The following is a 115,343-nucleotide window of genomic DNA, read 5'->3' on the forward strand; positions in this document are numbered from 1 at the left end:
CCGGGGTAATGTATCGTCAGTTTGCGATTACTATTTGTATCTCGGTAGTTATTTCTTCGATTAATGCATTAACCTTATCGCCCGCAATTTGTTCCTTAGTGCTAAAACGTGGTGCACAAAAACAGCCTCGCTGGTTTGCTTTGTTTAACCGTGGTTTAGTCACAGTAACCAAGCGCTACGGCCAAGCCGCAGGCATGTTGGTAAGGCGCAGCTCTGCCTTAGTGGTGTTCTTCTGTTTAGCCATTGCCGCTGTAGCATGGATGAATCACAACACCTCTAAAGCCTTTGTCCCGCAAGAAGACAAAGGGGTATTGCTGGTAAACGTTCAGCTGCCAGATTCCGCTTCGCTTAGCCGTACCGCCGAAGTGTCGGAGCGTTTAAGCCATATCATTAAACAAGAACCAGGCGTTGAAGCGGTGAGTTTAGCCAACGGTTACGGTTTGCTAGCCGGCGCTATTCAGTCTAACGCGGCCACCATGTTTGTAAAACTCAAACACTGGGATGAACGAAACGCACTAGACGGTGACCATTCATCGTTTGCCATTAGCCAGCGCATCAACGAGCAAGCCTACGGCAAAATTCAAGATGCCATGATCTTTGCTTTTGGCCCACCTGCTGTTCCGGGCATGGGTACGGCATCAGGTTTTGAATTTGTCTTGCAAGATGGTCTTGGTCGCTCGCGCAGCGAACTGGCAAAAGTGATGCAAGATATCACCATTAAAGCCAACCAAGCCCCAGAAATAGGCAGTGCTTTTAGTACTTTCCGCGCCGATGTACCTCACTTTTACGTAGACATCGACCGCAGTAAAGCCAAGCAATTGGGTATTCCGCTGGGCGACTTATTCACGACTTTACAAGCCAACTTGGGCTCGCTGTATGTGAATGACTTTACCCTTTACGGCAAAAACTTCCGAGTCACCATGCAGGCTGAAGATGAATACCGCAGCCGTTTAGATAACCTAGGTCAGTTTCATGTTCGCAGTATCAGCGGCGACATGGTGCCACTGAGCACCTTAGTCACCATTGAACAGCAGTTTGCCCCAGACGTAGCCTGGCGTTACAACTTGTACCGCAGTGCGGTATTGCAAGGCCAACCGGCGCCCGGTTATTCATCGGGAGATGCTATCGCCGCCATGGAGCGAATTGCCGCAGAAGAATTGCCAAACGGTTACCAATTTGAATGGACAGGTATGGCTTACCAAGAGATCCAAGCAGGTAATATGGCGGTATATGCCTTTGCCCTCGCCTTACTGTTTATCTACCTATTTATGGTGGCGCAGTATGAAAGTTGGACCATTCCGCTGGCGATTATTTTGGTGGTTCCGGTAGCAACTTTGGGGTCGTTTGTAGCGCTATCTTTAGCAGGCTTACCCATGAACCTGTATGCACAAATTGGCTTAGTTTTGTTGATAGCCTTAGCTGCCAAAAATGCGATTCTTATCGTAGAGTTTGCACGTATGCAGCGTGAAGACAATGACATGCCTATTGACCAAGCAGCCGTAACCGGTGGAACCTTGCGATTTAGGGCGGTGAATATGACCTCTTGGTCATTTATCTTTGGCATGATACCGCTAGTACTGGCAAATGGTGCTGGCCATATTAGTCAAAACTCGCTGGGTATTTCTCTGGTTGGTGGCTTGCTTTGTGTATTGTTGGTAGGCACCTTCTTAATACCTGGTTTTTACGCCATGATTCAACGGCGCCGTGAAGTGCACCATGGGGGCTCTACCAAGCTAGAGGAAATAGAAGAAGCTTAAGCTTTCACATTAGCCACACTAAAAAGCAAGCTTTAGGGCTTGCTTTTTTATTGAAAAATAAGCTCTAGAAGTCGTCTCGATGTCGCCTAATGGCGCGATTTATTTCATCTAAATGCGCTAAGCAGGGAGAAGATTTAGACATCACCATAAAAATTTGTTGTTTGCTAATACTGGGTTGCATATCCACCAACATATCGGCAAATTCTGTTTCAGCAATTTTCAACCGGCCTCCATGGGTGGCGTACAAGAAATAGTCAGCTCTTTTTAAAGCGATGAGCTTAATAGCCCGATCTAAGTCTGCCATTTTAGAGATGGTAAGATTTTGCTTAGCATAGCTGTCAAACTGGTCACCAAAGCTACTTCCTAACAGTTGTAATCCGCGTTTACCAACCAAGCTTTCTGCGCCGCGGTAAGTATCACTATGCTCTTTATGAATAAACGCAGTGCTATATTCCACGCCAATCGCTTCGCTATAAACAAATTTATTGCCACGCTGCTGATTGTAAAAAGCAGCAATAATCACATCTAAATCGCCAGTTTCTAACTGCAAAAACTGCCGCTTCCAAGGCACCATCGCTTGGTAATCAACCTCAATGCCCACCTCAGCAAAAACTCGATTAGCTAAGTCGACTGCCAGGCCTTGCAAAGGGGCGTGAGAGTTAACTCTGTAGGACACATCAAACCAATTATGTTCGCCATTAACTTTTATTCGGTCACAGTTCGCTAGCACCGCAAAACTCGATACTATTAATAGGGCAAAACACATCAATCTAAACACTAATTTTTTACTCGTAATGTACATATACTAACGGTAGCGAAAGGCGCGGTAAATGCAAGCTTATCACCCTTTAACGCTTCCACATTTAGAGGCTTTTAAATCAAACAGTGAGCCCCACATTACAATCAATATGCCCTTAAGTAAAAGGCCAACCCAGCTAAGCAAATTTATTCTAGGTAATTCTAGTTAAGCCAAGTAAAACACCACGTTCTTGAACAAATCCCCTTTAATTTCCGTGTTTTATCCACAAAACTGGTTACTTCGTAATATTTGTTGATGATTTAGCTCAATGATTTAAGAAAATGAGCTAGGGTTTATCAAACCAATCGGCTAACCTTGCGGGCAAAATACACTAGCCACATGCTGGGTATTAAGTCGTTTAAGCAAGCGTGTAAATACTGAGCGTAATTCGACAAATACTCACCACAGGGCGAGGATAGAAAATGAATTCAAAAGACCAACCTTGGCTCAATAGTTACCCCGAAGATGTGCCTGCAGAAGTCACTACTGAACAGTTTGAAAATTTATTAGAACTGTTTGACCACAGCTGTAAGAAATCACCTCAGCAGATTGCCTTTGTGAATATGGGACACAGTCTTAGCTACCAAGAGCTAGACCAAAAGTCTTTAGCCTTTGCCGCTTATTTGCAACAAGAACTAGGCATGCAAAAAGGTGAGCGCATCGCATTAATGATGCCAAACGTACTGCAATATCCTATCGCGCTATACGGTGCTTTACGCGCTGGTTTAGTGGTAGTAAACGTTAATCCGCTTTACACGCCTCGCGAGTTAAAACACCAACTTTGTGATTCGCAAGCCACTGCTATTGTTGCAGTGACCAACTTTGGTAATAGCTTGCAACAAGTGATAAAAGAGACCCAAGTTAAACACGTAATTCTTACCAGCATTGGTGACCAACTTGCCGCACATAAGCGCACCTTGGTTAACTTTGTGGTGAAGTACGTAAAAAAAATGGTGCCTAAGTACAACCTACCCGGTGCGATTTCTATGCGTAGAGCCTTAACACAAGGCAAAACCATGGCCTACCAAAAACCACAAATTAGCGGTGACGATATTGCCTACTTGCAATATACCGGTGGCACAACTGGCGTTGCTAAGGGTGCCATGCTCACGCATCGCAATGTATTAGTTAATGTGATTCAAGTGTTTTACCACTTCTCACCACGTACTTTGCTAGATAAAGAACACGCGGTCACGCCGCTACCGCTGTACCATATTTTTGCCAACACCGTGAGCATGATGTTCATTTTGTATATTGGTGGCAAAAACCTGCTGATCACCAATCCTCGTGATTTGGACAGCTTTGTAAACGATCTCCGCAAATATCCGTTCACAATGATTTTCGGCCTGAATACCCTGTTCAATGGCTTATTGAATCATGCTGGTTTCCGCCAACTGGATTTCTCCAAAGCACGTTTTACCATTGCTGGCGGTATGGCCACTCAAAAGCACATTGCTGAACAATGGCAAGAGCTAACAAAAATGCCAGTAATTGAAGGCTATGGCTTAACCGAATGTTCACCTGTTGTGGCTGCAGGTACTCACCAACAGCAGGCTTTTTTGCCGTCGATTGGTGTGCCTATGCCTAGCACGCAAATAAGAGTGGTAGACGACAACGGCCAAGAGCTAGATGCAGGAGAAGTGGGCGAGCTAGAAATTAAAGGCCCACAAGTAATGAAGGGTTACTGGAACCAGCCTGAAGAAACCGCCAATGTGTTGAGTGAAGATGGCTGGATTAAATCCGGCGATATTGGTCGCATGGACGAAAAAGGGTATTTCTTCATTGAAGACCGCAAAAAAGACATGATTTTAGTCTCAGGTTTTAACGTGTTTCCTAGCGAAATTGAAGAAGTAGCAACGCTGCACCCAAGCATTGTTGAAGCGGCCGCCATTGGCGTGCCAGATGATGTGACGGGAGAACGCATTAAGCTATTTGTAGTGTGTAATGCGCGACTAAATCGCGATGATATTAAAAAGCACTGCCGCAAACACTTAACTGGCTACAAAATGCCTAAAGACATTGAGTACCGTAAAGAGTTACCTAAAAGTAACGTGGGTAAAATTTTGCGCAGAGAGTTACGCTAAATAAAAAAGGGGCGCAGTTAACGGCTGCGCCCAAAACAAACTCAAGATAAGGGGGTATCCATACCGCCCTTTTTACTTCAAACGGTAATAATTACCACCACGCGTCAAACATCAAACCTACGTTTGTTGCAGGTGTTTTCTTGTCACCAACTTCAACTTCACCGTGAGTAACAAACAAGCGAAGCTCTGGGCGCGACCATAAGAAGCTACCCATAGACATATTTTGCTGAATACTCACCTTCCAAGCACTTTCGTCTTGTCCATTGTTGAAATCCATGCTGTCGTAACCAAACTCAAACGACGTTGAGTGGATTTCAGACCAACGGTAATGCGGCTTAATAACAAACTGATTCCAGGTACTTTCGTCACTATTGTCTAAATCAGATTGTTCAAAGCTGTAACCATAATCAATGGCAAATGAATCACTTAAACCAATGTTACCAAACCAGTAAGCGGCAATTGAGCTGATATCGCTTTTAATCTGTCCTGAAGACAGCAAATTGTTATCGCTAACATTTTCGTTGTAACGAACCGCAAATTCATTGGTACCCATGCTCCAACCTACTTTATAGAAAGCAGCAGCTTGAAGTGCCGTAACATGTTTTGGATCGAGCTCTTCAGATTGATCACCAAAACCATAGTTAAAGTTAAAGCCCATAGAGCCTGGTCCCACTTTAATGCTATGTAACTTTGAAGTTACCGCGTAACGGCCATTGTTGCCGTTGTCGCCAGAAACCACGGCAAAATCAACCTGACCAAAACCTAGATCCAGGTTATCAAAACCGCCACCAGCACCATCGTTCATAAAGTAGAAGTAATCGTTCAAACCAAATTGAGCACGGCCATTAAAGCGCTTACCAGCCCACACATACATATCTGGTTGAGATTCGAATAAGTTACTACCACCGGCAAACGCTTGCGCCATTCTCAAGTTATAAGTTGTGGCATCGTCGTGATCGCGTTGCCAGCCATAGCCATCGTCAGCCATGAAGTAAATATCCCAATTACCCGCATTATCGCTCTTTTGATGGTAATTAATGCCTAATTCCATACCTTGCCCTTCATTACCAACACGACCTGGTTGTTGTGGGCTACTTGGGGCTTTAATAATCACGATGCCATTTCGTACTGCATTGTACGCAAGTCCATCGTGGTCACTATTGTTCTTTTCTGTGTTAAAGCCAGCTACCATGCGGGCATAACCATTATAACTGATGCCTTCTTCCTTAGCTGAAACCGAACCACTAAATGCCACTCCGGCACTGATCATTGCAACTGTAAGCGCTTTCATATTCATGTAAACAACTCCGTAGAATATTTTATATTTTTATAAGTTTATGCGGCTGATTCATTCAACCGTCGAAGCCGAGTATAATTTCACCAGTCAAATTAAATTGAGAGTAATATCACGTATAAGAACGCAAACATCGTCACAGCTCACAAAAAATAGAGCAAAAACTGTAAAAAAATAAACAGCCTATAATTTTAATTGTCTCATATAAAATATCGTAAAAGGCAACAGATACAGATCAAAAGACCAAGTAAATGTTATTTTAAGAGAATTAATTAGTTGCAACAAAGTGGTGAATTGTTATTACCCATAGTGCATCTACGATATATCATTGCAAAATATAAGGATAAAAATCTGTTAAGCCCCTACAGAATAAAACCACAAACATTGTTAATAATAACAGTTAAAGACCAGTTTTATTAAATAAGCATCAAAATCATATATATGGAATATCTATCAGCGTGAAAGGTATGAAATAAGTGAAACATTTGTGATTGGAATACGTAAGCTAGAAATAAAAAAGGACGTAGCAAGGCTACGTCCAACACTCAAATACACAGATTATGAAATACTAAACAATCGGAGAACCGGTGTTTACCACCAAGATTCGAACATTGCACCTAAAGCTAAGGTATCTTGTTTTGCGGCTATAGCTTCGTTACTGCGAACTTCGTTATCGGCTTGCCCTGCTGTTGCATAAAAGCGCAACATTGGACGAGCATTACCAAAGGCATTAACGACCACATTTTGAGAAAGCGTTACTTTCCAAGCGGTATTCTTACCACCCGTGTCGTAATCAACTACCGAATAACCGGCTTCTAGCCAAGTAGAGTGCGTGGCGTTCCAATTATACATTGGACGAACAATAGCACTGTAGTTGGTACGGTCTTCCTCAGAAGATTTGGCATCGTAGTTATGGTAAGCACCTAAATACTCTAGCGCTACTTGCTCACTAAAGTTAACACCGCCTTCTAAGCTCATGTATAAAGTGGTTAAGTCTTCCACTTTGTTGAAAGTACTTGTATCCGTGTTATCAGCGTAACGCATAATAAGTTGATTGCGACCCATCGACCAATTTTGATCAAACACCGCAGCCACTTGGTAAGCGGTTAGCTTATCATCGTTAGTCTTATCTCCATTTTCATCATATTGATCGCTCTCAAACCCGTAGTTAAATAGAACGCTCATATCAATTGAATTGGTGAGCCCTATGCTGTGCAGTTTTGAGGTGAAAGCATAGTTACCATTGTCTCCAGGGCCGTCAACCTGGCCAACAACCGAGAAATCTAACTTAGCAGCAGATCCCAACTCTAAGTTGTAGATACCCCCCCCCTGACCATCGTGCGTCATCCAAAAATAATCATTCAAGCCCTGTTGTGGACGCTGATGGAAATCTCGACCAGCCCAAATATAGGCATTAGGCTGCGAGGCAAACACATTAGTGGCACCTGCGTAGAACTTTTTGAGTGCAATATCACCGTACTCAGAAATCTCTTCACCACTTTCTAGTTCAGATTCGTATTTCCACCAGTTCTCTAACATCACAACGACATCCCAAATAGCACCATTCTCGCTTTGGAATGCTTTAGCAAATTGAAATTCACCGCCGTTAGATTCATTACCTAATCGACCCACCGCTCGGCCAGCTAATTCACCTTCGGCTTGAACATACTTTTCAAGATCATCTGAGTAATGCAAACCATAGCGGGCATAGCCAGAAAAAATCAAACCATCTTCTACTTGAAACTCAGGGTCCAATACCACTGGTTGAGAATCTTTAATTTGTTGGAACTGATCGGCATTCACCTCTTCTTCTTGGGCGTTTGCAAACGGTGAGCAAGACAAAGCAATTGCAACTGCTGATGTAAGCGCTTTCTTATTCATTTAAAACAACTCCTGGAATAATAACTTTTTATAATTATGTATGGCGAAAGTCTAAATATCGCCAACCAATGAAATATAACGCTAAAAAAGTCTAACTTTATAGACCAATATCACGCATGAAAACCTTATCACAATCACAAATCACAAAAACAAAAGCAATTACTGAAATAAAAATTATCAACCAAAATATGCATATAACCTGAATACAATCTCAATATGCAGATACATTAAGAAACATGTTTCATAGTTAAGAAAAAATGCCTATTAAAACAGTCAATTGCACTGTTTAGATAGGGAATATTTAGGTGGTAACCGCACAGCTATCGAGCACCCAAGCTGAAAAACGCATCTAGCGATAAGTTCATAAGGAAAATGTAAGAAAGGATATAAATATTATTTATGTCATTAATATCATCAAGTTATTAAACCCTCTCAATTTAGAGCAAAAGGTCTAAACCCAAGATCACAAAAACTATTTCCTATAACACAGGAAGTGATTTTGGTAATCGCGTGAGAGCGCTTCATTCTGTTTTAATGCTCTAGATCGTGCAGCAAAGTAGTGCTCACCCCAGCGTTGTTAACGCTAACAATTAATAAGGATTTTTTATGCGCATTTCATATTCTGCCCTGCTACCTTTTGCAATAAGCGTAGCTTTGAGTGGATGTGGTGGTTCTTCAAGCTCTGAACCACAAGAGCCTATCCGTATCCCTCAAGTAGAAAGCCTGAAAAAACTCAGTTCTATTTATATGGGTGCTGCTGTGCCTGCTGGATATGAAGGCCAATTTAATAACGGCATTGAAACGCGTCCTGATCTACAAGATGTGGTTAATCAACATTTCGACCAAATCACCGCAGAAAACATCATGAAATCAGCCTACATTCAGCCGCGTGAAGGCGACTTCACTTTTCAAGATGCTGACAACTTAGTGGACTGGGCTATCGACAATAATATTACCGTTCACGCTCATGCGTTAGTTTGGCATTCACAAATGCCTAGCTGGATGGAAAATTTTTCTGGCGATTGGCTAGCGATGATGGACAACCACGTCACCACCGTAGCTGAGCACTTTAAAGGCCGAGTGGTTAGTTGGGATGTAGTCAACGAAGCGTTTAACGACAATAACATTAATAACTACGCTACCTATCGTGATACCGATGCCAATAGTGGTGGCAGTGGTAGTCCATGGTACCGTAATTTGGGTAAAGATTTTATCCCTCAAGCGTTTAACCTGGCTCATGCAGCAGACCCAACCGTTGAGCTGTACTACAACGACTATAACATTGAAGATGGCGGCGCTAAGCTTAACTCGGTATTAAGGCTTGCCGACGAGCTACTCGCGGACAGTGTGCCTATTGACGGGATCGGTTTTCAAATGCACGTAAACTACGATTGGCCAAGTGCTCAAGCCATTGGCGAGTCTTTTGCTAAGGTGGCAGCAAAAGGGCTTAAGGTAAAAATTACCGAATTAGACATTAAAATGAACCCTACTGGCAACAACAACACTTTTGATAACGCCCGTGCAGAAGAACAATTGCAGCGTTACCAAGACATTGTTGAAGCCTATTACAGCAACGTACCAGCAGCTCAACGCGGTGGTATTACTATTTGGGGTGTGAGTGATGCAGACAGTTGGATCCCAGGCTTTACTGGTCACAACGACTGGCCATTATTATTCAATAACCAACTAGAGCAGAAGCCAGCCATAGAAGGCGTTGCTAACGCACTTAAATAACTGATAAAGCTAGTCGCCATCAGTGCGGCTAGCTTTCACTCTGCAAGCAAAACTTCGTTCATCTCACTTCTTGCAACCCACAGCGTTGCCCCTCTTGCGCTAGCCAAGTAAAGTAATTTCCAAACAATGTTTACCTTAGGCCACACAAGTCATGCCCTACCAACATATTCGTGTCCCCAACGGCGGAGAGAAAATCACGGTTAACTCGCAACAAGAGTTAGTAGTGCCGAATAACCCCATTATCACTTACATTGAGGGCGACGGTGTAGGCGTAGACATCACTCCGGTGATGCTAAAAGTGGTCGATGCGGCAGTTGAGAAAGCCTACGGCTTACAGCGTAAAATAATGTGGATGGAAGTTTTTAACGGAGAGAAAGCCGCCAACATGTACGACGGCGATTGGTTTCCGCAAGAAACCCTCGGCGCCATTCGCGAACATAGAGTAGCGATAAAAGGTCCACTCACAACTCCTATTGGCGGTGGCTTTCGCTCACTAAATATTTCATTACGCCAAGAAATGGATTTGTTTGTAAACATTCGCCCAATTCGCTGGTTTAAAGGTGTCCCCTCACCACTTAAAAACCCTGAACTTACCGACATGGTGGTCTTTAGAGAAAACTCTGAAGATATTTATAGCGGCATAGAATGGAAGGCCGGTAGCCCAGGCGCAGAGCGAGTAATCGACTTTCTTCAACAAGAGATGGGCGTAACCAAAATGCGCTTTACTGAAGATTGTGGAATAGGTATTAAACACATTTCGGAACAAGGCTCAAAGCGGCTAATTCGCCATGCTATTCAATACGCGCTAGACCACCATCGGGATTCAGTCACCCTAGTGCACAAAGGTAACATTATGAAATTTACCGAAGGTGCGTTTAAAAACTGGGGGTATCAACTAGCTCAGCAAGAGTTTGGCGCGCAAACCCACAGCAACGGTTACTGGCTGGAGATCCCACGTGAAGGCCAAGCGCCACTGGTAATAAAAGACATTATCGCCGACAGCATGTTTCAGCAAGTTACCCTGCATCCCGAACTTTACGATGTGATTGCGACGATGAATCAAAATGGCGACTTGTTAGCTGACGCGCTGGCTGCTCACGTAGGGGGGATTGGTATTGCTCCTGGCGCAAACATGAGTAGTGACGTAGCCTTTTTTGAGCCCACTCACGGCACAGTGCCGCGCTTGGCTGGCCAAGATAAAGTGAACCCTTGCTCGATTATTTTATGTGCCCAAATGATGCTAAAACATATTGGGTGGATAGAAGCTGCAGAACTGATTAGCCAAGGCGTAGACGGTGCTATTGGCGCGCGTACTGTCACCTATGACTTTGCCCGTATGATAGAAAATGCCACTGAATTAAGTTGCTCAGCCTTTGGTGAAGAAGTGATTAAGCACATGCACTAAGCATTAAGGTTTCGCCTAATGCTGTAATTAATAGTCGATATTTAACGGCTCTCAAAAGCTTTATAGCGCTGGGTTAATCACTACCCTTATCTTCCAACACCAGCTTTGGCAGCTTTGGCAGCAGTGGTAACGCTTGGCTTAATTGCTGTTGCGATAAACTATGCATAGTAAACCATTGCCAGTCATTGTTAATCCGACTAAAACGGCCAATACCTACATCACCATTGGTAGTCCACTGTTGCCAACCCGCTAGCTTGTTTAGCCAATAATCAGATCCCACACTCATTAGGTATTGCGCTTGGTCGCGGTTGTCAGGCCCCGTTGGGTCATCCAATACTAACCGAGCCGCCACTACAGAGACCACGCCGGCAATACGTGATTCACTAATTCCTTTGCGCCCACTGTGCTTAGGCCAAAAATGAAAGTTGTATCCACCAGTCATCGTCACCGAACTGCCAAGAGTTTCCGTTCGTAAATCGGCAGGTTTGTTTACATCATCAACAAAATCTTCACGATAATGACGTCCAGCAACATCGCTCGACGACTGCAATACATACCATTGCATATCTTGGCTATCTAATACGTAACTATTGAGATGGGCCATTTGTATTCGAACATTATCGACAGGTTCCGTTCCCGCGGCCAAATAAGCTTGTCCCCAGCTAAGAAAGGCTGAAAATTCTCCTGGGTAATTACCAAACCCTAGTCGTGGCACTTGAGACCAATCATAGGTATTTGGTACACCGCTCGGTAACATTTGGTGAGGCAAACTCATATCATCACTCAAACGCTGGCTTAGTGCAGGTTGAACTGCCACCTCGGCCGATGACTCTACGTCAAGTACCGAATCCTCTACGGATACCGCATTTTGTGACGAATTACATGCTAACAAACCGCTACTCACAAGGCTTAACATCAGCAGTAACTTCACCACTGAGAAAATAGAATTAAATAATGAATGTTTCACTAATGTAGCCCTCACTTAAGTCCTTTAATGCGCGTCGGCCATGGTTAATATTGGCTGTCAGCACACTAGATATATAGATGGTGCTTTTTGGGTTAATAAAACAGCTTGTTTCATTACCGCGCGCACAAGAGTCCCAACGAACAGCCACTAAATGTTTCTTTAAAGCCGCAAAAATTAGAAAACGCATCCTTCAATTATATAGCAGCCAGCCAGTGCAATATTCATACAGACATTTGCAGTATCACTGACTTGGCAAGGCTTTTAAAGCAATAAAAAAACATATCTATTTAATTTTTATGGTATTTTTTACCTTATGATGTTTTATATCATTAATTTATTAAGTAGTATAAAAGCTCTAAGGGCGTAGATATCGAAGAATTGAACGCCAATCAATAGGGACATTAACGCTTTACGGTAATCAACATATCGTAAGTAAAAAAGGGAATATAATGAATAACATAGTGTATCGCAGCCTAGTATTGTGCTGCCTACTCCTTAGCCTATCTACTCATCTTCAAGCCGCCCGTTACGCAGGTGGCGTTCCAATCAACATCGACCAAAACATCACCTTCAACTTCGGTATCGCCAGTCAAGGCAACCGCACGGCGACAGTTTGGTATAGCAACAATATGGCCATTGCCATTGAAGGCGCCACGGCCAGTACCTACGACCGTGCAACCATGGAAAAAGTAGTTGCCTTAATGGCGGCTTCTAAAGCCTCTTTCGAAGAATTTACCGGCATAAGAAACTTGTCGTTAAATGGCTCATATAAAGGCTTACCTACCATTCAAATCCCCCGCGATAACAATGGCGCTGGCGGTTTAGCTGCTCACGGTGTATTTGGTTTGTCGGTGGGAAAAGGCTTATTTGACCCTTTTCACGATCGTGTAAAAGCCGGCGATATCAGCATCGACCAAGTGTGGTTGTATGAAATGAACCGCAACTTCTACAAAACCGGCAGTAATGGCTGGAACGCTTGGATAGACTGGGCGTGTGATGGAAACAACTCGAACTACGGCTATTGGACAGTAGGCTTTAACAATGCCGCCGCTTTTTGGATTGTTGATGACTTAGGCGTTGGCCTTTATTACTTTGGCAGCCGTTACGATAAGTTTCGTGCAGACCATAAGTCAGAGTTAAATAAATACCTAGACAATACCAGTTACAATTTTGATAACGTTTGGGGCACCAGCAAACTGCCGTGGCGCAACGGCACCATTAATACCCTAATGTCAGCAGTGTTACTGGAGTGGTATGACGCCTTAGGCGGTAAACCATTTATTCAGCGCCTGTATCAGCAACTGGATAACAACCCAAGATTAAGTAACCGCTTTGATCATCAAACTGCACGTGACAACTGGTATCGAGCGGTAAGCCGCGCCAGTCGCCAAGACCAACGCGATTACTTCGAAAAAACCTTACGCTGGAGCATTTCTTCAGCCGCTAAATCAACCATTCAAAAAGAACTGGGTAATGGTGGCGGTGGCGAAGACGATTCGGGCATCATTGTACAAGCCGAAGATGCCAAGCTTTACGGCGTGTTCACCCTAGGTTCAGACAGCGCAGCCAGCTCAGGTCAATACATCCATTCAGAATATACCGGCAGTTATTACGACAATAACATTGAAGCTAATCGTGCTGAAATCACCTTTACCACTAGCCAAGCGGGTTTGTATACCCTAAAAGGCACCACTTACGCACCTAATAGCCAAGCTGATTCGTTCTACATAAAAGTGAACGATGGCACGCTGCAAGTATGGGATATTAACAATACTTCTTATTATGAAGAATTGAACGTTAACTACCGCAATGAAGCTGACCAAGTAGACCTTGATATCTCAGCGGGGAAACACACGGTAACCGTTTATGTGCGCGAAGATGGTGCTCGATTAGACCGAATACGTTTAGTACGTATTGGCGAAGGCAATGGCGGTGCCGATGACCCTATTGGTGGCACAACTCCGGGTGACGGAAAACCTAGCACAATTACATTGGAAGCAGAAAGCGCCACCTTAACTGGTTTATTTAAAAAAGGCAGCGATAGCAAGGCCAGCGCTGGAGGATACATTTATTCTACCGATGCAAATAAATACTATGAAGGCACCGCCAAAAACGCTAACCGAGCAGAATTTAGCTTTAACGCAACAGGCGCAGGCAGCTACCAGCTTAAAGGTACCGCTTACGCCATCGACGGCGGCGCAGATTCTTTCTGGATCCAAGTAAATGGTGGTGATGTTTACCTGTGGGACACTCATGCTCAGCCCGTTTATTTAGAGATGGACGTAAATAATCGCGGTGTTGCAGATCAAATAGAGGTGGAGCTAAGCCAAGGGCAAAACACAATTACAGTGTATGTTCGTGAAGATGGTGCGCGATTAGACCAACTTCGCCTTATTCCGCTAGAAGGAGATAACGGTGGCGACAATGGCGAGCCACCATTGCCCGAACCCGAAATCAACCTCATCAACAACGGTGATTTTGAATCAGCAAAAATCAGCCCTTGGGTTGCGGCTTATACCGGAACCGCAAGCGTGACCAGCTCAGCTTACAGCGGTAACTACGCCTTAATCAGTAAAAACCGCACAGAGTGGTTCCACGGCCCTAAACAAAATGTGTTGAGCGCCTTGCAAGTAGGTAAAACCTACCAGCTTAGCGCAATGGTTCGAATGGTTTCAGGCTCTAGCAGTAAAATTGAGGCACGTATACTCACCCAAGATAGTAGCGGCCACACCTGGCACAAACTCGGCCAGGTGACAGGTTCAGCGACTTGGCAGCAAATCAACGCCGAGTTTACCGTGCAAGCTACTGGTAGCCTCAACAACGCTGATTTGTATTTGTTTGGCCCGCATGCGGGTAGCGAATTTATTGTCGACGACGTAGTGCTGATAGAGCGCTAGCCTCAATATAGCTAAACGTTAGCTCTACTAAGCAGCATTTGAAACTCAAATGCTGCTTATAACCTCCCCCAAAAAACTAACCAAGCATCTGCCACTTTAAGCAGTTGTTTAGCAAGGTTTAAACATGAATAAAAAAACGATTTTGGGCGGCGCTAGTTTACTGGTGATTAGCCTATCTGTGCTGTTTAACTTATCTGACGATAAGCAGACTTTAACGCCAACCATAACAAGCGCTAAGCTCCCTCTCCCAGACAGCGTTGAACCAGTGCCGTTAGCGCTAGTAGCCACACCAGAAAAATCACCCAGTAATGCAACTGCGCCCCTTCTGGCAAACAAAACGGTTCAACAACACCCGAGAGCAAAAACCAACTCAAGCAGTCCTCAAAACTATCAGCCCAATGCTCGAACCGAAGGGCGCGTGCCCTTAAAACAAAACGCCTGGCAGGAGCTTGAAAATATTCCAGAGCAATTTAACCAGCTACGCAATGACGGCGCCGATAGACGCTATGTTGAGTATGTCAATTTAAGCCACCAAGACTTACGCATTGGCGATATCGTGAATATCAACATTCCACAATTGGCGGAAGACTTTGCCACTGAGATAGTCAGCATTATGCCGCTTCAGCAAGGTGGGAAAGACATTAACTCACGCTTTATTGGAAATGATGGCCAAGCCTACTCAATCACTCTTACCACTGGCGAAAATGCTTTATACGCCACCATTGATACTCCAAGTGATACCTACTTCGTGCAGGGCCATAACGGTGAAGCATGGGTAGTTTCCAGTAAAGAGCAAAGCTCATTGATTAATTGGAATGAGCCCGATCACTTAATGCCTCACCACGAACATGAACATGACGCGATACCTAAACCTATACAAGATTAAGCCCTTTATTGATTAACTAATTAAACAAATAGAGACACTATGAAAATATTCTATGGAAAGAAGAAAAACCTAGCAAAGCTCGGATTTTGCGCTTCAGCCTTATTAGGTTCATTGGCAGCAAACGCTTATGAAACGGTTGATGTAATGGTGTTATATACCTCGGCTGCAAAAAGCCAACAAAATGGTGCCATTGATACTTACATTAGCCACTTAATCAGTACCACCAATACTGCCTATGAAACCAGTGGTATGAATATTCGTATTCGCTTAGTTCATAGCGGCGAATACAATAAATCTGGCGCTACCGCCATGACCGGCGATGCCTTGAACCAACTCCGTATCGACCCTAACGTAAGCAGCCTACGTAGCCAATATGGCGCAGACATAGTGACCTTGCTAAACAGCCCGAGCGGAGGCGTATGTGGTTTAGGTTACGTAGGAACAGGGACTAATGGTCGCTACCATAGTTATGCAAAAGATTGGGCCTACAACATGGTAGGTGCCCACTCTAGCTGTGGTTTACTCTCCTTTGGCCACGAGCTAGGCCATAACATGGGTTTAGGCCATTCGCGTAAACAAAACAGCCTGGGTGGCGTATTCGACTATGGCACCGGCTATGGGGTAGACGGCGTATTTAGTACCATTATGGCCTACCCACAATCCTTTGGTACCTATACACAATTACGTCGATTTTCCGATGCCTCAACCAGCAGTTGTAGCGGATATGCCTGTGGTGTAGATAAAAATACCGCCAATGGCGCTGAAGCAGCCGACGCAATTAACGCTGTCGCGAGCCAATTAGCCGCTTGGTACCCAACCGCAGATAATGATGGAGATACTGGCGGTGGTGACAATGGTGGCGGAGATAACGGAGGAAACAGTAACGACCTAATACTTGAAGCAGAGCAAGCAAGTTTATTTGGTCTATTTAGGACCGGTTCAGATGCCGCAGCCAATGGCGGACAATACATTGATACCGCCTATCAAGGTCAATATTATGATGACAGCGTTAGCGCTCATCGCGCTGAGCTAGCATTTACTCTAGAGCAATCGGGTATCTACCAGCTAAAGGGTACCGCCTACTCACCCAACAGCCAAAGTGATTCTCTTTGGATACAGGTAGACAACGGGCAGCGTCACCTTTGGGATACGCTAAGTACCGCACGTTACGAAGAAATGGATATTAATTCACGTAACGTAAGTGAAACGATCGAGGTAGATCTTAGCCGTGGCGAACACTTTATTACCGTTTACGCACGTGAAGATGGCACTCGCCTTGACCAAATCCGCTTGGTTCGGATTGGCGATAGCGCTGGCGGTGACAATGGAGGAGACAACGGCGGCGATAACGGAGGCGAAACGGGCGGAGCACCTAGCCTAATAAGCTTAGAAGCGGAAGATGCCAAACTATATGGCTTATTTAGAGCAGGCAGCGACAATGCGGCTAACGCGGGCGGCTACATCGACTCAGCAAACAGTGGCAACTATTATGAAGGAAACACCATATCAGCCAACCGCGCTGAGCTCACTTTTACCGCTAGCGGCGCTGGTCAATATACCGTAAAAGGCACAACCTATGCTCCCGAAGCCAGTGCCGATTCTTTTTGGATTAAAGTGAATAATGGCGATACTCACCTTTGGGATACCCACAACCAAGCGGCTTACCAAGAAACCGATGTAAACTCTCGCGGTATAGCAGAAAGCTTAACCGTAGCGCTCACGGCGGGTAAAAACACCATAACAGTATACGTTCGTGAAGACGGTGCACGTTTAGATCAACTGCGTTTAATTCCAGTTGACGATAACACTGGAGGAGACAACGGCGGTGGTAGTGGCGAGCCGCCACTACCAGAGCCCAATCTTCTCACAAATGGAGACTTAGAGTCAGGTAATGCGCAAGGTTGGGCGTCAGGCTATACCGCCACAACCACCATCACAAATACAGCCCATAACAGTAACTATGCCTTAATTAGCAAAAATCGCAGTCAGTGGTATCACGGCCCTAAACAAGATATAGCGGGCGTGATTAGTGCTGGCAAACGTTACCAGTTAAAAGCAATGGTACGTATGGCATCAGGCAGTAGCACCAAAATTGAGTCTCGCTTACTGATTCAAGATAACAACGGATATACTTGGCATAAGTTATCTCAGGTGAACGGAACCACTGATTGGCAAGCACTTGAGGCGGACTTTACTGTTCAGGCTAGCGGTGCAATTACCCGCGCCGATTTGTACTTCTTCGGCCCAAGTGCTGGAACTGAGTTTATTCTGGACGATGCTCAGCTTACCGAGTGGACCGAAACCTTGCCCCCCACAGACCCAACCGACCCGACAGATCCCGGTAACGGTGGCGATACAGACAGTGTCTCGGCGCAACTATTAACAGCAGTAAACCAAGCGCGTAGTGTTGCTCGCAACTGTGGAAGCACCTATTACCCAGCCACCACAGCCGTTACCCTGCACCAGTCGCTGCAGTTAGCTGCCCAAGAACACGCCAGTAACATGGCCAACAATAACTTCTTTTCTCATACAGGTTTAGATGGTTCAGACTCCAATGCCAGAGCCAAAAAACATGGCTACAACAAAACGTGGGCCGGAGAAAATATTGGTGCGGGTTACGGCTCGGTTGACGACGTGATGAACGGCTGGCTAAACAGCGAAGGGCATTGCCGACATATTATGAACCCAAGTCATATTGACTTTGGCGCAGCCAAAGCCGAAAACGCTAACAGTAGTTACCGTATTTACTGGGCCTTGCTGCTTGGCTATTAATATCCGCTATTAATTATGCGGCGTGATGATGTCATCACGCCGCCCTTTACGCTGCTAACACCCTTAACGGCCATTCATACTCCTGCCTTTCCGATAAACTCAGAACAGCTGTTCAATCACCGTAATCAGGATGCCCACCGTCTATAAATTAACCTGATAAATCACTCTAAAATGCTTGAATACAGACCACCATACATAGTGCCGCAAGCCAAAGCCTTAACGCTTATTGATTGACCCAATCAGCTAGCTAGGCTAGCCACATTAGTGGTTTTTCGGCAGCACAGATTAACGTAATTTAGGGAATCAAGGATTTAGCTGAGAGAAAATGGATAGCAGTAAAGAAAATAATCCCGAGCCATCTCCGGCCTCATTATATTGCTTAAGCCATCCTGCATTAGCGGCCACCTCACACAAAAAACATCTAAATAGCTATTAAACAAAAAAAATAAATGAAAAGCCCAAAACCTTAATTGTTAACGTTAACAATAAGAACTATAACTGCCTTTCATGCTGTCATTCCGCACCGGAATAGTTGAGTACATAACGGAATTTATGTATGGAAATAAAGGGCATTTTTTTATCTAAGCAACGTTAGATAACTACAGATTATTTCTATATCAACAATCACCCGCTTTAGGCAGCTAAAATGAATATAGAAAGCACGACAACACACCATAGGTTTTCACCTTCTACACGCGTCGAAAAAGGCAAACCCGCAGCAACTCGCCTTTCCAGCCCTTCACTTCTAACAATGGGCAAGCTAACTAGGTTTACAATTTTTCTCTCTATATTTGCCCTCACCTTTTTTTGTTTCACCGCAAAGGCGATTGATATTTACGTGTCGCTAGAAGGAAATGACGCCAACAGCGGAACCCTGCAATCGCCCTTAAAAACCCTAAAAGGCGCAAGAGATAAAGTAAGAGCTGAGAAAGATGGCTCTCCAAGCACGGTGCATTTTCGAGCAGGTACTTACCCCATTACTGAGCAAGTCACCTTTTCAGCAGCCGATTCAGGCTCGTCGGCTGCACCAGTAACATATCGCTCTTACAGCGGAGAAACGGCTTTTTTTGACGGCTTAGCAAAAATTGATGCCTCTAAGTTTCAATTAGTAGAAGGTAGCCTGCGTAGCCGTTTGCATAGCACTGGCGCAGGTAAGATATGGTCTCAGGTTATTAGCGACCAAAGCCTCATCAATCTCCTTAAAGAGCCAGGCGCAGGGCTTAGCTTTAATACCCAACCGTTAATCACCACTCGTTCACCCAATATTGGTTTTTTCAACGTTTCAACTATTAGCTCTTTAGGAACAGGTAACGGCACCCACGATGCCCCCTTAGGTGACAGGTTTCGAATGCATGAAGAGATTGACTACGACAAGTTTCGTATTGAATTAGAACGAAATGGAAGACAAGCGTATATCGATGGATACCTCAGTGCCGATTGGTTTAGAGAGCAAATACCGGTGCAACGTTTTGGCAGCACCGGCAGCCGACTCTTTGTAATGGTAAACAAAGCACGTTACACCTTAAAAGGCTCTACCACCGCCCCACGTTTTCGAATTAAAAACATGCTGGCCACCTTAGATGTAGAGAGAGAGTGGTTTTTTGATAAAACCGACAACCGTTTATACATATTCCCGCCCAATGGCACGATGTCAGGCAACGATACCGTTGGGGTTTGGGCTGGCCCGCAAGCCATTTATGTCAATGGCGCTAACCACCTTTCTTTTGAAAAGATTGTATTTCAGCACTTTGGTAAAGGAAATAGCGAAGACGGTGTAATTACCGTTAATCAAGGCGACAATATTAAGATTGCAGGTTGTACCTTTCGCTACACCGCGCTGCCGCTAGCCCCGGTAAACTTAAGAGACCGCGCCACAAATTCTAGCCTTATTAGTTCAGATCTCTATGACAATGGCCGAGGCAGCCGACTGCGAGGCGGAAGCTATAACGCGAGTGGAATAACCCATGGTCGAAATCGTTTTGAAAACAATCACTTTTCACAAGTTAACCTTCCCGATGGGCGTGGCGATGTAGTCGGCATTGCCGGTGCAGGGCAAGTATTCAAACATAACTTGGTACACAACAGTAATGCGCAACCCATTACCTTTAGCGGGGTTGACCATACCCTTGAATACAACGAAATATTCAATGTAGGTAATGAAGAAGGCGATGGAGGCGCTACCTATACTGGTGCGAATATTTTCTCTTTTGGAAACAAGCTCCAATACAACTTTGTTCACCACCTAATTACCACTCCCGGCTTAGTAGAACGAGCGGGCTTTTTCTCCGACGACTATGACGCTGGCGAACAATACTTGTATAACACGATGTATAAAGCGGGCTCACAATCCATAAAAATGAATATGGGATCTGGACATACCGTTCAATACAACTATTTGATGGACACACGAAAAGCGGTAGATTTACTAGGCAGAGACGCCACGTTCCAGAAAGCGTATAACACCTCAGTGGCATTTCTAAAAGACAACCCAAACTCAACATCAAAAAGTAATTACTTGGGCCGAGCAGAAAAAGTATTAGGCGATTTTGTTAACAATCAAACCGCAACTTACAACTTGTCTTGGGATAACTCCTACTGGGCCAATCGATACCCTTACCTCAAAACAATGCTAAGGGACTCAAGAGCTAAATTGGGCATGTTTCCTACCGAAATACGCATTTACGACAACTTGTTTAGCAACACCGACATCAATTTTCAACACAGTCCAGGCTATGGCACAGAGAGAGGGAGCATTAGCCTAGACACTTCGCACTTTGTTGACCCCGGGTCACTCAACTTCGAATTAAAAAGCTCTAAACCCAACAGTTACCCCGACAATCGCTTTAAGCAAATTGGTTTAAAAACCGACGCTTATCGCTCAACGACGCCGAATAAAAACAGTTACCGCAAAGCAGTAAAAAACCGTTGGCTGAATAGTGCATCTTGGGGAACCGGTTCTTACGATAGAAGTACTTTTAATGGCCGTGCTTATTATAATTCTGGCAAGCTTATCGTTCCTACTTCTCAACAGGGACTGGGAGTAAGAGAAAGCGATGCTAGCGGCAGTTCTTCGCCACAGCAAGACGCTTATGTTTCTCAGAGCATTCCTGGTCGAATTCAAGCGCAACATTACGACCTTGGAGGAAACAACACCGGTTACTTTGATACTACCGCCAATAACAACGGCAATGTGTTTAGATCTGATGATGTGGATATCCAAAGTACTACCGACACAAGTGGCAGTTATAATCTAGGTTGGGTAGCAAACGGGGAATGGCTAGATTACACCTTCGCTGATGTTAAAACCGGAGTCTATGACATCAATATTCGCGTTGCCGCCAATGGTACTGCTGCTCACTCGATTCAGTTACAACTCAATGGAAACAACCTGGGAACGGCTAACTTTAGTGGAACAGGCGGATGGCAAAACTGGACAACGGTAACGCTTGAAGACGTCACCATACAAGATGCCAGCAGTAATTCTCTGCGGGCTAATATCTTATCTGGCGGCTTTAACCTTAACTGGATAGAATTTGTAGAAACGTCGACCACTACTCCTAATCCAGACCCAAGTCCTGACCCTGAGCCAGAGCCAGATCCGGAGCTAACATCAAACTGCAGCTATTCCATAAACCAAGACTATAGCAGCGGTTTCTCCGCAGATATTACCATCACCAATACCGGTAGTTCGGCAATAAATAGTTGGGAAATCCAGTGGCAACTTAACGATGGTTCAACGGTAAGCAATAGCTGGAATGCAGAGTTTAGTGGCAACAACCCTTACACCGCCAAAAACCTCCCATGGAACGGGAATATTGCTGCCAATGGGTCTGTCGTTATTGGTGTTCAAGTGGATAAAGGAAGCTCAAACGCTAAGGCTGAAATCGTAAATTTAAGTGGAACTGTTTGTAATTAGTCACCGTTGAGAATAGTAACAAGCTCGGCTAGCGTCTATACGGCCGAGCTTTCTTACCCTGCCGCTAAATCATGAGAGTTATAGACAGTGAAGTACTAGTCTTAGTTTCGGGCTTACACCCTCTTTGTTCAGTACTTAAGCAGATATTTATCCACTTATCTGACCTTGTCATTCCTAAACAAAATAACCTACCCAAGATATTGTTTTTCAAGCGGCTAATTTCAAGGCATAACCGCAAGATTTTTTTAATACACCGAACTTAATCACACATGTGCAATATACGCTTGGGCTAAGTGGCCAGAGTTTGCTAAGTTTAAAGGACGTAGTGATAAGCAAGGTGTAATTATATGAAAGTGAATATTCAAACCCAGCACGTATCCTTAGGCGAAGAATCAAGAACTGAAGTTGAAAGAAAATTTGAGAAAATATCGAACCACTTTCCACAACTGATAAGCTGCGACATCATCATCACAAAAGAGCACGGGCAACATCACATAGAAGTTTTCACTAATTATGAAGGCGTGCGAGTTTCAGCAAAATCGACGAACGCAGTAATGTATCCAGCCATTGCAGCAGCACTAAAAAAACTAGAAGCCGGCCTAGCCCATCGCAAAGGAAACTTGAAAGCCGATCTTCATGAGAAGCCAACCAGTACCAAACCAGAGATAGCCTCAGACATCATCCAAGAGATGAAATTAGTTTAAGCAAAAACTTATTCAGCAAATTATAGAAGCCAGCATCGATTGCTGGCTTTGTTCATTCTAAGCCAGCGATTTCTCCACCTACCGCCTCCATACTAAAAACCTATTTAGCGCCAAGCCACCGCACATCCAAACACTTAAGCGCCCTGCTCATAACGACTACATTTAAGGCTTAAGAACTGCAGACTGTAACCTGCTGAACAAGCCATCCTAGGTGTTTTATCAATCTTTAGAGCGAAATGTTCACCCAACTATTTTTTGTAACCTTTCATTGAAGTGTTTTTTTAGTCTGCAATGTAATAACCATAAAATCTTATTAAAACAAAAAGATAGGCAACACTATTTGAGAAAAACACAAATACTTACAACACTCCCGCCCATCAAAAACTCAAAGAAAACCCAAAAGAAACACAACAGGGTTTCTTTTGGGTTTCTTTTTTGTATATATTAAATCTCGAAACAACAATAGAACAAAGAAAAATTTACCCGCTAATGGGGTAACAAAACCTAATCAGCAACGAACTTTTTCCTGCGAGCACACCAGTCAACAGGATAAGAACCTTAGGCAAAAATTAAGTAAGCACTATGAATTCAATACTGAATCAATGCGAGTTAATGCCTAAATACATCCCGCCAAGGACGGCCTTACTTTAGATTGCGCCTAGCGCAAAAAGCTAAAACGAGGTCAACATGAATAACACAAGACTAAACACCGGTATTGCCTTAGTAGCCATTGCCATAGCTCTACCCTTTATCGCCGTTCCTATCATTACAGCTAGCCCTTTAAGTACCGCAGTAAAAGCCACCGCTATTACCTTTGCGGTAGCGGGTTTACCTGAAATAATGCTGTTCTTTGCTGGAATAATCATGGGTAAAGACAACCTTAAAGCCCTGCTAAGTAAGCTGATAACGTCACTTAAGCTTGGTTTCGCCAAGTTACTGGCTTGGTTTGGCCACCCACCAGCCAAACCCACACAGGAAACTATTAAAAAAGTTACATAGAGGTATACTTTAGGAATCCTTAAGTACCTAGAAGCGAATCAAATGAACGAAGAAAAAATTATGCCGGTCACTTTAAAATTCACTAGCTCTTTTTTGAGTGAGTTTGAAAGCCATCTAAAACAGTTCAATGAAAGCCATGGTAAAAACTTAAAACGGGCTTCCTTAATGAAGTTTTATGTGGAAGAGAACATGGCTTTATTCACCGGTGATACGGTCACCCAATTTGCTGCTGCAACCTCAGCACTAAAAGCCAATCCCGATTTATTGGAATTAGTAAAAGTATGGATAGCTCAGCAAGAGAAGCAAAACCAATAAGCCCTAGCTTTAATGTCCAAATATAGCCAAGCATCCGCTTGGCTTTTTTGCATCAATCAAAGCCACCTATTTAATGCTAAGCAAGATAATTAGGCTTATCATTATCTGTAACGCCACCTCAACAAAACCTTTATGACACCCCAACTAAAACAAGCAAATGCCAGTGATGCTGAACAACTGCAAACTATTGCCATACAGGCTTTTAGTAAAGATGCAGAACAATATGGCGCTTACCCTCCAGGTATTGAGTCTCTCCCTTGGCATTTCGAGCAAATAGCTAAAGGTCACTATTACACTATCGAATACAACGGCGAGTTAGCGGGCGGTATGTTAATGGTGCCGCTAAGCAACTCTGAGATGGAAATTAAGTACTTTTTCATCAGTGATTCTTTCCAAAACAAACGGATTGGTTCTGCCGCTATGGCGCTTATCGAGCAGTGCTACCCTACCATCTCTGTTTGGCATTTAGTGACGCCATACAAAGCTTTTAGAAACCAACACTTTTATCAAAAACTGGGTTACAAAAAAGTTGGCGAAATGCAGCCTAGACCGAACGATCCTTTTACCCTGTTTGAATACAAAAAAGTACTGTAGCGCCTTATGCAGCTTGAATATCAATGCGGAACAATAGAGCAAGTATTAGAAGTGGACGCGCAAATCCCAGAGTTTGCCCATAAAACCACTAAGGCCAAGATCATTACGCGCTTAGCTGATGCCAACTCTCTCATTTTAGTCGCCAGCCATGAGGGGAAGCCGGTCGCTTATAAGCTTGGTTACCAAGTATCAAAAGATATTTTTTACAGCTGGATCGGCGGTGTAATGCCAGCTTACCGCAAGCAAGGCATTGCTTCTCAATTACGGCTACGCCAAGAAACCTGGGCGATTAAAAATGGCTATAAACAGCTAACGGTAAAATCAATGAATCGCTACCCTGCTATGCTGCAGTTACTCATATCAGCGGGCTACCAGATATCCGGCTACCAAGATGAGGGCGATCCCAACAACAGTAAAATTATGTTCAGCAAGTGCTTGGTGGCTAAGCCCTACTAGGCGCTCGATAAGTTAAGAGCTTAAGGTAACTCCAGCTCAAAAGAAAAAGCCAAGCATTGCTTGGCTTTTTACGCTCTACATTTACGATCATCCGTGGCTTACCATTGCTTGAGGCTCTGCATACTCAGCACGTTGCCGCGCTTGAGCGATACAAGCTACATTATCAACCGGACGAATCACTTCTATATGTTGCTTAGTAAGGCCCATTAAATCATGAGCGCGTTTAAACACGGCTTCCATTAGCTCTGCTTCTTCGGGGTTACTGGTACTTAACGACAACATCATATCTTGCTGCTCGGCAATCATTGTGGTGGTTAACACATCGAGAATACAACTTGGAATAGCACAACTGTATTCATCTAAAATTGCTTTACTGCTGCCACGACTAATATTGATGGACGTTGGCGCTTGAGTACTTTTTTGGCATTGTTGTAAGTGATCTTCGCAGGCCATTTCGTTATTGTTTTGGTTAAGTCTGCGATAGGTTCCACCAAATTCTTCTACCAAGACAGACAAGGCCTCAAAAAACTGACTTGATGCAACAGAGCTATTAGCAAGCAATTGCTGCTCAATAAATGTCAGTAACGGCGCATCAATAAATAGGTTGTCTCTGTGTTGGTAACCTTGACCGCTATGTTGTGATGTATTCATGGTCAATTTCCTTCTGGTGGTTTTTATTATTGTTTTGTTTGCTTAGCTAAACCCTTAACTAAGCTTCACCTTCAAGATAGCGCGCCACCAAAATAAAATGAAATTGTAGTTTTCAATACAAACTATAGATTTTGTGAATAGTACTAAGTTTTGCTGTTATCTATCGGCCACCGAGGCAGAGAATTCAATCAATGAGCGGCGTAACCATTGGTGTGCCTTAGAGTGCTGCAGCAAAGGGCTCCAAATCATTTTAGTTTCGATAGGCACAATTTGAAAAGGCACCCGAACAATGCGTAAGTCTTGATTATCTTTGTACAACATCGCTTGTCGGCGCGGTAAGGTGGCGATCAATTGTGGTTGAGCCACCAGCAAGCCCGCTAAGCCATAATGGCGTGTATAAACCCGAATATTTCGGCTTTGGTCAAGCTGAGCTAAGGCTTCATCTACCCAACCCAACTTATGGCCACTGCTTTGGTTAGCCACTGCTGTTTCTGCTCCCCAGCCCGCGCGATTCACCCAAACGTGTTCGCTGTCTAAATAGCTATCTAGGCTAAGCTGCTCGGTATAAGCGTGGTCTTTATGCAGCAAACAACAAAAGTTGTCGCGCCAAATGCTCGATTGATGAAAGGTTTTAGGCAAACTAGTAAAACGATTAATGGCTAAATCTATGTGTCCTTTTTCCATATCACTCAAACGAATATCGCCAGGGCCAAACAAATCAAAGTTAATTTTGGGCGCGCTGCTCAATACACTTTGAATGAACGGGGCCAGTAAGGTCGCTTCAATATAGTCGTTACACATAATACGAAAAGTCACGCTACTTTGTTCCGGCGAAAAGTCTTTGTCTGGCTGGGTTATTTTCTCGGCCAAACTTAACAAACTCACGATTTCAGGTTTAAGTTTGGTGGCTTTTTCGGTGGGAGTCATGCCTTCGGCAGTACGCACTAACAGCGGGTCGTCAAACAATTCTCGCAAACGTTTTAAGGCATTACTCATAGTAGGCTGCGTTAGTGCTAGCTTGTTAGCAGCCTTAGAGACATTGCGCTCTTCCAGCAATACGTTTAAGTAAACCAGTAGGTTTAAATCCACCTTTCTAATATTCACGAAACTTATCTTCTTTTCAAAAACTATTAGTTTTTTTATTTAATCGGTAGGAGATTACCGAGTAAAGCGCCGAGCAATAAAAACGTGACTGGCTTAGCACCCAGCTTACAATAACGGGGCAAGATCATTTTAGCTTGATAACTTTGTTTCTATAATATGTTGGTACGCTGCCACTGCGGTGCTCATCCCTGTTTCATAAAAGGATTATCTATGTTCGGATACTTTAGGAATACTCATTTAGCCAACAAAATTCGCCTTCCCTTGCTGGCGGTACTTGGCTTAGTGTTAATTTTGGCTATCAACAACTACTCATCCCTTAAGCAATTAAGTGATCAGGCTGAGTACCAAAATAGCGTTATCACCCACTCAATGCGCTACTTGTTAGACGCTGACAAAGATCTGTATCAAGCTAAAGTGGGTGAGCTAAGCCTAATTTCGATGTATCGAAATGGCGAAGGCGATGCAAAAAAACTAAAAAAAGTACTCGATAAACGTAATCGCGATTTTGGCCAAGCCAAAGACAGAGCAAATACCGCTGCTGCGGCATTAGATAGCAACGATTATCGTCAAACATTTACTACTTTTAATAGTAACTTAAGCAAACTCATTAAGTTATCAGACAAAGCGATTAATGCCGCTAAGGCTGGCAATTATCAAGAAGCCGACGAAATTAGTATCACTGGCAGTAAAAAGCTGTTTGATTCGGTGCGAGAACCGATGGATGACGTGACTAGTGAGCTCATGCAACAGACTAAAGATGGCACCATTCAAGCAGAACACTTAGCCGATAGAGCCAGTACTTCAATGTTGATTATTATTGCCATTGTAGTAGGCATAATATTTCTGATTATCCTCCTCCTTCCCAAAGCCGTAGCGACTCCGGCCAAACAATTACGCGATGGTTTGGTTGAACTTGCCGATGGAGATGGTGACTTAACTCAACGCTTAACAGTATCAAGCGAAGATGAATTGGGCCAGGTAGCCCAAGCCTACAATCAATTTATGAGTAAGTTGCACGCCTCTATTTCTCGCGTATCAAATAGTAGTGAAATTTTGAAACGCAATACCGACTCGCTAAGCCAGCTAAGCGAAGAAAACGAATCATTGTCACTACAACAACATGATGCAATTGCAATGATTGTGACTGCAGTAGAAGAAATGAGCGTGGCTGTAAGAGAAGTGGCACAAAACGCTGAACACGTAGCAAATGCAACCCGTGACATAGCGCAACAAGCCGAGCAAGGCGCCTTAGTGATAGAGTCTTCTGCCGATAAAGCCACGCAATTAGCGGTACGCATGGAGGAATCAGTAGAGGTGGTTGGCACTTTGGAAAAAGAAGCCGCCAGCATTTCATCGGTAATGGATGTGATTAGAGGCATTGCCGAACAAACTAACCTATTAGCGTTAAACGCTGCCATTGAGGCAGCGCGCGCAGGTGAACAAGGTCGCGGTTTTGCGGTAGTGGCCGACGAGGTACGTTCATTAGCCGGGCGAACCCAGCAATCAACCGAAGATATTCGCCAAATGATCGAAAACCTAGGCAGTGGCGTGAAAAATGCTGTTGAAAGCATTGAAGCTGGCAATAACCACGTAGACGCGACCGTAGAAGATGTGAAGCAAGCTCAACAAGCCTTCAACAGTATTAGAGGGGCGATTGAGCAAGTTAATGATATGTGTTTACAAATAGCGACAGCGACGGATGAGCAAAGCTCTGTGATTGGCAGCATTAGCGAAAACCTCAACGATATTGATACCAAATCGAAAACCACCTCTGACAACTCCCGTAAAGTCAGCCAAGAATCCGACAACGTCAGTAATGAAACCGATCAACTCTACCAAGTAGTAAATCAGTTCAAACTGTAAGCTTTATCACTCGCAGCTAAGGCCTTGTTAGCTGCGAGTGCTTATGTTCAAGCTTAGCAACCCTCTTCCCCAATTAGGGGTTATCGTATCTGGGCATTTTCATTTAATGGCGATCAAACCAACTTTCTTATGCAACTAAGCAATCGAGCCACTATTGAAAGGAGGCGATCAAAGACTAAGTGTTGTGAAACTAATGACTTATCTTAATCACCACTCCTTGTTATATTGCTCAACAATGTTTCTTAGCTCAGCTTTCTTTCATGTATAAATTTGCCAGCATTTTAGCCCTACTGTTGTTTAGTTTTATCCTTTGGGTAATTTATTTGGCCAATACTGGCGCCAGTAGCGTATTTTTCAATGTGGTAGGATCCCTTCCCTATGGTGACAAACTAGGCCACTTTGGTTTGTTTGGCACGCTCACCTTCATCTGCGTATTAGCGACCAAATTCAGCGGCCTACGCATTGCCAACATTCCTATTTACTGGGGAGCAATAGCGGTGACTGTTTTTGCACTAGGCGAAGAACTTAGCCAAGCCTATATGCCAACTCGAACCTTTGATTTAGTAGATGCCTCTGCCGACTTACTTGGTATCGCTGCAGCTTGCGTTTGTTGCTATTTCATCAGTACCCATTTAGCCAAGACAAAGGCTGCTCCTTTGCCCAAGGGTCACTAAAGAGTTATGAATATTACTCAGTTGGCAGAAAAACTGATGGGCATGGACGAACGTAGTTGGCGCCGCCATGCAAATCCTTGGAGTGTGTACAGCCGCTTTAGTATTTTGCCGCTAATATCACTCGCGTTTTGGTCTCGGCAATGGCTCGGTATATATGCAATAGTGCCCATTCTGCTGTCTATTGCTTGGATATGGGTTAATCCCCGTTTATTTGGTGAACCCACTAACACCCATAACTGGGCCTCCATGGGTACCTTTGGCGAGCGAATTTATCTTAAACGTAAACATGTCAAGATTCCTCGGCACCACCTACAACCCTGTATCATTCTGCAGGTATTATCTGGCTTAGGTGTTCCGCTATTTATATACGGGCTTTACCAATTAGATATCACAATACTCATAGCAGCTAACTGTTGGATCATGGCATTTAAAGCGTGGTTTGTAGATCGCATGGTATGGCTATATTTGGATATGAAGGACAGCAGCAGCGAATATTCCCGTTGGCTAAAACCCTAGTATTTAGTGACCCAATCATTGTCTAGCTTATGCCATTAAGCAGCAAACGCTTCCCCCTAACAGGTTCGTTCTACATTTAACTCTTAGCATAAGCTTACCGCCAAACAAAATACGGGGCCTCTCTAGAAAACAAGCTCCCCCATGACGCTAAACCAAGCAATTCAAGATTTATAAAAGTAGCGCTTTTAGCTCAGCCACAAGCCTTTCCAGCCGCTTTCAATAAACTGACATCTTACAAACACCGCGCCCCAAAAGCGTGATTAATCCGCCAAGCTCGCGGTCAAAAGCACTAATATTAATTTTGCCAATAGTTTACCCAGCTACACTTTGGCTAATTACGAAACAATATTTTGCGCGTATTTATTGCTTGGCGTTCTGGCTTGCGCTTAGTGAATGCCGCTAATGATTTAGGCACTGCACATTTAAAGGACGGTAAATGAGAAATAATCAACCCATTACCCAGCAAGAGCAAAAATTCACGTCCAAAGAAGACTTAGTTTCCATCACCGATTTACAGGGTAAAATTAAGTACGTTAATGACGCCTTTGTAGCCATTAGCGGCTTTACTCGCGAAGAACTCATTGGCCAAGACCACAATATAGTACGCCACCCAGAAATGCCTCCTGCAGCTTTCGAAAGCCTTTGGTCAACCGTAAAATCAGGAAACCCATGGCGTGGATATGTAAAAAATCGCTGTAAAAATGGCGACTATTACTGGGTAGACGCCTTTGTATCGCCTATTGTGAAACAAGGAAAAACCGTAGGTTATCAGTCGGTTCGTTCTCAACCTAATGACGCACAGGTAAGCGAAGCCGAAAAGCTCTACGCAAAAATGCGTAGCAATAGCAGCATCAAGATTCCTAATGCACCATTATTTGAACGCACCTCGATTAGCACCATTAATATGATGTTTAACCTACTGCTATTATGCCTGTGTGCAGCCATTGTTATAGCGTCAGAAAATACCACCATAAAGCTGCTCGCAATAAGTGGCGCAGTGGTTCAACTGATCTACTGGTTCTATAGCCATAAACACGTATACCAGCGAATTCGCTTGATTCAGCAGCACAATAGAGACTTAGCCGCCGGAGACTTCACCCAAGCCATCACCGTTGATGGCAACCTAGAAATGCTGCAAGCCTTGGCGTCGATTAAGATTGTGCAGGCACGCTACAAAGCCATGTTTATGCAAGTATCTGAGTCGGTAAAAGCGATGATAGATACCGCCGATAGCCTTTCTGCTACCAGTGATGACGTATTGCAAAGTATGCGAACCCAAAGTAGCCATACCACTCAAATCGCCACTGGCATGAATCAAATGTCGGTGACAGTAGACGGCGTAAGAGAGAATGTGCAAAACACTGCCGATACGACTCAATACTTAAGTAAAACCGTTGAAGAGGGAGACCAAGTGGTTGCTGATGCACTGGAAACAATGCAGCAATTTAGCAGCGAAATGGCCGCCACCACCGACAAAATCAAAAATCTAGCCCAAGAAAGCCAACAAATTAGCTCAATTACCGACACCATTAGCAGCATTGCCGAACAAACTAACCTGTTAGCGCTGAACGCCGCCATTGAGGCCGCACGGGCCGGAGAGCAAGGGCGAGGTTTTGCGGTAGTAGCAGACGAAGTGCGTAATCTGGCAGCTCGCTCGCAAGAAGCCACTAAAGAGATTCAAACCATGTTAGAGCATCTCTCTTCGGGAATTAGCAGCTCGGCCAGTACCATTGACCAAAACAATACCTCGGCCAATGAGGCTCTAGAGAAAGTTAATTTATCGCGAGAGAAGTTTGTGCAAATTACCGAAGGCGTAGAGCAAATAAACCAAATGAGCTCGCAAATTGCTACCGCAGCCAGTGAACAAAGCATCGTCGCCAATGAAATGGCCAGCAGCATTGAAAGCATTAGCGCTCAAGCATCCAGCACCGAAGTTGAGGGTGAAAAACTGCAACATAATGCAACGCAAATTAATCAAAACTCTCTTCATCTGCAAGTGCAAATAGATGAGCTAGAGCTATCACAAAAAAACTAAGGGGAACAAGGGTAGATGAGTGGCGTTAAAGAGCTAGCACTTTTATTAGGTTCAATGAAGCCAAAGCTACTAGAGCAAGAATTTGTTTTTTGTACTCAGCAAGGAGAGCTAAGCGACTATTTGTCGCTTAAGCCCTTAGCCAGCTTTGTAGAAACCGAAGGCCTCACCTTAATACTAGAAAAGCAGCAAGCACTGCTAGCAAACTTGCACTTTGACAGTAGCTTCAAACAAATTACCTTAACGGTACACTCTAGTTTAGAAGCGGTTGGCTTAACCGCAGCGGTAGCCACTAAACTGGCTGAACGAGGTATTAGTGCCAATGTTGTGGCCGCGTTTTACCACGACCACATTTTTGTTCCCGCTCATCAAGCGGAAATAGCACTAAGGGCCCTGCAAGAGTTTAGCGACTAAAATAGGCCAAAACACACTTTTAAGGATAACATCAGCGCCATTATGCTTAGTGCTTATCCTTAATTTTCAAAACAGATTTAGGTGAATCCAGCTAGATAAGCACTTTGCTTGCACAGCTTATTTCACTTTTTCATTAGCTCGTTTTTATTGAATTAAAAGTGATAAAAATTTAACGCTTTTAAGACCTTAATTACAAAGTGTTAGGGTAAGCTAGCGCGCGAATGTTGCCCATAGGTCTTGTATGTATCTGACTCCCTTGGGCATAAAACACTACTCAACACTTCGCTTTGTGACGTCGATCTGAGGATTTCGCGAGAAATACTTAGATTACAGCTATGCTTTTTATATTGAACCACTCAAGCAATGTTGAGCATATTTATACTGTTTTGCGTTAACGCTCTGTTAGCGCTAAATCTGAACGAGTAGTCAAATACTATAAGCCCACTATTTTGCTTAGGTATTTGCCAAGGTAATAGTTATCGACAATATCGAATTGAAGCAATGTACCCAAAGAGATGCTGCCCAGTTGTTATACAACAATGCATTTTCTGGAATACTTATTTCCATCATTGCTTCTAGTTTTTTAGTGTTTGCCTTCAACACCGCTGAGATGCGCCAGTTTAAACACGCTTGGTGGGTGTTAATGACTAGTTTATTACTTATTCGGTTAGTGGACTGGCATTTATGGAAGCGTCGCGATATTAACCAACAGCTGAATGGTAGCAAAGCGGTACTACGTTTTATCTCTGGTGCTAACCTCACTGCTTTATTGTGGTCAGTTTATATTCTAAAAGTTGTCGCCAATCCTAATAGCACCGACATTGACCTAAGCACCCACATCATCATTATTTCAGCCATGGCTGGTGGGTCTGCCACTGTGCTGGCAGGGCATAAACGTACTGCTATGTTTTATGCGTTTATCTTATTGGGTCCACCCTCTATTGGTTTACTGCTATCAGGTATTTACGAGCGCCAGATGCTAGGCATTTTAGGCTTTTTATTTGGCATTGTTATGGTGGTGATTGCCAAGAAAAATGCTGAATTTACCGCTCAAGCCATTTTACTTAAAAATGAAAATGCCCTGCTAGTGCACCACATGGAAGAAAAAGTAGAGCGCCGTACTCATACCATTTACGAGCTCTCTAATCTTGATCCCTTAACCGGGTTGTTTAATCGCACCGCCTTTTTACAAAACTTGCAACAGCAATTACTTGCCGCCCAAAAAAAACAGCAAAGTTTAGCGGTATTGTTTATTGATTTAGATGGTTTTAAAAAGATTAACGATGCTATTGGCCACGATACAGGCGACCAAGTACTAAACAATACCGCTCGCCGATTAAAAGACATAAGCGCTAATCACCAGTTGCTTTGCCGCTGGGGTGGCGATGAGTTTTTACTCGCCATAGAAAACTGCGATGAGCAGCAAGCAGTGCAGCAATCTGAAGAGATTATTCAGGTGCTATCTGCAGCCTACTCGTTCCAAAATAATCGATTATCGGTAGGCGCAACGGTAGGCATTGCCCTTTATCCTCAGCATTCAGAAAATGAACACAGCCTTATTCGCTTAGCCGATACGGCAATGTACGCTCAGAAAAAACGCTCGCCCTGTACCGTGGGAGTATTTTCCAATCAGCTAGAACAAAAAATACACCGTGAATTAAAGCTAAAAGATGGCTTAAGCCAAGCCATAGAAAAGCAGCAGCTTAGCTTGGCATTTCAACCCATTTTGCGCGCTAAAGATTGCCAAGTGGTGTCTTTTGAAGCTTTACTACGCTGGCAACTTGACGATGAAATGATCCCCCCAGATGAGTTTATCGGCATTGCTGAGCAATATGGATTAATTCGAAAAATTGGCCTGTGGGTATTAGACAATGCATGCCAAATTGCCAGTTCGTGGCCCCAAGAACAGGCGTTGTCGGTATGTGTGAACGTATCCGTCACCCAATTAGAAGACCATGATTTTGTAGAAATTGTAAAACACGCGCTGCATGCCAGCCAATTACCTCCCGAGCGTTTACATATAGAAATGACCGAGTCAGTATTTAGCAGCGACATACTGTTCTTGGCTGAGCAAATTAAAGCGATTCAAGATATTGGCGTACAGGTATCTATAGACGACTTTGGTACTGGCTATTCTTCGCTTTCTACCATGCAAGATTTAGCCGTAAATACCGTAAAAATTGACCGTTCTTTTGTGCAACGTATTGATACCAACGGCTACCCGATCATTACCGCAGTGATGCATATTGCTCAGGCATTAAATTATTCGGTAGTGGCAGAGGGCGTTGAAACTGAAGCGCAAATGAACACGCTGCGCAGTTTAGGGGTAGATTTCTTGCAAGGGTATTATTTTGCTAAGCCCTTACCTGAAAGCCAGGTCGTTGCCTTTATCAATGGCGGAGCTGAAACCACTTCCCAGCAAGCCTAACATTCTTAAGCCATTAGAGAGCGGCATAGCTGGAACCTAGCCCCTTCCTTGGGCGGTTCGAACAATCTATTGCTGCAGGGTAAGCTCACTAATCGTTTCTTCTACCTTACAATTGTTACTGCTCTTGATAGACACAAGGTACTCACTGGTATTATTACCTTGGCTTTGCAGTGCATCTAACATACCTACGGTGTAACCCGCTTCTTCGCCCACTAGCGTCATAAAGGCAATGGCTTCGTGATCGGGTTGCTGCACAGTGCTAATCATTCCCGCTAACCCAGCACGAACCGGCGCATCGTTTTCGTGGGCATGTACCGCTAAACAACGACCTAAACGTTCGGCCTCTTCAACAACTTGGCGCTGCTGATGAGTGAGGATGTCGTCATTTTGCTCTGGTGCATTCGCCAGTGCTACAGAACTGGCAAACAAAGCGCTAAGTGATGCAGTAAGCAATAGGTTCTTAGTATGTTTCATATAAACTCTCTTGGTTGTAAAACGCTGAGTCTCCTGAAAGAGACTTAGCTCGTTGGTGAACAACCATAGACTAACCAAGAAAGCTAAGAAGATTGAGCGGCAGCCGCGAGTTATATTGTTCCATTTTTCGGAACAGTGAAACGGGCGCCGTACTTAATCTGCATGACGAAACAGCCAAAGGCCTTACACCGCTTCGCTCAAAGCACTCACTGCTGCGCGATTACTGTAATATTGCTGAGCAATATCCCTTACCTCTACCGATACCATTTTCACGCTAGGTAATAACTCACACACAGCTTTAGCAACCGCGTCGGCTAAGTGCTTTTTCTGTAACTCACTACGGCCACTTAAGATATGCACTGAAGTATGCACATAAGGCGCGCGCTTACCGCCTACCCTATAGTGATTAGCCAGTACTAAACGAGCTTTTACATCACCATCAGCAAACAAGCCGCTAGCTTCTACTGCGTCGTGAACGGCTTCCACTAAAACATCAAAATTAACAATTCGGGCTAAATCTGCAGGGCATTCAATTACACAATGTGGCATGGGCTTTCCTTAGTCTGGGTAGTAATCCGATACTGGTTTCCTGCCTTTTATAGGCAGGGATCGCACATTTGTTCGCTTTGCTTGAATCGTAAATACTTCTTCCATAGAGTAGTTTGCGTTATCAAACATATGACAAATGCTCTAGGAGTAGCAAATAGATCCCACTTGGGCTCTATTATTAAAGGAAAATTATGACAGTAGAAACCATTCATAAAATTATTCTTCATCCTTTCATTCAAGAATCTTTACAGAGCCTTAAACTCATGACCGGTTTAGACGGCACTGCCGACGAACCCTTCATTGATAAAGTAGAAGATTTTCGCTTTAAAGGTTACGCGGTTTGTTCTGACATGCAAGGGCAACTAGACGGCGTGGTTTTAATGCACCACTACCAAGAAACGGCCGTAGCAATAGGCCAAGCCGTTCAACAATCTTTAGTCGGTGAAGCAAGCAACAGTGATAGCCTAGACGAAGAGTTGGTAGCCGCCTTAGAAGAATGGGGGAATACCATTGTTGGTCGCGCCACCCATTTATTACAACAACACAAACTCGGATTCGAATTTTCTAGCCCCCATGTTGCATTAGATTTAGCTGACATGAGCCGCTACCTAGAGGGCGTACAACAAATTGTTACGGTACCCGTGCATGTAGAAGGCGTAGGCCGCTACTACTTCAACTTATTGGTGCGTCAGCTTGACCAACAAAACAGCTATCAAGAAGCGGTAATTAACAGTGACGCCTGTATTGTTGCGCCGCCAACAGAAGGTGAGCCTCTAGCAAAAGATGCTTTAATCATGACGGTGGATGACAGCCCATTAATTAGGAAAGCAATGCTTCGGATCTTAGCCAGTATTGGTTATCACAATGTGATTGAAGCAGAAGATGGCGATACCGCCGTAGAGCAATTGCTAAACAAGCAGCCTGATTTTATATTTATGGATGTGGTGATGAACCGCCTTAACGGTGATAAAGCCTTAGCAAAAATGCGCGAAACTGACCAAAGCACGCCCATTGTAATGCTGTCTTCGGTTACCGATGCCAGTGTGGTAGATGCTTGTCAGAGCCAAGGTATTCAAGGTTTTATCTTTAAGCCTTTGAATGTTGATAGTGGTGGTGAAGTATTACAAGCTTACCTAAAACGATAAGCACCTGTTTGTATATTGCCTTTTGTAAAAACGAGCCTTAATCGGCTCGTTTTTTTCGAAGGATAATCAAAGCCGCTAAGGCAAAAATAAGCAAAATAATACTTGCTGGCTCAGATACGGCAAAGGTGGCTGCGCTAAAGCTACTCACCGGAATCGCCTCCACGTAAACGTTATCGATTAAGTTGCCTAGTGAACCGTTAATCATCGAATCCAACCGGATCCTCGACCAGTTATCGTTTGCTACAAAGGTTCCGCTAAATTGACGCCACGAATTATTATTATGATCGGCCAATAACTGCGAATACACCGTATTTCCTACGCTATCTTCAATACTTACCTGAAAAGACTCATTTCTGTTAGTTCTCGCTCGATAAGATAAACCGAAACTGTACTGCTGCCCTTGGTTACTCGCAAAGTCTTGGTAAATGCTGTATTTACCCGATTGGCAGGCTCGCGAACCACCACCAGAACAATGGGCGTTAAGCTCAATAAATTGATCGCCCTCAACCGCATTGATGTTGAATAAGCTATCCCAAATCTCAATGTTGTGCCCCTGCCAACCTTGAACGTCGTTACTCGAGAAGTAGCTCCAGCCACCACGACGAACATCATTACTCTCAAAGCTTCCGTTAGCAATAATCCCGGCGTTGGCAAACAGCGGTAAACAACATAACAATCCTAATAATTTTTTCATTTTGGCCTCTTCTAGCAATTTGCAAATTCACTTGATTTACTGATGACTCAGCAAGCTTTAGGCCAAAGGAGAAATACAAGCGTAACCCATTGATAAAACTAAATATAAACTATCAGCCGGGTTGATTTTCAGATTGCGAAACCCTTAAAAGCCCAAGGCTTAACGCTGTGTTTTTTCACAATATTCGATCTAAATGAAAAATAATGGCGTATTGTTAAACACAGTCTTTTGCTCTTAGTAGGTAGCAATATTAATAGCCCTAAACACTCTAAAGCCTCAAAGGTACCCAGCGGCCGCTTAGCTCGGCTTGGTCGCCTTGGTTCGCTGGCTTCACGCGTAGCAGGTGGAATGATTGCCGAAGGAGCGGTGCAACTCGCCGCTGGAAAACGCCCTAAGCTTAATGAGGTATTACTTACCCCAAATAACGTGAAACGGGTAGCAGACCAACTGGCTAAATTGCGCGGAGCCGCCATGAAAGTTGGCCAATTAATGTCGATGGATGCGGGAGAGATGCTACCCAAAGAAGTGAGTGAGTTACTGGCGAGATTACGGGCCGACGCCGACCCCATGCCGATAGGCCAGCTAAGCCAAGTACTGCTTAAAGAATGGGGCGAAGATTGGCAACAACAATTTCAGCAGTTTTCACTACAACCGATTGCGGCCGCATCTATTGGCCAAGTACACAGTGCCTACCTCAGCCAGCAACAGCGGGTTGCCATTAAAATTCAGTATCCTGGGGTAAAAGACAGCATAGATAGTGATGTAGATAATGTTGTTAGCTTGCTTAATATAAGCGGCTTGTTACCGAAGCAGTTTGATTATCAGCAAATCTTACAAGATGCCAAACTACAGCTGCATCAAGAAGCCGATTACCTGCAAGAATCGGAGTATTTACGCCAGTACCAACAAAAATTAGCGACTCACCCTGAATTTGAATTACCACAGTTATTTGACCACCTAACCACCAGCAACATTCTCACAATGAGCCATCATGATGGTGAGGTTATTGATCAGCTAAGCGAAGAGCCACAGGCACTGCGCGACAAAATAATGCATAACCTGTTTAAGCTACTGATGATGGAGTTGTTCGAGTTTGGATTAATGCAAACAGATCCTAATTTTGCCAACTATCTCTACTCCAAGCAGTCTCAAAAAATCATATTGCTTGATTTTGGCGCAACCAGACAACTTCCCTCTGCACTCTCAGCTGGTTACCGACATTTGTTAAGCAAAGCCTTAAACCAGCCTTTTTCCTTAGATTTAGCCGCGCTCACTGATTTAGGTTTTGTGAATGACGACAGCACTGAGCGACAAATTGCCACCTTAGAGTTAATGCTGTCAATGGTCATTAAGCCACTGCAATTTGACGGTGATTATGACTTTGCTCAATCTCCGCTAGCTAAACAATTACGCGAAACCGGAATGACCTTGAGTTATGAGCATGACTATTGGAACACTCCCCCCATTGATGTGCTGCTAATCCATAGGAAGATTGGCGGTATGTATTTGTTAGCCAGCCGCCTAAAAGCTAAAGTGAACCTGAAGCAAGTATTTGAACCCTATAGATTATAAGCCAAAACTACCCTCTGGCGTTTAGCTCAATCATCACCGCAGCATGATCGCTAGCTTGGCTATCGATAGAAAAATCGGCATGAGTAAGATGGCGGTCGAAGCAGTGATAGGCGCTTACCTCTGCCATTTGTTGCTGGTAATCCGCTGAAAACTCACCCGACAATATAATGTAATCCAATACATTCGCCTGACCACCGTAGTAGTGAGTAGCAGGTCGAGGCTTTTCTGAAGAGCTCAAGCTGTATGCGTCATGTAAGCGCCAAGCTTGTTCTACATCATCGTGGTGTGGCTGGGGTTCATCAAATAAATGCGCTAACGCCCCTTTAGATAAATCATCATTAAAGTCACCCATTATCATTAAGGGTTCAAGTTTGTGCTTGCGACAACTCAGTATATCTTGCATCAACAAAGTGACCTCTTGATTGCGCAAATTGTCTGATTGCCAGCGCCCCATGTATTCATCAATATCACTAGGCTTGCCTTGAATATCTTCATCCAACATCGGCCGTTTAGATTTAAGGTGCACAACATAGCACTTCACCCAGCCTAAGGAACCAAGCTTAACCTTAGCCACTAATGGCTGGCGACTAAATAGATCGATATTGCCAGAGTTATACAAGGAACCGCTACGTAGAGGGTATTTGCTGGCCAGTGCTAAACCGGGTTTGCGATACACATAACTCGATTCATCTAACGCACTGGGCGTCGCTAAGAAATAGGGATAACCCAAGGCCTTACATTGTTCAGCTAAAGCCTCGGCGCTAAACACTTCTTGAAAAGCCATCACATCAGCTTGAGCTTGGTTAACCATGCGGCTTAACCACGCTTGTTTTTCTTGCCACTGCTTGGCATCCAATATGTTATCAAATTCATAAGCGGCATAAGGAGGTGCTAAATAATTCAGCAAGTTTAAACTAAGTACTTTAATTATTTACTCCTTACACCACTACTAACACATTGTTTATAAAGTCAATGTGCGCTAAACACCGCTGACTAGCAAGCTCATTCTACAGTAATGGTTATTTTCTCAGACAGGATAGGCGGTTGGTGTGGAATATGATGCATATCGCCCAGCAGCAACTGCAAACTATGCTCGCCAGGCGTGAGTTCAATGGTGACCTCGGTTTGTCCGCCACCAAAGTGCACGTGCTGAGCATCTGCAGGTACTGGCATTTCTAAGTTTGGAAGTTGCTTCACGTCAATCAGCAAATGATGATGACCGGTGTTTTCTCTATCCACACCCGCTGGCGCAACCCCCATGCCCTTTAGGCCAAACGCCACCGTTAATGGGCTACTAAGCACCTCACCATCTTTAGGCGAAATAATGTAAACCGATGCCCCTTCCGGCGCTTTGGTAACGGCCGCACTTGGCAACGCTACCATTCCGACACTTGCACTAAGCAACATGCCCATTGTTAACAATTTTCTAAGTCCACGCATTTAAACCTCGTTAGTCACTGAACAGAAAGGTTGACTTAAAAGGTAGTAACGAACTTAAGACTAAGCAAAGGCCGAAGTATTGAACGAAATAGAATTACCTTACGTATTCTTTTACTATAAAACAAAAATAGCTCAGTAAATCAGCCTTAAAGCGGTAGGTGAACATGTTAAAAGCAATAACAGCAGAGTTTGTAATTAAGGTAGACGGGATTCGCGTCGAGGTCACTAAGGGTCGAGTACCAGAGTATTTTTTGCACGAGATAAAGCTAGTACAACGCACTAGCCAAGCAGTTACCGGGAAAATATACGGTATGAAACGTGGCCGCCAAGTGACCCTAGAATGCTCTAAATCTATCCCCGAAAATGTATTACAGCGCCTGCGTAATGTATGGAAGCCTAATCCAACGCCAAGCAATGACGGAAACTTAAAACGCCGCTAGTCGCGGCGTTTTAAGCAAGCATTAGTGAATTAGCTTTCTTCTTACAAATACCAGCATAAGTAAACTAATACTAGCGAAACCAAAGCTTCCACCTCCGCTAGATGACCCATTGGTATCAGACTCATTTGGATCAAGTGATTGATAGTGCAAGTTAGAACTAAAACTACATTCGATTTCAGCTTGACTTGATTTTTCCTCACTTAAGGTCAAATCTGTCAACGCTAGGTGTAAATTTGGTTCAGCGGGGCTAGCTGTAATCGCATTCTTGTTGCTAGCTTCAACTATGCCCCCCTCCTTTGATTGATAATCAAAGTCGATTTGATGTGTACCCGCTGGAACCACTAGGACTATAGATTCTGCACTGCATTTACCCGAAAACTGATATTGATGTATATTATCTACCATAACTTTCAGGCGGCCTTGCCCACTAAAGCCATCATATTGCAAAGCAAAAGATAACCATCCAGGCCCTTCTACTTCACCACTTATCAACTGCCTTATAGTTTGATTGTCATTACTAATAAGCACTCCAGCATCACCGAAGCGACTAAAATGGCCTGCATTCCCACCAACAGACCATTGATTGAAAGGCGCTAAAGTGTTGGCCAGCACATCACTAGGGCTCATGCCTATCACACTTAACTCTATCGAATAATTAAACCCTAGAGCTTCAAAGTTCAAATATGACTCAGCAACAGCTTGATTAAGCTGGACTTCCAATTCAACAATACAAGACTGACCAGCCTCCAGACTTAAACAAGTGCTACTATCAACAATACTAAAAGGTTCGTCATCGATACTAAAAGGTTCGTCATCGATACTAAAACGCTCAATGCTAAGGTTGTCACCACTCTGATTACTAAGCTCAATATTTAGACGATGAAACTCTACCTCACCATCCACTTTCCATAGTTTTTCCTGAACAACGCCGACAGGCCCCAATAACGCTAATTTGGTTGCTTCGATCCAGTCTAGATAACGACCGATCCGAGTGAAGATCCCCATGTAATTATAACCATGTGAGACTAAACCTGCGTATTTAGCTTGTCCATTAACGTAGATGAAAGCAGGCGTTCCACTGTCACCCGGAGCAGGTCCTAAAGTACGCTTGCCGGCACAAATAAAGTCTTCATCAGCAATTTGATGTGGGGCATCCACCTGAATTTTCTGATTACAAGTATCAATATCAACAATTGGAGTTAAAGCGCCTTGTAGCTGGAAGGAAGGTTGATAGTTTTCGTAGGCTGTGGAGCCTAATCCAAGAATATGTAGAATGTCGTCGGGCTTAATTTGACGGTTTTCAGCGTAACTGATCAGTTTAACGCTCGGGTAATCACTTGGGTAATCACTCATTTGATAAATAGCTATATCCTTATCATACCCATCTGCGTAGTCAGGATGTTTCACACTCTTTTCAAGTGCATAGCAGTTATTTTCCGCAGCTTCGCCAGACCCACCTAAACATGCGTAGGACTTTCCTGCTGGTGCTAATGCTACACAGTGAGCAGCAGAAACTATCAAGCCCTGCCCTAGGTATGCGCCGCCACAGCTATGATTCTCTATTTTACCCGAAGGGGTGACATACCTTAAAGAGACTAACTCTGGCCACTTCTCGTCAGCTTCTGTTTCTCCTCCAACTACAGCGTTAGCGCTAGTTCCACTCAGACACAATAAGGCACCAACAAGTATCCGCGTTCTCATCTTCCCATCCTTAGGATTATTAACCTTTTTAGGATGTTACATATATTTACAATTCACTCAATAAAAGTATAGAGGATTTGTGAAGCAATACTTGCTAGCAACTTTTTATGGTATTACTTCCTCGCGCGGATCACCCTAAAACGATCGAACCGGCCGGTTCCATCTTCATAAGCTGCAAAAATGGTGACGGTATCCGAGTTACCACTATTAAAATCTACAGTGATTTTTTCCCAATCGGGATGATAATCATCATCTGAGTAAGTTTTCATCGTAAGCGTTTGAAATTTGTTTACTGCTTTTTGTTTCTCGGTTAACTCAGCGACCGTATTCACACCAATTTGACCAGAGCCTTTCATAAAGGCCATAAGCGTATAATCAGTATTCGGTTTTACCCTAACATCTTGTTCTACACGCCCTGATTCACCAGTGATTTTTGCTGAGGACTCATCGTCTCGCCCATGGTCAGATATTGCTGACGGGCCAGACTTTTTCCAGCCATACCAGCCTTGCTCAAAATCAGCATTAATAACTTTAACCCTAGCCGCGTATACATTGCCGGCTAACAGCGAGATTACTAAACCACACAGCAAAAGCGAAGGTTGCTTTAACATGTTCAATTTCCTTATTTTTCAGCCAAAGAAGCACGCCGCAAAAGTAACGAGATGAGCTTACTTGCAGCACGGGAGTTGCGATTACGTGCCCGCTTAAAATAAGTAATCTTATAACACAAATTTTTTAAGCATAGATTCCTCAGTCTTTGCTGAGATAATGGTTGCTTAGGTCTTCCCAAACCCTTTCATTTGTAATACCAAATTACTTAAATGGCATTCTCAAGTTTATTGGTTTATAAAAACAGCAATAGAGCTGATTTTTGTGAGCAAGTTCAAGCGATTAATTGATATGAAAGTAACTTTGAGAGGGATTTTATGAAAGCAATACCACGCTTAGTGATAAAATAGTTAAATTTGATGAAAAGTGACCGAAGTTTCCATCAAAAAGCTTGCAACCTAGCACGCTCTAAATCCCGTTGGAGGCGTGTAATATCGGCATCATCTAAAAAGCGGGTAAAAGCACGGACTGCAATATGCTCAAATTCGGCGATCGTTTCTCGGTCAAAGTATTGAGACACTCCCAATGACGCTTTCAGCATATTGGCCGCCTCTTCCACTTCAGAATGCGCCATTACGTGGGCATTTTTAGAAGCAGGAATATAACTTAACCCTTGTGCAAGCTGCGTTTGAACCTCTGGCCTAGCCATGTATTTAATAAATGCTTCTGCTTGTTTAACATTCTGAGTATGACGAGCAATCATAAAAACGTCAGTGGGGGCAACCTCATAGATAGGCTTACCTAATAACAACGGAAACTGCATAAAACCAATGTCGTCTCGTAACTTATCTGGCCACTTTGTCGCAACAAAATTGCCTAATAGCAAAAAGGCACTACGCTCGCGGTAAAAATGCGGCAATACACCGTCCCAGGTATATTCGTGATGATCAACATTAAAGTACTTCTGCTCAATTAAGTACGCCCATCGTTCGAACACCGTTCTCAAACGATCATCGTAGAAAGATACCTGGCCACTCAGTACCTGCTGATGGAACTTCAAATCGTTAAAACGTAAATTTAAATACTCAAACCAAGCCGCTGATGGCCAGAAGTTTTTGGTTCCAATGCTTATAGGCGTTATTCCGGCTTGTTTCAGCTTTTCACATTGATCGACAAAACCTTCCCAAAAGCGCTGCGGCCCGCCAAATTCTTTAAGCAGTGATTTGCGATAAAAGATCCCCCAATGATAATAGGCAAACGGCAGCGCATAAATCTCCCCGTTATCGCTCACTCCGCTTTGTAAATGGGCAAAGCCCTGATCTAGCCTTAAATCTTGCCAAAGCTTAGTAATTGGTCTCACCAAGCCCTGTCGAGAATAATGAAAAAGACGCTGCGAGGCTTGCCAGTGCATTACATCTGGAGCATTGCTCTCGCCATTTAGCCAAATAGGTAGCTGCACCTTATAGTCATGATCGTTATGGGTGATGGTGGTTATTTTAATGCCGGTTTCTTCGGTAAAACCTTTAAAAGTGGAATGAAATGCATTGCGTTGTTTGGGCGTTAATAGCAGCGACACCGTTAGCTCTTGAGCAACGCTGTTCCAACTCATTAACACTATTACCATCCATAAACATCTTATTTGCATTCTTCTTCCTAAAGAATATTTTCTAACTCACTTAGCTAGAATATCTAAAGTGTAGTCCTTAATCATATTGTACGCGTTTAGCACATATTTAATGGGAGCATAAACCAATAATTTAGCGGTAAATCATCACCCACACCTAATGACTTTAGGTATAATATGAGCACTACATTTGCACTTGGCAATAACATGTCTTTCCAGCAACTTTCCCTAAACCAAATCCTAGTTAACAACCTTAACGATGCGGGTTACCAGCAAGCGACACCTATTCAACAACAAGCTATACCCGAGATTTTAGCGGGGCGAGATCTTATGGCTTGTGCGCAAACCGGTACCGGTAAAACAGCCGCCTTCAGCTTGCCTATTTTGCACTTACTTAGCCAAGCTAAGCACTGCAAGCCTAAGCAAATTAAAGCCTTAGTATTAACCCCTACTCGCGAACTTGCCCAGCAAGTACATGCCAGCCTGCAAACCTACTCCAAACACTGTGAACTAGATTCTGTATTGCTTTATGGTGGCGTGAGCATTGAACAACAGCAGCAACAACTTAGCGCTAGTTGCGACATATTGGTCGCCACACCTGGGCGCTTATTAGATCACCTCAATCGAGGCTCTTGTTCATTAAAAAACTTGGCATTTCTAGTATTAGATGAAGCCGACCGAATGCTAGACATGGGATTTAAAGACGAGCTTAAAGCACTATTGAGTTTTGTGCCTAAACAGCGACAAACCTTGTTATTCTCGGCCACCTTAGACGACAGTATTTACCGCTTTGCTAAACCCTTGTTACGCAACCCAAAGCAATTAGAAATAACCAAAGCCACTAGCAAGGCCGCTAGCATTGAAGAACGAGTTTACAACGTAGATAGCGATAAAAAAACAGCCCTACTCTGCCATTTAATTAAGCAGAAAAACTGGCAACAAAGCTTAGTGTTTTGTCGAACCAAACAAGCTGTAGATAAACTGGTTAAGCAGCTTACTGGCCAACAAATTAATGCCGCGTCTTTTCATGGCGATTTGTCACAAGCGGCGCGAGAGCAAGTTTTAGCCAAATTTAAAATTGGCGAAATTAGTGCGCTAGTGGCTACCGATGTTGCTGCCCGAGGTTTAGATATAGATGAACTGAAATACGTGATAAACCTAGAACTACCTTTTAAAAGCGAAGACTATATTCATCGCATCGGCCGAACTGGACGCGCCGGCCAAACGGGCACAGCCGTTACTTTATTAAGTGTTGAAGACGAACACCTATTAAGCGAATTAGAGGTGCAATTAGATAGGCGCTTACCTCAGCAATGGTTTCCGGGCTTTGAACCCGATTTAACTAAACCTGCCCCCACTAATAAGCGTAACTCTCGCTCCGCCCAAAAGAAAAAAGCGCGAAAAAGAGCCTTAAGTACTACCAGTAAAAATCGCAGATCTTGAAACCAATCTCTGGTAACTTTTGCCACTTGGTCACTAACAATAATTTTAAGGTTAAGCCGCATCATGATAAGCCTATCCCCTCAGCTTAAGCGAAGTCTACGCGACATTATGTATTTCTGTTTATTGCTAATACTGGTTCAAGGGATTAATACCATTAGCTTAGGTGCAGTTTCAGCCTTAGGCATTGTGCCCCGATCCATATCAGGCTTAATAGGGATCCCCTTAGCGCCGCTTATTCATCATGGGTGGTTACACCTATTATCTAACTTGCTGCCACTGGCGATATTAATGTTCCTAGTGGCCCAACTTGGTCGCGTAATCCTATGGCAAAGTACCTTAGTTATTGCCTTGCTTGGTGGGGCATTAGTTTGGCTGTTTGGCGGAACCGGTGTTCATGCAGGTGCTAGCAGCCTTATCTTTGGTTACTGGGGATTACTGTTAGCCAATGCTTGGTTTAGTCGCAGCATTAAAAGTGTGTTCATTGCAGCGATTGTATTACTGGCTTATGGCGGTATGTTCTGGGGCTTATTTCATTTAAAAGCTAATGTAAGTTGGTCGTCACATGCTTTTGGTACAGTGGCAGGCATTGTAATGGCGTGGGGTTTAGTTAAGTTTAAAAAGCTCAAATAGAGGCATTTTAAGGGCTAAACTTCGCTGTAGAATCCACCAAGCAATAAGCCATGCCGGTTCATTTACCGCTTTTGGGTTATATTACTTGCGTATAGGCTCAACTTGCGCAACTATCCCGAGCTAACAACTACGGAGCAAATCATGTCTACATCAGAAACCAACCTTTCAGCCTTTAGTAAAGCGGTTATAGCAGCCGGTGAGCTGTGGGTATTGAGCGCCGATGAGGAATTTGTTGTGGTTGACTCAATTGAGTTTGAAGCCACCGATGTCATGCCGTTATTCTCTAAACAAGCGAACGCTCAGGCTTTATGCATAGAAGACTGGGCAGATTACCAGCCAGTAGCAGTAAAACTTGAAGACTTTTTTGAAGAGTGGCTACCGAGCTTAGACGAAGACAAAGTGCTAGTGGCAATCGATTTAGATGAGAATCTAGTCGGTGAAGAAATCGAAGCCTTTAGTTTAGCCAAGCAACTGGCCGAAGACGACGCCTAAAAGAACAGTCGTAGAGCAAAAAAAAGCCACTGAACTCAGTGGCTTTTTTATTTACGCAGTGTCATTACTAAGGTGACTTACATGGAACTTGTTTGCTCGCTCTTCTAAGCGCTGCTTTAAGAAAAACTCGCCAATTCAGAAAGGCAGTTGTCTAACTGTTTTCTTTCGTTGTATTCATCAATTCTACGCCGCGTACGAGCCCCATTTTTAACTTTTTTATGCTGTTTAACGTGATGGGCTTTATCTTCGTCATCCCATTCATCAATATCGTCAAACCTTGAGAATTTCATACTCTATACCTACTCGACTCAATAATATTACAGACATTTCTTTGCCAGTAACTAAGCTAAAACAGCACTCGACCAGCCCGTTAAATTTGCTATAAATTAGCCATTAGGTCAATCAAAAAAACAGGCATGAAAAAACACACAAAAATCAATCATAAACATTTAAAATCAATGAGTTAAATAAAATAAGTTAACGAATAGATATATCAAAATATGTTTATCGTTTCGACAAATATACTTTGTTTTACCCTTTCAAAATTTGTTGGCATTATCGCGCGGCTTTAATCAAAGCACATTCTTTTAGTCGCACCTTAATTGTTGGTAAGCCATGCAAAATATTACTGTTACACCTTCGCCTGCAAACGGAATATTTGCCCCCTTATTGGGTTTAGCTTTGTTTGCTATAGCCTCTGGTTACTTTATGAGCTTATTACCCCTCGCATTAGCAGGTTTGTCTCTACCTCTAGGCTTAAGCGCATGGTTAGCGAGCGCTTATTACACTGGCCTGCTTGGAGGAGCGTTAGCCGCCCAAAAAGTCATTTCTAAAATGGGTCACCGACGCGCCTTAGCATTGTGCCTTGCAGTCATATTCAGCTGTGTGGTGTTAATGTGGCAATTGCCTTATACCATTAGCTGGTTAGCCTTACGGTTTATCGCAGGCGCTGCAACTGCAGGGGTATTTATTATTGTTGAGTCTTGGTTGTTATTGGTTGACGATGACAAACAGCGCGCAAGCCGCTTGGGGATATATATGGCAACCTTGTATGCGGGAAATGCTTTTGGGCAACTGCTAATAGAGCCTTTTGGTACCAGTGGTTCGGTACCATTTTTAACTGTAATGGTGTTATTAAGCTTGGCTATTTTGGCGCCCCTGCTTAGCCGCAGCAATGCACCAACTCAAACCCAGCATCATGCTTTGTCATTTAAGGCGTTTTCAACATTAAGTAAACCCGCCATTATTGGTTGTATTGTTTCTGGCTTAATTCTTGGTCCGATATACGGCTTAATGCCAAGCTATTTAAGTAGTTTAAGTGTTTGGGGTAATAACGTAGGTAAGTTAATGGCTTGTTTGGTGCTTGGCGGCATGTTAATTCAGCCCTTAAGCAGTTACCTTTCTGCGCGATTTAGCAAAACATTGCTGCAAGCTATGATGGCCAGTATCGGCGTGCTAGCCGCAATAGCGGTGGTGTTAGCAAAAAGCTGGCTGGGTTTATCAGTTGCATTGTTTGTATTGGGCGCGAGCACGTTTTCGCTCTATCCAATTGCAATCAGCCAAGCCTGTGTAAATGCTCAGTCAGACAACATTGTGGCCATTACCGAGTTCATGCTTATCAGCTATAGCATAGGCTCCATAGTTGGCCCCTTAATCGCTGGTTATAGCGCAGTATGGGGCAGCCAACTGCCGCTTTACTTAGCGGCTATTTTGGCCAGCACCAGCCTATATATGTTATTGGTGGCAGTGAAAGAAAAAGATGGCAGAGGCCACTTACCGCCAACCTTTGGTATTTAGTGGCCTAGCAAGCATTAAGCGTTATGCGCGATAGTCTTGAGCACAATACAGCTGGCCACTGCCTGCATCATCGCTCAGTAATACTGGTACTAAAGCACTAGGTATTACTGAGTCAGGATGATCTGGAGCATGCTCGCCACCCAAGTCTGTTTGCAACCAGCCAGGATCCATCAAGTTCATCAACACGCTAGTGTTCGCTAAACTCGGTAACATGTCTCGCACATAGCGATCTAAAGCCGCTTTAGAGCAGCTATAGGCCATCAATTGCGGCTGGTCGGCAATACCAGAAGTAACATTTACGATCCGTGCTTGTTTTTGTTGTTTCATTTGCGGCAAGAAGGCGTCACACAAGGCAGCGGGGGCAATACAATTCACTTGAAAGCTTAAGGCGTAATCATTGGCAGGTACTATGCTGTCCTCTCGCCAAGGTGTCATTATTGCTGCGTTGTTGTACAGAACCGCCAGCGCGTTATCAGTAATCAGGTTAACCTGTTCAATTAGCTGCGCAATAGCGGCATTATCGCTAAGCTCGGCAGCCACTGCCACAGCATGGCCCTGCGCTGCGGTAATTTGCCCAACCACTTGCTGCGACGCATCTAAACTACGGCTATGCACAATCACTTTAGCTCCTTGGCTGGCTAAGGCCTTTGCAATTCGCAAGCCCACACCACGACTCGCTCCCGTTACCAGTGCCCATTTACCTTGTATTTGCATCAACTTGCCTCTTCAATTCAATAATTGCAGCCATTAAGCTACAAACAGCTATGGCATATAGTAAACCGAACCAGTCAAAAATAATCTCCAGCTCATCGCCAATTCATGGAAGATTGAAGTAGTTCAAATGCTGATGAAACCCGGTGAAACTGTCCGCTCAGCCTGAGCGTAATTGTGCTTTGTAGCCCTGCTGTTTCACACATGTTCCAAGCAGTAAAGATGACTCATCTCGCGACTGTATTGATGCAGCCTTATTAGTGCTGCTTGGCTAGTGCTGGTAGACAAAGCCACCGTACAAGTACTTGGTAGCCTCAGCCCCCAGCACCAATACCTGATCGCCACGCTCTAAGGGCTTGCTTTGTAAGAGCTTGGCAAAGCTCAACCAAATGGCTGCCGACCCTAAGTTACCTAACTGCTTGGCATCATTAATAATTTGCGACTGTGGGTAGTTAAGTGCCTTACTCAGTAGCTTGTCGATATGGCCATTTGCTTGGTGGGGTAAAATATAGCGAAAGTCACTCAGTTGATAACCGCGATCTAACACGGCCTGTAACCCCAGCTCAAACAGCTGCGCCCCAGTTTTTCGCACACCGTGGATATTATGATGAAAACGCGCCATTTGCGCTTCTCCCACGCTGTCGGCTCCGGAGTCTAAATAAAACCCTGGCGCTTTTTGGTGGCCAATTTGCCCTAGGTAAATGTCTTTGATTAAACGCTCTGGCTTAGTGGCTGGCGCAACAATTACGCCGCCGCTGCCGTCGCCCATTTGCACAAAATTAACCAGTTGTTGCTGGTCAACAAACTCTGGCGACAAATCAAAATACACCGAGCCGGTTTCACTCCCCACAATAGCAACAGGCTCTTGGTCGGCGGCACACAAAGCACTGGCCATTTGTAAGCCGTTGGCAAAGCCTGTACAGGCTTGGCGTAACTCTAAATAGGCGCCATGATAAGCCAATTCATCGGCTAACCACGCAGCATTAGGCGGTACTTGAGTATGTGGCGTACAGGTATGGCTCAGTAAATAATTTAGCTGGTTCACCGACAGACTCGCATCGTTTAAGCACTGCTCAAGTACTTGTTTTGCCATGCTAATACCATTTGGCGAAGCTTGGCTGCGAGGCTGGGCAAAACTACGGCTTAAATAACGCCCTTCAATACCCAAGCGCTTAGCAATAATTTTTGCTTTTCGAGTCATTCGCCAGCCACAACGCTCGGCCAAGTGATCGAGCAATTGTTGATTACTCACCGGCTGATTAGGCAAAATATAATTTGCCGCCAGTAAATTCAAATTGTTGGATGCAAACTTTACCGCCATTTAAACTCCAGTCTCTGTTGTAACTGATCAAGGTCTACACCAATAATCTCGAACTGCTGAGCTTGGCTACTCAACAAGGTCATGAGTTTTTGCAAAACCAATAAGCGCTCTTCAGCCATGTCTTGCACACTGGCACCAAGGTCTTGAGCAAAGTGTTTGCTCACGTAAACATGTTTTGCTTCATCTTTTTTAATCAAACCACACAGCTGCGAAAATGGATGGTTTTTACCGATAGTTCCTCGCTCAATCATTTGCATCAGCTGAGTAACACAGGCATCTAAACTGGCAATGCGAATAAACTGTTGTTGCAAACTTAAGCTACGCCCCAAGCCACTATAAAATCGCTGAGCTGAGCGGCGTACTTTGTGTTGTTGTGCCAACTCTGGCAGCTGGCTAAATACCCATTGCAGCGCTTCGTCGTGCCAAGCTTCGTCGGCTTCAACTTCGTTCAACGCCTTAATAGATAATGCGTTGCTGTGTTGTTCCAAGTTTTTAGCTTGTTGTTGAAACACCAGTTGAGCAGATTGCTCTCCACACAGTAGTAAGGGCATCAACAAGGCTAAGGCCTCGCTGTGTTTATCGCTAAACGATAGTCTATCGGGTGAGTATTGCTGCGCCCAACGAGCAATAGCATGCTCTGGGCTAAGCACCGCAGCTTGAGTAGCAAAACAACGCCCCATGACATGGCGTTCATCAGGAAAAAAGCTCATCAATGACCTCCAACCTGTTCAATCGCGGTATTAACTTTAGCGTTAGCTTTGCCCTTAAGCGGCAAGCATAAAGGCAGCAGCACTAAATCAAACAGTAAAGCGATAGCCAAGCTTAAACCCGACAACAAACTCATTTGTTGAATCGGTAAAAAATCAGACAAGCCACCTAAAGAGAAACCCACAAGTAAAGCGCCAGAGGTAAGCAATAACGCTGGGCTAATGCTCCCCATTCGCTGCTGTAAATCGGAAACAGTATTAGCAGGGTGTACCTTAAGCAATATATGTAAGCTGTCATCAACAATAATGCCTAACATCATGCCCATCACCACTGCGCTACCTAAACTAAGGTGTTGTCCGCTCCACTGCCACAGCGCAAACACCCAAAGTAACGGTAAGCCATTGGCCAACAATGCCAGTAGCATTAAATAAACACTGCGGCGTAATACCAGTACCACCAATGCCACCAACAACAACGCCACAGCAAACGACAGCAACATGGCCTGGCCATTAACCCGATTGAACTTGGCGAATATAAGCTGGCTACTGTAAGCAGCAGATAACTGTATTTGCTGGCTGGCTGCCCACTCAGCAACCCGTTGCTCAAAAGCGATCAGTTGCCGGTTACTCAGCGGAGCTAACCATACATTCAACAGCGCTTTTTGCTGACTAAGATCATCACTCTGCGGCATGGCCATTAACTTAACTAAGGCGCTAGGATCCTGCGCGATCCAATCTAGCCAATCTTGAGCACTATTCACTTGGCGAACTTCGTCTTGTTTAACCAAATAACGCAGTATTCGACTTAGGTCATCAGCGACTGTTAATGGTTCAGAAGCCTCGTCATCGAGAATTTGATAACGTAGGCTGTGCATGCCCAAAAACTGCTGTTGAAACTGATCACGACTCTGAGAAAATGCATTATCGTCGGGGAAGTAACCCAGAGAGTCATCATCAAAAGCAAGGTTTTTAACACTCAGTAAGGCAACCGAGCTAAGCAGCGTAACCCCAAGCAATAGCAACTTTCTGTGTGCTAATAAGGGCGTATAAAAAGAGCTGGTGTTAGCTTTAGCGGCTTGTTTAATTAAACTCTCAGCACCAATTTTATTCACCCATAGAGGCAAAATAGAATAGCAAGCTAAGGCATTTATCATCACTGCAAAAGCCACTATAACGCCAAAATCTGCAATCGGAGGAGATGGGCTGAAACACAGTAACAGAAATCCTACCGCGGTAGTAACTGCACCCCAAAACAACGGCGCTAACTTATGCCGTAAAGCTAAAAGCATTGCCTGAGCAGAACTAATAGCCTCTCCACCTTTAGTGTATAAAAGACTTCGCCAAGCAAAAAACAAGTGACTAGAATAAGCCATTGCCAAGCTGATAATAACCAAAGGTAAAAATGCACTAATTGCCGCTAGTTTCAAACCTAGCCAAGCCGCAAACCCCAAGCTAATTGTAAGACTAAGCACTGCACAACTCACCATACCTAACAACCAACGAGCTTGATGAATAACCAATACAAACAGCAAAGCAAAACTAAACAGCAAAGCTGGCACAAACCACGCTAAGTCATGGCGTAGTACCGCTAAATACTGCCGACTTAAGGCCAGTTCGCCAGCATACAAATAAGTATATGAATTCTCTGCTTGCTGGCTAAGCCTACTCAATTGGCTATCTAAGGAAGTAAAAAACTGTTGTAGAGCCTTAGCCTTCTCCGCCACATTTGTATCAACATTAATCGCAAAATTTATACTCTTGCCATCTTCGCTGACAAACTGTTTAGCAATAGTAGGCGGAAGCGTGTCGTTCAGCGCCAATAAGGTAAAGGGATTAATCGCTTCTACACCTTCGACAAGGCGAAGTTGGTCTACGGCTTGTTGTGCAGCTAGGTACTGAGTACGATTTTTCCAGGACGTATCGCTAGATAGCAGCAGTAACAGATTTGCGGCTGGGGCGTGCTCATCTTCAAATTGTTGTAGGGCCAATACTTGCGGGTCATCTTTAGCAAAATAAGCTTGAATACTTGGTTGCACTTGCAGCTGTGGCAAGCCTGCTGCGGCAACGAGCAGTAACAATATCCACACACCTTTAAGCCAAGTTTGCTGCAGACTCACTAAAAGCGGTGAGCATTCCCATTTCGCCATCTACTCTACATCCTTTACCCAGCTTATTGATTTCCTTGATTGAGTAGACCCAGTGACTAGCTATTTGCATTCACCTAAGCACTATTTTTATTTGAAAAAATTGAAGACGCTAATCCCAGTGTGCGTCTTGCTCGAACATTTCAAAGGCGACAGCATTACCATCTACGGTGAGTTGTTTAACTGATTTTGGAGAACCATCGGTATTCAATTCAAGTAAACCAATGCCAGAAGCATTAAGTAAGCGCTCTCCTTTTGAGGCGTTTTCGGGACGATGTGGCACTACTCTCATTCGGCGGCGCTTAGTAAGCCAATTTAACGGCGATTTAGGCGAATATAACCAACGGTTTGCTCTGTCTAAGAAGTTGAGCAAGCTTTCAGGGAACTGGTTTTTGATGCCACTACTGGTAATTTGCCATATATCGGGTCCACCTTGGCGGCCACGCAATTGAATATGGTAGGCAAAAGAGTAATGAACATCACCAGAAAGAATAACAAAATGCTGCGGCGTTTTAGGGTGACGAAATAGATTGAGCAAAGCATTAGCCGAGCCTGGATGCGCCATCCAGTTTTCTGCATCAACTAATAAGGGTTTGCCAAACCAAGTAAATACGCGTTGTACCACTTCGATTAACTTCACCCCAAAGATGGGGGCTGGAGAGACCAATATCACCGCATCTTTACCTAATAATTGCTGTTGTAAATCAGTGAGTGACTCCCAGTCCATTAAGCCTGATGGAGAGTTAAGGTTACGCTCAGAACGCCAGCGATGAGTACGTGTATCTAGCACCAATAGCGGCGGTTGAGTATCCCAGTGGTAATGCCATTGCGGATAACTCAATAAGGTATCAATCAACTGTTGGTGTTTATCGTTGCCGGGCTGTTGCAAGGCTTGCTGTAATTGCTGAATTAACGCTTTAGAGAAATGCTCAGGCGCATTCCCCCAACCTTGACACAGCAAGTAACCAACCAGTGCATTGCCAATAATGCGTTTAGAAAAAGCATGTCCGTAAGCACTTTGCTCCCACGCAGCAGTGAGGTTCCAATCATCGGTCACATCATGATCGTCAAACATCATGGCCGTGGGCAAATGCGCCATTAAACGCTGCACTTTGGCTAAGCCTTTACTAAAGCTAATGATGGTTTCACGCTGCTTAAGGTATTCGTCTAGCTCATTTAAGCTAAGCGACTCTGGAGGGCTTAACTCCAAATTCGTCCAGGCACCTGGTGACCAAACTAATAGATACATCGCCAATACTTCGGCAAGAGAAATCAGGTGGTTATTAGCGTTGTCTGAGGTAAAAATAGGTTTGCGTACGCTACTAAATAAAGCGCTTTGAGCCAGCTTAGCGCCTTCCATAGGCAGTAATTCTTGACGTGACAAATAATGAGCCTGCGCATGCAACTCATCGCTCCCTGCTACCTTTGCATCGCTAAAAGGTTCATTGGGTACTCCTAGCTGCTCAACTAAACGGTGAATGGCCACCAGCATTGGCGTAGCAACATCATCGGCATATATTTGATCGCCGCTCAGCATTAACACGCTCGGCCAATCCTCAACTGAGTGTTCGGCTAAATGAGCGTCTGCCCTGACTAAACCATCGGCACTAGGGTGATGGGGTTTTCGACAAGAACCGTGAAGCATTTTTTTCACCGCACCCGGCACGATAAAGCCCGGCAGGTTGCGCGGTGGGTACACCAGTTCTGGCGCCCATTCCTGCCAGCTTAGGTCTTTAGTCTGGTTCGCTAGCCGTAATTTCAAGTCATACCCGACCCAAGTTGCAGCAGGCAAAGCTTCTTCCAATGGGATATCGATGAGCTGATAAAACAAATGCTCACCTGCAGGTAACTGTTGGGTGTAAAGGCCCATTGTCTGATGGTCAAACTCACGCGCAGCCAATCCTTCTGGCTGCAAACTCAAACTAATATCAACCGCCTGAGAGGTGGCAAGCCAAACAGAAAAACGTTGCGAGCTAATTTGTCGCAAGATAGGACCCGCTAACACTAAGGCTAAATTTGTTCTGCTCATAACAAAAGTATACAAGTGAGCGAACAAATAACCATGTTGAGTTTACAAATAGAAAAATTCAGCGACTGGCCACGCTAGGTTACAAGCCCAAAACTACCAGCACTACTGCAGCGAATTATTTTTAAACAAAAAGCTAAAAGCCGATACCTTATAGGGCATTTAATTCTTCTGCCAAAAATAAACTCTTCAGTGCTTTGTATTAAAAAAAATAAACTTAAGCGCTTTCAGCAACATATAACTTAGACAAAGTCGTACCAGTTAAAATGAAATCCTTTTCAATCACAAAATGAAGATAAATACTTGATATAGCACTCACTTTGCTCATTTTTGCGACTATTTTTTACTCGACTAGATTAAGGTCGCGCAAGAAATGACCACCAAGAGTCATTTTATGTTGGCTAACACGTCGATAAGCCTAAAGGGCTATCGCAAACAAACATTCGAATAAGGAAATGACATGAACAAGGTAGTATTACTTGGTTTGTTAACGGCCTCGCTTTCTGCGCAAGCAGAATGGGAATTCCGTGGCACACCAAATGGTTGGCAAACCACTGCCATGGAACAGGTAAGCAGTACCCAGTTTCAAACCTGCCAAACTTTTGGAAACGATGACCCACGTTTTAAAATAGACCGCTGGGGAGATTGGCAAGAAGCCTACCCTAATGCAGACTACCGCGTATCGGCCGGTAGCCAGCAAATTACCTTTTACAGCGATAGCAAAAACATCGACGTAGTATCGGTAGCCAGCTGTAATAGCAACCAAGCGCCTACTGCGGTTATCTCGCCCGCTAATGCGCAAACTGTAGATGCTGGTACTAGTATCACATTCTCAGGCAACGGCTCTAGTGACCCAGACGGCAGTATTGCTAGCTACGCATGGAGCACCGGTGAAACCACTGAATCAATCAGTGTAACCTTCAGCCAAGATCAAACTATCACTTTGCAAGTGACAGATGATCAAGGCGCAGTAAGTAATACCGCCAGCGTAGACATTACCATTGCCGGTGCAGAGCCAGCAGTATGGTGTTTCCGTGGTACCGCAAACGGTTGGGGCCAAACGCCACTAGTACGTAACGCGGCAAGCGGCCTTTACGAATTAACCCAAGCCTTTGCTGGTGAAGAAAGCCCAGCACGCTTTAAAGTAGCGGCTTGTTCAGATAACGGTAGCTGGGGCGAAAACTACCCTAACCAAGATTTCCAAGTGCTTGATAACACCAACTACAACATTAGTTTCAACGCGTCTAGCAAAGAAATTACTGCTGAAGAAGTGATTATTGCCACTAAACCTGAGTTAGCGATTAACCCAGGCAGCAGCGACTTTAGCACCGACACCCTAGCGGTAACCTTGAGCTACAAAGGTGAAAACATCACTTCTAGTAGCTACATGTTAAGCACCACTGGCGGCACTCAAGGCATCGACTTTAGTAACGACGACATCATAAACATTGGTGGTGAACTAGCCATTGGTGAGTCTGTTGAGTTACAGGTTTATGTAGCTAACCCTCAAGGCTCGGTTATTCAAACTTTCACTTACAACAAAATTGCCGTTCCAGAAACTGGCTTTATTGTTTACTTGAATGCTCCAGCCGATTGGACCCCGTCTATTCATCACTGGGATGCTCTTCCTGCTGGTTCTACACCAGATACAGGTTGGCCTGGCGATAACATGGCAGACCTTGGTGAAAACTGGTTTGAGTACAAGTTTACCAACAGTGATTCAAGCAAGCTTATCTTTAGTAACCAAGGCAACAGCCAAACCGAAGACTTGTTCCGCGACAAGAATGGTTGTTACACCATTAGCACTCAAAGCTGGACAGATACTTGTGACATACCATCAAACGATGCAAAAGTGAGTATCGACCCTGCGGTAAGTACCTTCTGGACTAACGAAGTAAGCATTACTTTAAACGCTACTGGCGATGACGTTACTGGCGGTTTATATACAACCGACGGCAGTGACCCAGTAAACGGCACAGCATTTACTAGCGGCGCAACAATTTCGGTAGGTAGCAACCTAGCAATAGGTGAGTCTCTACAAGTATGTTTGTATGCAGAAAACACCAGCAGCAATGCTAACCAGTGTTTCACCATCACTAAAGTTGAGCAGCCTACGGCTTCTGACTTTACTTGGGATAATGCCAACGTTTACTTTGTAATTACCGACCGTTTCAATGACGGTAATTCAAGCAACAACAACTCTTACGGTCGTCCAAGTGTTGATGCAACCGGTAAAAATATTGGTACTTTCCACGGTGGTGACATTGCAGGTTTAACCGCTAAATTAAATGAAGGTTACTTCACTGATTTAGGTATTAATGCCATTTGGTTAACCGCACCTTACGAACAAGCCCATGGCTTTGTAGGTGGCGGTAACGATGGTGATTTTGCTCACTACGCTTACCACGGTTACTACGTACAAGATTACACTAACCTAGACGCTAACATGGGTACGCCTGCAGAGTTTAAAGCCTTTGTAGACAAAGCGCATAGCCAAGGTATTCGTGTAGTCATGGATGTGGTGATGAACCACGCTGGTTACAACACCCTAAAAGACATGGACGAGTTCAGCTATGGTTCTGACACTGCGGGTCCTAATTGGACACCAAGTGCAGGCCAAAACTGGTTTGGTTACCATGACTTTATCAACTATGACGGTGATGAAAACCTATGGTTGAAATGGTGGGGTAAAGATTGGGTACGCGTTGGTTTACCTGGTTACGACCCTTGTGGTAACGACGACTTAACTAAATGTTTGGCTTTCTTGCCAGACTTTAAAACTGAGTCAACTCAACAAGTGGGTATTCCACCGTTCTTAGCCAACAAGTCTACTTTTGGTCAAGCTTACTTGAGCGATTACCAAGCACAAGGCAACAAACGTGTACGTGATTGGATCACTGAGTGGCTAGTACAATACGTGAAAGACTACGGTATTGATGGCTTCCGTGTTGATACTGCAAAACACGTGACTAACGATAACTGGGCATATTTAATTAGTGAGTCTAAATCAGCCTTAAGTGAATGGCGTCAAAACAATCCAAGTGCGCCAGGCGCAGATTGGAACGACGAGTTCTGGGCAACGGCAGAAGTATTTGGCCACGGCCTTGGACAATCTGATTACCATACTCAAGGTGGTTTTGATTCGGTAATTAACTTCAGCTTCAAAGGTGCGATTGATGGCATGGTAAGCAGTGCCGACACCATGTTGAGCGTATTTGCTAGCTACGCAAGCCAAGTAAATGCTTCTACCGACTGGAACTCACTAAGCTATATTTCTAGCCATGATACTGGTGCAGTATTCTACAACGGTGACGATACTCGTCAAAAACGAGCTGGTACCGCATTGCTGTTGTTACCAGGTGGCGTGCAAGTGTTCTACGGTGATGAGCTAGGTCGCGTAAATGGCGACGGTGGTTCTGATGCAGACCAAGGTAGCCGTTCAAGTGTAGATTGGAGTAAGTCTGGCAACAGCGTTCACCAACACTGGCAAAAAGTGGGTCAATTCCGTCGTGATAACCCAGCGGTAGGTGCTGGTCAACACATCAACCTAAGCGGCCAATCTAGCGGTAAAGCGTTTGCCCGTACTTGGACCAACCCAATCTCCGGCGTTAGCAATAATGTAGTCGTGGTTGTAGATGGTTCAGGCCAAGTAAACATCAATGTAGATAGCTACTTTGATGACGGCACTAGCGTGCGCAATGCTTACGATGGCACCATCGCTACAGTAAATGCAGGCAGCGTAAGCTTCTCTGCGGGTAGCGAAGGGTTAATTTTGCTCGAAGCGCTATAGTCCAACAGCCTTTACTTTAAAAGTTTGCCGCTCAAGCGATTGAGCGGCTTTTTTGTGTCTAGGCTAACAAGGCCCAATCAATGGTGATTATTGGCCGTTCTCAAACCAATGAATGTTCCACCCACTGGAGCTGCTAATTTGGAATATCAACACTGCTATAAACCCTCGAACCTCCTGCTTTCTCAATTTGTACCTTGGCGTCGCTAGGACTTGCGACTCAATAAAATCGTGGATTATGGACTTAAAGAACCATAATGAATGGAGAGAACAGGTCTTTTTCTCAGCATGGCAAGCTCGTAAACTGCGCTCATTGAAATTAATCTCTGAGGAAATACCTAATGTCTCATCCAATCATTAACGATCTAAACAGCCGTTACACTGCTAAAAAATACGATTCAACTAAACGTATTTCTGCAGACGATATGACGGTAATTAAACAAGCGATCCGCTTATCAGCCTCTTCGATTAATTCACAACCTTGGAAGTTCATTGTTATCGAAAGTGAGCAAGCTAAGCAGCGGTTTCACGATAGCTTTGCCAATATGCATCAGTTTAACCAACCGCACGCCAAAGAAGCCTCACACGTTATTTTGTTTGCACATAATCCTCACTTCAGCAAAGACGACTACCGTAAAGTCGTCGATGCAGAGGTAAGCTCAGGCCATTTGCCAGCAGAAATGTACGACAACATGCTAAACGGTGCATTTGGTTTTGTGGAGGCAAATACCGACGAAAGCGGCTTTAACGGCAACTGGACCAAAGCCCAGACCTACATAGCGGTAGGAAACACTTTACATGTACTTGCTCGTTTGGGCATAGCCTCCACACCGATGGAAGGCGTTGACTCAGCACTGCTTGGCGAAATATTTGAGCAAGAGCTTAATGGCTATGTATGTGATTTTGCTTTAGCCATTGGTTATCACTTAGATGGTGAAGACTTTAATTACGGCTTACCCAAAGCTCGCCTTGCGGAAGAAGACATTATTACTGTTTTATAAGCGCCAAAACACTCAAAAAGCTGGCTGCATTGCCAGCTTTTGTGTTTCTTTCCCCGCACTTTTCACTCGATATAAACCTTATCTGCTCACAAGAACTTGTGTTTCATTTGACACCAGCCTAGCTAGCCAACTACATTTGCACACAGCAACGACTCAGTAGCTAGCGTAAGCCGCTAAACTGTAGTTTTATTCATCATATTTAGGAGATTTTTCATGCCAAGAGCAAGTGCACGCCACATCTTAGTAGACACAGAGCAACAATGTTTAGATCTAAAAAAGCAAATTGAAGGTGGAGCAGCATTTACCGATATCGCCAAGCAACATTCAAGCTGCCCATCTGGCGCCAATGGCGGAGAGTTAGGCGAGTTTAACAAAGGCGATATGGTGCCAGAGTTTGATACCGTGGTATTTAACGAAGCATTAAACACCGTGCACGGCCCAGTGAAAACTCAATTTGGTTATCACTTATTAGAAGTAACTAGCCGTAGCTAGCCTGCTTGAATCAAGTGTTGCTTGGCAGCACTTGATTCATTTCCAACCTTGTCGCCACACGCTAAGATCTTTTAACTCTCGCCAATCCAGCTCAAAATCTTGCTTGTTATAAACAGCCTGAATCACGCAACGCTGTACAACTTGAAACTCATCAAGCTCCAATTCCGTTACCATAAAATGCTTCATCTTGTTTATAACTTCACATTTGGTCCACTTACTATGCAGTAAGCGCTTGGGGTTTATTTGATTTTTCATAAGATTGATTCTTACTCTAAGGCCAGCAAAAAAGCCTGCGGTGTCTACTAAAGCTAACTCTTAAGCCCTACAAAGCGATCACTCTTTCACTAAAATAGTGACTCAATAAAGCCCTGCTACGAATCCACCATTTGCTGGTATACTTAAGCCAGTGAAGTTTTATAGCGAGAAGCAATGATGTTAGATAACCTAAGTATCCCTGAAGGGATCGAAAAAGAGCCTGAGCTACCCGTTCCATCGATGGAAGATCAAAAAAAGATCGTAGCAGAATTAAAACGTTTGGAAGAAGCGGGCGAATTAACACCAGAGATCTTAGAAGAGTTTATGACAGGTAAACGTAAGCCTGAATAAACCAACAGCCCAAATTACCGTAAAAAAGCAAACCAAACAGGTTTGCTTTTTTGTTTAAGCTTTATTTCTCGCAAACCAACTGTATGCTGCTTTTTTTATAACTCAATGCAAAACCTAAACGGCCTTTCTTAGAACCACAGATTAATTGGCTAAAGGTTTTACCACTGTTGCTATCCCAACTGGCTTTTTGGTCTCCTTGCTTAGCGACTCTTTACCTAGCCAACTTAAGCGAGTTATTTTCCTTCATGCTTCTCAAATACAGCATCAAAGCCTCAATATTTATCAGGTAAGTGGCTAAACTATAAACTGATGGTCAGGGGCATTATTGCGTTGTTTTTTTGTGTCTTAGCTTACTAAGCATCTCAGCTGCAATTTTTAGTGGGCTTACTAGGTCTTAGTTCTCGGAGAATAAACTCAATTTACCCATTCATCATTCACGACTAAGTGGCAAAGGATGCCGATGAACAAATACTGTTTTACCCTACTTTTTGCACTTCCTTGCATGTTAAGCCAAGCGGCAGAAACTTTTGATTATGCAGTACAGGTGAATAGTCCAGAAAACAGTCCAGTACAAGACGTGGTGGTTTACCTTACGCCAATAGGTCACCAACTCCCACACATCAACCAAGCAGCAGTCACCATTGGCCAACGCGACAAAGCCTTCGTTCCCTACATTAGCGTGGCGCAACGTGGCAGTAAGGTTGATTTTAATAACGATGACAATATTACTCACCACATATATTCGGCAGTGGGAGAAAACAAATTTTCATTTCAAATTAAGGCTGGTGAGCAACACAGTAAAACCGATTTTAATCACAGCGGCGTAGTGCCTATGGGTTGTAACATTCATGATTGGATGGGCGCTTACTTGCTGCTGGTTGATACGCCTTTATTTAATAAAACAGACTCACAAGGCCGGGCTAACTTTGAACAAGTAAGCGCAGGGGACTACCAGTTTACTGTATGGCACCCCGAGCTAAAAACGGCAGACAAGCAAATTAGCCAAACCATTAGTATTCATCAAACAGGCACTCACGCATTAAACTTGCCCCATGCCTTGGAAGCTGAATTTGAACAACAAAATCCGGATGATTTTGATTTCCTCTCAGACTACTAATTGGCAGGAGCGCCGATGAAAAGTATTAAAACCAAAATTCTGCTGTTGTTTGTTTCACTGCTACTTTTGCTACAAACGATTTCATTTTGGTCTACTTACGACTCCTTGCGCACAAAAGAACGCATAGCCATCGACTCGCAATTGAGTAAAGCCAAGGCCTTGTTTGATAGTGAGTTTAATCGGCGCGAATTTTACCTCACCAGCTTTGCAGAAACGGTGACCAACGACTACGGCTTAAAAAGTGTGTTTGGCGAAGACCAGCGCAGTGTAGCCATTGCCTTACTTAACCACGGTAAACGCATCAACGCCGACTTAGCCATGGTAGTAACTCCTTCAGGCATAATTGAGCTGCAATTGGTCAATAGTTATCAACACAATCAGAGCAAAAAAGTGGTGCGTGGCGCTCAGCAAGGCCAAGCTTTTGGGTTTATGCCAGCCTTAACACAAGGCCAGTTACCTCCTTATTATGTAATTGACGAACAGCTTTATCAGCTACACCTTTCTCCCTTAAAAAGTGGCCCTGCTATTATTGGCTGGGCAGGTTTTGGTTACGAAATATCTACCCCTTTAGCCGAGAGCTTCTTAACGCTAACGGGCTTGCAGGCCGATTTAATTTTGGAGCAACAAAACCGTTGGTCTTTGTTGGGCTCGAGTAACCCGCTTGCAAATATTACCAGTGCTAAAGCCCTAATAAATCCTACTTCCAGCGATGTTATTTCATTAAAGCAGCAATATAGCGCTGCGGGTGGCGCTAACTTTTATGTGCTGTTGCACAGCTCTCGTGACAACCTTGTGGCGGTGATTCAGCAAAGCTGGTTACAAATTTTACTCATCACCATACTCACCCTCATCATTTCAATGGTCGCGGCATATTTAATTGCTGATGACATCACTAGGCCTATCAAGTTATTGGTTAAACAAGCTAAACGCCTCGCGGCAGGTGAATACCAAAAGCCGGTGTCAGTTAACGATAAAACCGAACTAGGCCAGTTAGCCAGCGAATTTAATAGCATGCAAGAGAAGGTGCTAAATCGTGAACAAGCGATTAAACACCGGCTACAACACGACCCTCTTACCGAACTGCCTAATCGCCACTGGCTAGCCAGTAAACTGCAAAATTTAACCGAACAAAATAGCGCCCCTTTTGCGCTATTTCATCTCAATATCTGTCGCTTGAAAGAGGTGAACGATACCCTAGGCCATACAGCTGGAGACCAGCTGATAAAAGAAGCTGGCAAGCGCTTAACGGCTTTACAGAGCGAGCATTTTTTGTGTCACATTGGCGCCGATGAATTTGTATTAGTATTGCCTAACATTACTCGAGACACTGCCCGTGATGAACTCAATAATATTGCTATGCAAATGCATGAGGGCTGCAACTACCAAGACATGCATTTACAGCTACAAATTCGCGTGGGGGTAGCACTGTATCCTGAGCACAGTCAAGATCCACAAATACTGGTTCAAAAGGCCGACGCCGCCTTAAATCATTGCCGCGAGTCTCGCAGCCACTGTTATATTTACGACCCGAGTACTGATACCAATACAGTTGAACGTTTAAGCCTAATTAACGACTTAAAAAAGGCGATTCAAAGCAATCAGCTCATCTTGCATTACCAACCCAAGTTCAGCTTTGCCGCAAATAAGATTACCCATGTAGAAGCCTTAGTGCGCTGGCAACACCCAGAGTTGGGAATGATTCCTCCCGATTCGTTCATTGAAATTGCCGAACATACCGGACAAATAAACCCACTCACTCGCTGGGTATTTTTAGAGGCCTTATCACAAAGTTTGGCCTGGAAAGTACAAGGTATCGACATCAACATTGCGATTAATATTTCAGGTGAAAACCTTAAAGATGAGAGCTTTTATAGCTTCATTTGCCAGAATATTGAAAGCAAACAGCTACGCGCTGAATCGTTCACCTTAGAGGTCACTGAAAGTGCCTTGGTCGACGACCCTGAAACCGCAATTGCCTTATTGGCCCGATTCAAAGAGCGCGGTTTTAAACTTTCTATTGACGATTATGGCACTGGTTATTCATCGCTTGCACAGCTAAAACGCTTGCCGGTTCATGAACTCAAAATAGATAAATCTTTCGTCCAAAAATTGGCGATTGACGCCGATGATGCAATTATAGTGAAATCGACCATTGAACTGGCTCATAACATGGGGTTAAGCGTAGTAGCAGAAGGGATAGAAGATTTAGCCAGCCTGCGCTGGTTAGAAAAAGCCAACTGTAACTTAGCGCAAGGTTATTTTATTAGTCGCCCAAAACCAGCCAACGAATTGTACCAATTACTCGCTCAGGAGAGCATAGAGTTTGCCAACTAAGGGATTACTACGCGGCGCTATTGCACTGCTGGCAGTAACGCTACAACAAGCCACCATGGCCACCGAGTTTACTGCCAATGGCATACTCGACTTACGTGCCAGCCAGGTAAACAGTACCGATAGCTACCTAAAAGGTGGCTTTGGTAAGTTTGCTTATTCAAACGGCAGTCATTTGTCTATTGCCCAAGCAGGCTTAGATTTAGGCGCGCACTGGGACAATGGCTTTGCGGCAAAACTGGTGTTAAATGGCTGGTTAGATAACGAAGATAGCGCGCTAGGTTTTAGCGAAGCCTTTGCTAGCTACAAAGGCCTGCCCTCAGAAAATGGCCTGCGCTGGTCCTCTCGTTTAGGCATTATGTACCCCAGTATTTCCTTAGAAAACACCGCTACCGCATGGGCCACACCTTATACTTTAAATGCCTCTAGTTTAAATACTTGGGTGGGTGAAGAGATCCGCACCACCGGCATAGAAGCTAAATTAGAGCGAATAGGTAAGTTTTCAGGCTCAAGCCACAATGTATCCCTAAGCGCCATGCTATTTGTAAACAATGATCCCGCAGGCGCATTACTGGCTTGGCATGGCTGGACAAGCAGTTCTAGACAAACCCTTTATGGGGAAACACGGTCTTTCCCAGAGCTAAAACAGCCCGCACTATCAGATCAGTCACAACGTTCAAATCCGTTTAAAGAGATAGACCACCGACCGGGTTATCACACAAATCTGGATTGGAGCATTCATCGCACTGCTTTATTTCGCCTAGGTTATTACGACAACATGGCCAAACCCTACTTAATTGACGATGGCGATTATGCATGGCGAACCCAGTTTGCTCACTTAGGTGGAAAATGGCGCTTTGCCAAACAATGGCAACTTGTTTGGCAATATATGAATGGATCTACTTTGATGCAGTCACCCGATCGAGTAGACGCAGTAAATATGGACTTTGCTAACGGCTTTGCCTTGCTCACCCGCAGCTTCAATAAAAAACACCGAGTTAGTGTTCGCGCCGAGGCCTTTAAGAATACCGACCTAGACAATACCCCACTCGATAACAACAACGAACGCGGCAAAGGGTTTACCTGCGCCTATCAATACCGCGTAAACAAAAACTGGTTTTTAGCTGGCGAGTATCAATGGTTATCTAGCCAGCGACCGCAACGGGTTTTGCATGGCTTAGATGAAAACAGTAATGAGCAGCTGTTTCAGCTAGCCGCTCGATATTTCTTTAGTGCCCTTTAAGCGCTTAACTTACAACGAAGAAGTATGTTTTTTACTGACATTTAATGACAAAGCCTTAAGCATACTGACACTCTACACACTGAGATAAATTGCTAACCCTCTATCATGTGATGAATCGCGTTACTGCATTTAAGGACCCCACATGAATGGAATTCTCCGCCTAGCGTCTGTTAGCTTAATCATACTTACTAGCCTTGGTTTAACCGCCTGCAATACCAGCGATAGACTACTCGATCATGTAGATAAACCACGAACAGCAAAAATTTCTTATATTAACGCCCAGCCCAATGCCACCGGTTTTTATCTTAAAAGTGTGGCTTATAGCAGTGATGTATTTGACTCGCGTTTTAGGGTAACCCAGTTAAACTCGGCTAGCGCCAGTAAAGACCTTACCCACCGCTGGATAGAGAGTAACAATGAAAACCAATTTGCCATTGAAAACAGCAATAGCCGCCTTGAACGAGTAAGAGAAAATAAGCGCTTAAATCACCGTGGCAGCTATTGGGCTGTAGCTTGGCACAATAACAATTTGCCACAATTATCCATATTCGAAAAATCGACTATCCATCAACAACACAACTATTATCTGCGAGTATTCAGTAACAGCCAGCAAGTGTTAAAAGACCAAAGTCGCGACATCAACTTGGCGACGACAGAAGTAGGGAAAGTCACCGACAGCTTTGCCTTTGCCCAATGTAACGACGCAATGTTGGGAGAATACACCTTAGATCTTTGCGCTATTGGTGAGCTGGGCGGTGCATATTTAGTGGTAGCCAATGGCAGCATCGTGATTGTGGAAGAGCCTCAACCCTAAAGCCACTCTCTGTATTTGTTTTTTAGCATAGCGGCTTAAGGGTTTACCCCAGTAACAATCTTCATGTAAACGGGCCAATCAGTACTTATCGCTATGCAGCTAATCTCTTAACGAGTGTCTCGATTATCAAAATTTAATTGAAAGTGATTTAACTACCACCCTGTTTTTCCAACTGCTAGAGTCTACTACACTGAGTGAATCTACATTTTCGCCCTTAATGGAGTAATCAATGAAAGCCGTAGCCTATCAGCAAGCCCTAGCAATTAACGAAGCCTTATCTTTACAAGACATAGAGTTAGACAAGCCCACGGCCAGCGGGAAAGACCTACTGATCAAAGTAGCCGCCGTGTCGGTTAACCCTGTTGATACCAAAATCCGCGCCAATGTCTCTGCCGAGACAGGCCAATGGAAAGTGATTGGTTGGGATGCTGTTGGCACCGTAGAGCAAGTTGGTGACAAAGCCAGCCTATTCAAGGTGGGTGACAAAGTATGGTATGCCGGCGATTTAACCCGCTCAGGCAGTAATGCGGAATACCAATTGGTTGACGAGCGCATTGTAAGCTTAGCCCCTACCAGTATTCCTGACGCAAACGCCGCTGCCCTGCCGCTTACCGCCATTACTGCCTGGGAAATGTTGTTCGACCGTTTAGTAGTAAGCCGTGACCAACACAAATCCATTTTAATTATTGGTGCAGCCGGTGGTGTCGGCTCCATTATGGTTCAACTGGTTAAACAGCTCACCAAACTTAAGGTTATTGCTACCGCCTCTCGACCGGAAACCCAGGCTTGGTTAAAAGAGCTAGGCGCTGACCAAATCATTAACCATCGCAATCCGCTCAGTGAAGAACTGAAACAAGCCAACAACATTGATTATGTAGTGAGCTTAAACAACACCGATGAACACCTAGCAGAGATTATGAAAGTGATTAAACCACAAGGTAAGTTTGGTTTAATCGACGATCCAAGCAGCTTAGACGTGAAGCTACTTAAGCCTAAAAGCATTTCTCTACATTGGGAGTTCATGTACACCCGCTCAATGTTTGAAACAGAAGATATGATCAAACAACATCAGCTTCTAGGTGAAATAGCACAACTGATTGACCAAGGTAAAATCAAAAGCACTTTAGGTGACCACTTTGGCCAAATAAATGCCGATAACCTAAAGCAAGCGCATGCCTTTATTGAGTCCCAAAAGGCCAAAGGTAAAATTGTGTTAGAAGGTTTTTAAGCGCTGTTTAAACTATTTATTGACAGCAGCCAAGCTAGAATTACCCGTGTAATTTAGCTTGGTTAACTGCCAAATAAGCTCCCTATTTGGCCTTACAACTTCATACCTGCAATCAACAATCAAATGACTACTGTTACATAATCAAAATATGATTTTAAACAATTAATATATAAAACAAACATTTATAGTAAAGCTCTTAGGCTTAGCCAATTGGTATAGGAGGCTTTCCTAAGCTCGACTCAGGCTTACGTGCAAAGAGATTAAAATGAAGAAACTGATACTATGGATGGTAGTTGGATTTGCGGCTTGGAATATTTACACACAACAACAGGTACCTGTAATCACCAATGCTGATTTAGTACTGTTAGATGCTCCAATAAAAAAAGCCTCAAAGCTGCAATCAATAATCACACAACAGTACACTTGTGATGGTAGGCAACACTGTAGCCAAATGTCTTCCTGTGCAGAAGCAACCTTCTTCATTAACAACTGCCCTAATACAAAAATGGACGGTGACAATGATGGAATACCTTGCGAGCGTCAGCATTGTAATTAACATCGTATTAGGTATTAATAAGTTAATCTCTTAACCTATTTACACTTCTTTACCTGCGCTTTACGTAACTAAAAATTGGCTTGTTTATACTTTCTCTATGGGATAAGTAAGGCCAAATCATGAGTAAAACAACCGCATCAATTTCACTGTTCATAGCACTACTAAGCCTTTTGTGGCTTCAAGCAGAGCCCAATTTACTGTCCTTTGAAAACTTCTTTCAATGGCGTTCTGCGCTCATTCAATATAGTGGAATGCTAGCGGTAGGTTTGATGAGTTTAACCATGTTACTGGCTTTGCGCTTGCCCTTTATTGAGCAACTCACCAAAGGTTTAGATAAGTCTTACCGCTTACACAAATACCTTGGCATAGCAGCAGTGGTTACGGGAGCTGTACATTGGCTGTTAGCCATCATCCCTAAGCAACTGGTAAGAGCCGGAGTGTTAGATAAACCCGTAAGAGGCAGCGGACCGAATAATCCTGACTCTTTGTACGCGCTAGTCAAACCATTAAGAGAGCTAGCCGAGCATGTTGGTGAATGGGCTTTTTATGGCATTGTTGTGTTGGTAATAGTGGCTCTATTGGGAGTTATTCGCTACAAAGGCTTTCGCTTTTCTCACAAACTGATGTCGGTAGCCTTTTTAGTCATCGCCTTTCACTCGGCAGTATTAATCAAACACAGTTACTGGCCTTACCCAATCACTTACGTTTGCCTAGCGCTGATTTGGGTGGGCAGCGTAGCAGCAATCTACAGCCTGTTAGGGCGTATAGGTAAAACCAAACAACACACCGCCAAAGTGGCTAACTTTAGGCTCTTACCCAAAGACAAAGTGCTAGATTTGCGCTTAAGTGTTCCCAGCTGGCATGGCCACAATAGTGGGCAATTTGCTTTTGTTGGTTTTCCTGGTGAAGAGCCCCACCCTTTTACCATTGCCTCTACGCACACTGGAACTGGTCAATTACGATTTATGATCAAAGAGTTGGGTGACTTTACCGCTAATTTAAAAAGCCGCCTTAGCATTGGCCAAGAGCTAAAAATAGAAGGTCCCTATGGTAACTTTGATTTTAGTGACTCCGCGCCGCAACTATGGATAGCCGGCGGCATCGGCATTGCCGCTTTTACCGCTATTTTGCAACAGCGCCAAACCATGGATAAACCTCCTCTCGCTAAATTGTATTATTGCAGCGAAACCATAGAGGCGAAGTTTATCGAAGAGTTACAGCACTTAGCGAGCGGCGCTCAAGTAGATTTAAAGATTATCGATAACAGCAGCCAAGCATTCTTAAACGCTAACCAACTATTACGCGAAGTCGATGGTTTAATGCAACGAAGCATCTGGTTTTGTGGGCCAAGTAAGTTCTCACAGTGTTTACAAAATGATTTAGCCAAGCAAGGTTACAACCTCAATCAATTCCATAACGAGTTATTTGAAATGCGCTAGGGCCGAATAGGCGAAGAATAGTCATAAAAAACCGACTAATAAAAGTCGGTTTTTAACGATCCAGCTTAAGCATTTAGCGTGGTAACGTTGGCTCTCGCATCATGGAGCTTAAGCCCTACATGCAGCCACTTCCTTAACTCATACTTTAGGTACTTAAAACCAATACCCATATAAGTAACCCGCGCTAACGGCCATGCCCAAAATCACTACCAAAAACGCGGCAATCATTTGGTTTCTGAAAATAGATTTAAGCAAAATAACTTCGGTTAAGCTGGCACCTGCGCTACCAATAATCAAGGCCATTACCGCCCCTAAGCTCATTCCTTTAGCGGCTAATGCTGCACTTAAAGGAATAACCGCTTCAGCACGAATGTACAAAGGTATACCAATCACAGCCGCAACCGGTACTGCCAATGGGTTATCTTTACTAGCAAACTGCGCAATTAAATCGCTTGGCATAAAGCCGTAAATCAACGAGCCAATGGCAATACCGCCAATAAGGTAAGGCAATACCTTTTTAAAATCTTGCCAAGTGCTGTCCCACACTTTTAGCCATTTGCTGCGCTCAATCACTGGCTTACCTGAGCAAGAAGACCCACATTTTTTGGCTTCTGGCTCTAAATAAGACTCGGCTTTTACATATTTCTCAAAACCCATTTTTTCTAAGGTGTAGCCCGCCACTACAGAGACCCCCATCGCCATCACAAAGTAAAATACACTGACCTTCCAGCCAAAGGTCACTGCAAACAAACCGATAATAATCGGGTTAAGCAATGGGCTGGCAAACAAAAATACCATCATGGTGCCAAAACCCGCTTTAGCGCGCAGTAAGCCTTTTAAAAAAGGAATGGTAGAGCAAGAACAAAACGGTGTTATTGCCCCTAAAAAGCCAGCCACGATATAACCCGAACCATTTTTGGCACTGAGAATACTTTGAATTTTTTGTGGCGGAATATACAACTGCAACACCCCCACCAAGTAGCTAATGGCTAAAAAAAGCAAGGTTAGCTCTACCGCCAAAAAACCAAACATATTTAAGGCTTGCCAAGCCATATCACTATTTATGCTAAACATTACATTAATTCCAAATTTCTAGATTATTCGAAATATATACTCAAGCATTGACACAAACAAGTTATTTCTAATAATATCGAAATATAAATTTAACGGAGAAGCCCCATGAACACAGATAGCATTGCCAAAGCCCTAAAAGAACTCGGTCACCCTACTCGTTTAAGTATCTACCGAAGCGTAGTAAGAGCCGGTTATAGCGGTATTGCTGTAGGCGGCTTACAAGAAAAATTGGCGATTCCAGGATCAACGCTTTCTCATCATATTTCAAGCTTGGTATCAGCCGGTTTGTTAAGCCAACGACGCGAAGGTCGAACCTTATATTGCGTAGCCGAGTTTGAACAGCTGCAAACAGTGATTAGCTTTTTACAAGATGAATGCTGTGCCGATGAACAAACTAAAGCTTGCTAGCGAATAAGCGATTCCCGAGCACCCTCTGTACAAAAATCATTCAAAATATTTTTGCTAACTGTGATTAGCGTGGGGATGGCACTAAAAAATAGTTAATCCAACCATTAAATATTGTTCTTATCACTAACGTTAATTCACAAAAGCGTGACTAATGATTGATTTATTATTTACTGGTGAAACCGCCACTTTCATTTACCAAGCTGTTTCATGGATAAGCTAACATCCCTCAACTAAGTTCCCTTAAATAACTCAAGCAACATTACGGAAGTATGTGGTCGTAGTTGCTGAGCTTAATTTGCCACGCCAAGCGTGTTACTCGCTGACGAGGCAAAGCCCGGTTCACCAAGCATATTGGCGAATCAGCGTAAAAATACTAATAATGTTAAGGGAACAACATGACTAACAAACTAATACTCTCACTTTGTATACTTGGCAGTAGCCAAGCCTTTGCCCACGGCTTAATCGTAGATCCACCCTCGCGTAATGCCCTTTGTGGCTTAACCGAAAAACCCGATCAAGCCACTAGCCAACATTGTATCGACGCTTTTGCCAACGATGCGCAAGGTGGTTACAAATTCATGAGTGTACTGACTCATGCTGAAGGGCGTGCAGTGGTATCTCCTTTGCCAGCCAATGTATGTGGTTTTGACAGCGAAACCTGGGAAGGCGGCGCCACACCTTGGGACGCAGCCACGTCTTGGCCGGGCCAACCCGCTCAAGCTGGACCACTCGATATTACCTGGAACATTAGCTGGGGAAATCACTTCTCCGACACGCGAGAGTTTCACTATTGGATAACCAAACCAGGCTTTGTATTTGACCCAAGCAAAGCCCTAAGTTGGGATGACTTTGAAACAGAACCGTTTTGTGTATTGCCATACGACGATAACAACCCCAATGCTAACCCTGCGGTAGTATCAGACAAAGAAGCGGTTACCTTTACCACTACCTGTACCCTGCCAGAGCGCAGCGGTCATCAGGTAGTGTACGGTGAATGGGGGCGTAACTCTTGGACCTTTGAGCGTTTTCATGGCTGTATTGATTTAGCCTACGCCGAAGACACCTTAGGCAAACCAATTGCCGATTCGCAGACCTTAGCCACCAATCAAGACACTCCACTAAGCATTACCTTAAGCGGCAGTGATTCCAATGGCCAAATTGCCAGTTACCAAGTGCTTAGTCAGCCTGCAAACGGGACATTAAGTGGCACTGGTGCTGCACTTACTTATACCCCAGCCGCCGAATTTGTTGGTGACGACGACTTTAGCTTTAGCGTGACAGACAACGAAGATTTAGAGTCTGCCCCTGCGCAAATAAGCATTTCGGTAAAATCGACCGCCAATACCGCGCCTGTCGCAAGCTTTGAGGCAAGCAGCAAAGGTTTAGTCGCCAGCTTTGATGCAAGTGCCTCAAGCGATCCCGAAAACGATGCACTGACCTACCAATGGGACTTTGGCGATGGATACAAAGCGAGTGGCGCATTGGCAAGCCACACTTACGATGCAGCAGGCAGCTACTCGGTGTTGCTCAGCGTATCCGATGGATTGTTAGAAACCACCAGCAGCCAAGAACTGGTGCTTAGTGCATTGCCGCCTACCCAAGCGGGCTGTGAATATGTAGTGGTTGATCAGTGGGGCTCTGGATTTAACGCAGAGATCCGCTTAATCAATACTGGTGAGCAGGCGATTAACGGCTGGCAAGTTAGCTGGGCTTACGCCGACGGCAGCAGCGTGAATCAGCTATGGAATGGCGTACTCAGTGGAAATGGCCCTTATACGGTAAGCAATACCACGTGGAACGGCACCATTGAGCCGGGCCAAACCATCAGTGTGGGTTTCCAAGGAACCAGCAATGGGAACTTAGAGGTACCTATTGTTAGTGGTGATATTTGCCAATAGTCACTACTAATTAAGGTTTAATTATCATGTGAAAATAGCACCGCTAATGCGGTGCTATTTATTTACTTAACCCCGTTATCGGCGCTTAACCACCGCTCGCCTTGCTGCTATGCATACGCTAAGAAGCGCTCTGCGAACGATGATATTGGCCGCAATTTTCACCTCACCAAGTACCACTGAGTAACAATCGGAAAGTGTTCAACATTGCTGGTTAAACAAGCGTTAATTCAATACTTTTTATAAGCACTAAGCGGCCTTTGTAGCCCGTTAGCAAGATCTATGATTGGCCTTAAAAACGAAGTTTTTTATAATAAAACTGCTTATCGTGTTCGCCAATCTCTCGCAGCACTTTACAAGGATTCCCCACCGCTACCACGTTAGCCGGAATATCTTTGGTTACTACACTGCCAGCACCTATTACACTGTTTTCGCCAATGCTAATACCCGGCAATACCACAGTATTTGCGCCTATCCACACATTATTGGCAATATCGATAGCAATGTTAAATTGGGCCGCTTTACGCCTCGGTTCTGGGTCGATAGGGTGACCGGCGGTGGCCAAGGTAACATTGGGCCCTATCATCACCGAATCACCAATATAGATATGGGTATCGTCTACCAAGGTAAGATTAAAATTAGCATAAACATTTTTGCCTAAGTGGGTATGCTTGCCCCAGTTAGCCTGCAAAGGTGGCTCTATAAAACAGTTATCGCCCACTTCTGCAAAGATTTGCTCCAGTAAGTCTTCACGCAGTTTTATTTGCGATGGCCGACTGTGGTTATAGTCATAAATAACTTCTTGGCATTGAGTTTGTTCTGCAAAAATATCCTCATTAAAGTAATACACCTGCTGGCTGTGTTTTTGATCCTCACTATCCATGGCACCCTCTCATTCATGAGCAAAATCTAGTTGCATAATTTGGCACTGTAACAAGGCTTTATCGTGGATTCTTGGCCTAAGTTCATAGTTACTTAAAAGGGATTAACTAAACAGCGCTTTTATACTTAGGCAAGCTTTCAGCAAGTTCGGTGAGACTGGCCACAACTAACTTTGCTTGTATTTCCCAAGGGTCAAACACCGTTTGTTTTGAGCGCTGAATCCATGCAGCCTGCATACCCGCAGAAATAGCGCCGGTAACGTCAAAAGGATTGCTCGAAATCAGCCATGCCTTATCGGCAGTCGTATTAGCTTGCTGTAAAAAATACGCGTATACCGCGGGATTGGGTTTGAATGATTGAACGTCATCGGCGCTCACCACGCTTAGAAATAAGTGGTCTATTCCTGCTGTTTTTAATAACAACTCTACTGCCTCACGCTTGCCATTAGAAAAGGCAAACATTTTAAAACCAAGGCCCTGCAGTTCAGTCAAACCTTGCTTTACATCAGCATGTGCTGGCAACACCTTATAAACATCCAACAAGCTTTGCTTTTGCTCGGCAGTTAAGGCTATTTGAAAAGCTTGGCAACAGTAATCAAGGGCTTGTGCAGTGCATACCGCAAAACTTTGGTAATTTTGCATTAAGCCACGCCGAAACGAATATTCTAGCTGCTTGTCTCGCCACATTTGAGAAAACGCTGGAGCTTGCTCTCCCATCAACGCTTGTAATTGTTGCTCTACACCGCGGGTATCGATCAACGTACCGTATACGTCAAAGGCTAAAGTCATTGTCATTTTGATTGCCCTTTTATCTGGCTACTTATCAAGTAGCAATAAAACTGTAGCGCAAATAAGCGATACAGCACTTAAAAACAGCGTCCACTATAGCTAGACCTGAACGTTCGTTCAAGGTAAAATTGAACAATTGTTCAAAGTTTAACTAGGTGAAGCTAATGGCTAACTCCGCTAAATTTAATCGCCAAGACGTAGTACAAAAAGCCACAGAGTTGTATTGGGAAAAAGGCTTTCACGCTACATCTATGCGTAATCTACAAGAAGTCATAGATATGCGACCCGGCAGTATTTACGCCAGTTTTGGTAGCAAAGAAGGCTTGTTTAGTGAAGCCTTAGATAACTATGCCAACTCAAGCATAGAACAACTTTACGCCTGTAAGGCTGAGGCAGCTTCTCCTATTGCCGCTTTAAAGTTATTTTTAAAAAAAGCACTAATAGATAGCCGAGAAACAGCGCCTAGTGGTATGTGTATGCTGGTAAAAACCGTAGCAGAATTAACTGACGACAATGCCGAACTGCTCGAACAAACCAAAAAGCTGCTGGCGAAGGTAGAAGCTGAATTTACCAAAGTTCTTAATGAAGCCAAATTGGCTGGCGAGTTACAAAACGATAAAGACACTGCCCAATTAGCCCGTCACCTACAAGTGCAGATTATTGGCTTACGCACATACTCGCGCGCCCACGATGGTAATGCCCCCATCGAACAACTCATAGAAGAGTTGTTTGAACACAGCTCATTTACCGCAGCGTAAAAGTTTTTAGCCAGTCCCCCACTGAGAATATTTGTTTATTGTTGTACTAGGAACGTAAATGCAGGCCTTAAATCATTTTTCCCAAACTCGCTTAGCTTGGCTGAGTTTATTGCTATTTATGGTATTTTTTGAAGCATGCGCATTAGCGTTCCAGCATGTTATGGAGCTACCGCCCTGCGTCATGTGTATTTACGAGCGTGTAGCCATGTTGGGCATTGCTGGCGGCGCAATCATTGGTTTATTAAAACCCAACAATCTATTAGTGCGAATACTTGGCTTTGCCGCTTGGGGAGTGAGCGCAGCATGGGGTTTGCAACTGTCGATAACGCATACTGATTTACAAATGAATCCATCGCCCTTTGCCACGTGTGATTTGTTTGTTAGCTTCCCTGGCTGGGCGCCGCTAGACCAATGGCTCCCATGGATGTTTCAAGCCTATGGCTCTTGTGATGTGGTTGACTGGATATTTTTAAGCCTAAGCATGCCGCAGTGGTTGATCATTATTTTTGCGGCTAATCTTATCGCGTTGGTCGTCATGGTAATGGCTCAGTTTTTCACAAAACCGGCACTAGTTTAAGTTCTACACAACTACGGGAATGTGGCAGAGCAGAGATGCTCAGCTTAGCGTTAGACTATAGGCCCATTAAATAAAGTGGGTCGTTCACCATTTAATACGTGAAGGGCTAATCGCTAGCTGCTTAAGATATAGTTCAAACAGGCCCTCTTTTTTCATATCACTCAAAATAGTAGACAGCGGTATTACCAGACTTTGATGCTTTTTATGTAACCATAAATGGCTGCTAACTATTTCCATGGTTCCTGCTTTGTAAATGGGCGTTCCTTGGCTTATGTCTTGGAAGGTTTCTGATTTTAGAAAGTCAGTAACACTATCTTCTGGCTCAACAAAAACGTCGGTTCTCCCTTTTAACAACCTTTCAACTGCACGTTGAATAGAGTTAACCGCAGAGAGATGTTTTGAAGGAACTATTGCCACTAGTTTTTCTGTGCTTTTTTTAATACCACGCCGATACTCCACATTTAAGGTGGTATCTTTCTTGAGACTTTCCCACCCATCAAGCTTGATAGCAGGGTCTGCCGAGAATGCACTAAATACCGATAACACATGGTGCTCTTCTACTCGAATAAGATTGGGGTGCTTTGTGCCATAGTCGAAAACGCGGCTCAGCTCTCCGTCTACTTCACCTTTATCGGAATACAAACTGGCTCTTTTGGCAGGAAATATACGGTAGCGTAAAGTGATCCCCATACGGCTGAAAGCTTCAGTGTAAATGTTAATAAACCATTGTTGGACAGGCTTAACATATAACGGGTCGTTTTTGCTTTGTATCACCGCCAACACTAAAACGTCAGGTTTGCTCACTTCACTTTCAGCCTGTACCGAGCGAACAACGCTAAAGGTGAGCAACAACACAATCGAAATGACTAGGCTTGTTTTAAGCTTGGCTCTCATCCAACTCTCTTCTTCTGCAGATGGCGACTTCGACTTTTTAGAGCGTCGCTGGGTTCAAATTGATGTTCAAGACTTAGACCTAATATTTCATGTTAGCTTTGAATCAGGAAAAATCATTTGTGCAAAAGTACACCAACCGAACCACAATGAAAAAATTGAAAATAATAACTCTCACGTAAGCCTACAGTTTCTGCTCTTTTAACTGGAGACTTCAATCTAACCATAGTGCTAGCCACTCCTGTTGACCTAATACTCATATTCTGTGTGTTTTCGATTTGTGACTTCAGCAATGGGAATCTAGCTATTTTCAAGCAAGGCGAGTTAAGCGCGAACACAGACTCCGACTAAATAGCGACTTCGCTACAACACACTCAGCGTTCCCCTATTTGAAAGTGGCCTTTAAGTTACTTTAGCGATGACAGCTTAGCCTTAGACTTTCTAAATTGTGAGAGTAATTTCCCTATAAACGGGCTTAACATCAACAACACTGCGCCCGCTATCGCCAATTTGTTAGGCACTTCGTCAAACAAGTAATAGCCAAGTAAAATAGCGTACACCATTTTCACATACTCAATATTGGCGACCACGTTCGCTTCACCATGTTTGTATGCGGTTACGCCAAACCATTGAGCGACTGACGACAGCACACCAACGGCTAACAGCAAGCCGAGATCTGCCCAGCTGGGTGTTGTCCAATAAAACCAAGCACCAACGGCTGCTAATAGGCCCACAAAAATCGCCTGGTAAGCCAGTATGTTGGTGGTGGAATCTAGTCCCGATAACTTCTTCACACAAATCACTGCCACGGCAGCGCCTAATGCAGCTAACAAACCTAAACCAACATACAACATTGATGCCTCGGCAAAGCGCGGTTGAATCACCAATAACACACCAACAAACCCCAAACCAATCACCAGTAAGCGCTGTACGTTGACTTGTTCGGCTAATACATACTTGGAAATTAGCGCAACAAATAACACTTTAGTAAAACCCAGTGCCGTAGCATCAGCCAAAGGGATATTAGCCACTACGGTAAAACTTACACTTAGAGCAACAAAAGCGGCGCATATTCGTGCAAAGTGCCAAGTAATAAAGCGTGGTTTTAGTAGGCCCTGCCACCCCACATAAATAGCAGGGCTAAGCATAAGAACAAAGATAAGCTGCCTAAACAGTAAAATTTCAAATACATGTATCCGCTCGCTTAGCAGCCTTACTAATCCGCCTATTACCACAAATAAAGCAGTAGAAACTAGAGCTAAGGCAATGCCTTTATTTTGCACAGCAAACAAGCCAGCGGGCTGCTCTGTAGGATTATTTTGTAACATTAAGAATCACCTTGATTAGTCAGGCGGGGAGTGTAAAGGCTATACTTATAGACGGGTCAAGCCATTAACAACAATCTGAGAAATGCATGTTAAATATTACTGCTTTAGCCAAAAAATACGGTTTGTCTCGCACCACTCTTCTCTACTACGAACGCCAACATTTGCTTGAAGCGGCTTATCGATCTACCAACGGCTACCGTTGGTATGGCAACAAAGAGCAGCAGCGCTTAGAAAAGATTATTGCCTTACGCTCTTTTGGTATGTCGATTAAGCAAATCGGCCAACAACTTAAGCAAAGCGGCAAGCTAGTTGAACACCAAATTTTAGATGGCGTACTTAGCCAGCATTTTCAATCTTTAGAGCAACAAGTGCAAACCCTGCGCTCACAGCAAAAAGCCATATTATTGCTGCTAGATAAAGCCAACTCATTAGAGAACAACACAGTAAGCAAAGCCGATTGGGTTGCAGTAATGCAAGCTGCCGGATTAAGTGAACAAGACATGAATGACTGGCACAAACAGTTTGAAAGTATGCAGCCAAAGCAGCACCAGCGTTTTTTGGAGCTGCTAGGGATTGGCGCTAACGACATTGCAACAATCAGAAAGAAGTAAGCCTCTAATTACCCGCTTGCTACTCCAGTACAGGTAAAACGCAAAAACACCTTTCGTAAAAACTTCCTTTCACAAAAAACACCGCATAATGCGGCTAACGTCAGCGATTATTCAACTTCTCGTGGCTAAGCTGCGCAAACCCTCATAATTAGCAACAAGCCAAGTGAACAAAATTCAAGCATGTTAGCATTTTACTGGGATTTAGAAGATCCGTAGAGATCTCAGATAATACATAAGGAATGTAAAATGATAACAGCAAAACAGTCGATGACTTTGCCATGGCGTTCAGCCCTTGGCTTAGCCGCACTTTTAAGCATCTCAAGCGTACATGCAGACACCTGGCACTTTAGAGGTACACCCAATAACTGGGCCAGTACCGCAATGAGTGAAGTTAACACCCACCTTCACCAAAGTTGCCAAACATTTTCTGCCACTAATGCCCGTTTTAAAATTGACCATTATGGCGATTGGAATGACAGCTACCCTGCTGATGATTTTTTAATAAGCCAAGCGGGTAGTTATCAAATAAGCTTTAACAGCAGCGATAAAACCATCACCGTTGATTCGGTAAGCCAATGTGAAGACCCTGCAACAAGCACCAGTAATCAGCAAACTAATACAACAGATACTCGCTTCTATTTTGATGCCAGTGACTTTACCAGCACTCCCACTATTTGGGCTTGGATTTCTAATGGCAGTGCCATTTCTCAGTTAGAAGGATACAGCTGGAATAGCCAACAAAGCTTGTTGGTAGATAGTGACAGTGGTTATTACTATTGGCGCTTACCGAGTGCTTATCAAGCGGAGTTAGATGCCGGTTTAAAGCTCAACTTTATCATTGATAAGAATGATGAATTTAGCCGAAACAACAGCGGATGCTACAGCGAAAACCGTTGGTACCAAAGTTTAGCTACTTGCTTAGATAAACCCTTTCAACCTTATATAGGGCCTTACCTCACTTTGCTTCAGCCGCAATATTCGGGTGACTACAATACTGCTAGCATCTTAGACCCCAGCAGTAACATGGTGATTAACTACGAGTTAAGCAGCGCTGATAGTAACTTTAGTGCAGCGGTGTTTTACCGCCGAGCTGGCCAAACTAGCTGGATAGAACAAACAGAAGATGAGGTAGCCCCCCTTGGCGAAGGTTGGGGAAAAGTTCACCATATCACTCTCACTAACTTACAAGCCGATACCGAATATCAATACAAGGTAATTGGGCCAAACGGTAAGTTTTCTGCTGAATACGCATTTAAAACCGCTAGTACCAATATGGATTACAGCCGCTTTTTAGTCGTGGGTGACATGCAAGATGAACAAGGTGAGCAGCGCTGGCACGATATTGCCCAAGCCATTAGCAGTGAGCACATGGACGACTTTGACTTTATTATTACCGTAGGTGACATGGTAAAAGACGATGTTAGCCATAGCTCTGAACGCTTTTACTGGTGGAAAGTATTTTTTGATAAAGGCCAACAGTTATTTGCTTCTAAGCCCATCATGCCAGCAATGGGGAATCACGATACACCAGGTAATATCGGGGTCAGTGATTCAGAGCAATACTGGAGCAATGCCGAAGATACCCGTTCATTTAGAAAATACTTTTATCTGTCTCCAGATATGAGCTACCCAGACTATTACAGCTTTAGTTATGGTAACGCTTGTTTCATGAGCGTTAATTCAGAAATCCCGGTTTTTTATGGCCGTCATCCAGAACGAGATAACGGCAACAATGCGGCAACGCAAGCCAACTGGTTACAGCAAGAGGTAAACAAAGCACAGGCCTGCCCTTGGAGTTTTGCTTATTTTCATGTGCCACCTATTAACCCTGCAGGCGGCAAAAGTGAAGTAGCATTTGTCCGCCCATATACCGATTATTTTAATCACAAATTAGATTGGTCTATTACTGGCCACGTGCACGAATACCAGCGCCTAAAACCGGTACATGCAACCAGTAACACTTTAGATTTTAATAAATCGGGTTATGGCCGAACCGCTGATAAAGGTGTGGGGTATATGATTGCAGCTCCTGCTGGTCAATGGCCTCGGAATACTACCAGCAGCAACATGCACCAATTGGCGTTTTACCCGCATAACAGCAACGGTACCGCTTACGAAATTGGCTTTAGCATCATCAATGTTTCGGCCAATAATTTTGAGCTAAAAACCTATGGTATGGGTAGCGTGGGCGACAAAGTTCAGCCTTCTGGTTACCGCTCCGGCGACGACCGAAGCAAGCAACTCATGGATACTCTGAGTTATAGTAAACTGGCCTTAATTGCTAATGCAGGTCCAGATATTAATGTGAATCAAGGCAACACAGTGAGCTTTGATGGCAGCGATTCACAAGCCTTAAGTGGCTCTATTATTAGTTACCAGTGGTCAAACGGTTTAACCGGAGTGTCTGCCAGCAAGGTCTACTCAGAACTGGGCAGTTTTCCGGTAACGCTTACCGTTAAGGATAACCAAGGAAATAGCGCTACCGACAGCGTAGTGGTGACGGTGCTCGATCAATCAGCTAACTACCAAAAAGATTTTGAGAGCGTTGATTTTCGTGGAACTGCAAACAGTTGGGGAAAAACCGCGATGAACTTAATCGGCGACAATACCTGGCAACTAATAGTGAACGTTACCGATAGCCAGCCCAGTTTCAAATTTTACGCCAACGGAAAATGGTATGGCGATGACCAAGCTGATGGAGAAACCCACAGTAACGAGCGCGCCAATATTGCCCTTTCTCAAGGACCGGGTTTGTATCAAATTACCCTCACTGACCATACTCGACAATATCGAGTCACGAAGTTGTAAAACCCCCTTTACCAATAACCAAAAAGCCCAGAGCACAAAGCTCTGGGCTTAAAACTGTTAGCCGTTAACCATTTAGCACTTTTCTTATTTTAGTATTGCGCGCCAAAAACTTGAGTCCAATATTGGCCATAAGTACTGCTGCTGTTTTCGCTCATGCCTGCACCTAGCTCGGTGTAGTTAGCACTCATGATGTTTGAACAGTGACCGCTGCTTTTTAACCAGCTAGACATTGCGTCATCTAAAGTACGGTTACCTGCTGCAATGTTTTCGCCCACGTAAGACGAGTTGTAACCCTGCCCTCTGGCACGGCTAGAAGGGCTAGAGCCGTCTAATCCGGTATGTGAGAAAAAGTTATAGTTTGCCATGTTAGTTGAGTGCTCTTCGGCAGCCAACTGCAAACTTAAGTTAGAACTTAATGGCTCAACGGCTGGGTAATAAGTACCGCCACAGTTACGCCCTACACTTCGCGCTTCATTTACTGCTTCTAGCATTCTAGCTTGAATAGTATCTTCTACTGGATCACTTGGTTCTATTGGGTCAACGGGATCAACCGGGTCGGTTGGCTCAACAGGGTCCACAGGATCTGTTGGCAACACCGGGTCCTCAGGGTCAATGGGATCAACCGGATCGCTAGGGTCAACCGGATTGGTTGGCTCACTAGGATCTTGGCCGCCAGGATCAGTGGGTTCAACAGGATCAGCAGGTCCACTAAGGCCAAGTAATAACAATAAAAATTTAAAAAATGACATATATTTCCTTATATCGTCTGGGTAGTGAGGCTCCTAAACCAAGGGATCATTAACTACACATCAAGCTGATAACAGCTATACACTGTGCTACACGATCCCTCGGTAACCATAAGCGTTCACTAACTATTTGGTTTTACTCATAAAAGCTTGCAATAACGCTCTACTTTTACAAGGGATAAAAATATTACATAACTACAAATCAAAAAACATGATCTTGATTATGTTTATAATTAAATTATCAATAACACCTATAAGCCATTAATATTAAGAAGATTATCCTAAGATTCATTGTAGGGAGCGGATGTTAAACATGAAAAGCGCTACAATTTGCTTGGCAATGTGCTCACCAACAAATGATTAAGCCTCTCGGTACCTTTAAATACTGATTAGAGTTCTGAGCCTACTTTGGTCTACACACTCAATATGTATCAAACAGACTTTTATGAAGTGAAAGCCCAGCTAGCTAGGCTTTTAATCAGAGATTCATTGCTTATTACTTTTCTCAGCGTTGCGCTCCAAATACCTGAGTCCAATACCGGCCATAACTACTGCCGCTGTTTTCACTCATAGCTGCACCTAGCTCAGTGTAGTTAGCATTCATAATATTTTTGCAGTGGCCGGTGCTGCTTAACCAACCAGACATCGCGCTTTCTAAAGTGCGTTGCCCCGCAGCAATATTTTCGCCAACGTAAGACCAGCTATAGCCGTGCGCCGTAGCGCGAGTAGCTGAGCTAGATCCGTCTAATCCGGTATGAGAAAAGAAATCGTAATTGGCCATATTGTTTGAGTGCTCTTCAGCGGCCAGTTGCAAACTTAGGTTGGAACTTAGCGAGGCTACCGCAGGGTAATAGTCGCTACCACAGTTACGCCCTATACTTCGTGCTTGGTTTACGGCCTCTAACATACGAGCTTGAAGGGTATTGTCTGTTGGCTCTGTTGGTTCTGTTGGTTCTGTTGGCTCTGTTGGTTCTGTTGGCTCTGTTGGTTCTGTTGGCTCTGTTGGCTCTGCAGGTTCTTCTGGATTAACCGGATCGTTAGGTTGATTTGGTGTGGGTTCGCCAGAGTCAGATGAACCACCACAGCCACTAAGCCCTATTAACAACAATAATAATATAAAACGAGACATGCACATCCTTATCATGCGTAAAGCCAGTGAAAACAAGCCCTTTAGAGACATTAAGTACTCACTAACAATTAAATTAATAAGGCATAAAAACACATTGAGATGGCAAAATCCATGAATTTTTCATCAACAAAAAATATCAAACTACTCGCCCTGTAAGCTTAAATATACGCTTCTATATAACCTGCAGACCAACGCAGCAACAGCCATTTGAGTAAATATTCGAAGCGACTCAGTAACCGGCACGATGCTAAAAAGTAATCAAAAACTCTCCGCTACTACTTGTAAATAGATTAAATATCTACTGCGTATAAAGGGTGTGGGTGGGCTAATACAAAGTGCTGCCAAACATGCTGATACACCTCGCGTTGATTAGGGAACGGTACCATGGATTGAGCCTCTTCAATTCCCACCCAACGATAGTCGGTATGTTCGTGATTTAATACCACAGCTTGGTTTGGAGGACAGATCACCACAAACACCGGAATAACTTGCATTACATTGCTGTTGGCTTCAAAAAACTGCTCAAGAATCTGCCCGTTGTAAAGCTGTGTGACCTCTATCTGAGTTTCTTCTTTAAACTCGCGCACCATGGCTTGCCACGCCTTCTCGTCGCCCTCTATATGGCCGGCTACATGACACCAATAATTGCCCTTGCTGCGCTTCATCAACAGCATTTTGGTTTGGCCATTAAATTGCGATAAAGCCACTCCAGAAACAATCGACGTATCTAGCGGAATCATCTTTAACGTCTCCTTAAGTCTTAATGGTAATAACCTTAAACCATGGCTTGGCGAATCACTGTTTTCCAGTTTTCTGGTGCGGCGCGGCGAATGTCAGACAAGTAAATTTCATGATGTTTACCCCGCAGTTGACTGCCGCTATCGATAATAAATTGATGAACCCGCTCTACCGTTGCTCCCTCTTCAGAAAACGGCCCCACATGTAGAGTTTGTGCACATTTACCTTCAGTAAACTCAGCAAAGCGAACTAGATCTATAGCGGCCAAATTTTTCTTGGTGTTGACTTGTTTTATCGCCTCAGCTACCCGCTCCGTGGTCACCCACTCTGGCTGCATAATCATCATCGTCCAAATCCAATTAGCCTTGTTGTCGTTTACAAAGTCACTCATATCTTCCGCCCACCACAGGCCTTCCAGCGGCATTACTGCGTAATCAATTCCCACGCTCTTCTTAATCATAAACTTAAGGGTATAGGCGAGTGAAAACAGCGCCTCTACCGCTGCTTGGTAGCGTTCAGAGCCAGGCTCACCCTGCCCATCTACCATTAAAAAATTCATGGTCGGCACATCGACTAGCGCCACTTTTTTAGCTGAAGGGCGATAAAACTGCTTTAATTCTTTTTTAAAGTCTATTTTGCTCATGCTTGTACTCTAAGGGTGATAAACCAACAACGATATGAATACCGTCAGCATACCGCAAAACACAGCTCTCGTGCTGTTACTGTAGTTAAGTAGTTACCTTATGCTATGGCTGATAAAAGCCTGAAACAAAACCGGTGGCCTCGCAATTTGGGCTGCTAAGAATGACCAAACTGGTTTCATCTACAAGGTATTCTTGCTCGCAGTCCGTATAGGGGTGATTAAACTTAAGTTGACCATTATCAGCCAATGTGGCCTGCATGCCATCGGTATTGATGAGGGTTAAATCCGTAATTTCTAAGTACTCTCCTGCAGCGCTATATAAGCCACTATTGTCGGCAGTCGTCATTGTCAGGGTTTGTTTGCTTGGGCGCTTCGTATAGAACCGTGCATCTCCACAACTAGTACTAAACTGCACCGCCTTATCTTGCATCCGTGTGAAACTGTAAACATGGCCAGCCGCATAACCAGAAGGATATTGGCAGGCGCTGTCTTCTGTATACTCGGTGTCTGCTTGCACAGAAATACGCACTAAACCACGCTGTTCCACTTCGCGATCAGTGAAATAGTCATCCCAAAATAATACTCGTCCATTGCTGCTCACCACAGCAACATGATCGTCGACAGCGTCACGGTAAATCCCTGCAGTATTCAATGTGTTGTTGGGGTTAATAGGTTGGCCGCCTTTATTGCCGCCGGTATTGTTGCTGTTACACGAACTCGCGTTGGCATTTTTTGAACAAAGGTTAACGCTCCCCTGTTCTTTACAACCGCTAACAATGGCCAGTAACGCTAAGATTGCAAATGTGATTAGTTTTTTCATTTTGTTGCCTTTGCTCTCATAGCCACTTTCACAATTAAAGTAGTGATGTAGCTCAACGCTGCTTGTCTGTAGAAAAGCATAAAACAACGGTATTTTTTTAGGCAACGAGGACCCTAAAGGCAAACTGTTAGCCTAAGTCGATTAAACACTACCCCTGCTAATTAACGCGCTTCAAGTTAGATTAGCGCGGGTCAGCGGCAATAAACTTAGCTTGGGCTTTGGCATAAATCAGCTGATCGACACATAGCGATGCAGTGAGCGAATAAATGCCTCTGCGCTCGCCAACAAGCTGAGCACTTAAGCGTAAGGTTTGACTCACAGGAATAGGCCTAACAAAGCGAACCTTTAGCTCAGCGGTCATTGCCTCTACTCCTTCAAAGAACAATCGATTCACCATTGCGTCGTCTAATAAAGTGCTGATAACACCGCCATGTAACACCCCACTATAACCTTGATACCTATCCCCAAGCTTTACCGTTGCCCATGCTTCTTTTAGTTGATTAAGTGAGAACGTCACCCCCATAGAATAGGTGTTTAGTTGCGGATCACCACAAGCGGTGCAATGTTGGTGGTTCGCGGGTTGTAGCTTATTCACTGATTATCTCCCTAAGCAATATTCAGTCTCCATTAATAGCATATGCCATAAATAAATCACACCAGTAATTGGCATATGCCAATTACTGGTGTATGGTTAACTCATCACATTAGGAGCAAAAATGCCTAGACCGAAGAAATGCCGCCGTATTGGGGGTGCTCCCGCCCACCGTTGCTTTAAACCTAACGGCGTGCCAATGAGCAAATTAAACAAAATAAACATACTGCCCGAAGAGCTAGAAGCACTGCGCCTAGCCGATTACCACAATATGAGCCAACAAGCCGCCGCAGATCAAATGGGTGTATCACGGCAAACCTTTGGCAACATTGTTAATCAGGCGAGATACAAGGTAGCCGCCAGCTTAATAGAAGGCAGCGCATTACTATTTGAAAAAGAGAATATTGAATAAAAGGAAGCAAACCATGATTTATGCCGTAGCAAATGACCAAGCTTTAGTCGCTAATCACTTTTCTAAAGCAGAGCAATTTTCATTTTTTACCCACAACAATAGCTTAATCGCCAACTGGGAGAACCCAGCGGCCAACGCAGAAGCCTCTTGCAGCGATAAAAGCGCCATTATCACTCAATTACAAACAATGAAAACCGAGGTGGTGATTGTGCGTAATATTGGAGAGCGCGCCTTAGCCAAACTATTAAAGGCTGGCATTAAAGTCTTTCAAGTAGGCCATAAAACCGAGGTAAACGCAGCCACCACCAGTGACTTGTTAGAACTTCACCACCCTAGCCAAGGGCGCGCTTCTACTCAGTACAATAAAAACCATCACTGCGAAGACCGCCAACAAGCCAATCGCTGTTGTGGCCAACCAAATAAACGCCACAACAGATCCGGTCGCTCAAGAAAGGCCTGCTGTAGTTAAACCATTAAACCCTTTGGCTAACTACATGAATTACCCCGTTCCAACAAAGTCTGTCACTTTCTTTGCTTAGCAACTCACCCTTATAAAGTTACAGACTTCCCTTTCTAACCAATAGGTTTCCCCAAATCTATCTAAAAAAAACCAAGTATTTCGAACAGATTTGCCTATTCCTCACAGCTACTTTGATGAGTTTCTCAACATCAATATTGACTCATAACTCACTAGACTGATAGCATCCCCACTTTATTGATTTTGCAGTTAATATCGAACAACAGACAGGCAAGGAATCGCATGTTTAAGGTAGACAAACTAATTAGCTATATAGGAAGCAAGTATGCAGCCACACGCTAATTTCGTTCAGCAATCCAAATTCAACCAAACCTTGTTAGTAGATGCCTTTGGCCAGTCTTACGTTTTTATTCCTAGGCATAGCAGCGCACGTCATCAAGGTGAGCAACTCCAAAGCTGCATAGATGTTTATTGGGCTGAATCCTTACTGCAAAACCATAGCTCCATGTGGGGTTACCAGTTTGACCTAAACAAACTCTATTTCAACATGGCTGGCGATTTTATGGCTAACCATAAAACCGAGCAGCAAAAACATGCCTGGTTAAGTAAAGCCATTATCAGTGGCGAAGTAAAAGTGTATAAGGGTGAAAGCTTTGCAACCAATGCCCCAACAGATACCGAAGGCGGTATTCCTGTAGCGACTTTGCCAGAGAAAACCGCTGCCCCACGAGCTGCTCCAGCCAAGGAAGCTTTAGGCCAAGGGGGTAGGGTTGAGCAGGACTCACCTCAACCTTCAAAACCAGCTAAGCAGAAACCAACAAACCCTGAAGCTAAGCGGTTAAACCCAGCCCAAACAATTAACGAAGCAAGCACTCGTTTAAAAATAGCTAAAACCGCGATTACCGACGCTAAGGCAGCAAATTCTGCTCTTCCCAAAACGCCTTATACTCTAGAAGACAAATTAGCCATAGTAGAAAACGGTCTTAACGAAAATATTCTCGTTAGGATAATTGAAACCGCTCATTCAGGAGACTCAGGAACCATTGGCCAAGTAAAAGGTGGTCGAGCGGTAACATGGACCGCACCAATGAGCCAAGTAGAACATGCCGATAGTGATGCTGAGCTTTTGTTAAACGCTTTTGGCACTCGATATAAGCCTGAAAAAACATACACCATGTTGCTTATCGATAAGCAAAAAGTTGCCGATGCTGGTGATGTTGTTTCTGTCATTCCAACATTTGATAACATGAACCAGATGATTGCAGGTAACCCTGATATGGGGATCGACCCAAGCATTGCTAACAAAGTGATGGATGAAGACTTTGCCCCTAAGTATGAAAGTTTTGCCAATAGCGCTTGGGATGCAGGGGTCGACATGAACAACCCAATGAAGAGGCAAGAATTTGCCGAGGCACTTGGTCACGATGAGGAAACCGCTGGGTTGTTGAGTGACAGGCACGAAATAGCAACAAAGATTAGCGCTTGGGAAATCTTTACTGGGAACGGTATGACTCGTGATACCAATGTTACCAGCCATATTGCTTACGGCCCTGTAGAAGTCTTTACTTACGATAAAAACCCACAACAACTAGGTAAGTTAGAAGACCTAGGTGCAATTAAGCGAATAAACTTATGAGAACATTTGAAAATACAGACCCATATAAGCTTGATGAAGATAAGCGAGTAATTTTTCGTTATTCTCAACCTACATTCAATAATAAAAATACCGATTACTACTATTTGTTACTCGACGATGAATATTTTATTTGGGCAACTAAAGGGTACTTCCCCCCCTTGAACGGAAAACCCGAAAAATGGGTTGGCGGTTCATTTATAGAGTTTCCAAAGAGCGGATTATCATGGTTCATCAATGCTATTGAGCAGAAGTTTATGAAAACAGAAGCTGAAGGCGGCTTAAAAAAAGAAGAACTCACATATAGTGAAGTAATTAACGACGAAAAACTTGTGGCTAGTCGTTGGTTTGGCACACCGGGGTACGGTTTAGCAAACGCGAGTCGTGATAGATATGGAAGTTCAACGTTTAAGAAACAGCAAGAATTTTGTTTCACTGATGAAATGCTATTTGATAAGGGCTTATTGGATAACCTTAAAATAATTGCCAAAAAAATTGATAGTGGCGAGTTATAAACATCCAAGAAACATGTATTGGCGTTGATAGAGCAAAATCAAAACCGTTGTTCTGAGTTGGAAGAGTCAGCTGTTGCTCACTTCTCTATCAAATTCAAAGGGACATCAAGTGAATATTCCAATGCTTACAGTATCATCAAGCCTTGCATTAACTGAGTTTTCCAAGAAAAGCATACCGTCTATTGAGGGTGCTATTTATGATTCAGTAATAGAACAGCTAAAATTCATATTGCATGAAGCGAAGCGTGGACATAACCCTAGAACTAGCCTCCCTAAAGGGAAGACATTTACCTATGGGATCCTTACATCAAGAAACTTTGCCTCTCCAGAAGAACTAAAATTAAAGGCGCTTTTAGATGACGTTACATCGCACCTATACTCCGAGGACTATCAATAAAAACCGCAGCACATAAAATATCATTGTCTATTGCTATACACTCCACAATGACATGAGCACTCAAAGAGTTAAAGTGGATGATAAAACAAGCCGCTTCATCGATATTGACCTGAAAAAAGCTAACAGGCAGGCTAGTGAGTTACATACTCATATTCTAAAAACATATACACCGATTAATGATCAATTTGATGTAATTGGAAAAGTGTTACCTCTGTGCGAGCAACTATTGAATGGCACAATAAAAATAGCCATCGACGTAGATGCCTTGCCTTTAAAGTACCAAACTCGTGAAGGCTTATTACCAAATGAGCTAGATATTTTGTTTTCAGCGTTTTGCACAACAATTACAGGTACTCCGCTTGAGGAGCTAGATATTAAGCGTTTAGATGGTGAGTTTATAACTAAAGTAAACTTTGAATAGCTTATATTTCCTCCTTTAACTTAACAATGGTAATTGATTGCAAAAATCTGATTAAAGATATTACAAGCCTCTATTCGGCGCGTGCAATAGAAGGGCTTAATTACCCTTCAATGCCAGTAAACATCAAGTAAGTCCATTTTAAATATCACCGCGACATAAAAAAGACAAAAATAGTTCATCTAGGATTCATCTACAGTCACTAAGGTCTAAAGTTTTCCATCTAGAAGGATTTAGTAAAGATGAATTTTCGCAAGGAATGGCTTGCCATAGTCCCACTCGGTTTGGTGTTAGCTGCATGTAACGATAATGACAACACCACTACGCCAGCTCAACCGCTTACCATTAACGTTTTGCACGTTAACGATCATCATTCTCACCTGCAGGCTGACACAGGTATAGACCTAACCTTAGCTGGCGAAGCTACGCGTGTATCGGTAGGTGGTTTCCCTAAAGTAGTCGCAAAAATAAATGAACTCGCCGCCAGCAAAGACAATGTGTTGAAGCTACATGCGGGTGATGCAATTACTGGCGATCTTTACTACACCTTGTTTAAAGGTGAAGCCGACGCAGCACTGATGAACGAAGTATGTTTTGATGCCTTTGCCCTTGGTAACCACGAGTTTGATGGCGGCGACGCTGGCCTTAAAACCTTCTTAGAGTTTCTTTACAGCCCAACTTGTCAAACCCAAGTATTAGCCGCGAATGTAGAGCCTGAAGTTGGCGTATCGCCGCTCGCTCCCGTTACCCGTTGGGACTACTTCCAACCTTATATGATTAAGTCTTTTGGTGATGCCAAGGTAGGTATTATTGGTATCGACATAGCGACCAAAACCAAGAACTCTTCAAGCCCAGACGCCACCACCCTCTTTCATGATGAAACCACTACCGCCCAAATGTACATTGATGAGCTAAAGGGACAAGGCGTAAACAACATTATTTTGCTTACTCACTACCAGTACAAAAACGATGTAGAGCTAGCGGCTAAGCTTAGCGGCGTAGACGTGATTATTGGTGGTGACTCGCACACACTATTGGGTGATTTTGCCGACCTAGGCCTAAATACCCAAGGTGATTACCCCACCATGCTAACTAACTTAGACGGCGACCCTGTTTGTGTCGCCCAAGCGTGGCAATACTCTGCGGTAGTGGGAGATCTAGCCGTAACATTTGACGGCAACGGCAAATTAGCAAGCTGTACGGGTACGCCACACTTAATGCTGGCCGACAGTTTTAAACGTAAAGACAGCACTGGTACTCGTGTTGAGCTTACAGGCGTAGACCGAGATGCCGTCACTGCGCAAGTAACAGCAAACGCTAATCTGTCTATCGTAACGCCAGACGCCAACGCAGCTGCCGTATTAGCCGTGTATGCAGAAGAAGTAGACGTACTAAAACAAGCGGTTGTGGGCGATGTAGCGCAAAACCTATGTTTTGAGCGTATCCCAGGCCAAGGCCGCAGCACCCTTTGTGATGTATCAGCCACTAGCGCGAATGGCTCAGACATTTCAAACTTGGTGGCTCAAGCATTTTTAGAGCAAGCGATTCGTGGCGATGTATCAATTCAAAATGCAGGCGGAGTGCGTAACGACGTACCGCAAGGCAACTACACCATTGGTGATGCATACACCTTACTGCCCTTTTCTAATACCCTTGTGTATCTAGAAATGACCGGCGCAGAAATCAAAACAGTACTGAACGAAGCAGTCGATTACGCCCTAGACCCAGACGGCTCTACCGGTGCTTACCCTTACGCAGCAGGCCTGCGTTACAAAGTGGATATGTCGCAAGCAGCTGGTTCACGTTTATACGATGTAGAAGTGAAAGCCAAAGGCACAACTGATTGGGTTGCATTAAGTGATGATGCCAGCCTTACCGTCGTCACTAACGACTATATTGCTGGCGGCCGCGACGGTTACTTTAGCTTTGCCGACATAGCAGCAGACGAGAGTAAGTTTGAAGATAGCTTCCTCGATTATGCACAATCATTTGTTGATTACGTAGAACGCCGTAGCACTATCGACAAACTTCCGCTTGAAAATTACAGCACTCAAATGTTCTACGATGTAGACGGCAACCTGCAAAACTAAGCTGGTTTCCGTAAGTTAAAAAAGCCCGCTACAGCGGGCTTTTTTCTATCGAGTCATCGGTCTATATTACTCAAATATGCAACTAGCTATTTAAGGTTATTGTTTCAGCCAAAAAATCCATTAAAACACGGATTTTTTTGTTGTGTTGCACATCTCTGTGACACACCAAATAAAGCGGCAATGCGGGGAGTTCTATGCCAACATCAAGCTTGATTAAGCCTGCAGCCTCACACAGTGTTTGGTGGCTAACCACAATGCCAGCATGTTGTTTAGCGAGCTCCAATTGCAAAGGTAAACAATCGGTACGCAACAAAAACTGCTCATTTTTCACCGACATTCCCAATTGCCTAGCGCCGTCTTCAAATTGCGGGTCACGATCGTAGCCGAGTATTCGATGCTGAAAAAAACTCGACGGGTCGCAAGGTTTGCCGTGTTGAGCGAGATATTGCGAGCTGGCGTAAAAGCCGAGAGGAATATCAAACAAACGTCGACAGTAAACATCCAGTTGAGTGGGAGGAAACATGCGAATGGCCACATCAGCATCGCGCTTATCTAGGTTGCTGGCTCGGTTACTCACTTCAACTTCGAGCGATACCTGCGGGTAAGTTTGCATAAAACTGGGTAACAACTTAGGTAGGTAGAACAAGGCGATTAGCTCATTGGCAGATAAGCGAACACGACCACTAAGGGTTTGCGTTTGCCCAGTAGCTAAGCGCTGCAGCCTTTGTGCGCTGCTTTGCATGTGTTGGCACTCTTCTAGTAAACCCTGTCCAAAATCGGTCAGGCTTAAACCTTGGGTACTTCTATCAAATAGAGGCTGGCCAAGTTGCGCCTCCATGGCCTGTAGCTGACGACTTAAGGTAGGTTGTGATACCGCTAATTTATCGGCCGCTCGGCTCAAACTACCTTTCTCGGCGATGGCTAAAAAATACTGCCACCATTGCCAGTTATCGCTATTCATATTTGCATACCCATTGCTAATTTTTGGTCATTCTCTATTTGATTATGAATCATATAATTGGTTTATCAACTGGAGAAAAGAAAATGAAAACAGCACTCATATTAGGCATAAGCGGTAACTTTGGATCAGAAATGGCTCACGCGTTAAATCAGCAAGGCTGGCAAATAAAAGCGCTAATGCGTAACCGCGCTAAAGCGCCATCATGGCTAAACGAACAACACATCATAGATGGTGATGCCAGCAACTATAAACAGCTATCCGCTGCGGCAGAAGGAGCAGACTTAATCGTGTACGCCGTTAATCCCGCCTACCATCGTTGGCAAGAAGAAGCCCTGTCGCTATTAGAGCCTAGCGTGCAAGTGGCCGAGCAAATGGCAATAAGGCTATTGTTTCCCGGTAACGTGTATAACTACAGCCCCACAGAGCAAGCCATTGACGAGAGCCACCAGATGCAACCTATCACTACTAAAGGCAAAATAAGAGTGGCAATGGAACAGCGCTTACGCAAAGCCGCTGACAACGGTGCAAAAATTACCATTGTGCGAGCAGGTGACTTTATTGGCCCCAATACCCATTTAAGTTGGCCTAGCATGCTGATTAAATACAAACGCAACCATACCCAAATGGCTTTTCCACATAATGCTCAGCATCAGCACTTTTGGTCTTACTTACCCGATCTCTGTGCCAATACCATTCAAGTCCTCGAGCTTACGCAAAGTGACTTTGAGGTATGGCATGACCCCGGTTTACGCCTAAGCACCAAAGATTGGCAGCAGGCTTTTGAGAACAACCAACAGCCACTGCTCACCCGAAAATTTGCGTGGTGGAGCTTCGCTCTCCTGTCCCTATTTGTACCCACCATAAAAGAGGTACTAAAAATGCGTTACTTATGGCGTCAGCCGGTTTTGCTAGATGGCAGCAAGATGAAGCAAGCTTTAGGTACTCTTTACCAAAGTACCCCACTCACTCAAATACTAAAACAACTGAAACCGGCCTAAAGAATAGGCGGCCTATCCCCAATAAGTCGCCTATTCTTTCTTATACTTAGTTGCCAAAAACCAGCCATTAGACAATCCAAGTCAAAGTAAGATGGCGAGTGATTAACGTAATCTATCCACCTGTAAAGCCTTAGCGTTGATCACTAATAACGCTGATAACTCACAACAAAAGAACAGCCTATGACTGAACGAGACAAAATGCTACATGGCGAAGTTTACGACCCTAGCGATAGTGAACTCACAGCAATGCGCACTCAAGCCAGAACTATTTGCCATCAATACAATCAAACAACCCGCCAGCACGCTGAGCAACGCAGCCAGCTGCTACATGAATTATTCGGCAGCATTAAAGGCGCAATTAAAATTGAGCCGCAGTTTAATTGTGACTACGGCAAAAATATTTCGGTAGGCGACAACTTTTACATGAACTTTGCTTGCGTGATCCTTGATTGCGGGCCTATCACTATAGGCGATAACTGCTTTATTGGGCCACAGGTTGGTATATACACAGCTTGCCACCCTATCGACCCAATAGAACGTAACCAAGGTATTGAATTTGCTAAAGGCATTACCATTGGCGACAACTGCTGGATCGGCGGCCATGCCACTATAAATCCGGGGGTAACATTAGGCGATAACGTCGTCGTGGCCTCTGGCGCAGTAGTAACCAAGAGTTTCGGTAACAATGTGGTGATTGGCGGTAACCCCGCTAAGGTGATAAAAACAGTAGAATAGATGTTATAAGGCATGTTCATCATTTTTAAGCTCCCCCCCATTCAGCTCAGCTTAGGTGTGGCTCTCTACTAATTCTCTCGCAATCAGAAGGAATACTTCACCGGATGACTATCTACCTAATTCAACACAAGTTTACTTAGCAGTAGATGGGTATGCCTATGACTAACTTGTCTACTATCAAAATGCGAATTTGCGAGAACGTGCTTTAAAAAACGCACTACTCCCTTTCTTAACAGCACTTAACTCACTATAAAATAACAATAATTTAATAGTGGCCTAATACCTGCTGTGTTCCCTATGGCATATCACCAACGATAGGGAATAATAATGAAAAAACTGATTGTTACTTTTGGCGTTAGCGTTATCTTGCTGTTTGCAAATGTTGCATCCGCCACAATCATTAGCGATGAAATCTACCTGTCCTGCTCACAAGATTCAGGCTCGGCCAGTGCACTTTGCGAAGGCAAAGGTGCTATGGCAGCAACGGTAAGTGATGAAGTAGAGTTCGCAGACTACTTCAACTTCGATAACTCGCTCAGTATCGATGTATTAGCCGATTCTATATTTGTGAGTTTTGACAATGGTCCATATTGTGGTTGGTTTACTTGTGATGGACAGGGTTTTCTCAGCTTTGTACTGTCTGATTTAGACTGGATAGGCATGCCTGATGCCGCGTTAAACGGTATTGATGTCATCACTAACATGAGTGGCGTACAAACCGGATTTACTGCCGACAGTGTATCATTTGCTTTGCCTGAAACCACCGTAAACAGCTCTATGTACCTGCAAATTGACTTGCTCACAAGCAGTGCTCAAAACAAGCCTAGCGTTAGCGTAACAGAACCAGCCAGTGCAGGCGTATTCGCCTTAGTCGTGTTTGGTTTAGCTGCTAGGAGAATAAAACAACAAAAGCTGAGAACCAATACTCAGTAATGTAGGGTGGTTTATCGGTAGCCTCTGTAGCGGTATCAGCCACACCCGCTAGCGATATAAGCCCACCACTTTTCAGCCGAGTAGAGCCCATTCACTCGGCTTTTTTAACTCACCTACCCGCAAAGCATTTGCCACTGCCAGTGGTTTACTCTTACAGTATACAAAACAAACTGAGTCACTCAGCCATATTCAATTGTTTATTGAGCGTTATGTGAATGTTTTTCTGAGCTGAAGCGTTCTAATGAACAAGCAAGATATAAGTTTAAGCCAACAGAACACCCCCTATATCCATATAGATAGCACCTAAACAGATAAGGAAAAACGATGACAAAGCAATTCATTCCGCCAAAAGTCTGGACCATGGACAGTGAAAATGGTGGCCAATGGGCAAGTATTAATCGACCGGATTCAGGGGCACGCCACCAGCAAGATCTAGTAGTAGGCTCCAATCCTTTACAACTCTATTCTTTAGCCACACCAAATGGCCAAAAAGTCACTATTATGTTGGAAGAACTGCTTCAGCTAGGTGTTGCAGAAGCCGAATACGACGCCTACTTGATTAACATTGGCGAAAGCGATCAGTTTTCTTCAGGCTTTGTTGAAGTAAATCCAAACTCTAAAATCCCAGCTTTATTAGACAACTCTGGCGAAACACCAATACGGGTTTTTGAATCTGGAGCAATTTTGCTTTATTTGGCTGAAAAGTTTGGCCAGCTATTGCCTAAAGATCACGCCAAACGCACCGAAGTAATGAATTGGTTATTTTGGTTACAAGGTTCAGCGCCTTATTTGGGTGGCGGTTTTGGTCACTTTTATGCCTACGCACCAGAGAAATATGAGTACCCGATTAATCGATTCACCATGGAAGCTAAGCGCCAGTTAGATGTATTAGATAAGCAGTTGGCAAAACACCAATTCCTAGGTGGTGACGAGTATTCGATTGCAGATATCGCCACTTGGCCTTGGTATGGCAACGTAGTGTTAAATACCGTATACGAAGCCGCAGAGTTTTTAGACGCCAGTAGCTACACCAACCTAATGCGCTGGGCCAAAGAAATTGAGCAGCGTAAAGGCGTACAGCGTGGTCGTATAGTTAATCGGGCTTGGGGCGAAGAGTGGGAGCAATTAGCCGAGCGCCACAGTGCGGCAGATATTGATGCGGTATTAAGTAAAAAACCTTAAGTACTCGCAACCTGCTTTTAGCTAAATTGACAACCTAGCAAATTAATAAAGCCTCTTTTGAGGCTTTATTAATGTCTCAACCACAGCAACTAAATTAGCTTACTTATTGGCGACTAAAACCCATAAGGTTTCAAATAACTCATTATCTTCCACTTCCAAGATTAACGCCTTCAATGCATGGGGATCCATGTAATTTGCTTGGTGCTGAATATATTCTCGCAATGAAGCATCTTTAATCGGGCCTCTTACTTGCTCTTCTATCCACTGTTTTGCCTGCTTTGGTTGGCGCACTAACATAGCCCTCACAAGCGCCCCGCTGATACTTGACTGTAAGTCTTCTGGATAGCGGTACAACTGTTCAATTTGCTGAGTAAGCTCATCATTGTTCATTGCTGAGGTAGCATTAATTACCATTTGATGAGTGAGTGATGATGGGAGTTCAGGCTGTTCTAGTAAAAACTCTAACGCGAGGTTTGGCTGCACTTGAGCCCATTGCGTTAATACACTTGTTGTTGCATGGTTAGCCGAACTTTGTAGTTCAACAGTTTCTAGCCACTCCAAGGCTAAACCAATATCTTTCGCTGCCAAATCATTAGCAAAAGAGCTAATCAAAAAACTGTGGTTAGTTAAGCCTTCAGGTAACTTGGCAATGAGCTCTGCTAACTGTTGTTTGTCTGCTAGCGGGTTCAACATAGCGCTTAATACGATGGCTTGGTAAAAACTGCCCATTTCTGGGGTATTTTGTCGCTCCAACCATTCCCAAACGGCTATCAAATCATATCTAGCCCATTCTTCTAACAAAGCCATTGAACGGAGGAAGTTTTCTTTAGACGCCGCACTACCAATTTGCATCGCTAATTGACCAACAAAATCTTCACCGCTGTTTTGAGATTGCTGATACTGAGGTGCATCTCCCATCGGTGATGTAGCCCCTGAGGAAGTCGCTTCAACGACAGTGCTATTAAAAGGCTTTAGCTTAACCGGCGCTAGCTGGTTCTGCTGAACAGTCACCCACTCAGATAATGGCTCACCTTTACCATCAAACATCTTTAGTGAAAATGCGCCATATATCAGCAGACATAAAATTGAGACCATAATTAAACGTCGGACTTTCAACATTAATTGGCTCCATCACTGAGTATTAATAGTTAATACGTCTAAGCCACAGCAAGAATTTATTTACCATCAAGCTGTGGCCATATTCATTACAAAAGATCTTTTTCCCATCAGGACGAATAAAACATGTATCAGCAATTAAGATTACACACTTCACTTTAAACCGTTTGGAAAATAAACCTCAAGATCAAACATCAATTAGATAAGCTGGGTTGGCTTACTATATTGTCGGGTCTAAAAGGTTTAACCTCTCCTCGTTTAGACGCATCTATTTCCACTAGGCTATACATCGCTCGACGGTAGTTATGTATCTGGTTAGGTGCAGTGGGTGTATAACCTGAGTTTTTACCGTTTAAATGATCGTGATAAAACGCCCAGTAATTATTTGCCCAAGATACCACCGAGCCATGGTTAGTGCCTGGATTACCAAATGGATGAACCATAATGCCCCGCTGGTCAAAATTCGATAAGGGGTTATTGTTGTTCCATGCCACGGCCTGCTTAATTTGGTACCCACCAGGATAAGGCCATTGAGCAGGCGCAGTAACACTTGCCCATTGTAACCACAGGTCACTACCAATCATGTAAGCATGAGGTCCTTCCAGATAACTGCCCGGCTCTAACATTAAGTCGAGCGGGTTATAAATGTAATTGAAGTTCGCATCAATTTTAGCGGCCCAAATTGCTTTGTTGCCCCCACTTCCATTTTTAGCATAAAAAATGTACCACTGGTTGCCCACCTTGATAACCGATGGGTCAAAAACATGGTCAAAATTATTAGTGGTAGCGATAGGTGCGGGCCTCGCAACAAATGGGCCTGCGGGAGAATCGGCTACCGCAACACCAATGGTTTGATGGTTATTATCACCCCTTACACTTGGGAAAAACATGTAATACTTGCCGTCGTCGCCTTCTACTACGTCAGCCGCCCACATAGTGGCACTATTGCCCCAGCCTTCAGCAGACTTTCTAGCCCAAGGCACATCTTTTTGGCGCAATACCGAGCCGTGCTTCTGCCATGTACTTTGATTCAGTGAGGCATCTGCAGAAGAAAAAACTTGATAGCCCGGCATACAAAATCCGGTATTAGCCCACGGCGCATAAGCATGTTTTTGTAGTTTGTCACTGCGTATTTGGCAAAGCTCTTTACTGTCTGTTGAGGTGTATACGTACAAGGTACCGTTAAAAACTTTAGCGGTAGGATCTGCAGAACCTACTGGTTGCCATTTATTAAAATGTGGATTATTACCTCCATCCCAAATTAAATTTGGCGCCCACACTTCAGGCAATAACGTTCTATTTCTTAATGTTTCAGCATATGAATTTACGACTAGTATTGGTGTAAGCATCACACCAATCACAATTTTATTAAAGTTCGTGAAATTATTTTTATTTATATTCATTACTTCACTTCTCCTTGTAGAGCAATTGCATTTAGAATTATATTTCTTCAGTAATAGCTAATTAATTCCGACAACCACGCCGATTAAAAAACCATCAACCCGAGTAAAGCTCACCTTCCGCTAAAAACCATAATCCTTTATTAGATAAATAAAGAGTCATTCACAAATACAAAAAAACGTAAGAGAGTTGGAAAATTAAACACTAAAATAAAATCCACTTAGTGGTTATATTTTGTTCAGTTAATTTTCCGTTTTTAATAACACAGCTGAAAAAAGAGCGGTATGAAATAGTCGAAAAGCTTTGTTTGCAGAGAAGATGGTGCCTCTAGTTACACCTAAAAGTGAGCTAACTAGCATTAGCTGAAATGGAGCGAAGAAACGGTATAAGTAAGGCAAGCGGAATGACTATGACACCTTTATGCTAATAGCCATGTTAGCAAGGCGTTTAGAGAGTTAGGCTGACGGTTTTTAGGCTGTACAAAATAGTAAGCATTGCCTGAACTCATTTGCTCAGAGTTTGGCGAGATTAAGCGACCCGTTCAGTCTTTAGGCAAAGATGTTCAAACAGTTACAAGCTTAGAGGCAAGCATTTTCTGAAAAATATAGAAGAGTTCCACCTCGACTCACGTTAAGTAAACATTCTGAATTTTCAGTAATAGTTTGCACAAAAAAGCCCAAGCATTTTGCAATGCTTGAGCTACTTTATGTTTCAAAAAATGTCTCGCGAGTAAAGCTACACGCTATTAGGCATTTTTCTTCTTACGCGATACACCAAGACCACATAAGCTCAAACCTAGCAATAACACTGTTGCTGGCTCAGGAACGGTTACCGCATCAACAATAGAAACTTCAGAACCGAAACCCACAACACTTGTTGGTGCATAAGTACCAAAACGCTGACTTCCATCAGAGAATATGGCTAATGCAGTGGCACCAAAGAACTGGTTTCCGTTTAAGCCAACGGCGTCTGGCGCACTTAAGAAGTCAGTGTCCACACCAAAACGGAAAAATTCACCCGCATCAAAATCACTAAAGCTAATCGTTAAAATACCCGAGCCATTTAGTGCATCATTAGTAGGAAAAACATGACCTACAGACGAAGAAGAGCCTAAAGTAATTGGGCTGCTGCTGTTACCAGGGCTAGTATCAGTTGAATCAAAGAATGCGCCAATTGAGGTTAAGTCCCAAGTAATAGATGTAATTTGCTCGCCATCTGTTGAGTTGTTAAAAAACTGAAAAGCATTGTTGCTACCAAAAGTGGTGCCTTCAATAATTAAACCACTAGAAATTGGGGTGGCTTGTACAGCCGCACTCAGCAATAAAGTACTTAGTAATCCGATAATCTTTTTCAAAGTCATTCCTTAAGTCTTGAAATAAATATTTGTTGATAGTGTTATTAACGTGGCGACATAAAGCACAAATCAAGCCAGTCAGTAAGTAACTGATATTTATAATATAATTTATCATCTCACCCGTACTATTAGCTAAAGTGTAAATAAACTTGACGGTTTAGCACCGTATATTTTTAGGAGAATATGGAGGCCGTAATTAGCCACAACGTAAACTAGCCAACCAGCAACAAACGCTGAATAGCCCCCAGAGCTGCTCAACTAAAAAACGATTAACGCGCTTAAGACTTAAAAAACACCAAAGAGTCATATGGACTCCAACTCGCATACCCAACAAGGAGTCACAAAGACTCACGCAAACATCATTTTAAAAATAAATGCAATAAAAAACAAATACTTAATATCATGGCACAGGCTATGCAATAACCTGATTAGCAAATCAAATTAATAGTTATTTAGGTAGTAAGCTATGACCATTCATGTAAAAAACAACATTCACTGGGTAGGCCAACGCGACTGGGAAGTACAAGACTTTCACGGTACAGAATATAAAATGACTCGCGGAACAAGCTATAACAGCTATCTCATCCGCGAAGAAAAAACAGTATTAATCGACACCGTAGATCACCGATTCAGCCTGCAGTTTATTCAAAACCTAGAAATGGAAATCGACCTGCAAAGCATCGATTTCATTGTGATCAATCACGCGGAAGAAGATCACTCTGGCGCGCTCTCTGCTTTAATGGAAAAAATTCCTAATACGCCAATTTATTGCACCGAGGCGGCGATTGATTCAATCGTAGGACACCACCATCATCCAGAATGGAACTTTAAAACCATAAAAACCGGTGACAGCCTTGATATCGGTAATGGTAAGCAGCTAATTTTTGTAGAAGCCCCCATGCTACATTGGCCAGACAGCATGATGACCTACCTAACAGAAGACGCGGTGCTATTTAGCAACGACGCCTTTGGTCAGCACTACTGTGACGAGCATTTGTTTAACGACGAAGTCGATCAAAATGAGTTAAAAGAACAGTGCCTTCGCTACTACGCAAACATTCTCACACCGTTTAGCAGCTTAGTGACAGCCAAAATCAATGAAGTACTCAGCTTTAACTTACCGGTTGATATGATTGCCACCTCGCACGGCGTAGTGTGGCGTGACAACCCAGCTCAAATCATTCACCAATACCTTGAATGGGCCAACAACTACCAAGAAGACAAGATCACTATTTTTTACGATTCTATGTCTAACAATACACGCATGATGGCAGATGCTATTGCCCAAGGTATTCATGATGTTGATCCCGGCGTTGCGGTAAAAGTATTTAACGTATCCAAGCACGACAAAAATGAAATTCTCTCTCACACCTTCCGCTCTAAAGGCTTATTAGTAGGCTCATCCACCATGAATAACGTAATGATGCCTAAAATTGCAGGCATGTTAGAAGAGATTACCGGATTGCGTTTTAAAGAAAAGAAAGCGGCTGCTTTTGGTAGTTATGGCTGGAATGGCGGTGCGGTAGACCGTATCCATACTCGCCTAAGCGATGCGGGCTTTGAAACAGCAATAAGCTTAAAAACCAAATGGCGACCAGACGGCAAAGCCATGCGCGAATGCCGAGAACATGGTCGCCAGATAGCCAAGCAATGGGCGCTACATCCCTTAGACAGTGTATCGGCCCAAGTACAAAACTCTGGCACAGCAGCGGCTGTTAATCAAATTGCTCCTGCTAGCCATGCCATCAGCGAAACCAACACCACCACCGCCCACCCTGCAGATTGCCAGTGCATGATCTGCACCGTATGTAACTGGGTTTACGACCCGGCAATAGGTGAGCCAAACCAAGGTGTAGCAGCCAATACGCCCTGGGCCAGCGTGCCTGATTACTTCCTCTGCCCTGAGTGTAACTTGGGCAAAGATGTATTTGTTGAGCATAACGGATAATAAGAGGAGCAATGATGCCTGCACCTATCATCATTATTGGTAGTGGCTTTGCTGCTTACCAGTTAGTAAAAACACTACGCAGAACAGACTCTCGGTTGAGTATTCAAGTCTTCACCTCAGACGAGGGCAATGAATATAACAAGCCTGACCTTAGTCATGCCTTTAGCAAACAACAAAGTGTTGAAGCCTTAATTCAACTACCTGCAGCAGAGTTTGCCAAGCGTTATCAGCTTGAGTTGTTTGCCAATACTAAAGTAGAGAACGTTGATACCACCAAGCAAACCATTACGGCCAATGGTCAGCTTTATCCTTACTCAAAGCTTGTTTTCGCCACTGGCGCCAGCACCTTTGTGCCTGAGATCAAAGGTAATAATGCAACCAGCATTATTACTTTAAATAGCTTGGTGGAATACCGCCAAGCTCAAGCAAGCATTAACGCAAGCTCTAGCGTGTTAATAATGGGCGGCGGCTTAATAGGTGTAGAGCTCGCGATGGACTTACGCACCAACGGTAAAGAAGTCATTATAGTGGAGCCCAACAGCCGCTTACTTGCCAATGTTGCTCCCGATTTTGTTGCCCTACGTTTAGAGCAACAACTGCATGAAGCGGGCATAACCCTCGCCCTGTATGACAGCGTAATGTCTTTAAATACAACCGAGGGTGAAGCAATAACAACCGTGACCAGCAAACAAGGAAAAACCTTTAAGGTAGATACAGTAATTTCTGCTGCTGGTTTACGTGCCAACAGCCTCCTAGCAACTCAAGCAGGTATTGCTGTAAACCGTGGAATAGTCGTTAACAAGCAGTTAGCAACGTCGGCCAAAAACGTTTATGCCATTGGGGACTGTGCAGAAATAGACGGCAAGGTTATGGCTTACCTACAACCGATTATTTTAAGTGCCAATGTGTTAGCCAAGCAACTGCTCGATCAGCCAGCACAATTAGCACTTACCCCAATGATGGTGAAGGTAAAAACCCCCGCTTATCCTATTCAATTAGGTGGCAGCTTTGATGCTGATTCAACATGGAAAGTAGGCTTTGAGAAGCAAGGCCTAGTCGCAGAGGCATACAACGCTCAACATCAAATGACTGGTTTTGTCGTCACCGACCAACAACTTAATCAAGCCTTCCCACTTTTACGCAAAATATCTGGCCAATAGCCTTACTTAGCGGCAACAAAGAGGAGTAAATACTATGTACCAATTGTTTTTAGAGAACCAAACGGCAGAGCACCATCTAGAAGAAAGCCGACATAGTTACCAGCAACTAGGCATAACTAAGCAAGCAAGATTGCGCTTATTAATGTCTGTTGTCTTATCTCTGGTTGCCGCTTTACAACAGCAAACCAACAGATTAGTAGCAACAACTAAGCCCTAGACCAATTATTCACTACCGAGAGGAAATGATTATGAGCCATCTGCGAATTCCAGCCACCTGGACGATTCAACGCTCTACGCCATTTTTCACCAAAAACAACGTACCTGCAGCATTGCTGAGCCACCATAATACGGCGGAAGGTGTATTTGGCCAGCTCTGCGTAATGGAAGGTACGGTAACCTATTACGGCTTTGCTGATGCAGAAGCCACTGAGCCAGAGGTAAAAGTAGTAATAAACGCCGGCAGTTTTGCCACTAGCCCACCACAATACTGGCACCGTATTGAGTTGAGTAACGATGCCCAATTCAATATCAACTTCTGGTCGGCTACCGATAAAACAGGTGAGAAGATGTTTAATAGTAAGTAAATAAGCAAAGTACTAATAAGTACTAACTTACGTGCTTAAACCCAATAATACCGAAGGCATTAATGCCTTCGGTATTTTATTCAAGCTTTAACTCAAGCAGCAGTTGTCAGCTTAACTCCCCAGCTGATGCGCGGTAAGCATCGCAGACAACACTGCCTGAGCGCTTACCGGGAATGGCATGTTGTGAATGGTTTCACCATCGGCGCAAGAAGCCTCTGCCACACTCAACAGTTTATCTCGGTTAATTTCTTTTACGCCCATGTCCGTGAGGTTGGTTGGTAAACCAATCGACTTACAAAAATCAATCACTTGGGTAATTTCTTCCAGTGGTGCATTTTCTAACACGAGCTGAGTCAGCGTGCCAAAGGCGACTTTCTCGCCGTGGAGTAAATGATGACACTCTTCCAGCTTGGTTAAGCCATTATGAATCGCATGCGCAGCGGCTAAACCAGAGCTCTCAAATCCAAGACCACTTAAGTAGGTATTGGCTTCAATAATGTTTTCTACCGCTTTAGTGCTGACTTTGTTCTCTACCGCTACTTTGGCTTTAAGGCCATCGGCCAATAAGGTTTCAAAACACAATTTAGCCAAAGCTTGAGCGGCGCGAGTAGGTGCACCACCCGCCATGGTGGCTTTGCCAGAGTGCATATTTGCGCGCGCTTCAAACCAAGTAGACAGGGCGTCTCCCATGCCGGCAACAATTAAGCGAACCGGCGCCGCAGCAATAATGGCGGTGTCCATAATCACCATGTTAGGGTTTGAAGGGAACATCAAGTACTCGCTAAACTCGCCTTCTGGGGTGTAAATCACCGCTAACGCGCTGGTTGGCGCATCGGTAGACGCAATCGTCGGCACAATCACCACAGGCAACTTAGAGTAAAAAGCAACGGCCTTGGCGGTATCTAAGGTTTTTCCGCCGCCAATGCCAATAATGACATCGGCATTAACTGAGCCTGTTTTATCGATCAGGCGGTTAATTTCGTCGCGTGAACATTCGCCATTAAAAACATCAAAATCTACTGCCTGATCATTGAAGCTAGCTTCAACAGTGGCTTGAGTTAAGCCCATGACAAAATCATCGGCAATCACTAACGGTTGCTTACCGTAAGTGGAAACATACTGGCCAATGTTATGCAGAGCGCCTTCACCTTGAATGTATTTACTGGGTGAAATTATAATCTTATCCATGTTGTTCTCCTTACTTGTTCAATGATTCAAATACTTGCTCAACGGCAAATGCACCAGGGTCTTTAACCCCATTCAAGGTATCGCTGTTTAAATAAGAAGAGCGACCGGCATTGGCTTTAGTCATATCTAAAGTGCTATCTGCGCCAGCTTTGGCAGCTTCAACCGCAGCGGCAAAACCGTTAGCTCCCCAAGCCTCAAAAGCAGGGTAAAGCGCATCAATCATGGTACGGTCACCTACCGCGGCACCGCCGTACTCCATCATTCGCGCTAAGCCAGATTGGAAAGCAGCAACTAAGTTATTTGTCGCGGTGAACTCGCGACCGGCAGCAGTGAAGAAAATGGATAACAATACCCCTGAAGATCCGCCCATTACCGTGGTTAACTGTTGGCCAATCACGGTCATTAACAGTCCCGGCTCATTTAGCGGTAGTTGATTCGCGTCTAACTCAGCCAGCACTTTACGTGCTCCAGAAGCAAAGGTAGAACCGGTATCACCGTCACCTACAATGGTATCCAAGTGATTCAGCGCTGCTTCGTTCTCGATAATGGTGCTGCACACTGTGCGTAATGCGTTTGCAACAGCCTCATTTTGCGAAGGGCTAAATGCAATCTGCGAAGATTGAGATTCACATTGGGTCACCGCCACAGTTTGTTTTTTACTTACGCCAGGCCACGCAGCCGTTACGGTATCGCTAAGCAATGCTTGGCGCTTAAGCTCATCAAGTTTAATGATAGAGATCGAAAAACCCTTCATATCAATGGCGGTCATTAAGGGCGCAGGGCCAATAAACAACTCAGCGTTTTTCCCAAGGTTAGATTCAACAACATCTTTGGTCACCACGTTCATTTCAATCGGTGACAAGCCGCCTAAGTTATTAATTAACACCGCATGGCGTTCACTTGGACAAGCGGTGAGTAGCTTGTCAGACATAATGCTAACCAGCTCTTTGCATTGGCGTAACTCAATGGTTTCAATGCCCGCTTCACCATGAATCCCTAAACCCAACTCTGCTTTGCCAGCCGCAATGCGGTCTGCACTATCATCACCAGGCAATGTGCAACTGCTTAAAGCGATGCCAATACTGGCGATAGAATCAATGGTATCTTGCGCAGCTTTAGTCACCGTCGCTAAGTCTTCGCCTTGCTCGGCTACATAACCGGCTACCTTATGAACAAATAGGGTACCGGCAATGCCACGTGGTTTAGGGTTTTCGGGAATAGAGATATCGTCACTCACTATCACCATCTCTACGTTGCGGCCCATTTCCTTGGCTTTCTCACAAGCCAAGCCGAAATTAAGGCGATCTCCGGTGTAGTTCTTAATCACCACTAAACAACCGGCATCGCCAGTCACATGCAAAATAGCGTTTAGTACAGCGTCTACACTGGGAGCCGCAAATAAGTCACCGCATACTGCTGCGGTTAACATACCTTTACCCACAAAGCCTGCATGGGCTGGCTCATGCCCAGAGCCGCCGCCACAAATAATGGCTACTTTGTCTTTTTGCCAATCAGATCGAGCAATCACCTTAATGTCATTACCAAAATCTAAGCGAGTTAAGTTGTTGTGCTGCTGCGTATACAAGGTGCCGTCAATCGAGTCATTTACCCACGATTCTCGTTCGTTAATCACTAAATCAGCCATCTAAAATCTCCGTAATATGCTGCTATTCTGAATCTCACAAAAACTGTTTAACTGTATTGCTAACCGTTTCACCGCAAAAATAAGCGCTTGATAAGGCTGTATTGCTTGCCTACCCCAACATGCCATGATCAGCGATTTTTTGGTGGCAAACCTAAAATGGAAACGTTTACATTAAAATGTAAAAAAACACCTCATGCAAGCTAATTTAGTGGCTTCATCCAATCGAACAGCAAAGCCCACTTCCGCTACCGAAGCGCTGATAGAAAGCCCAAAAAAGCAAAGCATATGCTTTAATATTGGTACATAAAGCAACCAAAGGCCTAAATACAAGGTCTGCAATAATTAGGATCATAATGTGTTCCTGCTCGGCCTTTAAAGCAAATAGTTTAGTGTAAACGTTTACAAAAATGTGAGGTTTGGCAAAATTATGTGATGCTAGGGCTATGCCCCAAAGTAAAATATGGAACCAAAACTGGCGTTAAGAAGTGGCGCATCGGTGGCCTGAGCCACTAAAGATTAGCGGAGGGATTCACTGTTGCTTGTTTACATTACTGCTAAAAAAGGAGGGCACAGAAGCCCTCCTTAATTCGCTAAGATCTAGTAAATAGCTTCTGGTTTTTCTTGCAAAGCAGAAGGTTTTTCAGATACTTGAGCAGGCGTACTTTCTTGCTCTGTCACGCTTAAAGCATCTTGAATAATATTCGAATGGCCTGTCAGTAAATCTTCCAAACAGCCATTGTTCTTATCCACTAAACCCACCTCTTTAAGCATTGCGTCTACCAATGGCGCATTAGCGCGGTAACCTAAAGCCGCTTCAGTCACTTGCTCAGCAAGGCCTTTATTACCGCCGACCGAACCACCATTTACTGCTCCACCCTTGCCAGCACCATAACCCTGTAAGATTTTAATGCCTTCGATATTCTCTAAAGGCTTAACCGCACTGGCGACTAACTCTGGCAGTATTTTTAAAATGGCCAGAGATTTTTGCAACTCTACCTGCTCGTCACGCAGAGTATTCTCAGCTTCGTACATGGCTTGCTTACCGGCAGCCTCTACTGCATAAACTTTCTCATCAGCATCGGCCAATAGTTTCTTAGCATCGGCTTCGGCTTTAGCTTCAATTAAAATGGCTGATGACTTATCTTGTGCTACTTGCTTCTCAGCTTCTGCTTGAACGGTAATACCCACCGCGTCACGCTCTGCTTCTTTAAGTGCGTCAATTACCTCAATCTCTTTACGACGATTGGCTTCGGCAATTTGGCGAGCAGTGGTTACCGCCTCACTCTTTTCAACCATCAGTTTTTCAGCTTCGGCAGCTTTAGCACGAGCAGCTGATTCTTCTTCTGACTTTTGCGCAACCGCAATTTGTTTATCTTGCTCAGCCACTTCTAAATCTCGTTCACGCTGAATCGAAGCCTGCTCTAACGCCTTACTCTTATCAATTTCACGGGTTTCAATATCGCGTGATTTTTCAATTTCTGCAGACTCTAGCGCACGCTCTTTAGCAATCTCGGCTTCACGCTCTTCTTGCTCTTTCATTTCGCGGCTTTTGGCAATCTCGGCTTTTTGCTCGGCACGTTTAAACGCCAACACTTGCTCTTGGTTTAGCTTGGCTTCTTCTTCTTGTTTATTTACTTCAAGAGATTGTTTCTCAGCTTCTAGGTTACGCTGCTCAATCTTGATGCGGTTCTCTTGCTGAATGTCGTTGGTTTCTTTGCGCTTCTCTTCAATGATTTTAGTTAATCGAGCGCGGCCTTCGGCATCAAAAGCGTTGTTTTCATTAAAAAACTGCAAGTCGGTTTGATCGAACCCCGTTAACGAAACAGATTCCAGTTCTAGACCGTTTTTCTCTAAATCGTTCATCACGTTCTGTTGTACTTTTTGCACAAAATCAGAACGCTGCTCATGCATCTCTGTCATTGACATTTCTGCCGCTACCGAGCGCAGAACATCAACAAACTTAGATTCCATCAGCTTTTTCAGCTCTTCTACTCGCATGGTGCGCGTACCCAATGTTTGCGCCGCCATCGAGATACCTTCGCTGTTAGGCGCTACTCGTAAGTAAAAGTCAGCTTTAACATCTACCCGCATTCTGTCTTTAGTAATCAAGGCATCTTTCTGAGTCTTTTCTACTTCAATACGCAGGGTATTCATATTCACCGGGATGGTTTCGTGTACCACCGGCAACACAATAGCACCGCCATCTTTCACCACTTTTTCACCGCCTAAACCGGTACGTACAAAAGCGGTTTCTTTGGTCGCTCGGGTATACAATTTGGCTAAAATCAAACCAATGGTGAAAAAGGCAATAAGCCCCACACCGACCCAAATTAAGTAAAACATTATGCTATTGCTACTTCCTAAAAAATCCACACTTTATCCTTAATGATCGTTTAACAATTCGTTGAGTTTGCTGGCGGTCCAATATTTTTTATGGCGCTCTAGTAGAACAATGGTGGTGCCCATAGGAAACGAGTCATCGCTATCTATAGGTTGCACCATTAAATAGTGTTTTTGCCCATGCTGGTCTACACACACTGCTTCGGCTGGGCTGCCAATGGTAGCAGTACCAATAGTTATTCTGGCTTGCAGACCTTTAAAACCGTGTTTAGATACCGCGCTAGATTGGCTTTTAGGGAACACCTTTGCGATGCCTCGTCCTAAAAACCGCGTACTTAGAATCGCAAACACCAGTGCTGCTAGATGGCTAACAAAAGAAGGAAATAACCAATTCCCATTGGAAAGGCTTAAATAGTTAACCGTGAGACCAGCCAAGCCAAAACTGCTTAAAAACAGAATAAGCCACACCAACAATGGCAACTGATGTAGATACAACCAACCCAACACACCAGAGAGCGCGCCGCTATTTACGTCGGCATCCATATCAATATCTATATCAATGGGCAGTAAGTCATCCAGAGTATTTAATAAGCTTAGGCCTATTAAAGAACCCAGTATTTCAAATAAAGCTAAGCCTAATACAAAGGCTAAACAAATTGTAAAACTGGTATTAATATCAGCAACTAAAAAATCGTACATTCAGCATCCTTTCTGCCGTAAACCTACATGTTAAAAAAGTGGCACTTTACGAAACAAGATTAACCGCCAGCCATTAAAAAATTATTATGGCCACTGTTAACCTTGGTTTTTAATGACCATATTTTCCCAAAAGAAATATCATGGTTAAATATTCCACAACGCATTTGAGCGATATACATAACGATAAGGGGGAATTAAGGTAAGCGGACAAATTAGCAATATAAGTACTGAACCTAACAAGGCGACAGAAACACCACCTTCACCCGCTAAATAAGCCACTTGGCCAATCACTGCAAACAGCAGAACAAAGGCCATTAGCAAGGCTTCTAACCACAGCAGTATCTTCCACAGTGTTACTGTTGCCAGCGCTTTTTGATAAGCATAACCGTAATAAGGAACTAACAGTACCGCTGTTATTAGTGTTGATAGCAACACTCCAATAGCCGGTTTATCTTGATACACACTAAGCAAAACATTAGCAATGGTGGCAATGACACCAAGCCAAAAGAATACTTTCCATTTAAGCAACGCACCGACTCCCTTCGAATGTTTTACCTTGAGATTAGTAACATTTAAATCACTAACCTTTATTGACCAAGATTCTACTAAGATAAGTACGGCCTTAATAGACTTTTTTACTGTTAAGGCCATTTTTGCAATACAGCGCTTACCCAGTGAGTCGCGCGTAATTTTTATAAACTGATGAATACAAAAAAGGCGAATCATATTGATCCGCCTTTATGGCTTGTTTTAAATACTTATCGTCATCAGTAAAGGGCTATTACCATCACCAAAAATACTGAAAAATATTTAAGCGCTCGCTTCATAAGAAAAGTGTTTACCTAGCAGCGCATGGTAGAAATCATTGTCAGCTAATACTCCCACCAGCACACCTTCATCAGCCAGTAACACCGGTAACCCTGTTCTATAGCGAATTTCTAAACCTTCACGCATAGACACATCAGCAGGAGCAATCACTTGGCTATCTTTACTTAGGGACTCTATGTTGTCGCCCTCTTGCCATCGATGCAGAGGCAAAATTTTGTTTCCGCGTGTTACCGATACCACCTGCTTTAGATGATTCACTTCAATGTAGCTTTGATCATACTCGCTCAATACCAGCTTATCGTTTTGGGTTTTAAGCTCACTGGTTTCGGTCATTAAAGAGCGGCCACAAAGCACATTTAGCGGATTAGTATGCGCAACAAACTCCCCTACGTATTCTGTTTTTGGGTTAAGCACTATATCTTCTGGTCTACCGTGCTGTATTACACGGCCCGATTCCATAATGGCAATTTTGTTGCCCAGCTTTAGCGCTTCGTCTAAGTCGTGGCTTACAAATACGATGGTTTTGTTTAGCTTACGTTGTAGCTCTAACAGCTCATCCTGTAGCTGGGTTCTTATCAAAGGATCCAGCGCCGAGAACGGCTCATCCATTAATAAAATATCGCTATCCATGGTAAATGCTCGCGCCAGCCCAACCCTTTGCTGCATGCCACCCGATAGCTCATGCGGGAAGTTATCTTTCCACTCGGCTAAGCCCACTAGCTCTAGAGTTTCTTCGGCCAGGCGTCTGCGCTCTGCTTTAGTGATGCCTTGCATCTCCAAGCCAAAAGCAGCGTTATCTAACACACTTAACCACGGCATGAGGGCAAACTTTTGAAACACCATTGAAATGCGATTGGTACGTAAGTGGCGCAAGGCCGCTTTATCACAATTAGCCAAATCAATTGGCTGTTCGCCATCTTCAATAGTGAGTGAACCACGGGTAACCGTATTTAACCCATTAATTGCCCGTAACAAGCTCGATTTACCCGAACCAGACAAGCCCATTAATACGCAAATCTCACCCTTTTTAATATCAAGGCTAACATCGTGAACACCTACCACGTCGCCAGTGGCATCAATAATCTCTTGGCGGCTAGCGCCTTGATCTAGCAAAGCTAAAGATTTGGCGGTTTGAAAACCAAACAGCACATCTAAGTTTTTAATACTAATTGCACTCATGCCTATCCCTCTTTGTTCTGGCTAGCGGGGCTTTTACATAAGCGGTCTAAAATAATCGCCACCAATACAATCGCTAATCCCGCTTCAAAACCTTGGGCTATATTCACCGTGTTTAACGCGCGCACTACTGGTTTACCTAAGCCATCGGCCCCTACTAGCGCGGCAATCACCACCATCGATAAAGACAACATAATGCACTGGGTTACCCCTGCCATAATATTTGGCATTGCCGCCGGAAGCTCAACCTTAAGCAATAATTTCAGTCGGCTAGCGCCGAATGCTTTACCGGCTTCAACCAGTTCATCTGGTACCCGGCTAATGCCTAAATAAGTGAGACGTATTGGAGCAGCAATGGCAAAAATAATGGTAGAAATAAGACCCGGAACCACCCCTAAACCAAATAACACTAAGGTGGGAATTAAATAAACAAAGGTGGGAATGGTTTGCATCAAATCGAGAATGGGCCTGAGTATGGTGTATAACCAAGGTTTATGTGCGGCAACAATGCCGATTGGCACGCCTACCAACAACGAAATAGTGGTAGCACTTAGCACCAGTACCAGCGTTTCAAGCATCTCTTCCCAGTAGCCTAGGTTCATAATCAGCAGCAAGGCAGCTACGATAAATATCACGAGAGAAATACTGCGGTGTAAAAACCACGCTAATAAGGCGGTAACCACAATGGGCACCGAAGGCGGAAACCACTTAAATAGCTCCACCAAAAACATAATCACTGATTCCAGGGTATATGACACTGAGTCAAAAAATCCGGCGGCGCTGTAGGTTAGCCAATCCACGAAGGTGGCCATCCATTCACCTAATGGGATTTTATGCTCTGTAATAAAGTCCACTGTTACTCCTTAATGGTCTGTATTGTGTTGATTAAATTAATAAAATAACGCTAGCTCGCTGTGGCATATTTGCCGCAGCGAGCTAAAACATTGACTAGATGTTTAAGTAAGTTTGTAGCGCTTTGCTAGCATCGCTACCGTCACGTGCAGTCACTTGCTTAAGCCATTCAGCCAAGGCTTCAGGATTAGCTTTTAACCAGGCTTTGGCTGCTGCATCAGGCTGTTGTTTGTCATCTAAAATGCTCGCCATCAGTTGGTTTTCCATTTCCAAACTAAAGCTTAAATTTTTAAGCAACTGACCTACGTTTGAACAAGTTTCTAGGTAGCCTTTACGCACGTTAGTGTAAACATTAGCGCCACCGTAGTTAGGGCCAAAGAAGTCGTCGCCACCGTCG

At 43.9% G+C, this 115,343-nt stretch carries 102 protein-coding genes (2 of these 102 running past the window's edge); 58 read left to right on the forward strand and 44 right to left on the reverse strand.

Features of this window, described 5'->3' with window-relative positions; all coding sequences use genetic code 11:
* Window positions 1–1,757: the 3' portion of an efflux RND transporter permease subunit gene (locus tag Q4549_RS04265; RefSeq protein ID WP_303549112.1), read on the forward strand. The gene continues 1,396 nt to the left of window position 1, outside the view; 1,757 of the gene's 3,153 nt are visible here — the last part of the coding sequence; its start codon lies off the left edge, out of view; its stop codon occupies window positions 1,755–1,757.
* Window positions 1,758–1,821: 64 nt separating this feature from the next.
* Here the strand turns inward: Q4549_RS04265 and Q4549_RS04270 are convergent, their stop codons facing one another.
* Window positions 1,822–2,535, reverse strand: a complete 714-nt coding sequence (locus tag Q4549_RS04270) for an ABC transporter substrate-binding protein (RefSeq protein ID WP_303549109.1) — start codon at window positions 2,533–2,535, stop codon at window positions 1,822–1,824.
* Between the two features lie 443 nt (window positions 2,536–2,978).
* On the opposite strand from Q4549_RS04270, the gene Q4549_RS04275 reads away from it, so the two are divergent.
* Window positions 2,979–4,640 carry an AMP-binding protein gene (locus Q4549_RS04275; RefSeq protein ID WP_303549108.1) on the forward strand — a complete coding sequence of 554 codons (1,662 nt, stop codon included), beginning with the start codon at window positions 2,979–2,981 and terminating at the stop codon, window positions 4,638–4,640.
* Window positions 4,641–4,731: 91 nt separating this feature from the next.
* Here the strand turns inward: Q4549_RS04275 and Q4549_RS04280 are convergent, their stop codons facing one another.
* On the reverse strand, window positions 4,732–5,937 hold the full coding sequence (locus tag Q4549_RS04280) for a carbohydrate porin (RefSeq protein WP_303509516.1): 1,206 nt from the start codon (window positions 5,935–5,937) through the stop codon (window positions 4,732–4,734).
* Window positions 5,938–6,525: 588 nt separating this feature from the next.
* Entirely contained in the window at window positions 6,526–7,815 is a 1,290-nt protein-coding gene (locus Q4549_RS04285) for a carbohydrate porin (protein WP_303549106.1), read from the reverse strand.
* 606 nt (window positions 7,816–8,421) lie between these two features.
* Here Q4549_RS04285 and Q4549_RS04290 point away from each other — a divergent pair.
* On the forward strand, window positions 8,422–9,549 hold the full coding sequence (locus Q4549_RS04290) for an endo-1,4-beta-xylanase (RefSeq protein WP_303549104.1): 1,128 nt from the start codon (window positions 8,422–8,424) through the stop codon (window positions 9,547–9,549).
* A gap of 151 nt (window positions 9,550–9,700) precedes the next feature.
* Window positions 9,701–10,954, forward strand: a complete 1,254-nt coding sequence (icd, locus tag Q4549_RS04295) for an NADP-dependent isocitrate dehydrogenase (RefSeq protein ID WP_303549101.1) — start codon at window positions 9,701–9,703, stop codon at window positions 10,952–10,954.
* A 73-nt stretch (window positions 10,955–11,027) separates the two neighbouring features.
* Here the strand turns inward: icd and Q4549_RS04300 are convergent, their stop codons facing one another.
* Window positions 11,028–11,921, reverse strand: a complete 894-nt coding sequence (locus tag Q4549_RS04300; RefSeq protein WP_303549099.1) for a hypothetical protein — start codon at window positions 11,919–11,921, stop codon at window positions 11,028–11,030.
* 449 nt (window positions 11,922–12,370) lie between these two features.
* On the opposite strand from Q4549_RS04300, the gene Q4549_RS04305 reads away from it, so the two are divergent.
* The 9 genes from Q4549_RS04305 to Q4549_RS04345 all read left to right on the forward strand — a co-directional run bounded on the left by Q4549_RS04305 (window position 12,371) and on the right by Q4549_RS04345 (window position 25,460).
* Window positions 12,371–14,818 (forward strand): carbohydrate binding domain-containing protein, encoded by a 2,448-nt coding sequence (locus tag Q4549_RS04305; protein ID WP_303549096.1) that lies wholly within the window; start codon window positions 12,371–12,373, stop codon window positions 14,816–14,818.
* A gap of 124 nt (window positions 14,819–14,942) precedes the next feature.
* A complete protein-coding gene (locus Q4549_RS04310) occupies window positions 14,943–15,704 on the forward strand; it encodes a hypothetical protein (protein WP_303549093.1) in 762 nt (253 codons plus the stop codon).
* A gap of 39 nt (window positions 15,705–15,743) precedes the next feature.
* Window positions 15,744–18,476 (forward strand): carbohydrate binding domain-containing protein, encoded by a 2,733-nt coding sequence (locus tag Q4549_RS04315; protein ID WP_303549090.1) that lies wholly within the window; start codon window positions 15,744–15,746, stop codon window positions 18,474–18,476.
* A gap of 838 nt (window positions 18,477–19,314) precedes the next feature.
* Window positions 19,315–22,392: a cellulose binding domain-containing protein gene (locus tag Q4549_RS04320; RefSeq protein ID WP_303549087.1), complete on the forward strand. Its 3,078-nt coding sequence runs from the start codon at window positions 19,315–19,317 to the stop codon at window positions 22,390–22,392.
* A 347-nt stretch (window positions 22,393–22,739) separates the two neighbouring features.
* A complete protein-coding gene (gene raiA / locus Q4549_RS04325; RefSeq protein ID WP_303509501.1) occupies window positions 22,740–23,096 on the forward strand; it encodes a ribosome-associated translation inhibitor RaiA in 357 nt (118 codons plus the stop codon).
* Between the two features lie 687 nt (window positions 23,097–23,783).
* Entirely contained in the window at window positions 23,784–24,095 is a 312-nt protein-coding gene (locus Q4549_RS04330; RefSeq protein ID WP_303549085.1) for a hypothetical protein, read from the forward strand.
* A 42-nt stretch (window positions 24,096–24,137) separates the two neighbouring features.
* A complete protein-coding gene (locus Q4549_RS04335) occupies window positions 24,138–24,410 on the forward strand; it encodes a hypothetical protein (RefSeq protein WP_303549082.1) in 273 nt (90 codons plus the stop codon).
* 132 nt (window positions 24,411–24,542) lie between these two features.
* Window positions 24,543–25,004, forward strand: a complete 462-nt coding sequence (locus Q4549_RS04340) for a GNAT family N-acetyltransferase (protein ID WP_303549080.1) — start codon at window positions 24,543–24,545, stop codon at window positions 25,002–25,004.
* Window positions 25,005–25,010: 6 nt separating this feature from the next.
* Window positions 25,011–25,460 (forward strand): GNAT family N-acetyltransferase, encoded by a 450-nt coding sequence (locus Q4549_RS04345; RefSeq protein ID WP_303549077.1) that lies wholly within the window; start codon window positions 25,011–25,013, stop codon window positions 25,458–25,460.
* Between the two features lie 87 nt (window positions 25,461–25,547).
* On the opposite strand, the gene Q4549_RS04350 is transcribed toward Q4549_RS04345, so the two are convergent.
* Both Q4549_RS04350 and Q4549_RS04355 read right to left on the reverse strand, forming a co-directional pair.
* Window positions 25,548–26,111, reverse strand: coding sequence for a hypothetical protein (locus Q4549_RS04350; protein WP_303549075.1), 564 nt, complete (start codon window positions 26,109–26,111; stop codon window positions 25,548–25,550).
* Between the two features lie 156 nt (window positions 26,112–26,267).
* Window positions 26,268–27,215 (reverse strand): LysR family transcriptional regulator, encoded by a 948-nt coding sequence (locus Q4549_RS04355; protein ID WP_303549072.1) that lies wholly within the window; start codon window positions 27,213–27,215, stop codon window positions 26,268–26,270.
* 210 nt (window positions 27,216–27,425) lie between these two features.
* Here Q4549_RS04355 and Q4549_RS04360 point away from each other — a divergent pair, with 210 nt between their 5' ends.
* The 6 genes from Q4549_RS04360 (at window position 27,426) to Q4549_RS04385 (ending at window position 35,142) form a co-directional block, all read left to right on the forward strand.
* Window positions 27,426–29,078 carry a methyl-accepting chemotaxis protein gene (locus tag Q4549_RS04360; RefSeq protein WP_303549069.1) on the forward strand — a complete coding sequence of 551 codons (1,653 nt, stop codon included), beginning with the start codon at window positions 27,426–27,428 and terminating at the stop codon, window positions 29,076–29,078.
* Between the two features lie 260 nt (window positions 29,079–29,338).
* Window positions 29,339–29,752 carry a VanZ family protein gene (locus Q4549_RS04365; protein ID WP_303549066.1) on the forward strand — a complete coding sequence of 138 codons (414 nt, stop codon included), beginning with the start codon at window positions 29,339–29,341 and terminating at the stop codon, window positions 29,750–29,752.
* A gap of 6 nt (window positions 29,753–29,758) precedes the next feature.
* The gene (locus Q4549_RS04370) at window positions 29,759–30,268 is read left to right on the forward strand and encodes a DUF6653 family protein (protein WP_303549063.1); all 510 of its coding nucleotides are present in this window, start codon (window positions 29,759–29,761) and stop codon (window positions 30,266–30,268) included.
* A gap of 436 nt (window positions 30,269–30,704) precedes the next feature.
* On the forward strand, window positions 30,705–32,303 hold the full coding sequence (locus tag Q4549_RS04375; protein WP_303549060.1) for a PAS domain-containing methyl-accepting chemotaxis protein: 1,599 nt from the start codon (window positions 30,705–30,707) through the stop codon (window positions 32,301–32,303).
* Window positions 32,304–32,318: 15 nt separating this feature from the next.
* Entirely contained in the window at window positions 32,319–32,714 is a 396-nt protein-coding gene (locus Q4549_RS04380) for an ACT domain-containing protein (RefSeq protein WP_303549057.1), read from the forward strand.
* A gap of 526 nt (window positions 32,715–33,240) precedes the next feature.
* The gene (locus Q4549_RS04385) at window positions 33,241–35,142 is read left to right on the forward strand and encodes a bifunctional diguanylate cyclase/phosphodiesterase (RefSeq protein ID WP_336622620.1); all 1,902 of its coding nucleotides are present in this window, start codon (window positions 33,241–33,243) and stop codon (window positions 35,140–35,142) included.
* Between the two features lie 66 nt (window positions 35,143–35,208).
* Here the strand turns inward: Q4549_RS04385 and Q4549_RS04390 are convergent, their stop codons facing one another.
* A complete protein-coding gene (locus Q4549_RS04390) occupies window positions 35,209–35,616 on the reverse strand; it encodes a hypothetical protein (protein ID WP_303549054.1) in 408 nt (135 codons plus the stop codon).
* A gap of 183 nt (window positions 35,617–35,799) precedes the next feature.
* Window positions 35,800–36,165 carry a 5-carboxymethyl-2-hydroxymuconate Delta-isomerase gene (locus Q4549_RS04395; RefSeq protein WP_137672188.1) on the reverse strand — a complete coding sequence of 122 codons (366 nt, stop codon included), beginning with the start codon at window positions 36,163–36,165 and terminating at the stop codon, window positions 35,800–35,802.
* A 191-nt stretch (window positions 36,166–36,356) separates the two neighbouring features.
* On the opposite strand from Q4549_RS04395, the gene Q4549_RS04400 reads away from it, so the two are divergent.
* The gene (locus Q4549_RS04400) at window positions 36,357–37,310 is read left to right on the forward strand and encodes a response regulator (RefSeq protein ID WP_303549051.1); all 954 of its coding nucleotides are present in this window, start codon (window positions 36,357–36,359) and stop codon (window positions 37,308–37,310) included.
* Between the two features lie 37 nt (window positions 37,311–37,347).
* Here Q4549_RS04400 and Q4549_RS04405 read toward each other — a convergent pair whose 3' ends face one another.
* Window positions 37,348–38,004 (reverse strand): DUF642 domain-containing protein, encoded by a 657-nt coding sequence (locus Q4549_RS04405; protein ID WP_303549048.1) that lies wholly within the window; start codon window positions 38,002–38,004, stop codon window positions 37,348–37,350.
* 228 nt (window positions 38,005–38,232) lie between these two features.
* Here Q4549_RS04405 and Q4549_RS04410 point away from each other — a divergent pair, with 228 nt between their 5' ends.
* Entirely contained in the window at window positions 38,233–39,576 is a 1,344-nt protein-coding gene (locus tag Q4549_RS04410; protein ID WP_303549046.1) for an AarF/ABC1/UbiB kinase family protein, read from the forward strand.
* 7 nt (window positions 39,577–39,583) lie between these two features.
* Here the strand turns inward: Q4549_RS04410 and Q4549_RS04415 are convergent, their stop codons facing one another.
* Both Q4549_RS04415 and Q4549_RS04420 read right to left on the reverse strand, forming a co-directional pair.
* A complete protein-coding gene (locus tag Q4549_RS04415; RefSeq protein WP_303549043.1) occupies window positions 39,584–40,483 on the reverse strand; it encodes an endonuclease/exonuclease/phosphatase family protein in 900 nt (299 codons plus the stop codon).
* Between the two features lie 95 nt (window positions 40,484–40,578).
* Window positions 40,579–41,016, reverse strand: a complete 438-nt coding sequence (locus tag Q4549_RS04420) for a DUF4399 domain-containing protein (protein WP_303509465.1) — start codon at window positions 41,014–41,016, stop codon at window positions 40,579–40,581.
* 164 nt (window positions 41,017–41,180) lie between these two features.
* Between Q4549_RS04420 and Q4549_RS04425 the strand changes: the two genes are divergently transcribed.
* On the forward strand, window positions 41,181–41,456 hold the full coding sequence (locus Q4549_RS04425; protein WP_137672191.1) for a DUF3634 family protein: 276 nt from the start codon (window positions 41,181–41,183) through the stop codon (window positions 41,454–41,456).
* 21 nt (window positions 41,457–41,477) lie between these two features.
* Here Q4549_RS04425 and Q4549_RS04430 read toward each other — a convergent pair whose 3' ends face one another.
* The 3 genes from Q4549_RS04430 to Q4549_RS04440 all read right to left on the reverse strand — a co-directional run bounded on the left by Q4549_RS04430 (window position 41,478) and on the right by Q4549_RS04440 (window position 45,351).
* Window positions 41,478–43,157 carry a trypsin-like serine protease gene (locus Q4549_RS04430; protein WP_303549040.1) on the reverse strand — a complete coding sequence of 560 codons (1,680 nt, stop codon included), beginning with the start codon at window positions 43,155–43,157 and terminating at the stop codon, window positions 41,478–41,480.
* A gap of 113 nt (window positions 43,158–43,270) precedes the next feature.
* Window positions 43,271–43,768 carry a carbohydrate binding domain-containing protein gene (locus Q4549_RS04435; RefSeq protein ID WP_303549037.1) on the reverse strand — a complete coding sequence of 166 codons (498 nt, stop codon included), beginning with the start codon at window positions 43,766–43,768 and terminating at the stop codon, window positions 43,271–43,273.
* A 380-nt stretch (window positions 43,769–44,148) separates the two neighbouring features.
* Window positions 44,149–45,351, reverse strand: a complete 1,203-nt coding sequence (locus tag Q4549_RS04440) for an ABC transporter substrate-binding protein (protein ID WP_303549035.1) — start codon at window positions 45,349–45,351, stop codon at window positions 44,149–44,151.
* Window positions 45,352–45,537: 186 nt separating this feature from the next.
* Between Q4549_RS04440 and Q4549_RS04445 the strand changes: the two genes are divergently transcribed.
* The 3 genes from Q4549_RS04445 (at window position 45,538) to Q4549_RS04455 (ending at window position 47,895) form a co-directional block, all read left to right on the forward strand.
* Complete coding sequence (locus tag Q4549_RS04445; RefSeq protein WP_303549711.1) at window positions 45,538–46,773, forward strand: DEAD/DEAH box helicase; 1,236 nt, start codon at window positions 45,538–45,540, stop codon at window positions 46,771–46,773.
* Between the two features lie 63 nt (window positions 46,774–46,836).
* Window positions 46,837–47,403 carry a rhomboid family intramembrane serine protease gene (locus Q4549_RS04450; protein ID WP_303549033.1) on the forward strand — a complete coding sequence of 189 codons (567 nt, stop codon included), beginning with the start codon at window positions 46,837–46,839 and terminating at the stop codon, window positions 47,401–47,403.
* A gap of 141 nt (window positions 47,404–47,544) precedes the next feature.
* Window positions 47,545–47,895, forward strand: coding sequence for a DUF2750 domain-containing protein (locus Q4549_RS04455; RefSeq protein WP_137672194.1), 351 nt, complete (start codon window positions 47,545–47,547; stop codon window positions 47,893–47,895).
* Window positions 47,896–48,011: 116 nt separating this feature from the next.
* Here the strand turns inward: Q4549_RS04455 and Q4549_RS04460 are convergent, their stop codons facing one another.
* Window positions 48,012–48,185 carry a PA3496 family putative envelope integrity protein gene (locus Q4549_RS04460; RefSeq protein WP_174235926.1) on the reverse strand — a complete coding sequence of 58 codons (174 nt, stop codon included), beginning with the start codon at window positions 48,183–48,185 and terminating at the stop codon, window positions 48,012–48,014.
* 325 nt (window positions 48,186–48,510) lie between these two features.
* On the opposite strand from Q4549_RS04460, the gene Q4549_RS04465 reads away from it, so the two are divergent.
* Window positions 48,511–49,692, forward strand: a complete 1,182-nt coding sequence (locus Q4549_RS04465) for an MFS transporter (protein WP_303549030.1) — start codon at window positions 48,511–48,513, stop codon at window positions 49,690–49,692.
* 21 nt (window positions 49,693–49,713) lie between these two features.
* Here Q4549_RS04465 and Q4549_RS04470 read toward each other — a convergent pair whose 3' ends face one another.
* The 5 genes from Q4549_RS04470 to Q4549_RS04490 all read right to left on the reverse strand — a co-directional run bounded on the left by Q4549_RS04470 (window position 49,714) and on the right by Q4549_RS04490 (window position 56,604).
* The gene (locus Q4549_RS04470; RefSeq protein ID WP_303549028.1) at window positions 49,714–50,406 is read right to left on the reverse strand and encodes an SDR family oxidoreductase; all 693 of its coding nucleotides are present in this window, start codon (window positions 50,404–50,406) and stop codon (window positions 49,714–49,716) included.
* A gap of 268 nt (window positions 50,407–50,674) precedes the next feature.
* On the reverse strand, window positions 50,675–51,724 hold the full coding sequence (locus tag Q4549_RS04475) for a 3-oxoacyl-ACP synthase III family protein (protein WP_303549026.1): 1,050 nt from the start codon (window positions 51,722–51,724) through the stop codon (window positions 50,675–50,677).
* Window positions 51,715–52,434, reverse strand: a complete 720-nt coding sequence (locus Q4549_RS04480; RefSeq protein ID WP_303549024.1) for a hypothetical protein — start codon at window positions 52,432–52,434, stop codon at window positions 51,715–51,717. The genes Q4549_RS04475 and Q4549_RS04480 overlap by 10 nt, the downstream gene beginning before the upstream one ends.
* A complete protein-coding gene (locus tag Q4549_RS04485; protein ID WP_303549021.1) occupies window positions 52,434–54,578 on the reverse strand; it encodes an RND family transporter in 2,145 nt (714 codons plus the stop codon). Before Q4549_RS04485 ends, Q4549_RS04480 begins: the two co-directional genes overlap by 1 nt.
* Before the next feature lie 109 nt (window positions 54,579–54,687).
* Window positions 54,688–56,604: an alkaline phosphatase D family protein gene (locus Q4549_RS04490; RefSeq protein ID WP_303549018.1), complete on the reverse strand. Its 1,917-nt coding sequence runs from the start codon at window positions 56,602–56,604 to the stop codon at window positions 54,688–54,690.
* Between the two features lie 457 nt (window positions 56,605–57,061).
* Between Q4549_RS04490 and Q4549_RS04495 the strand changes: the two genes are divergently transcribed.
* The 3 genes from Q4549_RS04495 to Q4549_RS04505 all read left to right on the forward strand — a co-directional run bounded on the left by Q4549_RS04495 (window position 57,062) and on the right by Q4549_RS04505 (window position 61,881).
* Window positions 57,062–60,391: an alpha-amylase family glycosyl hydrolase gene (locus Q4549_RS04495; protein ID WP_303549016.1), complete on the forward strand. Its 3,330-nt coding sequence runs from the start codon at window positions 57,062–57,064 to the stop codon at window positions 60,389–60,391.
* Window positions 60,392–60,729: 338 nt separating this feature from the next.
* Window positions 60,730–61,389 (forward strand): nitroreductase family protein, encoded by a 660-nt coding sequence (locus Q4549_RS04500; protein WP_303549013.1) that lies wholly within the window; start codon window positions 60,730–60,732, stop codon window positions 61,387–61,389.
* A gap of 213 nt (window positions 61,390–61,602) precedes the next feature.
* Window positions 61,603–61,881, forward strand: coding sequence for a peptidylprolyl isomerase (locus Q4549_RS04505; RefSeq protein ID WP_303509432.1), 279 nt, complete (start codon window positions 61,603–61,605; stop codon window positions 61,879–61,881).
* A 36-nt stretch (window positions 61,882–61,917) separates the two neighbouring features.
* Here Q4549_RS04505 and Q4549_RS04510 read toward each other — a convergent pair whose 3' ends face one another.
* A complete protein-coding gene (locus Q4549_RS04510) occupies window positions 61,918–62,136 on the reverse strand; it encodes a TIGR02450 family Trp-rich protein (protein WP_137672204.1) in 219 nt (72 codons plus the stop codon).
* Window positions 62,137–62,310: 174 nt separating this feature from the next.
* On the opposite strand from Q4549_RS04510, the gene Q4549_RS04515 reads away from it, so the two are divergent.
* The 8 genes from Q4549_RS04515 to Q4549_RS04550 all read left to right on the forward strand — a co-directional run bounded on the left by Q4549_RS04515 (window position 62,311) and on the right by Q4549_RS04550 (window position 71,215).
* On the forward strand, window positions 62,311–62,487 hold the full coding sequence (locus Q4549_RS04515; protein WP_303549010.1) for an ATPase: 177 nt from the start codon (window positions 62,311–62,313) through the stop codon (window positions 62,485–62,487).
* 460 nt (window positions 62,488–62,947) lie between these two features.
* Window positions 62,948–63,604, forward strand: coding sequence for a hypothetical protein (locus Q4549_RS04520; RefSeq protein ID WP_303549008.1), 657 nt, complete (start codon window positions 62,948–62,950; stop codon window positions 63,602–63,604).
* Between the two features lie 15 nt (window positions 63,605–63,619).
* A complete protein-coding gene (locus tag Q4549_RS04525) occupies window positions 63,620–65,938 on the forward strand; it encodes an EAL domain-containing protein (RefSeq protein ID WP_303549006.1) in 2,319 nt (772 codons plus the stop codon).
* Entirely contained in the window at window positions 65,928–67,178 is a 1,251-nt protein-coding gene (locus tag Q4549_RS04530) for an outer membrane beta-barrel protein (RefSeq protein WP_303509416.1), read from the forward strand. The genes Q4549_RS04525 and Q4549_RS04530 overlap by 11 nt, the downstream gene beginning before the upstream one ends.
* Before the next feature lie 142 nt (window positions 67,179–67,320).
* Window positions 67,321–67,992 (forward strand): hypothetical protein, encoded by a 672-nt coding sequence (locus Q4549_RS04535; protein WP_303549003.1) that lies wholly within the window; start codon window positions 67,321–67,323, stop codon window positions 67,990–67,992.
* Window positions 67,993–68,221: 229 nt separating this feature from the next.
* Window positions 68,222–69,220: a zinc-binding alcohol dehydrogenase family protein gene (locus Q4549_RS04540; RefSeq protein WP_303549000.1), complete on the forward strand. Its 999-nt coding sequence runs from the start codon at window positions 68,222–68,224 to the stop codon at window positions 69,218–69,220.
* Window positions 69,221–69,485: 265 nt separating this feature from the next.
* Complete coding sequence (locus Q4549_RS04545) at window positions 69,486–69,776, forward strand: excalibur calcium-binding domain-containing protein (RefSeq protein WP_303548998.1); 291 nt, start codon at window positions 69,486–69,488, stop codon at window positions 69,774–69,776.
* A gap of 119 nt (window positions 69,777–69,895) precedes the next feature.
* Window positions 69,896–71,215, forward strand: coding sequence for a ferric reductase-like transmembrane domain-containing protein (locus Q4549_RS04550; protein WP_303548996.1), 1,320 nt, complete (start codon window positions 69,896–69,898; stop codon window positions 71,213–71,215).
* Between the two features lie 153 nt (window positions 71,216–71,368).
* On the opposite strand, the gene Q4549_RS04555 is transcribed toward Q4549_RS04550, so the two are convergent.
* The gene (locus tag Q4549_RS04555) at window positions 71,369–72,289 is read right to left on the reverse strand and encodes a permease (protein ID WP_303548993.1); all 921 of its coding nucleotides are present in this window, start codon (window positions 72,287–72,289) and stop codon (window positions 71,369–71,371) included.
* Window positions 72,290–72,394: 105 nt separating this feature from the next.
* On the opposite strand from Q4549_RS04555, the gene Q4549_RS04560 reads away from it, so the two are divergent.
* Window positions 72,395–72,697, forward strand: coding sequence for a helix-turn-helix transcriptional regulator (locus tag Q4549_RS04560; protein WP_303548990.1), 303 nt, complete (start codon window positions 72,395–72,397; stop codon window positions 72,695–72,697).
* 395 nt (window positions 72,698–73,092) lie between these two features.
* A complete protein-coding gene (locus Q4549_RS04565; RefSeq protein ID WP_303548988.1) occupies window positions 73,093–74,595 on the forward strand; it encodes a lytic polysaccharide monooxygenase in 1,503 nt (500 codons plus the stop codon).
* A 289-nt stretch (window positions 74,596–74,884) separates the two neighbouring features.
* Here the strand turns inward: Q4549_RS04565 and Q4549_RS04570 are convergent, their stop codons facing one another.
* Window positions 74,885–75,475: a sugar O-acetyltransferase gene (locus Q4549_RS04570; protein ID WP_303548985.1), complete on the reverse strand. Its 591-nt coding sequence runs from the start codon at window positions 75,473–75,475 to the stop codon at window positions 74,885–74,887.
* A gap of 106 nt (window positions 75,476–75,581) precedes the next feature.
* A complete protein-coding gene (locus Q4549_RS04575) occupies window positions 75,582–76,268 on the reverse strand; it encodes a haloacid dehalogenase type II (protein ID WP_303548982.1) in 687 nt (228 codons plus the stop codon).
* 158 nt (window positions 76,269–76,426) lie between these two features.
* On the opposite strand from Q4549_RS04575, the gene Q4549_RS04580 reads away from it, so the two are divergent.
* Together Q4549_RS04580 and dsbB are read left to right on the forward strand one after the other, a co-directional pair.
* Complete coding sequence (locus Q4549_RS04580) at window positions 76,427–77,020, forward strand: TetR/AcrR family transcriptional regulator (protein ID WP_303548975.1); 594 nt, start codon at window positions 76,427–76,429, stop codon at window positions 77,018–77,020.
* Window positions 77,021–77,078: 58 nt separating this feature from the next.
* Window positions 77,079–77,597 carry a disulfide bond formation protein DsbB gene (dsbB, locus tag Q4549_RS04585; protein WP_303509387.1) on the forward strand — a complete coding sequence of 173 codons (519 nt, stop codon included), beginning with the start codon at window positions 77,079–77,081 and terminating at the stop codon, window positions 77,595–77,597.
* 84 nt (window positions 77,598–77,681) lie between these two features.
* Here dsbB and Q4549_RS04590 read toward each other — a convergent pair whose 3' ends face one another.
* A complete protein-coding gene (locus Q4549_RS04590) occupies window positions 77,682–78,491 on the reverse strand; it encodes a hypothetical protein (protein WP_303548972.1) in 810 nt (269 codons plus the stop codon).
* Here Q4549_RS04590 and Q4549_RS04595 point away from each other — a divergent pair.
* Window positions 78,481–78,693 carry a hypothetical protein gene (locus Q4549_RS04595; protein WP_303548970.1) on the forward strand — a complete coding sequence of 71 codons (213 nt, stop codon included), beginning with the start codon at window positions 78,481–78,483 and terminating at the stop codon, window positions 78,691–78,693. The two genes, Q4549_RS04590 and Q4549_RS04595, sit on opposite strands and share 11 nt — an antisense overlap.
* A gap of 202 nt (window positions 78,694–78,895) precedes the next feature.
* Here Q4549_RS04595 and Q4549_RS04600 read toward each other — a convergent pair whose 3' ends face one another.
* Window positions 78,896–79,816, reverse strand: a complete 921-nt coding sequence (locus tag Q4549_RS04600; RefSeq protein WP_303548967.1) for a DMT family transporter — start codon at window positions 79,814–79,816, stop codon at window positions 78,896–78,898.
* 86 nt (window positions 79,817–79,902) lie between these two features.
* Here Q4549_RS04600 and Q4549_RS04605 point away from each other — a divergent pair, with 86 nt between their 5' ends.
* Both Q4549_RS04605 and Q4549_RS04610 read left to right on the forward strand, forming a co-directional pair.
* The gene (locus Q4549_RS04605; RefSeq protein WP_303548964.1) at window positions 79,903–80,427 is read left to right on the forward strand and encodes a MerR family transcriptional regulator; all 525 of its coding nucleotides are present in this window, start codon (window positions 79,903–79,905) and stop codon (window positions 80,425–80,427) included.
* A gap of 246 nt (window positions 80,428–80,673) precedes the next feature.
* Entirely contained in the window at window positions 80,674–83,235 is a 2,562-nt protein-coding gene (locus Q4549_RS04610; RefSeq protein ID WP_303548961.1) for a metallophosphoesterase, read from the forward strand.
* 89 nt (window positions 83,236–83,324) lie between these two features.
* Here Q4549_RS04610 and Q4549_RS04615 read toward each other — a convergent pair whose 3' ends face one another.
* The 6 genes from Q4549_RS04615 to Q4549_RS04640 form a co-directional block, all read right to left on the reverse strand.
* On the reverse strand, window positions 83,325–83,984 hold the full coding sequence (locus Q4549_RS04615; RefSeq protein WP_137672221.1) for a CAP domain-containing protein: 660 nt from the start codon (window positions 83,982–83,984) through the stop codon (window positions 83,325–83,327).
* Between the two features lie 502 nt (window positions 83,985–84,486).
* On the reverse strand, window positions 84,487–85,110 hold the full coding sequence (locus Q4549_RS04620; protein WP_303548956.1) for a CAP domain-containing protein: 624 nt from the start codon (window positions 85,108–85,110) through the stop codon (window positions 84,487–84,489).
* Window positions 85,111–85,400: 290 nt separating this feature from the next.
* The gene (locus Q4549_RS04625; RefSeq protein ID WP_303509369.1) at window positions 85,401–85,850 is read right to left on the reverse strand and encodes an NUDIX pyrophosphatase; all 450 of its coding nucleotides are present in this window, start codon (window positions 85,848–85,850) and stop codon (window positions 85,401–85,403) included.
* 35 nt (window positions 85,851–85,885) lie between these two features.
* Window positions 85,886–86,491 (reverse strand): GyrI-like domain-containing protein, encoded by a 606-nt coding sequence (locus Q4549_RS04630; RefSeq protein ID WP_303548953.1) that lies wholly within the window; start codon window positions 86,489–86,491, stop codon window positions 85,886–85,888.
* A 103-nt stretch (window positions 86,492–86,594) separates the two neighbouring features.
* Window positions 86,595–87,311 (reverse strand): hypothetical protein, encoded by a 717-nt coding sequence (locus tag Q4549_RS04635; RefSeq protein WP_303548952.1) that lies wholly within the window; start codon window positions 87,309–87,311, stop codon window positions 86,595–86,597.
* A gap of 181 nt (window positions 87,312–87,492) precedes the next feature.
* Window positions 87,493–87,906, reverse strand: coding sequence for a PaaI family thioesterase (locus Q4549_RS04640; RefSeq protein WP_303548948.1), 414 nt, complete (start codon window positions 87,904–87,906; stop codon window positions 87,493–87,495).
* Between the two features lie 121 nt (window positions 87,907–88,027).
* Here Q4549_RS04640 and Q4549_RS04645 point away from each other — a divergent pair, with 121 nt between their 5' ends.
* The 6 genes from Q4549_RS04645 (at window position 88,028) to nadN (ending at window position 93,846) form a co-directional block, all read left to right on the forward strand.
* The gene (locus Q4549_RS04645; protein WP_303548945.1) at window positions 88,028–88,315 is read left to right on the forward strand and encodes a DUF134 domain-containing protein; all 288 of its coding nucleotides are present in this window, start codon (window positions 88,028–88,030) and stop codon (window positions 88,313–88,315) included.
* Window positions 88,316–88,328: 13 nt separating this feature from the next.
* The gene (locus Q4549_RS04650) at window positions 88,329–88,784 is read left to right on the forward strand and encodes a NifB/NifX family molybdenum-iron cluster-binding protein (RefSeq protein WP_303548942.1); all 456 of its coding nucleotides are present in this window, start codon (window positions 88,329–88,331) and stop codon (window positions 88,782–88,784) included.
* A gap of 334 nt (window positions 88,785–89,118) precedes the next feature.
* On the forward strand, window positions 89,119–90,429 hold the full coding sequence (locus Q4549_RS04655) for a hypothetical protein (protein ID WP_303548940.1): 1,311 nt from the start codon (window positions 89,119–89,121) through the stop codon (window positions 90,427–90,429).
* Window positions 90,426–90,941, forward strand: coding sequence for a hypothetical protein (locus tag Q4549_RS04660; protein ID WP_303548938.1), 516 nt, complete (start codon window positions 90,426–90,428; stop codon window positions 90,939–90,941). Before Q4549_RS04655 ends, Q4549_RS04660 begins: the two co-directional genes overlap by 4 nt.
* Window positions 90,942–91,411: 470 nt before the next feature.
* Window positions 91,412–91,759 carry a hypothetical protein gene (locus tag Q4549_RS04665; RefSeq protein WP_303548935.1) on the forward strand — a complete coding sequence of 116 codons (348 nt, stop codon included), beginning with the start codon at window positions 91,412–91,414 and terminating at the stop codon, window positions 91,757–91,759.
* A 239-nt stretch (window positions 91,760–91,998) separates the two neighbouring features.
* Entirely contained in the window at window positions 91,999–93,846 is a 1,848-nt protein-coding gene (gene nadN, locus Q4549_RS04670; RefSeq protein ID WP_303548932.1) for an NAD nucleotidase, read from the forward strand.
* Between the two features lie 82 nt (window positions 93,847–93,928).
* Here nadN and Q4549_RS04675 read toward each other — a convergent pair whose 3' ends face one another.
* The gene (locus Q4549_RS04675; protein ID WP_303548929.1) at window positions 93,929–94,807 is read right to left on the reverse strand and encodes a LysR family transcriptional regulator; all 879 of its coding nucleotides are present in this window, start codon (window positions 94,805–94,807) and stop codon (window positions 93,929–93,931) included.
* A gap of 83 nt (window positions 94,808–94,890) precedes the next feature.
* Between Q4549_RS04675 and Q4549_RS04680 the strand changes: the two genes are divergently transcribed.
* From Q4549_RS04680 to yghU, 4 genes are all read left to right on the forward strand, one after another.
* Entirely contained in the window at window positions 94,891–95,805 is a 915-nt protein-coding gene (locus tag Q4549_RS04680) for an NAD-dependent epimerase/dehydratase family protein (RefSeq protein ID WP_303548927.1), read from the forward strand.
* A gap of 180 nt (window positions 95,806–95,985) precedes the next feature.
* Window positions 95,986–96,540, forward strand: a complete 555-nt coding sequence (locus Q4549_RS04685; RefSeq protein WP_303548925.1) for a sugar O-acetyltransferase — start codon at window positions 95,986–95,988, stop codon at window positions 96,538–96,540.
* Between the two features lie 327 nt (window positions 96,541–96,867).
* Complete coding sequence (locus Q4549_RS04690) at window positions 96,868–97,473, forward strand: hypothetical protein (protein ID WP_303548922.1); 606 nt, start codon at window positions 96,868–96,870, stop codon at window positions 97,471–97,473.
* A 324-nt stretch (window positions 97,474–97,797) separates the two neighbouring features.
* Window positions 97,798–98,655 (forward strand): glutathione-dependent disulfide-bond oxidoreductase, encoded by an 858-nt coding sequence (gene yghU / locus Q4549_RS04695; RefSeq protein ID WP_303548919.1) that lies wholly within the window; start codon window positions 97,798–97,800, stop codon window positions 98,653–98,655.
* 99 nt (window positions 98,656–98,754) lie between these two features.
* Here yghU and Q4549_RS04700 read toward each other — a convergent pair whose 3' ends face one another.
* The 3 genes from Q4549_RS04700 to Q4549_RS04710 form a co-directional block, all read right to left on the reverse strand.
* A complete protein-coding gene (locus Q4549_RS04700) occupies window positions 98,755–99,774 on the reverse strand; it encodes a hypothetical protein (RefSeq protein ID WP_303548916.1) in 1,020 nt (339 codons plus the stop codon).
* Between the two features lie 191 nt (window positions 99,775–99,965).
* Window positions 99,966–101,174, reverse strand: coding sequence for a family 43 glycosylhydrolase (locus Q4549_RS04705; protein ID WP_303548914.1), 1,209 nt, complete (start codon window positions 101,172–101,174; stop codon window positions 99,966–99,968).
* A gap of 743 nt (window positions 101,175–101,917) precedes the next feature.
* On the reverse strand, window positions 101,918–102,526 hold the full coding sequence (locus Q4549_RS04710; RefSeq protein ID WP_303548911.1) for a PEP-CTERM sorting domain-containing protein: 609 nt from the start codon (window positions 102,524–102,526) through the stop codon (window positions 101,918–101,920).
* Window positions 102,527–102,992: 466 nt separating this feature from the next.
* Between Q4549_RS04710 and norV the strand changes: the two genes are divergently transcribed.
* From norV to Q4549_RS04730, 4 genes are read left to right on the forward strand one after another with little or no spacing between them, the layout of a single operon-like run.
* Entirely contained in the window at window positions 102,993–104,474 is a 1,482-nt protein-coding gene (norV, locus tag Q4549_RS04715; protein WP_303548909.1) for an anaerobic nitric oxide reductase flavorubredoxin, read from the forward strand.
* 11 nt (window positions 104,475–104,485) lie between these two features.
* Window positions 104,486–105,634: an NADH:flavorubredoxin reductase NorW gene (gene norW, locus Q4549_RS04720; protein WP_303548906.1), complete on the forward strand. Its 1,149-nt coding sequence runs from the start codon at window positions 104,486–104,488 to the stop codon at window positions 105,632–105,634.
* A gap of 34 nt (window positions 105,635–105,668) precedes the next feature.
* Window positions 105,669–105,851, forward strand: a complete 183-nt coding sequence (locus Q4549_RS04725; protein WP_303548904.1) for a hypothetical protein — start codon at window positions 105,669–105,671, stop codon at window positions 105,849–105,851.
* 31 nt (window positions 105,852–105,882) lie between these two features.
* Window positions 105,883–106,218 (forward strand): DUF1971 domain-containing protein, encoded by a 336-nt coding sequence (locus Q4549_RS04730; protein WP_303548901.1) that lies wholly within the window; start codon window positions 105,883–105,885, stop codon window positions 106,216–106,218.
* Window positions 106,219–106,329: 111 nt separating this feature from the next.
* On the opposite strand, the gene Q4549_RS04735 is transcribed toward Q4549_RS04730, so the two are convergent.
* From Q4549_RS04735 to Q4549_RS04770, 8 genes are all read right to left on the reverse strand, one after another.
* Window positions 106,330–107,406, reverse strand: a complete 1,077-nt coding sequence (locus Q4549_RS04735; protein ID WP_137672247.1) for a glycerol dehydrogenase — start codon at window positions 107,404–107,406, stop codon at window positions 106,330–106,332.
* A 10-nt stretch (window positions 107,407–107,416) separates the two neighbouring features.
* On the reverse strand, window positions 107,417–109,051 hold the full coding sequence (locus Q4549_RS04740) for a dihydroxyacetone kinase subunit DhaK (protein WP_303548898.1): 1,635 nt from the start codon (window positions 109,049–109,051) through the stop codon (window positions 107,417–107,419).
* A 597-nt stretch (window positions 109,052–109,648) separates the two neighbouring features.
* Window positions 109,649–111,394 carry a flotillin family protein gene (locus Q4549_RS04745; RefSeq protein WP_303549708.1) on the reverse strand — a complete coding sequence of 582 codons (1,746 nt, stop codon included), beginning with the start codon at window positions 111,392–111,394 and terminating at the stop codon, window positions 109,649–109,651.
* A gap of 39 nt (window positions 111,395–111,433) precedes the next feature.
* Window positions 111,434–112,090 carry an OB-fold-containig protein gene (locus Q4549_RS04750; protein WP_303548895.1) on the reverse strand — a complete coding sequence of 219 codons (657 nt, stop codon included), beginning with the start codon at window positions 112,088–112,090 and terminating at the stop codon, window positions 111,434–111,436.
* A gap of 144 nt (window positions 112,091–112,234) precedes the next feature.
* Window positions 112,235–112,816 (reverse strand): hypothetical protein, encoded by a 582-nt coding sequence (locus Q4549_RS04755; protein WP_303548892.1) that lies wholly within the window; start codon window positions 112,814–112,816, stop codon window positions 112,235–112,237.
* A gap of 84 nt (window positions 112,817–112,900) precedes the next feature.
* Entirely contained in the window at window positions 112,901–114,097 is a 1,197-nt protein-coding gene (choV, locus tag Q4549_RS04760) for a choline ABC transporter ATP-binding protein (protein ID WP_303548889.1), read from the reverse strand.
* Between the two features lie 2 nt (window positions 114,098–114,099).
* Entirely contained in the window at window positions 114,100–114,948 is an 849-nt protein-coding gene (gene choW / locus Q4549_RS04765; protein WP_303548887.1) for a choline ABC transporter permease subunit, read from the reverse strand.
* Between the two features lie 94 nt (window positions 114,949–115,042).
* Window positions 115,043–115,343: the end of a choline ABC transporter substrate-binding protein gene (locus tag Q4549_RS04770; protein ID WP_303509295.1), read on the reverse strand. It continues 647 nt past the right edge of the window; the window shows 301 of its 948 coding nt (coding positions 648–948); its start codon lies beyond the right edge, outside the window — the gene reads right to left on this strand; the stop codon is at window positions 115,043–115,045.

Source organism: Agarivorans sp. 2_MG-2023 (genome assembly GCF_030548085.1).
Taxonomy (GTDB): domain Bacteria; phylum Pseudomonadota; class Gammaproteobacteria; order Enterobacterales; family Celerinatantimonadaceae; genus Agarivorans.

What these genes read in the sequence shown, in the direction of transcription:
- Q4549_RS04580 (WP_303548975.1), top strand. Translation starts at nt 76,427, where the DNA reads ATGGCTAACTCCGCTAAATTTAATCGCCAAGACGTAGTACAAAAAGCC.
- Q4549_RS04625 (WP_303509369.1), bottom strand. Translation starts at nt 85,850, where the DNA reads ATGATTCCGCTAGATACGTCGATTGTTTCTGGAGTGGCTTTATCGCAA.
- Q4549_RS04690 (WP_303548922.1), top strand. Translation starts at nt 96,868, where the DNA reads ATGAAAAAACTGATTGTTACTTTTGGCGTTAGCGTTATCTTGCTGTTT.
- Q4549_RS04755 (WP_303548892.1), bottom strand. Translation starts at nt 112,816, where the DNA reads ATGATTCGCCTTTTTTGTATTCATCAGTTTATAAAAATTACGCGCGAC.
- Q4549_RS04420 (WP_303509465.1), bottom strand. Translation starts at nt 41,016, where the DNA reads ATGCGTGGACTTAGAAAATTGTTAACAATGGGCATGTTGCTTAGTGCA.
- Q4549_RS04350 (WP_303549075.1), bottom strand. Translation starts at nt 26,111, where the DNA reads ATGAATACATCACAACATAGCGGTCAAGGTTACCAACACAGAGACAAC.
- Q4549_RS04395 (WP_137672188.1), bottom strand. Translation starts at nt 36,165, where the DNA reads ATGCCACATTGTGTAATTGAATGCCCTGCAGATTTAGCCCGAATTGTT.
- Q4549_RS04380 (WP_303549057.1), top strand. Translation starts at nt 32,319, where the DNA reads ATGAGTGGCGTTAAAGAGCTAGCACTTTTATTAGGTTCAATGAAGCCA.
- Q4549_RS04520 (WP_303549008.1), top strand. Translation starts at nt 62,948, where the DNA reads ATGAACAAATACTGTTTTACCCTACTTTTTGCACTTCCTTGCATGTTA.
- Q4549_RS04305 (WP_303549096.1), top strand. Translation starts at nt 12,371, where the DNA reads ATGAATAACATAGTGTATCGCAGCCTAGTATTGTGCTGCCTACTCCTT.
- Q4549_RS04600 (WP_303548967.1), bottom strand. Translation starts at nt 79,816, where the DNA reads ATGTTACAAAATAATCCTACAGAGCAGCCCGCTGGCTTGTTTGCTGTG.
- Q4549_RS04630 (WP_303548953.1), bottom strand. Translation starts at nt 86,491, where the DNA reads ATGAGCAAAATAGACTTTAAAAAAGAATTAAAGCAGTTTTATCGCCCT.
- Q4549_RS04460 (WP_174235926.1), bottom strand. Translation starts at nt 48,185, where the DNA reads ATGAAATTCTCAAGGTTTGACGATATTGATGAATGGGATGACGAAGAT.
- Q4549_RS04400 (WP_303549051.1), top strand. Translation starts at nt 36,357, where the DNA reads ATGACAGTAGAAACCATTCATAAAATTATTCTTCATCCTTTCATTCAA.
- Q4549_RS04545 (WP_303548998.1), top strand. Translation starts at nt 69,486, where the DNA reads ATGAAGAAACTGATACTATGGATGGTAGTTGGATTTGCGGCTTGGAAT.
- Q4549_RS04500 (WP_303549013.1), top strand. Translation starts at nt 60,730, where the DNA reads ATGTCTCATCCAATCATTAACGATCTAAACAGCCGTTACACTGCTAAA.
- Q4549_RS04315 (WP_303549090.1), top strand. Translation starts at nt 15,744, where the DNA reads ATGAAAATATTCTATGGAAAGAAGAAAAACCTAGCAAAGCTCGGATTT.
- Q4549_RS04340 (WP_303549080.1), top strand. Translation starts at nt 24,543, where the DNA reads ATGACACCCCAACTAAAACAAGCAAATGCCAGTGATGCTGAACAACTG.
- Q4549_RS04360 (WP_303549069.1), top strand. Translation starts at nt 27,426, where the DNA reads ATGTTCGGATACTTTAGGAATACTCATTTAGCCAACAAAATTCGCCTT.
- Q4549_RS04425 (WP_137672191.1), top strand. Translation starts at nt 41,181, where the DNA reads ATGTTAAAAGCAATAACAGCAGAGTTTGTAATTAAGGTAGACGGGATT.
- Q4549_RS04615 (WP_137672221.1), bottom strand. Translation starts at nt 83,984, where the DNA reads ATGTCATTTTTTAAATTTTTATTGTTATTACTTGGCCTTAGTGGACCT.
- Q4549_RS04645 (WP_303548945.1), top strand. Translation starts at nt 88,028, where the DNA reads ATGCCTAGACCGAAGAAATGCCGCCGTATTGGGGGTGCTCCCGCCCAC.
- Q4549_RS04365 (WP_303549066.1), top strand. Translation starts at nt 29,339, where the DNA reads ATGTATAAATTTGCCAGCATTTTAGCCCTACTGTTGTTTAGTTTTATC.
- Q4549_RS04750 (WP_303548895.1), bottom strand. Translation starts at nt 112,090, where the DNA reads ATGTACGATTTTTTAGTTGCTGATATTAATACCAGTTTTACAATTTGT.
- icd (WP_303549101.1), top strand. Translation starts at nt 9,701, where the DNA reads ATGCCCTACCAACATATTCGTGTCCCCAACGGCGGAGAGAAAATCACG.
- Q4549_RS04475 (WP_303549026.1), bottom strand. Translation starts at nt 51,724, where the DNA reads ATGGCGGTAAAGTTTGCATCCAACAATTTGAATTTACTGGCGGCAAAT.
- Q4549_RS04330 (WP_303549085.1), top strand. Translation starts at nt 23,784, where the DNA reads ATGAATAACACAAGACTAAACACCGGTATTGCCTTAGTAGCCATTGCC.
- Q4549_RS04725 (WP_303548904.1), top strand. Translation starts at nt 105,669, where the DNA reads ATGTACCAATTGTTTTTAGAGAACCAAACGGCAGAGCACCATCTAGAA.
- norW (WP_303548906.1), top strand. Translation starts at nt 104,486, where the DNA reads ATGATGCCTGCACCTATCATCATTATTGGTAGTGGCTTTGCTGCTTAC.
- Q4549_RS04510 (WP_137672204.1), bottom strand. Translation starts at nt 62,136, where the DNA reads ATGAAAAATCAAATAAACCCCAAGCGCTTACTGCATAGTAAGTGGACC.
- Q4549_RS04485 (WP_303549021.1), bottom strand. Translation starts at nt 54,578, where the DNA reads ATGGCGAAATGGGAATGCTCACCGCTTTTAGTGAGTCTGCAGCAAACT.
- Q4549_RS04610 (WP_303548961.1), top strand. Translation starts at nt 80,674, where the DNA reads ATGATAACAGCAAAACAGTCGATGACTTTGCCATGGCGTTCAGCCCTT.
- Q4549_RS04345 (WP_303549077.1), top strand. Translation starts at nt 25,011, where the DNA reads ATGCAGCTTGAATATCAATGCGGAACAATAGAGCAAGTATTAGAAGTG.
- Q4549_RS04405 (WP_303549048.1), bottom strand. Translation starts at nt 38,004, where the DNA reads ATGAAAAAATTATTAGGATTGTTATGTTGTTTACCGCTGTTTGCCAAC.
- Q4549_RS04705 (WP_303548914.1), bottom strand. Translation starts at nt 101,174, where the DNA reads ATGAATATAAATAAAAATAATTTCACGAACTTTAATAAAATTGTGATT.
- Q4549_RS04290 (WP_303549104.1), top strand. Translation starts at nt 8,422, where the DNA reads ATGCGCATTTCATATTCTGCCCTGCTACCTTTTGCAATAAGCGTAGCT.
- choV (WP_303548889.1), bottom strand. Translation starts at nt 114,097, where the DNA reads ATGAGTGCAATTAGTATTAAAAACTTAGATGTGCTGTTTGGTTTTCAA.
- Q4549_RS04435 (WP_303549037.1), bottom strand. Translation starts at nt 43,768, where the DNA reads ATGTTAAAGCAACCTTCGCTTTTGCTGTGTGGTTTAGTAATCTCGCTG.
- Q4549_RS04730 (WP_303548901.1), top strand. Translation starts at nt 105,883, where the DNA reads ATGAGCCATCTGCGAATTCCAGCCACCTGGACGATTCAACGCTCTACG.
- Q4549_RS04455 (WP_137672194.1), top strand. Translation starts at nt 47,545, where the DNA reads ATGTCTACATCAGAAACCAACCTTTCAGCCTTTAGTAAAGCGGTTATA.
- Q4549_RS04465 (WP_303549030.1), top strand. Translation starts at nt 48,511, where the DNA reads ATGCAAAATATTACTGTTACACCTTCGCCTGCAAACGGAATATTTGCC.
- Q4549_RS04675 (WP_303548929.1), bottom strand. Translation starts at nt 94,807, where the DNA reads ATGAATAGCGATAACTGGCAATGGTGGCAGTATTTTTTAGCCATCGCC.
- Q4549_RS04555 (WP_303548993.1), bottom strand. Translation starts at nt 72,289, where the DNA reads ATGTTTAGCATAAATAGTGATATGGCTTGGCAAGCCTTAAATATGTTT.
- Q4549_RS04685 (WP_303548925.1), top strand. Translation starts at nt 95,986, where the DNA reads ATGACTGAACGAGACAAAATGCTACATGGCGAAGTTTACGACCCTAGC.
- Q4549_RS04370 (WP_303549063.1), top strand. Translation starts at nt 29,759, where the DNA reads ATGAATATTACTCAGTTGGCAGAAAAACTGATGGGCATGGACGAACGT.
- Q4549_RS04635 (WP_303548952.1), bottom strand. Translation starts at nt 87,311, where the DNA reads ATGAAAAAACTAATCACATTTGCAATCTTAGCGTTACTGGCCATTGTT.
- Q4549_RS04605 (WP_303548964.1), top strand. Translation starts at nt 79,903, where the DNA reads ATGTTAAATATTACTGCTTTAGCCAAAAAATACGGTTTGTCTCGCACC.
- Q4549_RS04445 (WP_303549711.1), top strand. Translation starts at nt 45,538, where the DNA reads ATGTCTTTCCAGCAACTTTCCCTAAACCAAATCCTAGTTAACAACCTT.
- Q4549_RS04275 (WP_303549108.1), top strand. Translation starts at nt 2,979, where the DNA reads ATGAATTCAAAAGACCAACCTTGGCTCAATAGTTACCCCGAAGATGTG.
- Q4549_RS04335 (WP_303549082.1), top strand. Translation starts at nt 24,138, where the DNA reads ATGAACGAAGAAAAAATTATGCCGGTCACTTTAAAATTCACTAGCTCT.
- Q4549_RS04745 (WP_303549708.1), bottom strand. Translation starts at nt 111,394, where the DNA reads ATGTTTTACTTAATTTGGGTCGGTGTGGGGCTTATTGCCTTTTTCACC.
- Q4549_RS04620 (WP_303548956.1), bottom strand. Translation starts at nt 85,110, where the DNA reads ATGTCTCGTTTTATATTATTATTGTTGTTAATAGGGCTTAGTGGCTGT.
- Q4549_RS04735 (WP_137672247.1), bottom strand. Translation starts at nt 107,406, where the DNA reads ATGGATAAGATTATAATTTCACCCAGTAAATACATTCAAGGTGAAGGC.
- Q4549_RS04525 (WP_303549006.1), top strand. Translation starts at nt 63,620, where the DNA reads ATGAAAAGTATTAAAACCAAAATTCTGCTGTTGTTTGTTTCACTGCTA.
- Q4549_RS04480 (WP_303549024.1), bottom strand. Translation starts at nt 52,434, where the DNA reads ATGAGCTTTTTTCCTGATGAACGCCATGTCATGGGGCGTTGTTTTGCT.
- yghU (WP_303548919.1), top strand. Translation starts at nt 97,798, where the DNA reads ATGACAAAGCAATTCATTCCGCCAAAAGTCTGGACCATGGACAGTGAA.
- Q4549_RS04285 (WP_303549106.1), bottom strand. Translation starts at nt 7,815, where the DNA reads ATGAATAAGAAAGCGCTTACATCAGCAGTTGCAATTGCTTTGTCTTGC.
- Q4549_RS04660 (WP_303548938.1), top strand. Translation starts at nt 90,426, where the DNA reads ATGAGAACATTTGAAAATACAGACCCATATAAGCTTGATGAAGATAAG.
- Q4549_RS04280 (WP_303509516.1), bottom strand. Translation starts at nt 5,937, where the DNA reads ATGAATATGAAAGCGCTTACAGTTGCAATGATCAGTGCCGGAGTGGCA.
- Q4549_RS04430 (WP_303549040.1), bottom strand. Translation starts at nt 43,157, where the DNA reads ATGAGAACGCGGATACTTGTTGGTGCCTTATTGTGTCTGAGTGGAACT.
- raiA (WP_303509501.1), top strand. Translation starts at nt 22,740, where the DNA reads ATGAAAGTGAATATTCAAACCCAGCACGTATCCTTAGGCGAAGAATCA.
- Q4549_RS04700 (WP_303548916.1), bottom strand. Translation starts at nt 99,774, where the DNA reads ATGTTGAAAGTCCGACGTTTAATTATGGTCTCAATTTTATGTCTGCTG.
- Q4549_RS04650 (WP_303548942.1), top strand. Translation starts at nt 88,329, where the DNA reads ATGATTTATGCCGTAGCAAATGACCAAGCTTTAGTCGCTAATCACTTT.
- Q4549_RS04590 (WP_303548972.1), bottom strand. Translation starts at nt 78,491, where the DNA reads ATGAGAGCCAAGCTTAAAACAAGCCTAGTCATTTCGATTGTGTTGTTG.
- norV (WP_303548909.1), top strand. Translation starts at nt 102,993, where the DNA reads ATGACCATTCATGTAAAAAACAACATTCACTGGGTAGGCCAACGCGAC.
- Q4549_RS04310 (WP_303549093.1), top strand. Translation starts at nt 14,943, where the DNA reads ATGAATAAAAAAACGATTTTGGGCGGCGCTAGTTTACTGGTGATTAGC.
- Q4549_RS04575 (WP_303548982.1), bottom strand. Translation starts at nt 76,268, where the DNA reads ATGACAATGACTTTAGCCTTTGACGTATACGGTACGTTGATCGATACC.
- Q4549_RS04570 (WP_303548985.1), bottom strand. Translation starts at nt 75,475, where the DNA reads ATGGATAGTGAGGATCAAAAACACAGCCAGCAGGTGTATTACTTTAAT.
- Q4549_RS04540 (WP_303549000.1), top strand. Translation starts at nt 68,222, where the DNA reads ATGAAAGCCGTAGCCTATCAGCAAGCCCTAGCAATTAACGAAGCCTTA.
- Q4549_RS04565 (WP_303548988.1), top strand. Translation starts at nt 73,093, where the DNA reads ATGACTAACAAACTAATACTCTCACTTTGTATACTTGGCAGTAGCCAA.
- Q4549_RS04535 (WP_303549003.1), top strand. Translation starts at nt 67,321, where the DNA reads ATGAATGGAATTCTCCGCCTAGCGTCTGTTAGCTTAATCATACTTACT.
- Q4549_RS04680 (WP_303548927.1), top strand. Translation starts at nt 94,891, where the DNA reads ATGAAAACAGCACTCATATTAGGCATAAGCGGTAACTTTGGATCAGAA.
- Q4549_RS04740 (WP_303548898.1), bottom strand. Translation starts at nt 109,051, where the DNA reads ATGGCTGATTTAGTGATTAACGAACGAGAATCGTGGGTAAATGACTCG.
- Q4549_RS04450 (WP_303549033.1), top strand. Translation starts at nt 46,837, where the DNA reads ATGATAAGCCTATCCCCTCAGCTTAAGCGAAGTCTACGCGACATTATG.
- Q4549_RS04515 (WP_303549010.1), top strand. Translation starts at nt 62,311, where the DNA reads ATGATGTTAGATAACCTAAGTATCCCTGAAGGGATCGAAAAAGAGCCT.
- Q4549_RS04505 (WP_303509432.1), top strand. Translation starts at nt 61,603, where the DNA reads ATGCCAAGAGCAAGTGCACGCCACATCTTAGTAGACACAGAGCAACAA.
- dsbB (WP_303509387.1), top strand. Translation starts at nt 77,079, where the DNA reads ATGCAGGCCTTAAATCATTTTTCCCAAACTCGCTTAGCTTGGCTGAGT.
- Q4549_RS04560 (WP_303548990.1), top strand. Translation starts at nt 72,395, where the DNA reads ATGAACACAGATAGCATTGCCAAAGCCCTAAAAGAACTCGGTCACCCT.
- Q4549_RS04490 (WP_303549018.1), bottom strand. Translation starts at nt 56,604, where the DNA reads ATGAGCAGAACAAATTTAGCCTTAGTGTTAGCGGGTCCTATCTTGCGA.
- Q4549_RS04495 (WP_303549016.1), top strand. Translation starts at nt 57,062, where the DNA reads ATGAACAAGGTAGTATTACTTGGTTTGTTAACGGCCTCGCTTTCTGCG.
- Q4549_RS04390 (WP_303549054.1), bottom strand. Translation starts at nt 35,616, where the DNA reads ATGAAACATACTAAGAACCTATTGCTTACTGCATCACTTAGCGCTTTG.
- nadN (WP_303548932.1), top strand. Translation starts at nt 91,999, where the DNA reads ATGAATTTTCGCAAGGAATGGCTTGCCATAGTCCCACTCGGTTTGGTG.
- Q4549_RS04655 (WP_303548940.1), top strand. Translation starts at nt 89,119, where the DNA reads ATGCAGCCACACGCTAATTTCGTTCAGCAATCCAAATTCAACCAAACC.
- Q4549_RS04375 (WP_303549060.1), top strand. Translation starts at nt 30,705, where the DNA reads ATGAGAAATAATCAACCCATTACCCAGCAAGAGCAAAAATTCACGTCC.
- Q4549_RS04440 (WP_303549035.1), bottom strand. Translation starts at nt 45,351, where the DNA reads ATGCAAATAAGATGTTTATGGATGGTAATAGTGTTAATGAGTTGGAAC.
- Q4549_RS04470 (WP_303549028.1), bottom strand. Translation starts at nt 50,406, where the DNA reads ATGCAAATACAAGGTAAATGGGCACTGGTAACGGGAGCGAGTCGTGGT.
- Q4549_RS04550 (WP_303548996.1), top strand. Translation starts at nt 69,896, where the DNA reads ATGAGTAAAACAACCGCATCAATTTCACTGTTCATAGCACTACTAAGC.